This window comes from Phytopseudomonas daroniae (assembly GCF_004327275.1).
GTDB lineage: Bacteria > Pseudomonadota > Gammaproteobacteria > Pseudomonadales > Pseudomonadaceae > Aquipseudomonas > Aquipseudomonas daroniae.
In genome coordinates this window covers 787594-900712 of the sequence record NZ_QJUJ01000001.1, presented here as the reverse complement: position 1 = coordinate 900712, position 113119 = coordinate 787594, and the positions used below count along the sequence as shown (strand labels likewise).

Below are 113119 nucleotides of genomic sequence, written 5' to 3'. Positions count from 1 at the left end.
CTGAGAAGGCTGTGCCGATGGACAGACTGACGCGCACACTGGCACTGCTTCTTAGCCTGATCGGCGTTTGCAGAAGGCCGTGGTGCATGACGCTTTTCTGGTGACGTGAGAGAAAGGTGCGTGGCCCTCTGGCCGCTGCACTTTTCCACAGGCAATAAAAAACCCGCCGAAGCGGGTTTTCATTGACCAATGCCAACATCCTGTCGGCTGCCATCCTGGCTATGGTCACGTCATCCATGACCCTGAGCACGTCCTGTGCTGCAGGAATGGGGTTAGATTACGGCGCTGCCTGAGTTTGTCACCAGAGCCAACCGGCGCACTGTCGTGTAAGCCTTTCGCTATAGCGCAGTGGCCATGTGTACTGATCGGGGTTATCAGCGCCCAACGCTGCGCGAATCGAGCTTTGAACCTTGTCCCTATCAAGCAGAAATGATGATTCTGATAAATAGTTAATTGACATAACTATTTTTCAGGGTTAGCTTCTGCTCATCGATAACAGACAACAAGAGAGCAATTCGATGAGCAAGTACGAAGGCCGCTGGCAAACCGTCAAGGTCGATGTCGAAGAAGGCATCGCCTGGGTCACCCTCAACCGTCCTGAAAAGCGCAACGCCATGAGCCCGACCCTCAATCGCGAGATGGTCGAGATTCTCGAGGTGCTGGAGCAGGATGCCGAGGCCCGCGTGCTGGTGCTGACCGGTGCTGGCGAGTCATGGACCGCCGGCATGGATCTCAAGGAATACTTCCGCGAAGTGGATGCCGGCCCGGAAATCCTCCAGGAGAAGATCCGCCGCGAGGCCTCGCAATGGCAATGGCGCCTGCTGCGTTTCTATGCCAAACCGACCATCGCCATGGTCAATGGCTGGTGCTTCGGCGGTGGCTTCAGCCCGCTGGTGGCCTGCGACCTGGCGATCTGCGCCGACGAAGCCACCTTCGGTCTGTCGGAGATCAACTGGGGCATCCCGCCGGGCAACCTGGTGAGCAAGGCGATGGCCGACACCGTGGGCCACCGCCAGTCGCTGTACTACATTATGACCGGCAAAACCTTCGGCGGGCAGAAAGCCGCCGAGATGGGGCTGGTCAACGAGAGCGTGCCTCTGGCGCAACTGCGTGAAACCACCCTGGAGCTGGCGCGCAATCTGCTGGAGAAGAATCCGGTGGTGCTGCGCGCGGCCAAGCATGGCTTCAAGCGCTGCCGCGAGCTGACCTGGGAGCAGAACGAAGACTATCTGTACGCCAAACTCGATCAGTCGCGCCTGCTCGACGAAGAGGGCGGCCGCGAGCAGGGCATGAAGCAGTTCCTCGACGACAAGAGCATCAAGCCCGGTCTGCAGGCCTACAAGCGCTGATCGCTCTGCCTGGCGTTAGGTGGCGCTGCTGACAGCGCCACGGTATTCCCGATAAAGACAGCTCCTGATAAAGACAAGAATGAGGAATCATCATGCTGGACGTGCCCCTGCTGATCGGCGGCCAATCGTGCCCCGCCGGTGATGGACGAACCTTCGAGCGCCGCAACCCGGTGACCGGCGAGCTGGTCTCGCGGGTCGCAGCCGCCACCCTGGAGGATGCCGATGTGGCGGTTGCCGCGGCCCAGGCTGCCTTTCCCGTCTGGGCCGCGCTGGCGCCCAACGAGCGGCGTACACGGCTGCTCAAGGCGGCCGAGCAGATGCAGGCGCGGGCCGGTGAGTTCATCGCCGCCGCCGGGGAAACCGGAGCGATGGCCAATTGGTACGGTTTCAACGTGCACCTGGCGTCCAACATGCTGCGCGAGGCTGCGTCGCTGACCACGCAGATCAACGGCGAGGTGATTCCTTCCGACGTGCCCGGCAGTTTCGCCATGGCCCTGCGTCAACCCTGCGGCGTGGTGCTGGGCATCGCGCCCTGGAACGCCCCGGTGATTCTCGCCACCCGCGCCATCGCCATGCCGCTGGCCTGTGGTAACACCGTGGTGCTCAAGGCGTCCGAGCTCAGCCCGGCGGTACATCGCCTGATCGGCCAGGTGCTGCAGGATGCCGGCCTGGGTGATGGCGTGGTCAACGTCATCAGCAACGCGCCGGCCGATGCCGCGGCCATCGTCGAGCGGCTGATCGCCAACCCGGCGGTGCGACGGGTCAACTTCACCGGCTCGACCAAGGTCGGGCGTATCGTCGGCGAACTGTCGGCACGCCACCTCAAGCCGGCACTGCTGGAACTCGGCGGCAAGGCACCGCTGCTGGTGCTCGATGACGCCGACCTGGACGCCGCGGTCGAAGCTGCGGCCTTCGGCGCCTACTTCAACCAGGGGCAGATCTGCATGTCCACCGAACGCCTGGTTGTCGACAGCCGGGTGGCCGACGCCTTCGTCGGCAAGCTGGCCGAAAAGATCGCCACCCTGCATGCCGGTGATCCGGCCGACAGCAGCTCTGTACTGGGTTCGCTGGTCGATGTGTCGGCTGGCGAGCGCATCAAGGCGCTGGTCGATGATGCAGTGGATAAAGGTGCACGTCTGGTCGCTGGTGGCCAGGTCGAGGGCAGTGTCATGCAGGCCACCCTGCTCGACGGTGTGACCCCGGCCATGCGTCTGTACGCCGAGGAGTCCTTCGGCCCGGTGGCCGTGGTATTGCGCGGCGATGGTGACGAAGAACTGCTGCGCCTGGCCAACGATTCCGAGTTCGGCCTGTCGGCGGCGATCTTCAGCCGCGATACCACTCGCGCACTGGCCCTGGCCCAGCGCGTCGAGTCGGGTATCTGCCATATCAACGGGCCGACCGTGCACGACGAGGCGCAGATGCCCTTTGGTGGGGTCAAGTCCAGTGGCTACGGCAGCTTTGGCGGCAGGTCGGCGATCGAGCAGTTCACCCAGTTGCGCTGGGTAACCTTGCAGAACGGCCCACGCCACTATCCGATCTAGCAGCAGCCGATCCAGTCTCTGCGCCTGCCTGCCGCCCTTCCTCGAAGGAGGGGCGGCGGCGCACCGATAGAACAAGAACAACAGCGGCGGACAGATCCGCCCGGATGGAGAAACGCAAGGTGAACTCCGATATCAGACCGCAGTATCGCCCGGTAACCATTGGCCGCCCGCCAGTGGAGGTCAGTGAACATCATGGCGTTCTGCATATGCGCTCGCTGGAACCGCTGGCGCCGTTGCCCGAGCGCCTGCTCGACCGCTTGCTGCACTGGGCCGAGGTGCGCCCGCAACAGACCTTTATCGCCGTCCGCGACCAGGGCGGCGACTGGCAGCGCATCAGCTATGCGCGGATGCTCAGCCGGGTACGCGCCATCGCGCAGGGCTTGCTCGGCTTCGGCCTGAGTGCCGACCGGCCGCTGGCGATCCTCTCCGGCAACGATCTGGAGCATCTGCAGATCGCTCTTGGCGCCATGTACGCAGGCATTCCCTATTGCCCGGTATCGCCGGCCTACTCGTTGCTGTCCCAGGACTTCGCCAAGCTGCGCCACGTCTGCGATCTGCTGCGCCCGGGGCTGTTGTTCGTCAGCGATGCCGCGCCCTTCCAGCGCGCCATCGATGCGGTGCTGCCGGCCGAGGTGCCGCTGGTCTCCGTGCGCGGCGAGATCGCCGGACGTCAGCGCATCGACTTCGCCAGCCTGCTGCAACAGCCCGGCGGCGCCGAGGCCGAGGCGGCATTCGCCGCCACCGGGCCGGACAGCATCGCCAAGTTCCTGTTCACCTCTGGTTCGACCAAGCTGCCCAAGGCGGTGGTCACCACCCAGCGCATGCTCTGCGCCAATCAGCAGATGCTCCTGCAGACCTTCCCGGTGTTCGGCGAAGAGCCGCCGGTACTGGTCGACTGGCTGCCCTGGAACCACACCTTCGGCGGCAGCCACAACCTGGGCATCGTGCTGTACAACGGCGGCACCTTCTACCTCGACCAGGGCAAACCGACCGCCCAGGGCATGGCCGAAACCCTGCGCAATCTGCGCGAGATTTCGCCCACGGCTTACCTCACCGTGCCCAAGGGCTGGGAGGAACTGGTCAGCGCCCTGGAGCAGGACGCCGCGTTGCGCGAGACCTTCTTCGCCCGCATCAAACTGTTCTTCTTCGCCGCTGCCGGGCTGTCGCAAAGCGTCTGGGATCGCCTCGACCGGGTCGCCGAGCGGCACTGTGGCGAGCGCATCCGCATGATGGCCGGGCTGGGCATGACCGAAGCCGCGCCGTCCTGCACCTTCACCACCGGGCCGCTGTCCATGGCCGGCTACATCGGCCTGCCGGCACCGGGCTGCGAAGTGCGTCTGGTACCGGTGGCCGGCAAGCTGGAAGGGCGTTTTCGCGGGCCGCACATCATGCCCGGCTACTGGCGTGCGCCGCAGCAGAGCGAAGAGGTGTTCGACGAGGATGGTTTCTACTGCTCCGGCGACGCCCTCAAGCTGGCCGACCCGGCGGATCCGCAACTGGGGTTGATGTTCGACGGGCGTATCGCCGAGGACTTCAAGCTGTCCTCCGGAGTGTTCGTCAGCGTCGGCCCGCTGCGCAACCGCGCGGTGCTGGAGGGCGCGCCCTATGTGCAGGATGTGGTGGTCACCGCGCCGGATCGCGAATGCCTGGGCCTGCTGGTGTTTCCGCGCCTGTACGAGTGCCGGCAACTGGCCGGGCTGGATGCATCGGCCAGCGATGCCCAGGTGCTGGCCAGCGCCCCGGTGCGCGACTGGTTCGCCGGCTGGCTGCAACGCCTCAATCAGGCGGCTACCGGCAATGCCACGCGTCTGGAATGGATCGCCCTGCTGGAGCAGGCGCCGTCCATCGACCGGGGCGAGATCACCGACAAGGGCTCGATCAACCAGCGTGCCGTGCTGCAGTGGCGGGCGGAGCAGGTGGAGGCGCTGTACCGCGGCCGAGACACATCGATCCTGCGTGCCGAGCCACGTCCATGAGCGGCGGCCAGTACACGGCCTTCGACGATGTGGCGATCATCGATGCGCTGCGCACCCCCTGGGTCGATCTGAACGGCGCGCTGGCCCAGGTCTCGCCCATCGACCTGGGCATCAAGGTCGGGCGTGCCGTACTGTCGCGCGCCGGCCTCGATTCGCGAGCGGTGGACAGCGTGCTGGCCGGCTCCATGGCCCAGGCCAGTTTCGATGCCTACCTGCTGCCGCGGCATATCGGCCTTTACAGCGGTGTGCCGCAGACCGTGCCGGCGCTAGCCGTGCAGCGCATCTGCGGCACCGGCCTGGAGCTGTTGCGCCAGGCCGGCACGCAACTGTGTGACGGTGTGCAACTGGCACTGTGCGTGGGCGCCGAGTCCATGTCGCGTAACCCCATCGCCGCCTACGATCATCGCGGCGGTTTCCGCCTCGGCGCGCCGGTGGCGTTCAAGGATTTCCTCTGGGAGGCGCTGCACGACCCGGCGCCGGATCTGGACATGATCGCTACCGCCGAGCGCCTGGCCCGCGATTACGGCATCGGCCGCGAGCAGGTGGATGCCTATGCGCTGGACAGCCATCGGCGTGCATTGCAGGCCCGCGATACGGGCTGGCTGGCCGAGGAGATCGTCGCCGTCGGCAACGAGACATTCGTGCTGGAGGGTTATCGGAATCGCGGCATTCGGTTACCGCGGCGGGTCGAGAGCGTCGAGCAGGACAGCCACCCACGGCCCACCGATGTCGAGGCATTGGCACGCTTGTCAGCGATCCACACCGATGGCGTGCAGACCGCCGGCAACAGTTGCGCGGTGGTCGATGGCGCCGCCGCCGCGCTGGTGGGGCGGGCATCCGCGTGCAGACGACCGCCGCTGGCCCGGCTGCTGGCCGCCAGCGTGGTCGGTGTGGCGCCGGAAGCGATGGGCATCGGCCCGGCGCCGGCGATCCGCCTGTTGTTGCAGCGCAGCGGCCTGGCACTGGACGACATCGCCCTGCTGGAAATCAACGAAGCCCAGGGCGCCCAGGTGCTGGCCGTGGCCCAGACACTGGAGCTGGATCCTGGGCGTCTCAATCGCCGCGGAGGCGCCATCGCCCTGGGCCATCCACTGGCGGCCACCGGCCTGCGCCTGGTCATGACCCTGGCGCGGCAGCTACGCGACGGCAATCTGCGCTACGGCATCGCCGCCGCCTGCATCGGTGGCGGCCAGGGCATGGCGCTGCTGATCGAAAACCCTGGCTATCACGCCTGACGCCTTCACTGCCTGCTGGGAGACCGATCATGTGGCACTACCAAGCGCCTCTGCGCGATATGCAATTCGTCCTCGAACACTGGCTGCAGGCGCCTGCGGCCTGGGCCGAGCTGCCGTCTTTCGCTGACCTCGATCTGCCGTTGGCGCTGCAGGTGCTGGAGGAGGCCGGGCGTTTCAGTTCAGGCGTGCTGGCGCCGCTGAATGCCAGCGGTGACCGGCAGGGCTGTTGCTGGCAAGACGGCGAAGTGAGCACGCCCGATGGTTTCGTCGAGGCCTACCGCGCTTATGTGCAGGGCGGCTGGCCAGCGCTGGCCTGTGATCCTGCCCATGGCGGCCAGGGCCTGCCGCAACTGCTCGACGCGGCGCTGCAGGAAATGCTCTACGCCAGCAACCATGCCTGGGCCATGTACACCGGCATCGCCCATGGTGCCTACCTGTGCCTGCAGGCCCACGCGCCGGAAGGAATCAGGACGCGCTACCTGGAATCCATCGTCAACGGTCAGGCGCTGCCAACCATGTGCCTGACCGAGCCCCAGGCCGGCAGCGATGTCGGTCTGCTGCGCTGCCGTGCCGAAGGGCAGCCCGATGGCAGCTACCGTGTGAGCGGCAACAAGCTGTTCATCTCCGGCGGCGAGCACGACCTGACCGACGATATCCTGCATCTGGTGCTGGCACGCTTGCCGAATGCGCCGAGCGGCAGCCGTGGTGTGTCGCTGTTTCTGGTGCCCAAGCTGCTGGATGACGGTCGCCGCAATGCCGTGCGCTGTGACGGCATCGAACACAAGCTGGGCATCAAGGGCAGCGCCACCTGCTCGCTGAGTTTCGACGGTGCCCAGGGCTGGTTGATTGGCGAACCCAATCATGGTTTGGCAGCGTTGTTCGTGATGATGAATTCGGCGCGCCTGCACGTCGGCCTGCAGGGCCTGGGGCATGCCGAGGCGGCCTGGCAGAACGCCGCCGAATACGCTCGCCAGCGCCAGCAGATGCGCGCGCCCGCTCGCCCTGCCGGGGTGGCCGCCGCTGGCACCGACCCGATCCATTATCACCCGGCCATGCGCCTGGCCCTGCTGCGCCTGCGTACGGTCAGTCAGGGCCTGCGCGTCATCGGTTACTGGGGGGCGCATCTGCTGGATCAGGCCGAGCACGCCGCCAGCGCGGGTGCGCGTCAGCAGGCTCAGCGTCTGGCTAGCCTGCTGACGCCGGTCATCAAGGCCTTCTTCACCGACCAGGGTTTTCACCTTGCCAGCGAAGCGTTGCAGGTCTTCGGTGGCTATGGCTACATCGGTGAGTACGCCATCGAACAGACCCTGCGCGACAGCCGCATCGCCATGATCTACGAAGGCAGCAACGAGATTCAGGCCAACGACCTGCTGCTGCGCAAGGTGCTCGGCGATGGCGGCGCGGCTCTGGATGAGTTGCTGGCGGTGTTCGAGCAGGAAGTGGCGGCGGGCGGTGAATATGCCGAGCAGTTGAAAGCGTTGTGCGTGAGGTTTCGGGGCTTGGTGAAGGACATCTTTGCGCATGCCCAGAACGACGATGAATACCCGTACCGGATCGCTGGGGATTTTCTCCATCTGATCGGCTGGTCGCTGCTGGCGTTCGCCTGGGCTCGCTCGGCACGGCTGGTGCAACCGCTGTTGGCCGAGGATTGCTGGTATCAGAAGAAACTCGACAGTGCGGCGTTCTTCTTCAGCTATCTGCTTCCGGAGATCGAGCTGCGAACTGCCCGGATCGATGCCGCGCGGGCACCGCTACCGTTTCTGGATTGACGGGCGCTTTTGATCCGCAGATGCGTGATGTGCAAAGGAATGGAAACAATGTGGCGTAAGCGGCCGGTCGTTCCCGTAGGGTGGACAACGCTCTTTTTGTCCACCATTGCGATTGCAGAACGGTGGATGGGTCGGGCCGCGTAGGTGAAGCGTCAGCTACGCGCCCCGATCCACCCTACAACCTGACAGTCCGGCTCAACCGTTGACCTTGTGCAACAGGCGCAGCAACTGGGCACGTTCGTCGTCGTCCAGGGCGGCGGTGGCCGCTTCGTCGCTGGCCACGGCGATGGCCTTGAGTTGTTCCAGCAGAGCCAGCCCGGCCTTGGTGAGGAACACGCCGTAGGCGCGCTTGTCCTGTACGCCGCGTACGCGTTGGGCCAGGCCGCGGGTTTCCAGTTTATTGAGCAGCGGCACCAGTTGCGGTGGTTCGATGGCCAGTTGGCGGGCCAGATCCGCCTGCATCAGGCCGGGCTCGTTCTCGATGATCACCATGGCGGTGAATTGTGCGGGGCGCAGGTCATGCTCGGCGAGGTTGCCGACCAGATGCTGGAACACTTTCAACTGGGCGCGGCGCAAGGCATAGCCGACCAGCGTGTCCAGCCAGTTGTCGCTGAGGGCGGCGGCCTCGTGCGAGGTGCTGGGGGCTGTATCGATCTGACTGGAGGGGCTGCTCATGCGAGGGACTCTTCTTCGGTTAAGCGTGTTAAGCATTTTGCATGCTTGCGCTGCAGCTGGCCAGTGGCGCGGCTCTACGCATCTGTTAACGGTTGCTCAACAAGCTTTAACAACCTTTAACAACACCGCTTGGCGATCCCTCCCTAGGCTTCGAGTCGTTGCAGGAAAGCCCGCTCATCGAGGTGGTTTTCCTGGAACCGGCTATCACCGGTGGTGGTGCCGCCAATTACCCCTTGATTCGTTCGGAGATATCCCATGGCTGAGACTCCTCCAGTAAGCAGTGGCAACGCAGACGCCGCCATCGACAAGATGTCCGCGGTGTTCGATATGGCGATCGAGAAATCCGCCAAGATCACCGAGATCACCACGGCCAAGAAAGCCGAGCTCGACGCTACCAAACAGCGTCCGCAGAACTGACCCGGGCTGCAGGCGGCGCCTGGCGTCGCCTGCAACCTGTGTCTGCGCCGTTATCGGCAGCTTTTCCATCGAGTGCGTGGCAGGGTCGTTCTGGCCAGCTGCGTCGCTCGATAACGCGATCCCTGAGCCTTGGCGCGAGCCGCGAACCCGGTGAGTCAAATGACTGCGATAGCCTCTAGTTCCGCCCTGCCGAACAGCGGCGACCTGCCCCGTCTGGATGTGACCGCTGGCGTCCACCGCGGCGTTTCCCTGTCGCTGGATGAAGCGGTGTATAGCATCGGCAGTGGCGCTACGACGAACCTGATGCTGCGCGACGCCGGGGTCGTGGAGCGTCATCTGACCCTGCGTTTCAGCGCTCGCCACGTCGGCGTCGAGGCCACCGGTGGCGATGTACGGGTGATCCGCGCCGGGCGTGAAACGACGATCGCGCGCGGGCACGGCTACCGCGGTCGACTGCCTGTGGATATCCGTATCGGCGAAGCGACCCTGCGCCTCGCCGTACCCGAACGCAATGGCCCCGCTGTGAATCCCGTGTGGTACGGCAAGGCGCAGTGGGCCATCGCCGCCTTGTTCATGTTCATCTGTGCGGGCGCCCTGGCAATGCTGCGCGACACCCCGATGTACGCTTCCGAGCCCGAATCGCTGCAGCGCCTGAGTATCGCCGAGGAGCAGCCTGCACAGGCGCCCAGGGCGGCGTCGCTGCAATTGGCCCGCGCCGACCTGGCCAGCCAGGCCAAGGCCGCCGGCCTGGACAATCTCAAGCTCGACGTCAGCGCCGGGCAGGTGCGCGTCAGTGGTACCGTGGAGCCTGGCCAGGAGCAGGACTGGCTGGCCCTGCAGCAGTACTTCGACAGCCGGTACGGGCGCCAGTACGTGCTGCGCGGCGATGTCCGCGTGCGCGAAAGCGCCGCCCGCCCTCGGGTCAATTTCCAGGCCGTGTGGTTCGGCGACAACCCCTACGTGATCAATGCATCAGGCGCGCGCCTGTATCCCGGTGCGCCGCTGGAAGGTGGCTGGAAACTCGAGCGCATCGAGGACGGTCAGGTGGTGCTGGCGCTCGGTGACGAGCGTTTCGCCCTCACGCTCGGGCGTTAGCATGAAGATCGATTCACGCGCCCCGCTGGCGCCTTCGGATGCAGCGTCCGAGGTTCGTACCCGCCCGGATGAGCTGCTCCCCGTTTCATCCACGCCTTCACCCGCCGTTCGCCAGCCCAGCCTGCCGCGCACGCCGCCGCTGCCGTCGATACAGGATGACCTGCAGGCGTTGGAACTGGCCGCTGGTGTGGAGCCTGGGCTGTTCGCCGGCTCGCGGCCCGCGGAAATTCTCGAGGACATTCTCGAACGCATCCTGCCGACGCTGCTGCTCGACGGTGAAACCAGAACACTGGCCATGGCCCTCGTCCGTGAGGAGCTCGACACCCGTCAGGCCCTGGATCGGCAGCGGGTCGAAACCGAGACGGGGGAATGATGCAGCGCGACGATCACGATGCCGCCAAGCTGTTGCAGGGCCTGGGCGATCTTTACCTGCGGGTCGGTCAGGGGCAGCGCGCCCTGGTGCTGTTGCTACTGGCCGTGCAATTGAACCCGGATGACCGGGTGCTGCTGGCCCGCCTGGCCGCTGCCTTCACCGCCAGCGGCGATGGCGAGCGGGCGTTGCGCACGCTGGATCATCTGCGCGCGCTGCAAGGCGAGTCCGCCGCCTGGCTGTTGCTGCGCAGCCGTGCCCTGTGGTGCGCCGGCCAGCACCACGAGGCGCGCAGCTGTTTCGCCCGCTACCGGCAGATGCGCCAGGAGCGTGCAGCATGATGGCGCGCCTCAGCGCCCTGGCGGGCATGGCCGCGCAACGTACCGAGGTGGTGATCGTCGCCTTCATGATGATGGCCATCGTGATGATGATCATCCCGCTGCCGACCTACCTGGTCGATACCCTGATCGGCATCAGCATCGCCTTGAGCATCCTCGTGCTGATCGTCGCGTTCTACATCAGCAAGCCGCTGGAGCTGTCCGCGCTGCCGGCGCTGATCCTGCTCAGCACGCTGTTCCGCCTGGCTCTGTCGATCAGCACCACGCGGCTGATCCTCTTGCATGGTGATGCCGGGCACATCATCGAAGCCTTCGGCAAATTCGTCATCGCTGGCGAAGTGGTGGTCGGTCTGGTGATCTTCCTGATCATCACCGTGGCGCAGTTCGTGGTGATCACCAAGGGCGCCGAACGGGTCGCCGAGGTGGCGGCGCGCTTCAGCCTGGACGCCATGCCCGGCAAGCAGATGAGCATCGACAACGACCTGCGTAACGGCGACATCGACTCCAACGAAGCCCGCCGTCGGCGTTCCGACCTGCAGCGCGAGAGCCAGCTGTTCGGTGCCATGGATGGCTCGATGAAGTTCGTCAAAGGCGACGCCATCGCTGGCCTGGTGATCCTTTTCGTCAACCTGATCGGCGGCCTGCTGATCGGCATGCTGTCGCGCGGCATGTCCTTCTCCGAGGCCGGGCATACCTACTCGCTGCTCACCGTGGGTGACGGGCTGATCGCGCAGATCCCGGCGCTGCTGATCGCCGTGGCGGCCGGTACCGTGGTCACCCGGGTCAACAACGAGGCCGAACAGTCCGACCTGGGCACCGAGATCATCCGCCAGATGGGCAACAGCCAGCGGGCCCTGACGCTCACGGCGCTGATCCTCGCCGCCGTCGCGTTCATTCCCGGTTTTCCGGCGCCGGTGTTTCTCGGTCTGTCGGCCGTGCTGGGGCTGTGCGCCTGGATGCTGAGGCGTCGCCAGCGCCGGGAACAGGAAGTCGAGGCGTCAGCGCCCGACGTGGTCGAGGAGGCTATCGAGGCGGAACCCGAAAACGAAGCCGAGCCATCACCCGCCGCCGCGGATTCCCGTGTGCTGCTGTCCATTGGCCCCGGCCTGGCCGAGGCGGTGCCCCTGCAGCCGTTCAAACAGCGCCTCGAGGTGCTTTGCCACGATCTGCACAACGAGCTGGGCATCGAATTTCCGATGCCGTCGGTGCTGGTCGACATGGCCGCTGCAACTGGCAGCTACCGTGTCGAGCTGGAAGGCGTGCCGGTGGATCAGGGCGAGCTGAACCCTGCCCAGGTGCTGCTGCAGGACGATCCCGTGCATCTGCAACTGCTCGACATCCAGGGCGAGGAACGCGCATCGCCGCTGAGCAGCCGCCCGGGCTTGTGGATCGCTGGCGAGCAGCAGGCCGACCTGAGCGATGCGGGCATCGTCTACCTGCGCCCGGACGAAATCCTCCGCGACGTGATGGCGCGCACCCTGCGCCGTTACGCCGGGGATTTTCTCGGCATCCAGGAAACCCGCCAGTTGCTCGCGCATCTGGAAGAGAGCCACGGCGAGCTGGTCAAGGAAGCCTTGCGTGCTGTGCCCTTGCAGCGTGTCGCCGATGCCCTGCGCCGGCTGGTGGCCGAAGGGGTATCGATCCGCAATCGCCGCGCACTGCTCGAGGCGATGGTCGAGTGGGGCGGCCGCGAGGGGGATGTCGGGCGCTTCGCCGATCACCTGCGCATGGCCCTGGCCCGGCAGATCAGCCACCAGCATGCCGATGAGAAACGGGTGATCGCCGCCTTCGTGCTTGGCTCGGCCCTGGAAGCTCAATTGCTGGAGGCCGCGCGCCAGCAAGACACCGGACGCGGTGAAATCCGTGCCCGGGAAGCCACCCGCGGCCTGCTCAAGGCGCTGCGCCAGCAGTGCGCGCAATTGCCCGAGCAGGTTCGACCGACCCTGGTGGTGCACCCGGAATTGCGCCGCCGAATCCTGCGCCTGTGCATTCGTGACGAACTGGAGATGGCCGTGCTGTCCTTTACCGAACTGGCTCCGGAATACAGCCTGCAGGCGATCAAGGTGATCGGCTCACCGGCCACCGCGCGGGCGGAAAGAAGCGAACCCGCACCCGCTCTGGCAGGTGCCACATGATGCGCGGGCTGTTGCTGATGTTCTGCTGCATGCCGTTACTGGCCATGGCGCAGTCGCCGCTGGGTGGCAGCATCGATCTGGCGGCAGGCGAGGGGCGCATCATGCGGTTCGCCGAGCCGGTGGATGCGGTGATGGTCGCCGAACCGGGCATTGCCGATCTGCAGGTGGTGTCGCCTGGCGTCATCTACCTGTTCGGCAAGCGCGCCGGGCACACCACGCTGGTGGCCCTGGGCAGCGACGAGCGGGAGATCGCCTCGCTGCAGATCAATGTCGGCAGCAATGGCCGGCCGATCAGCAGCGCGCTGCGCAGCAGCCATCCGCAAAGCGCTACCGAAGTGAAAGGCGTGGGCAACCGCCTGGCGGCCCGCGGCCAGGTCAGCGGCGTCGGCGAGGCGCTGGATCTCAACGCCATGCTCGATCCCACCGGGCAGGAATGGCAGAGCGCAGTGAACACCGCCACCTACCCGGGGTCGGCGCAGGTGAACATTCGCGTGCGCTTCGCCGAAGTGTCCCGGGAAGAGCTGCTGCGTTACGGGGTGAGCTGGAACGCGCTGTTCAACAATGGCACCTTCTCCTTCGGCCTGCTCACGGGAGGCAATCTGGCGGCGGAAGCCGCCGCTGGCGCTTCCAACCTGATCGGCGTGGGCCTGGACAGCGGCCACTTCAATATCGACACCGTGCTCGAAGCACTGCAGAGCAACGGCGTGCTGGAGATTCTCGCCGAGCCCAACATCACCGCCATGACCGGTGAAACGGCGAGCTTCCTGGCGGGCGGTGAAGTACCGGTACCGGTGCCGGTGAACAGCGACCTGGTCGGCATCGAATACAAGTCCTACGGCGTGTCGCTGCTGTTCAGCCCGACACTGCTGCCCAACGACCGTATCGGCCTGCAGGTGCGCCCGGAGGTCAGCAGCCTGATGGGCGGCAGCACCCTGGAGGTGTCAGGCTTCCGCGTGCCGTCGTTCCGTGTGCGCCGCGCGGATACCCGTGTCGAGGTGGGCAGCGGCCAGACCTTCGCCATCGCCGGTCTGTTCCAGCGCGAGAACTCCCAGGATCTGGAGAAAGTCCCGCTGCTCGGTGACATGCCGATCCTCGGCAACCTGTTCCGCTCCAAGCGCTTCCAGCAGAACGAAACCGAGCTGGTGATCCTGATCACGCCCTATCTGGTCGAACCGGTGCAGACCCAGGCGATGCTCACGCCCCTCGACCGCACCCTGGGGGGGCGCGCCGATGCGCCCGCGCGTAGCAGTTCCTTCGGGTTTCACGTGCAATGAACGGGGGTACCGCGATGACTCGTCTGAGCGTGCTGTCCATCTGCCTGCTGCTTGGCGCCTGCCAGACCGAATTGCAGGCGCCCAGCTATTCCCATGGCTACCAGACCATAGTCGACGGCAATGGCCAGACTCTACTGGTGCCGGATGCCTGTCGTCGCGTTTCGGATGAGGGCCAGCCGGTCGATGAACAGGCGCTGCTACCACTGCCGCCTGGCTGCGCCAACAACGCCAATCTGCTGCAGATGGTCGAGCGCCGCGGTGATCTGCTGCGTGGCCGGCAGACCGGGCCGACGCTGGCCGCGCCGGTAGGTCGGGCGGCGCAGTCGTATCTGGAAGGTTTCGAAACCGACGAGAAGCGCCGCCGCCGGCAGGAGCAGGCGGCGCAGAGCGATACCGGAGGCGGGCAATGAGCCTCGTGATGAAACGGGAACAGAGCCTAGGGTCTGTTGCCGTTTCACGCACGGCCGCGCCGGAGCCCGTTTTGCCGCGAGGCAAGGCACGAGCCGCGAAGTTTAGCGGGCTAAATGAGCCGGCGAGAAACGCAGCATCGCGACAAAACGGGCCCGGCCCTGCGGGTTGCGCGGGAAATCTCGCCATGCGTCGTTGGAGGACTTGGCAAGGGAACAACCATTCCCTGCGTCCTCCGCCTAGCCTGGCGAGATTTCTCGCGGCAACGCGGCTCGCGTTGAAACGGGAACAGACCCTAGTGATCGGCGCTCAGCCCCAGGGCGCGAGCGCGTTCGGCGGGATCCTCGATGGCGGCGATGCGCCGGGCTTCGGCGATCAGCGTCTGGCGCTCGGCCGGGCTGGTGTCGTCGAGCTGCACGCTGGCCGGTTTGCCACGCTTGCCGGCCAGCACCTGGATCAGCAGCGCATTGCGCTGGTGGCGCAGTTGCGCGGTGGGCGCGCGGTCGATGCCGTCGATCTCGCGCAGCGCGTTATCGCTGTCACCATTGAGGGCATAGGCCAGCGCCAGGTTGCTGCGCGCATCGAGATCGCCGGGCGCCAGCTTGCGAGCCGTGGCGAAGGCGCTCTGCATGGCGCTGATGTTGCCCAGCTGGGCTTCGGCGGCGCCCAGGCGGGCGAAGGCCTGGGCCTCGTTCGGCAACTGCTCGGCGGCGCTGGCGAGCAGCGGCTGGGCGCGCTCCGGATAACCCAGACGCAACTGCGCGGTGCCCAGGCCGAGCAGGCCGACCGGATTGTCCGGCTCCAGGGCGACGGCTTTCTGGTAGGCCTGTTCGGCGCCGCGGGCGTTGCCGCTGTCCAGCCGTGCACGGCCCAGCCGCTGCCAGGCCTCGAAACCGGCACCAGGCTGTTCGGCGGCGCGCTGGTAAAGCGTCGCCGCGGTACCGCGGTCACCGCGTGCCTCGACGTCGTTGGCCAGTTTCATCAGGCGTTGGTAGGCGTCATCGCCCGCTGGCGCGGACGCATTGCTGGGCGCGTTGCTGCTGCAGGCGCCCAGCAGGACGAAGCTGGCGAGCAGCAGGATGCGGCGGGAGGAAATCGACGGCAAAGGCGGTGCTCCTGGGTTGATCCGGCACGTGCCGGGCATTCTATAGAGCCATCATCAGTGGGGTATGTGAAGCGGCTGCGAAATCTTGTGATTGTTGCCGGCCGGCGGTTGTTTCATCGCCCTGCCTGCGCCGATAGTGGTTCCGTCAGGCGCGGCCTGGCGCTGTCCCTGCTGTTGCTGGCGGGCAGTTCAGGGCTGGCACGCGCCGAGGCGCCGCCGCAGTGGTACGAGCAGCCCTATGCCTATGTGGTGATCAATCAGGATCTGCGCAGTGCACTGGAGGCCTTCGGGCGCAACCTCGGTCTGCCGATGGCGATTTCCAGTCGGGTCAAGGGGCGTGCACAGAGCAATCTGCGTGCTTCCAGCGCTGGCGAGTTTCTCGACGCGCTGTGTGGCAACAGCGGCCTGACCTGGTTTTTCGACGGCAACATGCTGCACGTGAACAGTGAGGAAGAAATCGAGATCCGCCAGTTCGAACCCAGCGGTTTTCAGCTCGACGAGTTGCAGGCATCCCTGGACGAGCTGGGAGTGGCAGGCAAGCACCTGTCCCTGCGCAGCAGTTTTCACGGGGACGGCATGCTGATTTCCGGGCCACCGCCCTACATGGCGCTGGTTCAGCAACGTATCGATCAGTTGCAGAGCCCGGTGGTGGCGGAACCCGAAGTGGTTCGCGAGCGGGGGGTGCGGGTGTTTCGCGGTAGTGCCGGCATCCAGGTGGTCAAGGGTGCGGACGAATGACGGATCGTTGAAAAACGCAGGGTGTTTTTCAACGGTCTGATAAATCCAGGTGAAAGGAGAAATCCCATGGCAGTCAGTTCGGTAGATGGCAACAGCACGGTAGAGAACACCCCCGAGGCCGAATTCGACCAGGCGCTGGAAAACGCCCAGGCCGAGGACGAGCTCACCAACGACATGATCACCCAGGCGATCATCCTCGGCGGCCAGTTCATCGTCATGCCGAGGGCCCAGGAGATACTCAAGGAAGCCACCGCGGACGACGAAGAATAACCACGGGGATCGGCCATGACAGTCAGCGCAGCAGTCGCCACGGCGGCCGGCCAGGATGTCGCCCAGGTCTCGCAGAACCTGTTCGAGCACATGGCCAGCCAGGCCAAGGGCATGCCCCAGGGCGCCAGCCCGAACCAGATCGGCGAGAACCTGATGGAACGACTCAACGGTTTCATCGACCGCTCGCGCGGCTTTTCCGACAGCGCCAGCGTGGAGCGCACGCCCTACGTCAGCAGCTCGCCGGTGGACAAGGGCGCGGGTGTCGAACCGGGCAAGGTCAACGAGCAGCAGATCGACCGCCTGGTTGGCTCCCTCAGCCGGGTCTTCGATTACTCCATCGAAACCCAGATGGTGGTGCGTGGCGCCACGCAGATTTCCGGCTCTGCCAACACCCTGCTAAGGGGCCAGTGAACATGCGCGGGCATCCTCTTCGCTTGGTCGCGCTGTTGATGCTGACACTGTTGCTGCAGGCCTGTGACGGCATGGTGCTGTACAGCAACCTTGGCGAGCGTGAAGCCAACAGCATGGTCGCCGCATTGCTGCGCGAGGGTATCGCTGCTCAGCGTCAGGTGCAGGAAGATGGCCGCATCACCGTCAGCGTGCCTCAGGAGCGGCTGTCCGACGCCGTGGCCCTGCTCGACGAGGCCGGCCTGCCGCAGCAGCAGTTTTCCAACATGGGCGACGTGTTCAAGAACAACGGTCTGGTGTCCTCGCCGGTGCAGGAGCGGGCACAGATGGTTTACGCCCTGAGCGAGGAGCTGTCGCACACCGTGTCGCAGATCGACGGCGTGCTCTCGGCACGGGTACATGTGGTGCTGCCCGACAATGACCTGCTCAAGCGGGTGATCTCACCTTCATCGGCTTCGGTGCTGATCCGCTATGAGCCGGATACCGATGTCGACCAACTGATCCCGCAGATCAAGACCCTGGTGGCCAACGGTATCTCCGGGCTGAATTACGACGGCGTTTCGGTGACCGCGATCAAGGCGGCGATGCGCAACCTGCGTGACGATGCGCGGCCGCCGCTGAGCTCGTTCCTGGGCATCTGGATGCTCGATGAAAGCGTGTCGCGGGCACGTGCGCTGTTCTTCGGCGGGCTGCTCCTGCTGCTCGGCGTGGCCGGGGCGTTCGCCTGGTACCTGTGGCGTGAGCGCCAAGGGCAGGGCACCTACGTATTGAGGGAAAGCGAATGAGCCAGGCGTTGCGCGACGCCTGGCGCGCGCTGCTGGCTCAACCGATGCAATTCGTCGCTGAAGAGTGCCTCGAGGCCGCGCTGCTCGGTGCCGTGCCGCGTGAGCGAGTGATCGATCTGGCCAGGCAGCCACGCTTCGAGGCGCGCATCGGCGGCTTGCTGGCCTCCTATTACGGGCTGGAACCACTGGCGGGCGTCGGCCAGATTGCGGACGACGATCTGCCGGTGCTGCTCCTCTCTCGGCAGCGCTTCGCTCGTCTCGTCCTGTCCTGTGGTGCCTGCCAGCATGCCGACTCCCTGGCCCGGGAAATTCGCGGCCCGGTGGTGCAGAAGCTGCGTGCGCATCTCGGTGATGAGGTGTACGACCTGGCCGTGAGCTGGCGCGAGCCAGTGGTCGGCCAGCAGGCGATCATCGAAGACGATGCCCTGCTGGCAGCCATCGATCGTGATGGACAGCGTTGCGTGGATGCCTGGCTGGCCGCACAGCCTGCTCCGCTGCAGGCCTGGTTGCGCCTGCGCTTCGATCTGGCCGCGCCGCTGTCGACAGGCGGCGCCGAGGACATCCAGCGGGTACGCCAGGTGGCCTGCGCACTGACCTCCCATGAAGAGCAGGGCGCGGCATGAGCACGCTGCCGAGCAAACCGGGTCAGCGTATCGTGCGTGCCGAGCAGGCCGCGCAGTGGATCGACGGCTATGCCTTTCTGCAGGCCGCCCGCGAAGAAGCCGAGCGAACTCAGGGTGAATTGCAGCAACTGCGTGATCAGGCACGAGAAGAGGGCCTGGCTGCCGGGCGCGCGGAAGGTCAGCGCGAGGCCGCCGAGCTGCTGGCGCGCACGGCGGTGCAGGTCGATGACTACCTGGCCGGCCTGGAAGCGCAGATGACCGATCTGGCCCTGGGCATCGTCCGCCGGGTGATCGGTGAGCTGGATGACGGCACCCGCCTGGCGCTGTGCACACGGCAGGCATTGTCGGCCTTTCGTGAGGCGCAGCGGCTGCGCCTGCACGTCCGCCCCGCTCAGCTCGAAGCCGTGCGCGGACAACTGGTCGATCTCGGCGAGCGTCTGCAGGTGGAGGCGGATGACAGCCTTGCTGCCGGTCATGCCCGCCTGAGCAGCCCCCAGGCCAGCGTCGAGCTGGATCTGCACACCCAGCTCCAGGGGCTGCGTCAGGCGTTGTTGCCCGGCGTGCTGGAGGGCGGCGCATGAACGCACCCCTGCATGACCTGTTGCCGACCCTGGCCGCCCGGCTGGACGATGCGCAGCCGCGACCGTTGCGCGGGCGCATCCGCAGCATTCGCGGCACCTTGATTCAGGCCAGCGTGCCCAACGTCGGTATCGGCGAGTTGTGCCGCCTCAGCGATCCGGCCAGTGGGCGAGTGCTGACTGCCGAGGTGGTGGGGTTCGAGGGCGATGAGGCGATTCTCTCGCCGGTCGGTTCCCTGGAGGGGCTGTCGACCCGTACCGAAATCGTCGCCACCGGTGAGAACCAGAGCGTGCTGGTGGGCGATGCCCTGCTTGGCCGGGTGATCGGGCCGCTGGGCGATTGTCTGGATGGCGGCTCGCCGGTCAGTGGTTTGCAGCGCTATCCGCTGCAGGCCGAACCGCCTGCGCCGTTTTCCCGGCAACTGATCGAACGGCCGATGCCGCTGGGTATCCGCGCCATCGACGGTCTGCTCACCGTGGCGCGCGGCCAGCGCATGGGTATTTTCGGCGAGCCCGGTGTGGGCAAGTCGTCGCTGCTGGCGAGCATCGTGCGTCGCAGCGAGGCTGAAGTGATCGTCATTGGTTTGATCGGCGAGCGCGGGCGTGAGGTACGCGAGCTGCTCGACGTCCATCTGGGCGCCGAGGCCCGTGCGCGCACCGTCGCCGTGGTCGCCACCTCGGATCGCCCGGCCACCGAGCGGGTCAAGGCGGCGCTGGTGGCCACCGCCCACGCCGAGTATCACCGTGATCAGGGCCGCCATGTGCTGCTGTTGCTCGACAGCCTGACCCGCTTCGCCCGTGCCCAGCGCGAGATCGGCCTGGCTATCGGCGAGCCGCCGACCCGCCGTGGTTATCCACCGTCACTGTTTTCCGCCTTGCCGCGTTTGCTGGAACGCTCCGGGCCAGCGGCCACCGGGAGCATCACTGCGCTGTATACGGTTCTCACCGAAGGCGATGCGTCCCTCGACCCGGTGGCCGAGGAAGTGCGCTCGATCCTCGACGGCCACCTTGTGCTCAGCGCCGAGCTGGCCCAGCGCAACCATTTCCCTGCCATCGATGTGCTGCAGAGCCGCAGCCGCCTGATGGATCGCGTGGTCGAGCCCGAGCAGCGGCAACTGGCTGGCCACCTGCGTGCATTGATGGCGCGGCATGCCGACATCGAATTGCTGCTGCGCACCGGCGACTATGTGCCCGGCAGCGATCCTCTGGCCGACGAAGCCATCGCCCGGCACGCTGCCATCGAGCAGTTCCTGCGCCAGGATGCCAGCGAGCCGAGCAGCCTCGACGATACGCTACGCGCCCTGCGCAAGGTACTGGCATGAGCAGCGCCCACGCCGTGCAGCAACTGGATGAGCTGCGTCGCTTGCGTGAGCGCCGTGCCGAAGCGCAGTTGGCCAGTTGGCGCGTGCGTTGCCAGGAGGCGGCCGAGCGGCTGGCCGGGGCGCAAGCGGAGGTTCACGAGGCGCTGGCACTGCTCGAAGATGAAGCCCGGCAACTGCAGACCCTGCTCAGCGCCGGTGCGCTGCCGGTGGGGCGTTACCGCAGTGCGCTGGATCTGCTCGACGCGCTGGAGGCGCAGCGGGCCCATCTGGCGGAGCGGGCCAACGAGGCATCGCGGCACCTGGCCGACGTGCAGGCCAGCCGCGATCAGGCTCACCAGCTGTGGTTGCGTCGCCAGTTGCAATGCGAGGCGCTGGAGCCCTTGTTGCAACGCCATTACCGCACTCAGCAGCGGGCTGCCGAGGCGGTCGAGGAAAGCCTGGCCGAAGACCGTCCCCATGGAGCCACACGTCGATGAATTGTCTTCAGTCGTCGTTACCGGCGCCGTTGTTGCCGTCGTTGCCGCAGCTCGATGTCGCTCGGCAGGCCCTGCACAATCGCCTGCTGCGTCGTCGCCAGGCCTGGCAGGGGCAAGTGAATGGTGAGCGGTTCGAGGTCAGCATCATCAGCCAGTTGCCAGAAACGGACGCGGCCATCGTGCTGCCGGCGCGTCTCGGCCCGGCGGCGATGCAACTGCACCTGGATGCGCCACTGCTCGAACGACTGCTGGCGCCCCTCGACCTGCAGCGGGATTTCCACAGCCTGCCGCAGCCCTTGCAGAGCGTACTGCTCGAGCAGGCGTTATTGCCCTGGATCGAACCACTCGAACAGGAGCTGGGCGAGGCGCTGAGTCTGGGTGCCGACGCGCAGCCCTGGGACTTCATGCTGACCCTGCAACTGAGCGAGCAGGGTACGCGGCTGGGCGTGCTGGGCCTGGGGCTGAGCGCCGTTGCCGGCGAAACCGTTGCCAGGTTGCTGGAGCGCCACCTGCAGCCGGCGCGCCATCCGCTGCCGGCGCTGCATCTGGGCTTGTCGCTGCAGCGCGGTTGGCAATCGTTGAGCCTGGCCGAGCTGCGCAGCCTGCAGCCGGGCGATGTACTGATGCTCGATTGTCCGCCGGGCGCCGATGGCCTGCTGGTGCTCGCCGATGGCCGCCGTCAGGCCCGTTTCAAACGCCAGCAGTCCCGCCTGGAACTGCTCGAAGCCTTGCAACCGATCAACCCGAACACGGAGAACCCCATGGGGCATGACGCCGATGATGCGCAACTGGACGATGTGCCACTGACGGTGATCTGTCAGATCGGCAGCCTGGAAATGCCCCTGGGGCAACTGCGCGAACTGGGCGAGGGCAGTGTGCTGGCCCTGCCGGAAGGCGATTCGCAGCGGGTCGAGCTGATGGTCAACGGCCGCTGCGTGGGGCGCGGCGAGCTGGTCGCCATCGGTGATGGCCTGGGTGTGCGCCTGACCCGCTTTGCCAGCCTATCAGGCTGCTGAAAAAACTACCTGCGTTGCCATCGCGGCGTTAAAAAGAGGCTCGAAATGCTCATTTACACCAGTAAACTCCGCTTCCTCACCTCTTTTTGCCTTGCGCTGGCTGCCTCGCCTACGTTTTTCAGTAGCCTGCTATGACGGATTACCAGCCGAACCTGCTGGAAATCATCCTGGTCGTTACCACGATCGGGCTGATTCCCCTGGCGGTGGTGACCCTGACCGGCTTCCTGAAGATATCCGTGGTGCTGTTCCTGATCCGCAACGCCCTGGGCGTGCAGCAGACGCCGCCGAACCTAGTGCTCTACGGCATCGCCCTGATCCTCGCGGTGTACGTGACCACGCCGCTGATCGGCGAGATGTATCGCGAGGTGGAGGGCCGCTCGATCAGTCTGCAGAACGCCGAGGAATTGCGCGAGCTGGGGGACGCTCTGCATGCACCCCTGCAGACGCACCTGTCACGCTTCGCCAACCCCTCCGAGCGCGCGTTCTTCGTGCAGGCCACGGAGACCGTCTGGTCCGAGGAGGCCCGCGCCGATCTGCGCGACGATGATCTGGTGGTGCTGATTCCGGCGTTCGTCAGCTCCGAGCTGACCCGCGCCTTCGAAATCGGCTTTCTGCTGTACATCCCCTTTCTGGTGATCGACCTGCTGGTGGCCAACGTGCTGATGGCCATGGGCATGATGATGGTGTCGCCGACGCTGATCTCGATCCCCCTGAAGATTTTTCTGTTCGTCGCCGTCAGCGGCTGGTCACGGCTGATGCACGGCCTGATCCTCAGTTACGGAGGAGGATGAAGCATGGGTCAGGATGTATTTCTCTCGTTGATGAAGCAGGCGTTGATGACCGTGCTGCTGCTCAGCGCGCCGGCGCTGGGCGTGGCGATCCTCATCGGCCTGGGCGTCGGCCTGTTGCAGGCGTTGACGCAGATTCAGGATCAGACCCTGCCGCAGGCGGTGAAGCTGGTGGCCGTGCTGCTGGTGCTGGTGCTGATCGGCCCGTTGCTGGCGACCCAGGTGGCGGCGCTGGCCAGTCACGTGCTGGACAACTTCCCCGCCTGGACACGCTAGGGCATGGATGCCGACATCGGCCTGGGTATCGCCGAGATCGCCTACCCGGTGATCTCGGCGGCGGCCCTGGCGGTATGTCGGGCGCTGGGCCTGGTGTTCATCACCCCGGCGTTCAACCGCCTGGGGCTGACCGGGATGATCCGCAGTTGCGTGGCCGTGGCGATCTCGGCGCCGATGTTCCTGCCGGCCTTTTCCGCGCTGACCGCACTGGAGGATTACGGCAGCTTCTTTCTCGCCGGTCTGATGGTCAAGGAGTTCCTCATCGGGGTGACCGTGGGCCTGCTGTTCGGTATTCCGTTCTGGGCCGCCGAGGTAGCTGGCGAACTGGTCGATCTGCAGCGCGGCTCGACCATGGCGCAACTGGTGGATCCATCCGGTGCCGGCGAGTCCGGGGTTACCGCGACCCTGCTCAGCGTCACCCTGATCACCCTGTTCTTCATGTCCGGCGGTTTCATTCTGATGGTCGACGGTTTCTATCACAGCTACCAGCTATGGCCCGTCACCGCGTTCACCCCGGTGATCGCCAGCTCGGCGCTGGAGGCGGTGCTGGCGATTCTCGACCAGGTGATGCGCATCGGCGTGCTGATGGTGGCACCGCTGATCATCGCCCTGCTGGTGGCCGACATGATGCTCGCCTACCTGTCGCGCATGGCGCCGCAGATGAATATCTTCGACCTCTCGCTGTCGGTGAAGAACCTGATCTTCACCTTCCTGATGGTGCTCTATTGCGGCTTCCTGATCCCGCTGATGCTCGAGCAACTGGCCGAGTTCCGCGGCACCGTCGAGGTACTCAAGACCCTCTCCGGCTTTGGTGAACCCTAGTGGCGGGCAATAGCGGCAGCGAGGAAAAATCTCAGCCGGCCTCCGACAAGAAACTGCGTGAGGCCCGCCAGAAGGGCCAGGTCTCGAAGAGCCAGGACATGGTCTCGGCGGTGGTGCTGCTCGGCTGCACGGTGTGCATCGCCTTTCTCGCCGGTATCGCCGAGTCGCGGGTGCGCGGCTTGCTCGATCTGGCGGCGACCATCTATGTCGAACCCTTCGCCACGGTCTGGCCGCGCTTGCTGGAGAGTGCCCAGCAGGTGCTGTTGCGCACCGCCTTGCCGATCCTCGGGGTAACCGTGGTGTGCGTGGTGCTCACCAATATCGTGACCATGCGCGGCGTGCTGTTCTCCGGCGAGCCGATCAAGCCGGATATCGCACGCATCAACCCGATCGAAGGGGCCAAGCGCATCTTTTCCATGCGCAACGTCATCGAGTTTCTCAAGAGCCTGTTCAAGGTGCTGATGCTGTCGATCGCCTTCTACGTGGTCGGGCGCATCGCCCTGCAGGCGCTGATGGAGTCGTCGCGCTGTGGGGCGGGGTGCATCGAGTCGGTGTTCTTCCTGTTGCTCAAACCGCTGGTGGCCACGGTCATCGTCACTTACCTGGTGATCGGCATCGTCGACGTGCTGCTGCAGCGCTGGCTGTTCCAACGCGAGATGCGCATGACCCGCAGCGAGCAGAAGCGCGAGCGCAAGGACATGGACGGTGACCCGCTGATCAAGCGCGAACGCCAGCGCCAACGCCGCGAGATGCAGACCCTGAGCAGCCGCAAGGTCGGTATCGCCCATGCCACGCTGATGATCGGCAGCGAGGAGGGCTGGCTGGTCGGCGTGCGCTATGTGCGTGGTGAAACCCCGGTGCCGGTGCTGGTGTGCATCGCCCCGGCGCAGGAGGCGAAAGCCTTGCTGGCCCAGTCGGTGAGCCTGGGAGTGCCGCGTAGCGCCGATGCCAAACTGGCTGCCGAGATCGCCAAACGTGCGGTGAAGGGCGAGCCGATCCCGGCCAATACCTTCCAGCCGGTGGCCGATGCTCTGGTTGCGGCGCGATTGATCTGAAGGCCAGGGTGTGACCTCGCAATCAGCGTTGCCAGCGATGGCTGAAAAAGTCGCAAGCGGCCGTAGGGTGGACAACGCTCTTTTTGTCCACCATTGCGATTGAAGAGCGGTGGAAGGGTAAAGCGTCTTCCACCCTACTAACTGGAACCGTGATTGCGTCAGTTGCAGGACGTATAGAAGGGAGTGTGTCTTGCCGTAGGTTATGACAAACGATGGGTGGTTCGGCCGCTGGGGAGGGGATTTTCACCAGAATTCGCGGCGCTGAGCCGCCCGAGCTGGTTACGAGGATTAGCCAGGGATTTGATAGGTACGCCGGGAGGCTGCGGTACTGTCAGGTCTGTCGTGGCGGCCGCCTTCCGGCCACGATGTCCCGATCTTTTTCCGCTCAGCGTACCTGGTAGCGCAGTGTTTCCGGTTGCGTTGGTTGTTCCACCCGCGGGCGCGATGAGCGATCCCGGTAAGGGCCAAGGCCGAGTGCCGCCAGGGTCAGCTCCAGGCCCAGCGACTGGTTGCCTTCGGTGGAGCAGGCCCAGGTCAGCGCCGAGCGGATGGTGTCGCTTTCCGCGCCGTAGAGGTTCTTCCAGGCCTCGGGCACCACGGCATCGAGCTGGCTCGCTGCCTTTTTCACCACCGCCAGGGCATAGGCCGCATGCCGGGCGACGATGCGTTGGGTCGTGCCTGTCTGCTCGAGTTTTTCCAGGGCATAGAGGCGCTCGGTCTTGGGCATCTGGTAGTACTTCAGCGTGTCGTCGCGGTGAGCGATCAGCAGCGATTTATCCACCAGGCTTTCGATCAGTGGCAACGGGTCGCCGGCCAGTTGCTCGTCGCCCTCGACGATGGCGCGCACGGCATTGAGGGTGAAGGTGCCATTGAAGATCGCCACCAGGCGCAGCATCGCCTGCTCGGCGGGCGGCAATGTCTGGTACGACCAGTCCAGCGTCGCCCGTAACGAGCGGTGCCGCGATGGTGCGGTACGACGGCCTTCCATCTGCAGGCGGAAATCGCCATCCAGCAGTTCGGCCAACGGTGCCAGGCCGAAGGCGCTGACGCGGGTCGCGGCGATTTCGATATCCAGGGGGATGCCGTCAAGCTTGCGGCAGATGCTGATCACGTCCGCCACGTTGCCGTCGTCGAGGCTGAAGGCCGTATCGCTGGCCTGCACCCGTTCGACGAACAGTTCGATGGCCGGGTAGGCCAGAGCCTGCTCGCTGCTCGGCTGTTCACTGGCCGCCGGCAACTGTAATGGCAGCAGGCGTTCGACCTGCTCGCCTGCGGTGCGCAGCGGTTCGCGGCTGGTGGTGAGGATGGTGCAGTCGGGCGTCCACTTGAGCAGGGTTTCCACCACCAGGGCGGTGCCATCCAGCGCCTGTTCGCAGTTATCCAGGATCAGCAACTGACGACGTTGCTGCAGGTGCTGCACGACGTCACGCAATGGGTCGCTGCCAGGTCGCAGGCCGAGCGCCTCGGCCAGGGCATGGGGGATGCGGTTGTCGTCCTCGGTTTCACTGAGGTCGACAAAGCAGGTGCCGTGGGGCATCTCACTGGCCAGTTGGTTGCCCAGCGCCAGGGCGACGGTACTCTTGCCGATGCCGCCAGGGCCGACCAGAGAGATCAGGCGAGTCTGCTGCAGTTGCTCGCTCAGGCGCTGGATCACCGCATCGCGGCCCAGCGGCCGGGTGATCAGGCTGGGCAGCGACTGCAAGCGCTCCACGGATGGCTCGTTGCAGGCTTCGTAAAGCTCTGTGCGCGCCACGAAGCGATAACCACGGCCAGGAACGGTGACGATGTATTCGAAGCCGTTTTCGTCTTCGCCGAGCACCCGACGCAGCGCGACGATCTGCGCTCGCAGGTTGCATTCTTCGACGATGACCTTGGGCCATGCGCAGGCGATCAGTTCGGATTTTTCAAGCAACTCGCCAGAGCGCGAGGCCATGGCAATGAGCAAGTCCAGTGCGCGGCTGCCCAGGCTTATCGGCTCACCATTCTTCAACAGCAAATGCTGGCGCGGATAGAGGGTGAAAGCGCCGAAACGCAAGGCGCCTTCGCTGCTGAATGGTGCATGGTCATAAGGCGTATCGGTCGGCGTGGTGGCGCCGAGAGTGGTCGAATACATGCCTATAGTCCCTCGAGGGTTATGGTTGTTGTACGCACTTGCACAGGCTGCGCGTAAGCGCGCCAAGTCATGCTCGGGTTCGGCTCGTGTGGCGGCCCGACGAAGCGGGTGCTGACGAAGCGTGCCAGTACGGCAGTTTGAATAGGCAAGAAAGAATCCCCCAAAACGTTGTTTGTTTTTGTATATCACCGCATCGCTACAAAGCGGTGTCGATCAGAGGCAGGGGTATACCTCGCAATTAGCGTGCCGCGATGAGTCGTGACTGGATGGTCGCTAACTGATTGATTGTCAATGGCGGGTACAGTTCAGCAACGAGCGGGCGTTCGGTAAATCGGATGGAGCCTGGAAGCCCGTTCGGAAATCCGTGCGATGCAAGGTCGGCGGAACCTGGATAAGGATGCATGTCGCGGTACTCCTGAAGGTTCGTTCAGCGCCGTCCACGTTTCCTGTTAAGGGGCATGAGGCGCTGTGAAAAGCTGCGAAATCCGTGGCGATCAGGTTGTTACATCAATGTGACGATTGCTTGAATGAGGAAATCGCAGGTGACGCCTTTTTGCGTGCACCGTTCTCGTTTTCGTCAATCAGCGAGTCGGCACGCGCATGCCTGCGCCGTTCAACCAAGTGCCATAGCCACTCTCTTTCGCACAAGGATCGCCATCCGGTTTTGCGACCTTGTCCACTTATCGAGCCGGAGCGCAGACGCCGATGAGCACCATCGATACGACAACACCAGAACGCGTAACCGGGCAGACCGGCAATAGCGATTTCGACGACAAGCTGCGCGAGGCTCAGAGCAAGGGTGGGCAGCTCGACAAGGAAGGCATCGCCGCCTACAAGGAGCACCGCGGCCCCTATCTGGACGGCAAGCCGCCGCTGGCCGAGAGCAATCACCAGTGGAAGGAAGAAGACATCACCAATGTCGAGAGCGAATGGCTGTCCTCCAGCGGCCATCGCCTGATGCTGTGGGATGACCTGCTGCTGGTGACCATGAAGAACGGCGATCAGGTACTGGTACATGCCGGCGTCAATCCACGCCTGCACCAGGTGGCCAAGGAGAAGATGGATGGCGGTGACGTAAGCGGGCCACCGGCCTGGACGGAGAAGGATCTGTCCGACGAGCAGAAGCTCTGGCTCGGCCAGCGCGAGGCCGGCGGCTTCACCGTGGTCACCTCGGCGGATCAGATACCCGAACTGGGTGATCTGCGCTTCATCGAAGAAGGCTATCTCGACCAGAGCGCTGCGGTGTATTACCCATCCAACGGTTTCCAACTGACCGTCGACCACGATGGCATCTACGTCGAGAACGGCACGGCGCTGTTCACCACGGCGGACGGCAAGGGTTATGCCGTTTCCAAGGAGCTGTCGCCGGAGGCCTACGAAAAGGTCAAGGAGCTTGCTGAAACGCGGGACAAGATCGAGAAGAAGCTCGAAGACGGCGATTACAAGGTGATGAACGCCCGCGACGATATTCCCGTGGTCACCGACGACACCAAGGTGGAAACCCTGGCGCCGGGCGTCAAGGCGGTGGAGACGCCGCGCCGCGGCAAGTTCATCGTCATCGAGAGCGTCACCCCCGAGCATTTCGCCAACCTCGAAGGCACTCAGGTGGAAAAGCAGCAGGGCGCCGTGGACAAGGCCTTCGAGGATCGTGACCTGCCACCGGCGAAAGACACCGACCTGATGCAGGCCGAGACCTCCGAAAAGAAGGATGGCAAGCCGAAGTCGGTGGGCGAGCTGTATTACGAGAAGCTCAAGGAGGAATACAAGGACAAGCCCGACGACTCGAAGGAGGCCAAGTACCTGCGCCTGCTCGAGGCGCGGGCCATGCTCAATGGCGGCTTCCAGTTCCTGCCCTACATCACCCAGAACGGCATTTTCAACAGCACCACCACCAGCTATGGCAAGGATCCCAAGGAGATGAGCCCGGCCGACATGCGCGGCCTGGTCGACGAGGGTGCGCTGGGTGAGGAACTGCTCAAACTGATGACCGATCCGGATATCGCCGCCGACAACGATCGCCTGCTCAAGGAAGCGATCGACAAGGTGGAGGACAAGGAAGGCTTCAAGGACAAGCTGGCCGAAACACTACGTGACCCCGAGTACAAGAAGGCTCTGGAAGCGCTGGAGAAGGACAACCCCGAGGGTGCTGCGGCACGCTATTCCTCCGATATGCAGTCGCTGAGCCTGCTCGACCCGGAGTTGGCCGCGCAGGTCGACACCGAATTCAAGTTCGGCATTCCCATCGAGCAGCTCAACGAGTTGTACAAGGATGGTGTCGAGGGGGTGGGCGAAGAAGCCGTCGACAAGGCCACCAGCGATGCCGTCACCACCGTGCTGACGACGCTGTTGACCAACGTTGCCGGGGCCAAGCGCGGCGCCGATATCTTCAATTACTACTTCGGTGGCGGCAAGGAAAAGGGGCAGGCCAAGCCCGAGCTGAGCGCCGAGGAGCAGAAGGTCGTCACGGCTGCCCAGGATTCTCGCGAGCCACTGACGCAGTTGCTCAAGGGCAAGGCCACGGAGATGATCAACGATCCTTCCGGGCAGTCCGGGGCGATCACCAAGAAGGATATCGACAAGGCCCTGGACAAGGTGCCGCTGGACAAGCGCGAGGGTGTCGCCGGAATGATCGGCAAGCTGGCCAAGACCGGCGTGCTCAGTTCCACCGTCGGCCTGATCTCGATGATTTCCGGGATCTACAAGCTGGCCGATGGCGGGCTGAATTTCGGCGAGACGGCACCGGAGCGCATCGAAGCGGCAAAGAATTTCGTCACCACCATCAGCGTCATCTCGCCGATGGCGACCATGGTCACCGGGGCGTACGAGGAAATATTCCGCAAGCCGGGCGTTGCCGACTCCCTAGGTCTGGGCAAGAGCCTCAAGGAAACCGTCTGGGACAAGCATTTCCCACCCAAGGAAAGCGCTGGCACGCCACCCTCCATTGAGCTCAAGGAGCTGCCGGAGATCGATCTCGGCAAGAATTTCACCGCAGATAATTTCTGGGCCGACTTCGACAGTACCACGCGGGGTTCGCGGCCGTCGGTGGAGGATCTGATCCAGGAGCTGCCGGAGGAAAGCCGCGAGCAGGTGCTGAAGAATATCGACAAGGTCGCCGAAGCCAACCCGGAGCTTGCCAAGGTGCCCAAGGCCGATCGACTGCGCTGGGTCGGTGGTGCGTTGTCGACCATCGGCGGCATGGCCGATGTGGCTGGCGGGGTGCTCGACCTGGTGCTTGGCGGTATGGGCATCGACAAACTGCGCAAGGAGGGCGGCACACCCGAGGAGTTCGCCGCCAAGAGCCTGCAGATTGTTTCCGGGGTTTCCGGGTTGGTCATGGGTGGCGCAGGGCTGGCTTCGGCGATCGGTGTCGGCTCGGCGGTCACCGCCGGTATCGTTGGCGCGGCTGCCGGTGCCGTAGGCGCGGTGCTGGGCTTTATCGGCGCGATCATCGGCGGAGTGATTGCGCTGAAGAAGAGCGAGGAAACGGTCAAGAAAGTCCGTGAACATTTCCAGCAGCTGGAAAAGGATGGCGTACTGGAAAAGGAATGGGGCGACAAGCTCAACTACCTGATCCACATGAGCTACGAGTACAAGTATTACGAAGGCAAGTACGAGGATCGCTTCGACGCCTGGTACCCCGAGGATATCCCGGTCTGGGAAGCCCAGCCCGAGCACTTCAAGGAGTTCACCGAGAAGGTCGAGAAGGACGGGCGTATCGACGATGACTGGTTCAGCGACAACATGAAGGATCTGGTCACCTACAACAGCAAGTTCGACGCCGAGTTTTATCGCGAGAACAAGGACAAGATCGACCGCATCGTCGACAACTGGGAACAGTGGCAGGGCAGCGACGATATCGTCAGCGACAAGGATTTCAACAAGCTGCTCAAGGGCGACGACCGCTTCGACAACTCCAAGGAAGACATCGAAGCCGTGCAGTTCCTGATGGATAACAAGGAATTCTTCGAGTTCCTCGACACCATCCGCTTCCACCCCAACAACACCAAGGCCGACGGCAAGATCAGTCGCAAGGACGTCGACAAGTGGCTGGAGCAGGTGAGCTGATAGGGGGTTATGGCTGTTTCAAGGCGGAAGCGGCCGGTCGGTGACTCGCGTTGAACCATGGATCACGGCCTTCGGCCCCGGATTACGCCTGCGGCTAATCCAGGTTACGTTCTACGGTCTTAAAGGCGCAAACGGCCATTCGTAGGGTGGACGACGCTTCATCCGTCCACCACTCTGCGATCGCAATGGTGGATGAAAAGAGCGTCATCCACCCTACGAGGTGAGCGGCCGCTTACGCCTTAATTGCGCCGAACCAGCAACACACCCGACTCCATATGGTGGGTATAGGGGAACTGGTCGAACAGGGCGCAGCGCTCGATGCGGTGGGTGTCGTGCAACTGGGCGATGTTCTGCGCCAGGGTTTCCGGATTGCAGGAGATGTACAGGATGCGCTCGAAGCGGCGGGTCAGCTCACAGGTGTCGGTATCCATGCCGGCGCGGGGCGGGTCGACGAACACGCTGCCGAAGTCGTAGCTCTTCAGATCGATCTCGGCCAGGCGGCGGAACGGGCGTACCTCGTTGAGCGCCTCGGTCAGTTCCTCGGCGGACAGGCGCACCAGGGTGACGTTGTCGATACCGTTGTCGGCCAGGTTGGCCAGGGCGGCGTTGACCGAGGTCTTGCTGATCTCGGTGGCCAGCACCTTGCGCACGCGGGTGGCCAGCGGCAGGGTGAAGTTGCCGTTGCCGCAGTACAGCTCCAGCAGGTCGTCGTCGCGCTGGCCGAGTGCGTCGTGGGCCCAGCCGAGCATCTTCTGGCACACCTCGCCATTGGGCTGGGTGAAGGCGCCTTCAGGCTGGCGGTAGCGGAAGGTGTGGCCAGCCACTTCGAGGCGCTCTTCCACGTAGGGACGTCCGACCACGATGCGCTTGCCCCGCGAGCGGCCGACGATGCTCACTTCCAGTTCATCGGCGAGCACCTGGGCGGCGGCTTCCCAGGCGTCGTCCAGAGGGCGGTGGTAGCAAAGGGTGATCAGCGCATCGCCGGTCAGGGTGGTGAGGAATTCCACCTGGAACAGCTTGAAACCCAGCGTCTGGCTGGCCTGCCAGGCGGCCTTGAGGCGCGGCATCAGCTCATTGATGCGCAGGCTGGCGATGGGGAAGTCTTCGAAGAAGATCGGGCTGTGCTTGTCGCCGGCCTCGAACATCGCATAGTGACGATTCTCGCTGCCGGCTTCGCGCCACAGGCGGAACTCGGTACGCAGGCGGTAGTACTCGCGTGGCGACTCGAACACCTCGGGCTCTGGTGCGGCAAAGGGCGCCAGCAGCTCCACCAGGCGGGCCTTCTTCTCGGCGAGTTGGGCGTCGTAGGCGGCGGGGTCGAATGCGGGACGGCTCATCGGTCACTCGTGCGGCAGGAAAACGGGGCGCCATTGTAGCGATTCCGTTGCCAGAGTGCCGTCACCGTCGATCATCGGTGCCACGGGACGCGGAGCATCCGGGGAGGTGTTCCCACGCAGAGCGTGGGAACGATCAATTCCTGCTGGTGAAGGCTCGCGAGCTAGAGTCTGTTTTTAACGCAGCAGGGCCGACGCGCAGCAGCCTTCTGTTCAGAACAGCGCCAGCTTGATCACGCAGAAGACAGCCAGCGCCACCAGCATGCCGTTGAGCTCGCGCCAGCGGCCGGCCAGGCTCTTGGCGACGACCCAGGTGATGAAACCGAAGGCGATGCCGGTGGCGATGGAATAGGTCAGCGGCATGGCCAGGGCGGTGACCACCACGGGCGCGGCCACGGTGATGTCGCTCCATTCGATCTCGGCCATCCCCGAGGCCATCAGCACGGCGACGAATAGCAATGCCGGTGCGGTGGCGAAGGCTGGCACGCTGCCGGCCAGCGGGGCGAAGAACAGGGCGAGCAGGAACAGTACGGCAACCACGATGGCGGTCAGGCCGGTGCGGCCGCCGGCACTGACGCCAGCCGCCGACTCGATGTAGCTGGTGGTGGTCGAGGTGCCCAGCAGCGAGCCGCCCAAGGCCGCGGTGCTGTCGGCGATCAGTGCGCGACCCATCTTCGGCAGGTGACCGTCCTTGCGCATCAGCCCGGCTTTCTTGGCTACGGCGATCAGGGTGCCGGAGTTGTCGAACAGGTCGACGAACAGGAAGGCGAAGATCACGCTGATCAGGCCGACGTCCAACGCACCGGCGATATCCAGCTGCATGAAGGTCGGCGCCAGGGACGGCGGCATCGACACCAGGCCACCGAACTCGCTGACACCGAGCAGAATGCTCAACAGCGTGACCAGCAGAATGCTGATCAGTACCGCGCCGGTCACGCGCAGCGCTTCCAGGCCGATGATCAGGAAGAAACCAAGGATCGCCAGCAGCGCCGCAGGCGAGCCCAGGTCACCGAGGCCGACCATGGTCGCCGGGTTGGCGGCGACGATGCCGGCGTTCTGCAGGGCGATCAGCGCCAGGAACAGGCCGATGCCGGCGGCAATCGCCGAGCGCAGTTCCAGGGGGATGCTGTTGATGATCCACTCGCGGATCTTGAAGATCGACAGCAGGAAGAACAGGCACGCCGACAGGAACACCGCACCCAGTGCGACCTGCCAGGTGTGGCCCATGCCCATCACCACGGTGTAGGTGAAAAAGGCATTGAGGCCCATACCGGGCGCCAGGGCGATCGGGTAGTTGGCGATCAGGCCCATGACGGCCGAACCGAAGGCCGCCGCGAGGCAAGTGGCGACGAACACCGCACCCTTGTCCATGCCCGTCTCGCCGAGAATGCTCGGGTTGACGAAGAGGATGTAGGCCATGGTCAGGAAGGTGGTGACCCCGGCGAGAATCTCCGTGCGAACCGTGGTGTTGTGTGCTCTGAGTTGGAACAGTCTTTCCAGCATGCCGGGGCTCCCGATGGCAGCGACGCGCGTTGAATGGCAGGGGGCAAGCAAAGCACATCATGTGCCAGATCGCGCAAGCGCGGCATCATAGCCGCTCGTTCAGGCTCGGTGAATATATGACCGGATAGAGCGCTTTCAATTTTTCTCCGGCGCTACCGGGAGCGCGCATTTCTAGTGCGCGGCATGGCGCGCTACGACGCCCGTCGTGCGGGATATCCGCAGCAATCCGTTACCGCGAATCGACCCTACGCTTTCTCTCTTTCCACCAGTGGCGTGTGCATATGGTCGCGGGTGGAAAGCGCCGGGAACAGCTTGATCCACAGGGCGCTGATGGCGATGGCGCCGAAGCCGCCAATCAACACGGCCGGCACGGTGCCGAACCAGGCGGCGCTGACCCCGGCGCGGAAATCACCGAGCTGGTTGGAGGCGCCGATGAACAGGCCGTTCACGGCACCAACCCGGCCACGCATGTCGTCCGGCGTCTGCAACTGCACGAAGGCACCGCGGATCACCATGCTGACCATGTCCGCCGCGCCGAGCAGCACCAGGGTCGCCAGGCTGAACCACAGCGAGGTGGACAGGCCGAAACCGATGGTCGCCACTCCGAAGATCGCCACCGAACCGAGAATCACCGGGCCGACCCGGCGTTCGATGGGGTGACGTGCCAGCCAGATCGACATCAGCAGCGCGCCCACCGCTGGCGCCGAGCGCAGCAGGCCGAGGCCCCAGGGGCCGGTGAGCAGGATATCCTTGGCGAACACCGGTAGTAGCGCGGTGGCGCCACCGAGCAGGACGGCGAACATGTCCATGGAGATCGCGCCGAGCACTTCCGGGCGGCTACGGATAAAGCGGAAACCGGCCAGCAGCGACTCCACCGAAATCTTCTGCTTCAGCGGTTTCTGCTGCGACGGCAGGCTGAGCATCAGGCTCAGCGCGATCAGATACAGCCCCACGGCCGGGCCGTAGACCCAGCCCGGCGCGATGGCGAACAGCACACCGCCAAGGGCAGGGGAGACGATGGTGGCGGTCTGCATTGCCGAACTGGACGCCGCCACCGCTGCAGGGAACAGGCCGGGCGGCACGATGTTCGGCAACAGCGCCTGGGTAGTGGGCATTTCGAAGGCCCGCGCCGTGCCCATCATGAAGGCGATGACGAAGATCATTTCGCGGGTCAGGCTGCCCGTGCTGGTGCCGATCAGCAACGTAATGGCGACCACGGCCTGGCCACACTGGCACAGAGCGGCCACCTTGCGGCGATCGAAGCGGTCGGCGACATGCCCGGTCAGCAGGATGAAGAGAATTTTCGGCAGGAACTCCACCAGGCCGACCAGCCCCAGGTCGAGCACATTGCCGGTGAGGCTGTACATCTGCCAGCCGATGGCCACGGTAAGCATCTGGAAGCCGCTGGCGGTGAACACGCGCGCCAGCCAGAAACGAATGAAAGGCGTGTGGTGACGCAGCAGCAACTGACCATGAACGGACATTGGAATACTTAGGCGGCTAACAACGGCCGGCCAGACTAGCACGTCCGCTGTAACATTTGGATGCAAGAAGCTGTGGGTTGTGCCTGGATGCCGACGGATTCCAGGTAAAGGGCGCAGCGCGCCTTAGTGAATCAGGCCACTAAGCAGCCACAGGCCGAGAAACAGCCAGATCAACCCGCCGATCACCGAACCGCGCATGAACGAGCGCACTGCGCTGTAGAGCAGGATCAGACCGATCAGCAGCACGGCAATGCTGAGTAGCGAAGGTGTCACGCCCAGAGCGCCGGCCATGCCGTCGATAAAGCCCGCCACGGCACCGCCCAGCATGCCGATCACGCCGCTCAGGGCATCGACGATAAAGCGGATGAACGAGCCGAACGCCTCACCGAGGGATTCGAAAAAACCTTCTACGCGCATGGAAACAGTCCTGGAAAACAGAAGAGGCAAAATAAAATCGGGATGCAGGCCTAGGGTCTGTCTCGCGGCAACGCGGCTTGCGCTGAAACGTCAACAGACCCTATTGGGCTGTCAGGAGGGAATGGAGTTCCCCGTGTTTGCGTATGGCGCGCCGTCGGCGTAACCGCTGGACATCACTGCGGGTCAGGCAAAGGCCACTGTCGTTGGGATGATCCATATCCAGGTGCCGAACACTGCGCCGGAATGATCTAGGTCGTGGGCAATTATCGGCAGAGGTAACCGTAACGGCTAGGCGCTTGCATGGGTTGCTGATCCGCCGTGACCGATGGAGCCGGCCACGGTGCCTGGATTCAGGTGGCTTTGCTACCGGCGAAGGCGTACTGCAGCTTTTCCGCCAGCTCTTCGCTGCGATAGGGCTTCTGCACGATAAAGACTTCGTCGGCGTCCAGGCCGCCCAGTTCGGCATAGCCGGTAACGAATACCACGGGCAACTCCGGGTAGCGCTGGCGAGCGACCTGGGCCAGTTCGGCGCCGTTCATGCCGGGCATCGCGAAGTCGGCCAGCAGCAGGTCGATTTCGTCGTCGAGCTTGCTCAGCGCTTCGGCGCCGCTGTTGGCTTCACGTACCTGGTAACCCAGGGCGTCCAGCGTCTGCGCGGTGACTTCGCGTACCCGCGGGTCATCATCGACCAACAGTATGGTGCGCTGCGCGCCATGCTCGGCAACGGGTAGCGGCTGGTTGGATATTTCGTCGCTCGCCTGGACGACGCTGCGCAGCCCCGGCAGGTACACCTTGACCGTGGTGCCGACGCCCATTTCCGTCAGGATGCGCGCACCGCCACCGGACTGCTTGGCGAAACCGAACACCTGAGCCAGGCCGAGACCCGAACCCTTGCCGATCTCCTTGGTGGTGAAGAAGGGCTCGAAGGCCTTGGCCAGTACCGCTTCGCTCATGCCGCTGCCGGAATCCTGCACCGACAGCACCACGTAATCGCCGGGCTCCGGGTCTTCCGGGCGCTGTGGCACCTTGCTGATCACCTCGTTGCTGGTGCCCAGGCGTAGCGTACCGCCCACCGCCATGGCATCGCGGGCGTTGATCGCCAGGTTGAGGATGATCAGTTCGATCTGCGTCGGGTCGACCCGCGCGTGCCACAGATCGGATTCTGTGGCGGTTTCGATCAGCACGCTGCCGCCCAGGGTGCTCTTCAGCAACTCGAGCATGCCGTGGACGGTTTCGCCGAGGTTGACCGCTTCCGGTACCAGGCGCTGACGCCGCGAGAAGGCCAGCAACTGGCCGGTGAGCTTGGCGCCGCGCTCGCCGGCGTCGGTGATGTTCTGCAGGCGGCTGCGCGCCTTGTCCAGGTTACCCTTTTCCAGGTCGCGGATCAGGAAGCTGGTACTGGTCAGCACCACCGTCAGCAGGTTGTTGAAATCGTGGGCCACGCCCGCGGTGAGTTGGCCGACCGCTTCCAGACGTTGCATCTGCTGCAAGGTCGCCTCGACCCGCTCGCGCTCGTTGATCTGCTCGCGTAGTTGCTGGTTGGTGGCCGCCAGTTCTTCGACCACGGCACGCTCGTGGGTGATGTCGCGCACCGCGGCGTAGAGCAGGTCGTCGTCGCGCACCAGAATCCACGACAGCCAGTGGTAGTCGCCGTCGGCGTGGCGCATGCGGTTGACGAAGCGCACCGAAACGTTCGCCGAGGTGACCCGTTCGATCTGCGCCAGGGTGTCGGTCAGGTCGTCGGCATGCACCAGTTCCCAGAGCGGCCCCTGGGTCAGTTGCTGGCGTGACCAGCCGAGGGTCTGTTCCCAGGCCGGGTTGAGCGCGCTGGGGCGCATGTCGAAACGCAGAACGGCGAGCAAATCGCGGGACAGTTCCCAGTTGCGGTCACGCTCGCGAGTACGCTTCTCGACGCGCTCACCCAGCATATCGTTGAGGCGCAGCAAGGCTTCGTTGGCCTGCTTCTGCTCGGTGATGTCGTGCAGCACGCCGAGAAACCGCGAACACTGGCCTTTTTCGAAGAAGGCCTGGCCGCGGGCGGAAATCCAGCGTTCGCTGCCATTGCTCAACGGCAGACGGAATTCCGCCTGGAATTCGTTGCCGGTGTCCGACGCCAGGGCTTCGTTGATGCGTTGGCGCAGGTGCGGGAGGTCGTCCGGATGACAGCGTCCGTAGAACATTTCCATGTTGACGTCTGCACCGGGCTCCAGTTCGTAGAGCGCCCTGCAGCGTTCGTCCCAGATCATGGTGCCGGTTGCCGGCACGTAATCCCACATGCCCATGCGTGCGGCGCCGATAGCCAGGCGGGCGCGTGCCTCGACCGCCTGCAGTGTGTCCTCGACACGACGCCGTTCATGGCGCTCGTTGACCTCGGCCATGGCACGGTCGATGGCCTTGGGCAGGAATGGCAGATTCTGCTTGAGCACGTAATCGACGGCGCCCAGGCGCATCATCTCCACCGCATGTTCTTCACCGAACATGCCGGACAGGAAGATGAAGGGGGTTTGCGGTGCCAGGCGACGTGCCACTTCCAGTGCCTGGGCGCCGGAAGAGCCTGGCAGCAGGTAGTCGGAGAGAATCAGATCGAAACGGTCTTTCTGCAGTGCGAGTTCGGCTGCCTGGTGGTCATAGACCAAGGTACTGTCGACCAACAGTCCATGGCGTTCCAGCGCGAGCAGGGCCAGTTCCGCATCACGTGGGCTGTCTTCGATGAACAGTAGTTTGAGTGGCTCGAGCGGCATGGAAAGGGTCGTCGGTTACTGTCTGGAGTAGGCCCGCGCTTCAAGCGAAACCGTGTTGGTCGTCAGTCGCTGTCGGATTCCGACTCGGTCTCTGAGCTGCGTCGGTGCAGGCGCAACGAACCAGGTGGCGGCTCGTTGAGCACCGCCCAGAACACCCCAAGATCGGAAATGGCCGAGACAAAAGACTTGAATTCGACCGGCTTGACCACGTAAGCGTTCACGTTCAATTCGTAGGCCCGCTGCAAATCGGGGCCTTCACGCGAAGACGTGAGCATTACGGTAGGGATGCTGCGCAATTCGGGTGACTCGCGGACGATCTTCAGCACTTCCAGGCCGTCCACCTTGGGTAGCTTGAGGTCGAGCATCATGATCGCCGGGTTGCCAGGCAGGCGATTGGCATGGCTGCCCCGACGAAACAGGTAATCCAGCGCCTCTGCACCATCACGCATGACGATCACGTCATTGGCCAGTTGACTACGCTCCAGAGCGATCAGCGTCAGTTCCAGATCGTGGGGATTGTCTTCGACCAACAAAATCGGTTTGAGCATTCGAGTCCTCGTCTCGTCATGAAAGAACGGGGTGGTGGCGTTTGGGTAACGCAAAATAAAAGGTGGCTCCTTGATCGACTTTGCCCTCTGCCCAGACCCGGCCATCGTGGCGCTCGATTATACGCCGTACGCTGGCCAGGCCTATGCCGGTGCCTTCGAATTCTTCCATGCGATGCAGGCGCTGGAAGACGCCGAACAGTTTGTCGATGTACTCCATGTTGAAGCCGACGCCGTTGTCGCGAACGAATACCACGACCTCGTCAGCGGTTTCCTGGGCGCCGATGACGATGACCGCCGGGTCGCGCCCACGGCTGTACTTGATGGCGTTGGCCAGCAGGTTGCGCAGCGCCAGGTGGAGAAACACGGTATCGGCGATCACCGTTGGCAGCGGCTGCACGTGCCACTCCAGGTTGCGCCCTTGGTAGTCCGGCTGCATTTCTTCGCGAATCGAGTCGACCAGGGCCTGCAGGTTGACGTCGGAGAAACGCAATGCCGAGCGGCCCATCTGCGAGAAGCTCAGCAGGTTGTCCACCAGGGTGCCGGCGAAGCGTGCCGACTCGCCGATATGCTCGAGAAAGCGCACGCCGCGCTCTGACAGATTGGCGCCTTCGAAATCACCGAGCAGCTCGGCGTAGCCGGCGATATGCCGCAGTGGCGCGCGCAGGTCGTGGGACACGCTGTAGGAGAACGCTTCCAGTTCCTTGTTGGATTTCTTCAGATCGCTGGCCAGCTGGGCCAGTTCCTCGGCCTTGCGCAGCACGATGCCGAGCACCGCGTTGCGCAACTCCAGGGCGCTTTCCGGCTCCTGCGCGTGCCAGGGCGTGGAGAAGCCGCGGATATCTTCCTGCCAGCGCTCGAAACTGTTGCGCGGGTTGAGCCCGCCGCTGGCGTTGATGGATTTCTCCGGCTTGCCGGCCCAGTGGACGATGCGCGTCTGCTCCGGTTTGAACCAGATCAGATAGTGGGAGTGCAACTCGGAAATGGCCACGGACAGCACACCGCCGACATGCTTGGCGAGCTCTGGCAGTTCCGGGATATCGAGGCTGACGTTGTCCGTCTGGAACAGGACTTCGCCGCTTCGTGCGCCTAGCCATTGCACCAGAGCGTTGACCTGGTCACGCGGCGGTGTCTGCCCTAGGAGGTCGCAGCGGGATGCGGAAATGATCGCCGCACCACTGGCCTGGGTGAAACTCAGAAAGGTCTCCGGCAGCGATAGCAAGCCTTCGCTGACGCTGTCGCGGTCGGCCATGGCCGAGAGCATCTGCACGATGTGTTGGCGCAACTGCAGCAGCCGCTGAGTGCGGGCCTGGGCGATCTTCGCTTCGATTTGCAGCGACAGCATGTGGCCGAGCAGTTCGCAGGCGGTGCGAGTCTGGAAACCCACCGAACGCGCTTGCGCATGGTGGCAGGAAATCAACCCCCAGAGTTGCCCTTTGACCACGATGGAGATCGACATCGAGGCGATGGTCTGCATGTTGCGCATGTACTGCAGGTGCACCGGCGACACGCTGCGCAGTGCTGCGTAGCTGAGATCCAGCGGTTTGCCGGTCAGCGGGTTGAGCGTCGGTCGCAGGGGCGAGGGTTGGTAGTTGGCGTCCTCGATCACGCGGATGCGATTGGCGACGTACAGGGCACGTGCCTGGGGCGGGATGTCCGCGGCGGGAAAGCTCAGGCCCAGGTAGCTGGGATAATCCGGGTCAAGGCGTTCGGCGAGCACCAGGCCGTTGCCCTCGGCATCGAAGCTGTAGATCTTGACCCGGCCGAAGCCGGTGATGCGTTTGACTTCGTCCACCGACAGGCGACACAGCTCATCGATGTCGTCGGCATCCTGCAGGTGGCCGATAAAGGTGCGCACCACCGGATAGAGGTTGTTGTAGGCGGCGACCACGTTGCTGGTCGGTTCGAATTCGGCGATCAGCACGCCATCGTGGCGGTGCACCATCATGGCGATCAGTTGGCGGCGGTCGCCTTCGCGGAAACGCACATCGCCGATGTGGAACGGCGTGGTCTCATCGTGGGAAAGCTGTGCCAGACGTTCGCTCAGCAAGGCGCTGTCTTCGAGAATCTCCCCCAGGTGCTGGCCCAGCAGGCGGTCAGGGTCGAGCCCCAGCCACTCGGCGACGTTCTCACTCACCTGCAGCACCGTGAGCGCCTGCTCGTCGAACACCATCAAGAATCCCTGAGGCTGGATGCTGCCGGGAATATGGATGGGTTCTTTGGCGCAGTTGGCGATTGCGCCGCTCAATGAGGTGATGGTTTCGCGGGGTGCCAAGATGTTCTCCTTCGGTTCCAGGCCGATCATGAGCAAGCTCAAGGGCGGATGCGGCGGGAGGCTGAGGCGTTACAGTCCAAGGTCGACAGACCCTAAGACAACGGTATGTTGGAATCCTCTCCGTGAGTGTGTTTCCGGCGCGGGCAGTCTGCACGCTCTCGCAGGGCGGGTAAACCGTAAGACGGCATCATCACTGCGCGGGGCCATTGCGGCTGAATGCCCGGCGTTGAGGAACTTTGCCCGGAGGCACGTTCTCAAAGGCGCTATGTCGTGCCGACGGATTGCAACATTCCCCCGGGTACACTGCCCGCCTTTGTGAACACGAGAATCGCCATGATAACTGCCGCCAAGCGGGCCCTTTCCCATCTGCCCGTCCTGCGCCCGTGGGCGTGGCTGCTGTTGCTGAGCCTGCTCGTTGCCGGTTACCAGATGCGCGCCCTGCACCTGGACGACCGCCTTTATTACTGGCTGACCACGCCCGCGATCTCGGAATGGGCACCGGACAGCCTGTTGAACCGCGACTACAAGGTGCAGCTGGACGCCAAGGTGGTCAGCGGCGTCAGCGACAACCTCTCGGGCCTGAGCTACGACGAGCAGCGCGACCAGCTTTGGGCGGTGCTCAACAACCCCGAAGAACTGCTGGCCATGAGCAAGGACGGCGAAGTGCTGGCGCGTTATCCGCTGAGCGGCTTCAGCGATGTCGAGGGCGTGACCTACCTGGGAGACGGCCTGCTGCTGCTCGCTGAGGAGCGCGATCACGCATTGGTGGTAGTGCCGGTGCCAGAGGGTTCCGGAGCGTTGTTTCGTGAGGACTACCGCGCCCTGACCCTGGGCATCCAGCTCGATGGCAACCAGGGCTTCGAAGGTGTGGGTTACGATCGGGCGCGGGATCGGCTGTTCGTGGTCAAGGAGCACTCGCCGATGAAACTCTACGAAATCCGCGGCTTCAAAAGCAGTGTGAACGGCAATTTCGGCCTGGAAATCATCGATCATGACGACTGGATTCGTGATTCGGTATTCGCCTCGGATCTGTCGTCGGTTCATTTCGACGAGCGAACCGGCCATCTTGCGCTGCTCAGCGACGAGTCGAAGCGGATCATGGAACTGGATGGCGACAGCGGCAAGCTGATCGGTTTCCGTACCCTGGACAGCGACTTCGCCGGCCTCGGCAAATCGGTGCCCCAGGGCGAAGGCATGACCTTCGACGATGAAGGCAACCTCTACATCGTCAGCGAACCCAACCTGTTCTATCGCTTCGGCCGCGGCTGAACGACCGCGTCATCCCGCGCAACGGCGCCATAGCCGATAATCGTCGGAAAGGGCTAGGCGCCCTCCCGACTCTTAGAACCTGTTCACGATCTTTGTGTACTTGGCAAATAGGAACCGTATCCCTATGGATCGACGGCAATAAGGCAGAAGCGGATACTCGTAGGGTGGACGGCGCTTTATCCGTCCACCGCTCTGTGATCGCAATGGTGGACAAAAGAGCGTTGTCCACCCTACGCAGCTCCCGCCACTTTGCTGCCATTGCACGTGGGGGCTCGTCGAAAAATCGTGAACAGGTTCTTACATAACCGCGCTGAATTGCGCACCGGTGGAGCCCCGCTTTCGGGCCGAAGCGATTGTGGTCATCCTGTGAAACGGCGTTGTGCTCATCAATCGCCGCAAGGTCGTCCGCCCTAACGCGGCGGATACTGGCTAAGCACTCGTGCTACGGTTTCACGGATTTCTGCCTCGCGCTGGGTGGGGGCGCCCCCTTTATTGCGCATGATTCTTTCGTCACTGCCGCGCCAGACCAGCTTGCCGTCCTTGCCATCGAACAAGTCGACCTGCACGGTCGCGACCTTGTAGTCGACGGTGCGGATGTCGTTGTAAGCCGGGCCGCCCCAGTAATTCCCCCAGTAGCCGCCGAAGCCGCCCCCGAAGCCGGTGCTGACCTGCTGTTGGCGCTGCTCGACGATCAACCACACCTGCACGTGCAGATCGCCCGAGGTGCCGGTTGCCGCCGGGCGTAGGCCACGTTGGTCGAGCTGCCCGCTCACCGCGCCACGCAGGCGCTGTTCGGTGAGGTCGCTGCGGATGCGCGGGTCATCGGGTCTGTATTGCACCGCGGGCTCCTGCCAGCTCCAACTGCGATAGCCGGCGAAGTCGCGGCTGGCATCGAAGTCGCGGTTGATCTGCTGGCTCTGGCAGGCGCCGAGCAGCAACAGGGCGGGAATCAGTAACAAAGGCAGGCGGCGCATAAGAGTTCTCCTGAATCCATCGAGTTGTGGGGTCACGCAGGCGGGTATTCGCCGAGTGCGTCGCTTACCGCTTTGCGCAGGGCCTCGGCGCGTTCGGCCTGACTGCCGCTGCTGCGCATTTCCGCCTGGCCACTCCACACCTGTTCACCGCTGCGGCCATCGAAGAAGTCGATACGCACCACCACGACCTCTTCCTCATAGGAGCGGGTCAGCGGAACGCGAGCGCCCACGCCGACACCATTGCCGTAATAGCCGCGGTTGCCGTAGCTGCCATAGCCACCTCCGTAGTAGGGATCGTAACTGTCGGCGACCTGGCGCACGCGGCGCTCCAGGCGGGTGTCGGTGCGAACCTTGAGGTCGGCCGCAGCATTGCCCTGAGCTGGGCGCAGGCCTCGCTGGTCGAGGGCATTGTTGAGAGCGTCCTGCACCAGATCCGCGCTGGCCCAGGCGCTACCGGCCGGCTGTTGCTGCCAGGCCCAGCTGCGATAGGCCGCATAGTCGCGTGGTGCTGCGGGGTAGGCGCTGCGATCGAAGTGGTTGGCCGCCCCTGGCGGCGCCGGTGGTAGCGGCACCGAGTCCGTGGTGTACGGGTTCTGGCTCTGGCAGGCAGCCAGGGCGGTAGCGAGCAGCAACAGCGTGATGCGTTTCATGACGGTTCTCCTGTCAGAGCAGGCGTTCAGCGTGGCCGACAGATCCAGTGCAGGTAGCGCCCGAGCCCGGCGAAGGCCGGGTGACGGCGGTGTGCCAATTCCATTTCCAGCAGGTCGGCGAGCTGCGCCTTGGCCTGGAATTCCCGTGGCATGTAATCATGGAACACCCGTACGCCGCTTTCCCGTTCGACCTGCCAGTGGGCGGCAAGTTGCGCTGCCAGTTCGCGCGGATCGAGGGGGCGCTGGGGTGTCAGGCTGTGCTTTTCGCCTGCGAATTCTTCCTTGCGCAACTTGCGCAGGTGGCCTTTGAGCAGGTTGCGGTAGATCAGCGCGTCCTTATTGTAGAACGCCAGCGACAGCCAGCCATCCGGCGCCGTCAGACCGTGCAGGGCAGGGAGGATGGCGGCCGGCTCGGCCAGCCATTCGAGCACGGCATGGCAGATGACCAGATCGAATGGTGCGTCGAAACGCTCCGGCAGTTCCTGCCACGGCGCGTGGATGAAGGTTGCCGCAACACCAGCTGCGGCGAAGCGCTCGCGGGCGCCGGCCAGCATGGGTTCGGCCGGTTCGGCCAGGGTTACCTGGTGGCCACGTTCGGCCAGCCACAGGGCCATATGGCCAAGCCCGGCGCCGACATCGAGCACGCGCAGCGGGCGTTCGGGCAGCGCTTCGGTGAGATCGGCTTGCAACACGGCGAGGCGGATCGCACCCTTGGCACCGCCGTAGATCTTCTCGGCGAAGCGGGTCGCCAGTTCATCGAAGTGACGGTCGTTCATCAATTGAAGCGCCGTTCGCTGTCGGCCAGCTTGGCGCGCACCACCTGTTCCATGTCCAGGCCCAGCTCGCTGCACAGCAGGAGCAGGTAAAGCACCACGTCACCGACTTCCTGTCCGGCGTGTTCGAGCTTGTCGGCCGGCAGCGTGCGCGACTGATCCTCGCTGAGCCACTGGAAAATCTCCACCAGCTCGGCCATCTCCACGCTGGCGGCCATGGCCAGGTTCTTCGGGCTGTGGAATTGGCGCCAGTCGTTGCGATCACGAATGGCGTGCAGACGAGCGGTGAGTTCGGCGATGTTCATGCGGTTTCCCGTAGGCGGTAGCCGCACATTGTTTCATGCGGGTTATATGACCTGCCAGTGGCCGGCCATATGCGGCACATCCTCTTTGCCGAGCAGCTCGAACTGGCCCTGGGCCGCCGGCATGCTGGCGCGCATGCGAATATGGGCCGGTAGCAGCACCGGTTTCTGAAAACGCACTTCGACGCTGTAGCCCGACGCGGGCAGGTGCGCCTGCAACGCCGCCAGCGCGCGCGCCTTGTTCCACAGACCATGGGCAATGGCACGGGGAAAGCCAAAGGGTTTGGCGCTCAGCGCGCAAAGGTGGATAGGGTTGTAGTCGCCGGAGATTCGCGCATAGCGTCGGCCGATATTCGCTGGCGCTTGCCATTGGGCCAGATCGTCCATCGGCGGTCGGTCGGGTTCGCTGCGGCCAATCGTCGGGCCGTCCAGCTTCATGCCCCGGCAGAGTAGGCGGCTGTCACCTTCCCAGAGCGGGCCGAGCTGGTCTTCGAGACGGGTGATGACGCTGAATACCGCGCCCTTGTCGTGGGGTACCAGGTTGCTGGCCTCCACGCTCAGGGTGAAGGGGCCGAGCCCGGCGAGCTGGCGAATCACCCGGATACGGTTTTCCAGGTGCACCAGGCCGAGAAGCGGGAAAGGAAAGTCGGGCTCGGTCAGCAGCTTCATCTGCAGGGCGAAGGCCAGCACATGGGGATAAGTGGCCGGCAGCCGGGCGTCGTCCGTGAAACCGCACAGCTTGCGGTAGCGAGCCAGATGGTTGGTGTCGACAGTGACCGAGCAGCGCAGCCCTTGGTGCGGCAGCACTTTGCCGGTGATGCCGCGACGCAGCGCGGCGCGCAGGAGCAAGCCGGGCAGGGACGGTGGGGTGTGCAGATCGAGCCATTCGGTTGCCATCGTGCGCTCCGGTGCAGAATGAGGTTCAGCGTACTCTCGTCGAGATTTAGGACATTAGCCAGCGCGCATTGGTGCCCGTTGCGCAAGTGATCGGCCGCGCCCCGGCGGCGCAGGGGCGGCGAAACGCCAGTGGAGTTTCGCCGCCGCGATCGCCCGCTGGAAAGCGATCGCGGCGGCTTGTGCTCAAGCGCCCAGCAGGCTCTGCCCGCACACTCGCAATACCTGGCCGCTGACTGCGCCTGAGCCCGGCTGGGCGAACCAGGCCACGGTCTCGGCGACATCCTGGGGCAGGCCGCCCTGATTCATGGCGTTCATGCGCCGGCCGGCTTCGCGAATGGTGAAGGGCATGGCGGCTGTCATCTGGGTTTCGATAAAACCCGGTGCCACGGCGTTGATGCTGATGCCGCGCTCGGCCAGCTTCGGCGCCCAGCTCTGGGCGAGGCCGATCAGCCCGGCCTTGCTGGTCGCGTAGTTGGTCTGCCCGACGTTGCCAGCGATGCCGCTGAGCGAAGCGATCAGCACCACGCGGCCGTTGTCACGCAAGGTACCAGCCTGTAGCAGGGCCTCGGTGAGCTGCTGTGGCGCGCGCAGGTTGACGTCGATCACCGACTCCCAGAGTCCTTCACTCATCTTTGCCAGGGTCTTGTCGCGGGTGATGCCGGCGTTGTGCACGACGATATCCACACCCTCGGGCAACGCCTCGACCAGTTTGCCGGGCGCGTCCTCGGCGCAGATATCCAGGGCCAGACTACGCCCGCCAAGGCGTGAGGCGAGAGCATCGAGCGCGTCCTTGGCTTGTGGCACATCCAGCAACAGTACTTCGGCGCCGTCCCGGGCCAGGGTTTCCGCGATGGCTGCACCGATGCCACGGCTGGCGCCAGTCACAAGGGCCGTTTTGCCGGCCAGCGGGCGCGTCCAGTCACTGACCAACTGGGCGCAGGGCTGCAGGCGCAGCACCTGGGCCGACACATAGGCACTTTTAGGCGAAAGCAGAAAACGTAGCGCGCCTTCGAGCTGGTTTTCGGCGCCCTGATCGACATGCAGCAACTGCACGGTGCCGCCCCGGCGGATTTCCTTGGCCAGCGAGCGAGTGAAACCTTCCAGGGCCCGCTGCACGCTGGCGGTCTGGGGATCGTCGAGGGTCTGCGGTGCGCGGCCGAGCACGACGACGTGCGGGCAGCGGTCGAGGCCTTTGAAGGCTGGCTGGAAGAACTGACGCAGGGCGTCCAGCTCCTCGAAGCGGCTCAGGCTGCTGGCATCGAACACCAGGCCCTTGAGCTTGGGGCCGTGCTCGGCTGTCCAGCGTGGCAGGCCGAGCTGGTCATCGCGGGCGGAGAAATGTTCGTCGGTCAGACGGGTGGCGAAGCTCGCCACTGTTGCGCCCAGCTCGCCGTCACCGCCGATCAGCAATGCGCCTTCCAGGGGCCGGTTGCGGCCCGCCACCCAGCGTTCCAGGGGCAGCGGTGCGGGCAGGCCGAGCGCGCCGACCAGGCGGCGTCCGGTTGGCGTATTGGCGAAGTTGAGGTAGCGATCGGACATGGAACAGACTCCAGGGCTGAAACTCAAAGGTATTGACCACTGTACGCCATCGCTCGTTTCATGCATCGACAGGGTGACGCCAGCAGCCGGTTGAGCAGCCAATGCGGCGATCAACCGCGTTAAAGTACCGAGCCATACTACCCGCAAGGAGCCGTATATGAGCCTGCCGCGCCGGGTCGCCATCGTTGGCGGCAACCGCATTCCCTTCGCCCGCTCCAATAGCGTGTATGCCACCGCAAGTAATCAGGCCATGCTCACCAGTGCCCTGGAAGGCCTGATCGAGCGCTACAACCTGCATGGCGAGCGCCTCGGCGAGGTGGTCGCGGGCGCCGTGCTCAAGCACTCGCGGGATTTCAACCTGACCCGAGAATGTGTGCTCGGCTCGCGCCTGTCGCCCCAGACGCCGGCCTACGACCTGCAGCAAGCTTGCGGTACTGGGCTGGAGGCCGCGTTGCTGGTCGCCAACAAGATCGCCCTGGGGCAGATAGAAAGCGGCATCGCCGGTGGCGTGGACACCACCTCGGATGCACCGATTGGCGTCAATGAGGGGTTGCGCAAGATCCTGTTACAAGCCAATCGCAGCAAGCGTACCGGCGACAAGATCAAGGCGCTGTTGCAGATACGTCCGCGGCACCTGGCGCCGTCGCTGCCACGCAATGGTGAGCCGCGCACCGGTTTGTCCATGGGCCAGCATTGCGAGCTGATGGCGCAGCACTGGGCCATCCCCCGTGACGAACAGGATCAGTTGGCGGTGGAGAGCCATCGCAAACTCGCTGCCGCCTATGCCGAAGGCTGGCAGGACGATCTGCTCACTCCGTTTCTCGGCCTGACTCGCGACGAGAACCTGCGTCCCGATATCGACCTGGCCAAGCTGGCCACCCTCAAGCCGGTGTTCGAGCGCGGCGAACGCGGCACCTTGACCGCCGCCAACTCGACGCCGCTGACCGATGGTGCGTCCCTGGTGCTGCTCGCCAGCGAAGAGTGGGCCAAGGCCCGCGGCTTGCCGATTCTTGCCTACTGGCGCGATGGCGAGGCGGCGGCGGTGGACTTCGTCAAAGGCAACGAGGGTCTGCTGATGGCGCCGGTGTATGCCGTGCCCCGGCTCTTGGCGCGTAACGGCCTGACCCTGCAGGACTTCGACTATTACGAAATTCATGAAGCCTTCGCTGCCCAGGTGCTCTGTACCCTCAAGGCCTGGGAGGACGCCGACTATTGCCGCACGCGGCTGGGGCTGGAGCAGCCGCTGGGCACCATCGACAGGGCCAGGCTCAACATCAAGGGCAGCTCGCTGGCCGCCGGCCATCCGTTCGCCGCCACCGGCGGGCGGATCGTCGCCAACCTGGCCAAGCTGCTATCCGTTGCGGGCGAGGGTCGCGGGTTGATCTCCATCTGCGCCGCTGGCGGCCAGGGCGTTACCGCGATTCTTGAGCGGTGACTCGTAGGGTGGAACCCGCTTCATCGTTCCACCAATGGCCCCTAGGTACAGGATCAATCTTCGAGGCTGGTCGTCCCGGCTTCGGCCTTGAGCAATGCCGCCTTGCGCGCCACGCCCCAACGGTAGCCGCCCAGGCTGCCGTCGGCTGCGGTGACGCGATGACAGGGCACCAGCAGGCCCAGGGGATTGCTGGCGCAGGCTCGGGCGATGGCTCGTGGGTGGCTGCCGAGAGTGGCGGCCAGTTGTCCGTAAGTGCGCGTCTGCCCCATGGGGATGGTTCGCAGGGCCTGCCATACTCGTTGCTGAAACGCCGTGCCACGTAGATCCAGCGGCAGGTTGGCTGCGCGAGTCGGCTCCTCGATCTGCGTCAGCACCTCATGCAACCAATCCTGCAGCACCGCGTCATTGCGTTGCAACGTCGCTGCCGGGAAGCGCTGGCGCAGCTCCGTTTCCACCGCCGCTTCGGACTCGCCGAACAGCAAGGCGCACAGGCCGTTGTCGCTGCTCGCCAGCAGCAGGTAGCCGAGCGCGCAGGGGGCAACGGCGATGCGCAGCATTTCTCCCGCAGCGCCCTGACGTCTTCTGGCCGGACTCAATCCGTCTGTTTGTTCGTAGAGCGCTCGTGTGCCGGAATAACCGCTGGCCAGCGCTGCATCGAGCACCGAGTCTGCCTGGGGTAGTGCCTGTTCCAGGCGCTCACGCTGACGGGTGCTGACCCAGACCTTTGGCGTCATCCCGGTGCGCGCCTTGAAGGCCCTTGCCAAATGCGAGGGCGACAGACCGATGCGCGCGGCAAGCCGATCCAGGGTCAGTGGCTTGTCGGTTTCGTCGAGCAGGCGGCAGGCTGCGGTAACCAGTGCATCGAGCTGTTCGGCCGGGCTGGGGCCTTGGGGTGTGCAGCGTTTGCAGGGGCGATAGCCCGCCGCTTCGGCTGCCGCGCTATCCGCGTGGAAACTGACGTTCTCGCGGCGCGGCCGGCGGGCCGGGCAACTGGGGCGGCAATAGATGCCGGTCGAACGCACGGCGAAGACGAAGTGACCATCCTGCGTGGCGTCGCGGTCGCACACGGCCTGCCAGCAACCTGTCTGATCGAGCATGGTCAACTCCTGGGATGGGTGGTTCGCGTTTAGACGATGGAAAGATTGTCGGCTCTGATCGAGCCATAGCCAATCCGAATCGCGCTTTTGAAGCGACGAACGCGGTGAATTACGGCAGAGACTGGGCGCTGCCTCAGGATTGCCGTATAAAAGGGCCGCATAGGCCACTGAGGAACAACGATAAAAGCTGATGAAGACGCCAAAACGCATTGAGCCCTTGGTCGAGGACGGCCTGGTGGACGAGGTGATTCGCCCTTTGATGAGCGGCAAGGAAGCAGCGGTCTATGTCGTGCGTTGCGGTAACGAGTTGCGCTGCGCCAAGGTCTACAAGGAGGCCAACAAGCGTGGTTTCCGCCAGGCCGCCGAGTATCAGGAAGGTCGCAAGGTACGCAACAGCCGTGACGCACGGGCCATGGCCAAAGGCTCCAAATATGGTCGCAAAGGCCAGGAAGACGCCTGGCAGAATGCCGAGGTGGCGGCCCTGTTTCGCCTGGCCAATGCCGGGGTTCGGGTGCCCAAACCCTACGACTTTCTCGAAGGTGTGCTGCTCATGGAGCTGGTCACCGACGGCGAGGGTGGTGTGGCGCCGCGGCTCAACGACGTCGACCTGCACCCCGAGGACGCCCGCGAATTCCATGCTTTCATGATCGACGAGATCGTCAAGATGCTCTGCGCCGGCCTGGTGCATGGCGACCTGTCGGAATTCAACGTGCTGCTCGGCCCCGAAGGCCCGGTGATCATCGATCTGCCCCAGGCGGTGGACGCGGCGGGCAACAACCACGCGTTCAAGATGCTCGAACGTGACGTCGGCAACATGGCCGCCTATTTCGGCCAGTTCGCGCCGGAGCTCAGGTTCAGCAAGTACGCCAAGGAAATGTGGGCGCTGTACGAGGACGGCAAGCTGACCCCCGATAGCGTGCTGACCGGCGAGTTCGACGACCCCGAGGAAGATGCCGACGTCGATGCGGTGATGCGCGAGATCAAGGCCGCCCTGGCCGATGAAGCGCGTCGTCAGGCAGTGCTCAACGCCGAGGACGAACCCAAGGATCAGGAACCGCCGCCACCCTGGGAGCGCTAGGAACCTGTTCACGATCTGCCCGCATCGCCTGCAGATGTTTCATGTACGACCGCAAAAAGGCGGAAGCAGACGTAGGGTGGATGACGCTCTTTTCATCCACCATCGCGATTGCAGAGCGGTGGACGGATAAAGCGTCGTCCACCCTACGACAGGCCGCTTCCGCCTTGTCGCATCTTACGGTCAACGCTTGGCTCTGGCTGGTGAGCGTGAACGGATTCTATGCCTGATCGATCAGAGCCACATGCTGCCGTGTTGGGAATTGCGGTATGCCCCGAAACGGTGATTTGAGGGGCGATATGCTTCATTTTGGTTCGCTGCATTCCTGTATTTCATGCTGCGTATCTTCTATTCGCCTGCCTGAAAGCCTCGCCACTCCTGCGCTCTAGCGTTTATCCAGGCGTTGGCATGCAACCTGCTATCCATTCTGCGTGACCTGCCATAACCCTGCAGGTGCCCTGGCCGCTTCGGCTGCTGGGGCGATGAGCCTGGGCAGCGTAGCCCGCCATCCACCCAAAACTACATGACTGAATCCAAGGCAAAGACGCCTGAAGCTGCTAGCAGCTCCAGGCGTCTTTTTTTTGCGTTGCAGAAACCCGTGATAGCGCAGCAGACAGAGGGCAGGCTATGAACTCCATCGTCACATCGATCAAGCGCGAGAGCCTGATCGTCATCGGCAACGGCATGGTCGGCCACCACTGTGTGGAACAGTTGATCGCCAGCGGCGCCCTGCAGCGCTATCAGGTGCACGTGTATGGCGAAGAGCGCCAGCGCGCTTATGACCGCGTGCACCTGTCCGAGTATTTCTCCGGCAAGGACGCCGAAGCCCTGGCCCTTGGCGAGCCTGACCTGTACGCCCGTCATGGCGTGCACCTGCACTTGGGCGAACAGGTGCTGGAGATCGACCGTGAGGCCCAGGAGGTCGTCACCGCCCACGGCCGCCGCCACTACGACCGCCTGGTGCTGGCCACCGGTTCCTACCCTTTCGTACCGCCGATTCCTGGCGCCGAGGGCAATTCGCGCCTGGTCTACCGTACTCTGGACGATCTCGATGGTATTCGCGCCGCAGCAGCCAGCGCCCGGCGTGGCGTGGTGGTCGGCGGCGGCTTGCTCGGCCTGGAAGCGGCCAACGCCCTCAAGTCCCTTGGCCTGGAAGCCCACGTGGTGGAGTTCGCACCACGGCTGATGCCAGTGCAGTTGGATGCCGACGGTGGCGACGCGCTGCGGGCGCGCATCGAGGCCCTTGGTGTGGGCGTGCACCTGTCGCGCGCCACCCAGGAGATCGTCATCGGTGAGGAATACGCCTACCGCATGAAATTCAGCGATGGCGCTGATGGTAAATGTGAGTATCTGGAAACCGACCTGATCGTGTTTTCCGCCGGTATTCGCCCGCAGGACGCCCTTGGCCGCGCCGCCGGCCTGGAGATAGCGCCGCGCGGTGGCGTGGTGGTCGATAACGATTGCCGTACCAGCGACCCGGCGATCTTCGCCATCGGCGAATGCGCATCCTGGAATGGCATGGTCTTCGGCCTGGTCGCGCCGGGCTACTCGATGGCCCGCAATGTCGCCGCGCTGCTTGCGGGTCAGGCCCATGAACAGTTCACCGGCGCCGACATGTCGACCAAGCTCAAGCTGCTTGGCGTCGACGTCGGCTCCATCGGCGATGCCCACGCCGCCACGCCAGGTGCCAAGAGCTACCGCTACATCGACGAAGCCAATGCCAGCTACCGCCGCCTGGTGGTCTCGGCGGATGGCCAGCACGTCATCGGCGCGGTGCTGGTCGGCGACAACAGTTACTACGACACCCTGCTGCAGTACGCCCAGAACGGCATCAAGCTACCCCAGGATCCGTCCAGCCTGATCCTGCCGCTCTCCGACGGCGCGCCGACCCTGGGCGCCGATGCGCTGCCGGACAGCGCGACCATCTGTTCCTGCCACAACGTCAGCAAGGGCGCGGTGTGCTGCCAGGTCGACGCCGGCATCACCGATCTCGGCGAGCTGAAGGCCATCACCAAGGCCGGTAGCGGTTGCGGTGGCTGCAGCGCCTTGCTCAAGCAGGTCTTCGAGCATGAGCTGAGCGCCCGTGGCGTGGCGGTGGACAAGAGCCTCTGCGAGCACTTCGCCCACACCCGCCAGGAGCTGTACGGCATCGTCCGGGTGGAAGGCATCCTCAGTTTCGAAGAGCTGCTGGCCCGTCATGGTCGTGGCCACACCGGCTGCGATATCTGCAAACCGGCAGTCGGTTCGATCCTCGCCTCGTGCTGGAACCAGCCGATCACCGATCCGCTGCTGATTCCGCTGCAGGACACCAACGACACCTTCATGGCCAACATGCAGAAGAACGGCACCTACTCGGTGGTACCGCGTATTCCCGGCGGCGAGATCACCCCGGACGGGCTGATCTCCATCGGTGCGGTGGCGAAGAAATACGATCTCTACACCAAGATCACCGGCGGCCAGCGTATCGACCTGTTCGGTGCGCAACTGCACGAACTGCCGGAGATCTGGAGCGAGCTGATCGCTGCCGGCTTCGAGACCGGGCATGCCTACGGCAAGTCGCTGCGCACCGTGAAGTCCTGCGTGGGCAGCACCTGGTGCCGCTACGGTGTGCAGGACAGCGTCGGCATGGCGCTGCGTCTGGAGGATCGCTACAAGGGCCTGCGCTCGCCGCACAAGATCAAGTTCGCGGTCAGCGGCTGCACCCGTGAGTGCGCCGAGGCGCAGAGCAAGGACATTGGCGTGATCGCCACCGACAAGGGCTGGAACCTGTATGTGTGTGGCAACGGCGGCATGCGCCCACGGCACGCCGAGTTGTTCGCCACCGACCTGGATGACGCGGCGCTGATCCGCACCATCGACCGTGTGCTGATGTTCTACGTACGCACCGCCGACAAGCTGCAGCGTACCTCGGTGTGGCGCGAGTCCCTGGAAGGTGGCCTGGATTACCTCAAGGCGGTGATCCTCGACGACAGCCTGGGCCTGGGCAATGAGCTGGAAGCGCAGATGCAGCTGGTGGTCGACCGTTACGAATGCGAGTGGGCCGGCGCCCTCAAGGATCCGGAGAAGCTCAAGCGCTTCCGCACCTTCGTCAACGACAAGCGCGCCGATCCGGACATCCACTTCGTCAAGGAGCGTGGCCAGCGCCGTCCGCTTTCCGCCAGTGAGTTACACCTGATCCCCGTTACCGAGGAGGTGCTCTGATGAGCCAGTCCAACGCCGTGCGTGCCCAATCTCTTCCCGCCACCGAGTGGCGACCACTTTGCCGCAGCCAGGATCTGGTCGCCAATTCGGGCGTGGTGGCCTGGCTCGAGGGTGCGCAGATCGCCCTGTTCCATCTGCCGCAGAGCGAGGCCGGCGAGCAGCTGTTCGCCGTGGAAAACCGCGATCCGAAATCCGGCGCCAACGTCATTGGCCGCGGCCTGATCGGCCAGATCAAGGGCGATCTGGTGATCGCCTCGCCGCTCTACAAACAGCATTTCCGCCTGGTCGACGGCAGCTGCCTGGAGTACCCGGAGCAGCGCCTGCGGGTGTGGCCGGTGCGGCTCAATGGTGACACCGTGGAAATCGGCCTGGCGGGTTGATCGCCTCAACCGATTGGCTGCGAAGGTGGAGAAGAGCGTGAGTCGCGCCCCAGATCCACCCTGCACGATTGATTCATTTCCCGTTTGAATTTCTGAAAAGAGAGCATCTCCATGTCCTACCTGGTTCCTGCCGAATTCGTCACAAAGATGGTGGATGCCGGCGAGTCGAAGATCTTCATGTCGACCCGCGATACCCTGATCCGCGCCTTCATGGCCGGGGCGATCCTCTCCCTGGCGGCGGTATTCGCCATCGCCGTCAGTGTGCAGACGGGCTCGCCGCTGCTCGGCGCGGTGCTGTTTCCGGTCGGTTTCGTGATGCTCTACCTGATGGGCTTCGACCTGCTCACCGGGGTGTTCATGCTCACCCCGCTGGCGCTGCTCGATCGTCGCCCTGGGGTGACCGTGGGTGGTGTATTGCGCAACTGGGGCCTGGTGTTCCTCGGTAACTTCGCCGGCGCGCTGACCGTGGCCTTCATGATGGCCTTCGTATTCACCTATGGTTTCTCCACCGACCCAGGTCTGATCGGCGAGAAGATCTCGCACATCGGCGAAGACCGCACCCTGGGCTACGCCGAGTATGGCGCGGCCGGCTGGGCGACCATCTTCCTGCGCGGCGTGCTGTGCAACTGGATGGTGTCCATGGGCGTGGTCGGCGCGATGATTTCCACCACGGTCAGCGGCAAGACCATCGCCATGTGGATGCCGATCATGCTGTTCTTCTTCATGGGCTTCGAGCACTCGGTGGTGAACATGTTCCTGTTCCCCTCGGGCATCATTCTGGGCGGCAATTTCTCGGTGATGGACTACATGCTCTGGAACGAGATTCCCACAGCCCTGGGCAACCTGGTCGGCGGCCTGGCCTTCACCGGCCTGACGCTGTACACCACCCATGTGAGAACCGCGCCCAAACGCTCCTTCAGCTGAGCCATCATCGATGGACGCTGTCGCTGAAGTGCTGCGGGCAGGGATGAAGGGCCAACTGCAGGTCAGCATCGGCCAGCATTCCGACAAGGGTCGCAAGGCGCGTAATCAGGATTTCCATGGCCTGTACGTGCCATGCGAGCCGCAATTGAGCAGCAAGGGTATCGCCATCGCCCTGGCCGATGGCATCAGCAGCAGCGAGGTCAGCCACATCGCCAGTGAAACGGCGATGGCGGCGTTCCTCTCCGACTACTTCAGCACCAGCGAAGCCTGGTCGGTGAAGAAGTCGGTGATGCGCGTGCTCAGCGCCACCAATGCCTGGCTCTACGCTCAGACCCGGCAAGGCCTGCATCGCTACGACATGGATCGTGGCTATGTGTGCACCCTCAGTGCGCTGGTGATCAAGTCCACCACGGCGCACCTGTTTCACGCCGGCGACACCCGTATCTATCGCCTGCGTGATGGCGCCCTGGAGCAACTGACCCAGGATCATCGCCTGTGGCTTGGCCAGGACAAGAGCTACCTGAGCCGGGCGCTGGGTATCCAGCCGCAGCTGGAGGTGGACTACCAGGCGCTGGCCGTCGATCCGGGGGACGTCTTCGTGCTGGCCACCGATGGTGTCTACGAGTACGTCGGTGCGCGGCAGATCATCGAGTGCATCGCCGAGCACGCCGAGGATCTGCCCCAGGCCGCACGCACCATCGTCGCCGAGGCCTACGAGCAGGGCAGCGATGACAATCTGACCCTGCAGATCGTGCGCGTCGATCAACTGCCCCAGGCCGAGGCCGATGATGTGCGGCACCGCCTGGGTGAATGGCCTTGTCCGCCGATTCTCGAGGCGCGCATGCCTTTCGACGGTTATCGCATCGTCAGGTCTCTGCATGCCAGCAGTCGCAGCCATGTATACCTGGCCACCGACGAGCAAAGCGGCGGCGCGGTGGTGATCAAGACCCCATCGCTCGATTTGCAGCACGACTCCCGCTATCTGGAGCGTTTTCTTACCGAGGAGTGGATCGCCCGGCGCATCGACAGCGCCCATGTGCTCAAGCCCTGCCCGCAGACACGCAAACGCAACTATCTGTATTGCGTCAGCGAGTTCGTCGAAGGCCAGACCCTGGCGCAGTGGATGATCGATCATCCAGCTCCCGACCTGGAAACCGTGCGCGCCATCGTCGAACAGATCGCCCGGGGGTTACGCGCCTTCCACCGCCTGGAAATGCTGCACCAGGATCTGCGCCCGGCCAATGTAATGATCGACACTACCGGCACGGTGAAGATTATCGACTTCGGCGCCACCCGCGTGGCGGGCCTGCAGGAACTCGCCGCACCGCTGGCGCAGCGTGAAATGCTGGGCACCGTGCAGTACATGGCGCCGGAGTACTTTCTCGCTGAGCCCGCCACGGTGCGTTCCGACGTGTTTTCCCTGGGAGTGATCGCCTACCAGATGCTCAGTGGGCAACTGCCCTTCGGCGCCGAGGTGGCCAGGGCGCGTACCCGAGCAGCGCAGAATCGCCTGCGCTACCGGCCGATTCGCCACGTCGAGCGCGAGCTGCCGGCGTGGATCGACGATGTGCTGCGCAAGGCCACTCAACCCAACCCGCTCAAGCGCTACGACGAACCCGCCGAATTCGTTCACGAACTGCGTCATCCCAGCCAGGCCTTTCTCGACAGTCGCCGGCCGCCGTTGATGGAGCGCAATCCATTGCTGTTCTGGAAGGTGATCAGTGCGGTGCTGGCGGTGTGCGTGGTTGTTCTGCTGGCGCGCTAAGCACCCGTACTGCGGGGGTTACAGCCCTATATAGGTCTGAAATAAATTGTTTCAACTTGTCGTATTTGTCGGTTCTGCAAAGGTCGAGAATGCGCATTCCGTTCAGCCATGAAGTGCGTGACCGTGGACTATCTCCTGCAACTGACGAGCGACCCCACTGCCTGGATCGCCCTGGCCACCCTGGTGGTCATGGAAGTGGTACTGGGCATCGACAACCTGATCTTCATCTCCATCCTCACCAATAAACTACCCGAGCATCAGCGTGCCAAGGCACGGCGCCTGGGCATTGGTGCGGCGCTGATCCTGCGCCTGGCGCTGCTCGGTACGGTGGCGTGGATCGTCCAGTTGGTCGAGCCGGTGATCGAGCTGTTCGGCCAGGCCTTCTCCTGGAAGGACATCATCCTTATCGCCGGTGGCCTGTTCCTGCTGTGGAAGGCAACCAAGGAAATCCATCACTCCATGGATCCTGAACCGGAAGGCGACATGTTCGTCGGGCGTGCCGCGACTCTGGGATTCAGCGCCGCCATCGTGCAGATCTTGCTGCTCGACCTGGTGTTCTCGGTCGACAGCATCATCACCGCCGTGGGCATGACGCCCCATGTACCGATCATGGTCATCGCCGTGGTCGCCGCCGTCACCGTGATGCTGCTGGCCGCCGAGCCCCTGGCGCGCTTCATCAACAACAACCCGACGGTGGTGATGCTGGCGCTGGGTTTCTTGATCATGATCGGCATGACGCTGATCGCCGAAGGCTTCGGCGCCCATGTTCCGAAGGGCTACATCTATGCAGCGATGGCGTTCTCGGCGGTGATCGAGGCGCTCAACATGCTGTCTCGCCGCGCCCGCCGCAAGGCGGCCGCCGAGGTCAACAAGGCGTCTTGACCCTGCACACCTCCTCCTGCCACGGCAGGGGAGGTGGCTGCTTGCCTCCGCTTCCCGCTTGCTTCGCCCTCGGCAGGCTGACCGTTCGGTCATGGCCTGATGGCTCTGTGCTATCTTGCGCGCTAAAGACCCGCCGAAGACGTGGAAACCGAAGCCCGGTTCGAGCAGCTCGAGGCGCAAGGTCGCGCGTATTTTCAGGGCTGCCTGTTCGTCCTGCGAGCGTATTGAGGTGGTGGAGCAGGGCAGGCGAGCATCGGGCAATGTGACGGGCGTCACCAATCTCTGTTTTCACCCGCCAGACGGCAACCTATCGCGCACCGGCGACACGTCAACGACGGGCCTTATGGAGTAGAATTCAACAATCGCTGGCGTCGGAATGTTGGCAGTCCTGGCTGCCGCCGCGCTCCAGTATTCACTCAGGTCAACCATCGTCGCGCGCCCCGCTCTCCAGTGGTGTGTCTGCATCGCTGGTCGGCCCTCAGAGCGCACGAGGATATCGAGTTGATTAAACGTTGCATGCGAACGCTCCTGCTGGGGCTCAGCCTGATCAGTTGCGCCAGCTGGGCGCAGATGACCCCGCTGGAAGCGATGAACATGGCCGGCCTGCAGCGCAGCCTGGGCCAGATCATGGCCAAGGATTACCTGATGATCGGCTCCGACGTGAAGGTCGATGACGCGATCAAGCAGCTCAACACCAGCATCGCGCTGTTCGAAGATCACCACGCCAAGCTCAAGGCCCACCCCACCAACGACGAAGTCCTCGCTGCACTGGGCCAGGTCGAAGTGATCTGGTCTGCCTATCGCGACATGATCACCGCCACACCGGACAAGGCTCAGGCGCCGGCCATGCTGGCCAAGGCCGAGGAATTGGTGAAGCAGTGCCAGCACGTCACCGACCTGTTCGAGAAGCACAACGGCGACGCGGCCTCGCACTCGATCAACCGCAGTGGCTGGAACCGTGTGCTGACCCAGCGTACCGCGATGTTCTACATGGCCCGTGCCTGGGGCGTGCAGGCGCCTGATCTGGATGCCAGCTTCGACGCCTCGGTGAAGGAGTTCGACAGCATCATGAAGGAGCTTCAGGCCGCCGGTGCGCCGAACGAAGAGATCGCGGTAGCGCTACGCAAGACCGACGCGCGCTGGCAGTTCGCGAGCAAGGCCTTCGCCTCCAAGGACTTCGTGCCGACCATCGTCGCCGTGAATGCCGAGTCGATGTTCCGCCAGCTCAACGAAATGACCCGTCTCTACGCCGGCTTGCAAGGCGACCAGCTCTGACCTCGCGGTGCTCATCGCGCACGTGATGAGCACCTGCCTCTGTCCCTCCGCTTCCGCAACGCCCTCAGAATGAATCGATGATTCGCCCCAGGGTTGCCATGGCCTGCTCGCATTGCGCGCTCCACGGATGGCCATGGTTGAGCCGTGCGCAATGGCCGAAGCCGCGCGTTGCCGAAAAGATTGGCCCCGGCGCCAGGCTGATGCCCTGGGCCAGCGCCAGGCGGAACAGCTGCAGCGCATCCACCCGCTGGGCGAATTCGAACCAGAGAAAATAGCCGCCGCTCGGCCGGGTTACTCGCGTGTCGGCCGGAAAGTGCCGCGCTGCCGAGGCCAGCATCGACGCCTGCTGGGTTTCCAGGTGATGGCGCAGCTTGCGCAGATGGCGGTCGTAACCGCCGTGCTGCAGGTAGTCGGCGAGGGCGGCCTGGGCCGGCACCGAGGGTGAGATGGTGGTCATCAACTTGAGCCGGGCGATGCGCTGGGCGTAGCGTCCGCCAGCGACCCAGCCGACCCGGTAGCCCGGCGCCAGGCATTTGGAAAACGAGCCGCAGTGCATCACCAGGCCCTCGCGGTCGAAGCTCTTCACCGGCTTTGGCGGCTGGGTACCGTAGTACAGCTCGGCGTACACGTCGTCTTCGATGAGCGGCACCTGATGGCGTTGCAGCAGCGCATAGAGGCCACGTTTCTTGTCTTCGCTCATGCTTGCGCCGAGTGGGTTCTGCAGGCTGCTCATGAACCAGCAGGCCTTGATCGGCAGTTGCTCCAGGCTGCTCGCCAGACTGTCCAGATCGATGCCCTCGCGTGGGTGCACGGGGATTTCCACCGCCTTGAGCTTGAGCCGTTCCAGTACCTGCAGGGTGGCGTAGAACGCCGGGCTCTCGATGGCCACCAGGTCGCCCGGCTCGGTCACCGATTGCAGGCACAGGTTGAGCGCTTCCATGGCGCCGGTGGTGATCACCAGTTCTTCGAGCGGCAGCATCACACCACTGACCATATAGCGCAGGGCAATCTGCCGACGCAGGTCGGGATTGCCTTCGGTCATGTCGGCGATCACCGCATGGCTGGGCATGTCGCGCACGCTCTGCGCCATGGAACGGGCCAGGCGCGGCAGGGGGAACAGATCCGGGCTGGGGAAGGCCGAGCCGAAGGGCACGGTGTGCGGATCCTTCAACGAACCGAGCACCGAGAACACCAGTTCGCTGACATCGACATCGGTGGTTTGTGCCGTTCCCGCGCGCACCTCCGGCTCGTGCAACGGACGCTGGGCGTGCTCGCGGACGAAATAGCCGGAGCGCGCACGGGCGTGGATAAGGCCACGGTCTTCCAGCAGGTAATAGGCCTGGAACACGGTCGACGGGCTTACCCCGTAGGTGCGGCTGGCGTGGCGCACCGAGGGCACCTTTTCGCCGGGCGCCAGTACGCCGGTGCGGATCAGCCCGGCTATTTCATCGGCGAATTTTTCGTAACGCTTCATGCTGTCCTGGCTTGGCAGTTGTGGGAGGAGGGCATCACCGCTGTCCGCTATGGCATGGGCGCGGATGATGCCCTGTTGACGATTTTTGTAACAGACTCAGGAGTCTTGATGAAATGCGGATCAGAGACTGAACCTGCCTATCAGCTAAGAGCCTGTTCACGATCTTTGTGCACTTGGCAAACAGGAACCCGTATCCCTATAGATCGGCGGCAATGTGGCGCAAGCAGACGTAGGGTGGATCGGGGCGCGTAGCTGACGCTCTTTTCATCCACCATTGCGATCGCAGAACGGTGGACGGGTGAAGCGTCGTCCACCCTACGAATGGCCGCTTCCGCCTTTCTGCTGTCATTGCTCGAAAGATCGTGAACAGGTTCTAAGGCTATCAAGCTCGAAAAGGTAGCAGGTTCTCCTTCTGATAGGGTTTTTTACGTTTTATCTGCGACTGTTTCGAAATGTCCTGCTTGTCCATAGTGCTGGCCTGTATGCCGTGTGTGGCGGCGATGAGGGCCTTGCATGTATCACTACGACGAGTACGACCACGCCCTGGTGCGCGAGCGGGTCGCGCAATTCCGCGACCAGGTGCAGCGGCGCATCAGCGGCGAGCTCAGCGAGGAGGAATTTCTCCCGCTGCGCCTGCAGAACGGTCTGTACATGCAGAAGCACGCCTACATGCTGCGCGTGGCGATACCCTACGGCACCCTGTCGGCGCGGCAACTGCGCACCCTGGCCTCCATCGCGCGGGACTACGACCGCGACTACGGGCACTTCACCACGCGGCAGAACATCCAGTTCAACTGGATCGAGCTGGAGCAGGTGCCGGATATCCTCGAACGCCTTGCCGACGTCGAGATGCACGCCATCCAGACTTCGGGCAACTGCGTGCGCAACATCACCACCGAAGCCTTTGCCGGTGTCGCGGCCGATGAGTTGCTCGACCCACGGCCGCTGGCCGAGATCCTCCGCCAGTGGTCGACGGTCAACCCGGAGTTCCTGTTCCTGCCGCGCAAATTCAAGATCGCCCTGTGCGCGGCCGAGCAGGATCGCGCCGCGGTGCCCATGCACGACGTTGGCCTGTACCTGTATCGCGATGCGGCCGGCGAGCTGCTGGCGCGGGTGATGGTCGGCGGCGGGCTGGGGCGCACGCCGATCCTCAGCCAGACGATTCGCGATGGCTTGCCGTGGCGGCACCTGCTGTCCTACGTCGAGGCGATCCTGCGCGTGTACAACCGCCACGGTCGGCGCGACAACAAGTACAAGGCGCGCATCAAGATCCTGGTCAAGGCGCTGGGCATCGACGCTTTCGCCGAGGAAGTCGAAGCCGAGTGGCAGCACATCAAGGATGGCCCCGCCGAACTGACCGACGCTGAGTATCAGCGGGTTGCCGCGGCCTTCGCGCCACCAGGCTATGCCGCGCTGCCCCATGCAGACCTGGACTTCGGCACCGCCCTGGCCGCTGATGCAGCCTTCGCCCGCTGGGTGTCGCGTAACGTGCAGCCACACAAGGTGCCTGGCTACGCCAGCGTGGTGCTGTCCACCAAACCCGGCGCCAGCCTGCCGCCAGGTGACGTGACCTCCGGGCAGATGGACGCCGTTGCCGAGCTGGCCGAGCGATACGGGTTCGGCGAAGTTCGCGTCGCCCACGAACAGAATCTGGTACTGCCCGACGTGCGCAAGGCCGACCTGCACGCACTCTGGCAGCGTGCCGCGAGCATCGGCCTGGGCAGCGCCAATATCGGTCTGCTCACCGATGTGATCGCCTGCCCGGGTGGGGATTACTGTTCCCTGGCCAACGCCAAGTCGATTCCCATTGCCCAGGCCATTCAGCAGCGTTTCGAGGATGCAGAAGCACTGCACGCCCTTGGCGACATCAGCCTGAACATCTCCGGTTGCATGAATGCCTGCGGCCATCACCACATCGGCAATATCGGCATCCTCGGCGTCGATAAGAATGGTAGCGAGTGGTACCAGGTGACCATCGGCGGCGCCCAGGGCAAGGCCAGTGCGCTGGGCAAGGTAATCGGCCCGTCGTTCAGCGCCGCCGAAGTACCGGATGTGATCGAGCGCCTGGTCGAGACCTTCGGCGAGCAGCGCGAGGGCGACGAACGTTTCATCGACACCGTGCTACGTGTCGGCATCGAGCCCTTCAAGGCACGGGTCTACCGCAGGGCGGGGGAGCCGGCATGAACAACCTGATCACCCTGCGCGATGGCGTGGCACGTATCGCCAGCGACGATCCCTGGGCATTGCTGCGCGAAGCCGATGTGCCGGTAGACAGCCCGACGATATTGCCCCTGGCGCGTTGGCTCGAACGGCAGAGCGAGGCCGTGCTGCAGGGCCTTGAGGCCAGCCGCGATGGCCTGTGTTTGAGTCCCGATGACGAGCCCCTGGAGTTGCAGCCCTGGCTCGCCGTGCTGCCGTTGATCGCCATCGATTTCCCCAGCTTTCGCGATGGCCGCGGCTACAGCCAGGCCTACCTGCTGCGTACCCGCCTGGGCTGGCGCGGCGAGTTACGCGCGGTCGGCGAGGTGCTGCGTGACCAGCTCAGCCACATGCGCCAGTGCGGCTTCGACAGCTTCGCGGTGCGTGAGGACAAATCGGTGCACGACGCCCTCAAGGGCCTCGCCGGCATGAGCGTGCAGTACGGCCGCTCGGCCATCGAACCGCGTCCGCTGTTTCGCCGCCGCAGCTAGGGCCTGTTGCTGGCCGCGCCATACCCGATTCCCACTGACCCAAGGAGCCCGCGTGCCGCCAGTCGGCACCGATTCGACACATGCTCGGAAAACTGACCCTCGACGCGATACCCCTGCACGAACCCATCCTCGTCGCCACCATGATCGCCGTGGCGTTCGGTGGCCTGGGCCTGTTCGCTGCGCTGACCTGGTTCAGGAAATGGGGCTACCTGTGGCGCGAATGGCTGACCTCGGTCGACCACAAGAAGATCGGCGTGATGTACATCATCGTCGCGCTGATCATGCTGCTGCGTGGCTTCGCCGACGCCATCATGATGCGCACCCAGCTGGCCGTGGCCACCGGTGGCGATGGGGGCTACCTGCCGCCCCATCACTATGACCAGATCTTCACCGCCCACGGCGTGATCATGATCTTCTTCGTCGCCACGCCGCTGGTGGTGGGGTTGATGAACATCGTCACGCCGCTGCAGATCGGTGCCCGTGACGTCGCCTATCCGCTGCTCAACTCGCTGAGCTTCTGGTTGTTCGTCGGTGGTGTGCTGCTGACCAATATCTCGCTGTTCGTCGGCGAGTTCGCGATGACCGGTTGGGTGGCCTATCCGCCGCTGTCGGGTATCGAATACAGCCCTGGGGTCGGCGTCGATTACTACATCTGGAGCCTGCAGCTCTCCGGCCTGGGCACGCTGCTCACCGGGGTCAACTTCCTGGTCACCATCCTCAAGATGCGTGCGCCGGGCATGACGATGTTCAGGATGCCGATCTTCACCTGGACGATCTTCTGTACCAGCGTGATCATTGTCGCGGCCTTCCCGATTCTCACCGTGGCCCTGGCGATGCTGACCCTGGATCGCTACCTGGACTTCCACCTGTTCACCAGCACCGGCGGCGGCAATCCGATGATGTACGTGAACCTGGTCTGGGCCTGGGGCCACCCGGAGGTGTACATCCTCATACTGCCGGCCTTCGGGGTGTTTTCCGAAGTGACAGCGGTGTTCGCTCGTAAACGCCTGTTCGGCTATACCTCGATGGTCTGGGCGACCATCGCCATCACCTTCCTGTCGTTCGTGGTCTGGCTGCACCACTTCTTCACCATGGGCTCGGGGGCCAGCGTCAACGCCTTCTTCGGCATTGCCACGATGATCATCGCGATTCCGACCGGGGTGAAGATCTTCACCTGGTTGTTCACCATGTACCGTGGCCGCCTGGAATTCACCACGCCGATCCTGTGGACGCTGGGCTTCATCATCACCTTCTCCATCGGCGGCATGACCGGTGTGCTGCTGGCGGTGCCGGGCGCCGACTTCCTGCTGCACAACAGCCTGTTCCTGGTGGCGCACTTCCATAACGTGATCATTGGTGGCGCGGTGTTCGGTTACATGGCCGGCATCACCTTCTGGTTCCCGAAAGTGTTCGGCTTCAAGCTGCACGAAGGCTGGGGCAAGGCGTCCTTCTGGTTCTGGATCAGCGGTTTCTACCTGGCCTTCATGCCGCTCTACATTCTGGGTTTCATGGGCATGACCCGGCGCCTAAACAGCACCACCAACCCGGAGTGGGAGCCCTACCTGAACGTGGCCGTGATCGGTGCGGTGCTGATCGGCCTGGGCATCGCCTGCACGCTGATTCAGTTCGCCGTGTCGATCATCAAGCGCAAGGAACTGGCCGACCACACCGGCGACCCCTGGAATGCCCGCACCCTGGAATGGTCGACCGCGTCGCCGCCGCCGTTCTACAATTTCGCCGTGACCCCGCGTGGCGACCGCATCGACGAATTCCACGAAATGAAACGCGACGGCCTCAAGCCTGCCCCGACCAGGTTCCGGCCCATCCATATGCCGCGCAACACCGGCATCGGCCTGATCGCCGCGGCGTTCATGACCCTGATGTGCTTCGCTCTGATCTGGCACATCTGGTGGCTGGTGGGCGTGACCTTCGTGGCCAGCGTCGCCTGCTTCATCGTGCGCAGCTACGACGAAAACACCGACTACTACGTGCAACCCGACGAGATCGCGCGGATAGAGGCGGCCGGGCGGGCCTGATGCTTCAGGGAAGGGAGAACTGACAAACCAGCAGGCAAAAAAGGGGACAGATGTTGAATCTGTCCCCTTTCTGATTACTGACTGCGCGGCGCGTCCCTGCGCCGAGGCAGCTCAGAAGCTGTATCCGTATGCGTGCAGGCGCGTTCACTTCTGCGTCAGCACCAGTGTCGTATCAGGCCCTGGCACATGGATTTCGGTTGGGCTGATCACGTCAATCGGCTCGCCAGACTCTGCAAAAAGAACGGCGTCGCCCTTCACGTTCCTGAAGGTCATCACCGAGCCAACGAATTCATAAACCGCTGAGCCAGTGAACTCATAGTTCTTGATGTAGGCCTTCTTGGTAATGACCTGATCCTCGCCGAAATCGAAGCTGATACTCATCGGGTAACCGTCTTGCTCCACTGTGCCGGTGTACAGCCCGCGAGGCAGTTGGGCTGGGGTCGGCTTTGGCTTGTACGCCTCGACTATCGCCAGCTTCGCCGGGCTCACCGCAGGCGGTTTGCCGCGGAACTCATCCATCGATTTTCTGTGTTCGTACGGCACGTAGAAGGTTACGTAACCACCCCACGCAATGAGCGCGATGACTATCAGGCTGAACAGGTGGCCAGATCCGCGCTGTGACGTCTTCATCGTATTTTTCCCGGGTTGTGGCAGCTGAGGCGAGGCGCTGGCATCGTCGTGAATAGGGGGTGGTAGGCGGCACCTTCCAGGGGGGCGTTTTCCATCACTCCCATCCGCTACACCCTATCCGCCTGGCGCGGTGATAATCCGCCCAGGCGTCCGAGATCATCACGTCCTTTTCGGCGTCGTCATCCCATCCGTTTTCGTCTCGCTGCTTGAGGGTGAACAGCAGCATGTCGTAGTGCGCTCGGCGGATATTACACTCCAGTTTTGCCTGGGTTACGTCCTTGGGCATTGGCCTGTTGATCAGACTCTTTTCATATTCCGAAAACGGGCCGATCGCCGAGCACGCAGGCAGAACGAGAACGACGGTCATGAGCAGCCCGCGATGCTTTGGCTTCCAGATTGCTGACACGCTAATACTTCCTTTAATGGCTGCCATGCTGCTTCATCCTCAGCGCTCATTTGCTCTTCTGCGCGTATTTTCGATCTGCCAGACCGCAGCGGCTGAAACCACAGGAGTATCGAGCCTGTGTGACACAGGCCCTGCGGCAGCATCGCGCAGTTATCTGCAATGCCTTCAAGAGGAATTGGTGTGCGAGGGTGTGCATATCGGCATGCTCGGCATTGGCTCTCTGTTCTGCCATCCCACCGAGGCATTGCTGGATCGCTATCGTGTGTAAGCCGAAGGCGATCCGGCACATCGGCTCGCTCGATATTCAATCCGCGGCTGGTGCTCCGTAACGCCAGCGCGTGAAGTGGTGGAGGGTCAATAATCCGCAGATGACCATCAGCGGGATCAGCAGCACGCCCGAGATTATCGAACCCCACCATGCGACGCCCGATTGCCAGGTCTCGCCTTTGCCTTGCGCCACGAACACCAGCCGCGTGGCCACTTCGGCAAAGCGCGCATCAGGTGTCAGCGCGGTCACCTGAAGACGATAGTCCCCAGGCTCCATCGGAATGCGCGCCACGGCGCGAGTGATCTCATCGCTGCCATAGCTGGTGAGTTCCTGGCCTACGTCTGCCTGCCCTGCGGACAACAGCTCACCTGCCGGCGTCAGCAGCTTCCAGCCCAATGTCATCGGTGCCGGTGGATACTCGACCCACTGTTCGTTTTCCCAGATCGGCCCACCGGACAGCTTGCGCACGGTATACAGCGGCAGCTCACCGGTGGAAAACACTACCGCCAGCGTATCGAACTCAAGCGTTCGGGCCTTGACCGGTAAATCCAGGGTGGTTCCCTCGTCGAGCCGAACCGGCACGTCCAGCGGAAGCGTCGTCGCCCAGACAGAAAACAGACGAAGCACGACAACCGACAGCAACAGGCTTAGGCCCATGCCGGCCCAGAGGATCGCTTTGCTCTTGTGACTCAATGCTCGACTCCCTACCGACCGATCCAACCAAAAAGATCCGCAAGGCTACTCGATATGCCTTCATGGATCACCTGTACCGGTACCCAGCCGCGCCAATTCGCCGATAGAGGAATGGCGAGGCCGTTTGATCTAGCTCTCACCCTGCATGGCTGTAAGGATGCTTGGCGTCTGGCCATCTGATCTCAGAGAAGCGCAAGATTAGGGAAAGAGGAGATGACCAAAATCCCATAACGAAAAAGGCCCACCTTGCGGTGAGCCTGAGTCGTTGTTTCGTATGGTGCCGGCACCAGGAGTCGAACCCGGGACCTACTGATTACAAGTCAGTTGCTCTACCAGCTGAGCTATACCGGCATTTGAGGGCCGCCATTATATCCATTCGTTTGCATGAGTAAAGCCGGTTACGGCAGGTTTTTTGCTGCCCTTTTTGAGGCGCTCTGGCGCGGCTTATGCACAAATTCAGGGCGGCTAAGCCGTTTTAGTTATTTTCTACGCAGCGCTTCACGTATTTTGCAAGCGACTGTTTTATATGAATTTTATTTGTGAACAAAAAATGATCAGCTGCCGTTGAGCCTTGCGGGAGGGGGCTTGGCGGCGCTTGCTCAGAATCTGTTAACAGAGTTATCCACAGATTGTGTGCGCAACTCAGTCGCGTTCGGCAAGCAACAGCAGGTTGCGTGGCGTGAGGTGCGTGGGGCAGAACTGGCCGAGGCGCACATCGAAACCCTGTTCCTGCAGGTAGAGCGCGCGGTCGAGCACCAGCCAGAGTTCCAGTGGGCGGCGGAACAGGCCTCGCAGCAATTCCAGGTTGCGCACTTCGGCCAGGCGCTGCCAGCCGGCTGTTTCGAGGCTTGGCCAGTCACGCTCGCCAGGCGGCGGCAACCCTTTCAGCTCGGCCAGGGCATGGCAGTAATCGGCGAAGCTTTTCTTCAGCCAGGCTGATGGCAGCGATGGAGTCGGCAGGTATTCATCCACGCCTCTCAACTCGCGCTGCAGCAGATCGAAGGCCAGGCGCCAGGCCATGGAGTGGTCGCGCTGCTGGCGCACGCGGTTGCCGGCGGTGACCGTTTCGCTCATTGGCAGGCCCAGGTCATCCAGCGACAGGCTGAGGCGTGAGCCGAGGGCTGCTGTGGATAACGCCTGGTAGGTGGTGGCAGCGGTACGGTTGTAGCAGCAGGGCGCGATGGCCAACTGCTGACAACCCGCTGTGCTGGCCAGCTGCATCAGGCGTACGTGCAAGTCGCCGCAGGCGTGCAGGGCTACCGGGCTGTGCTCTGCGAGTATCCGTTCAGCGGCATTGCTGGCGAGCACGTCCTGCCCGATGTGCTGTGCAGTTATCCCCAGGCGTTGGCTCAAGTCGCTGCCGCTGGCGACCAGGGCGGGATCGTATTCCAGGCAGGTCAGCGCCTGTCCGTTGTGGGCGAGCACCCGGCCGAGGTGGCCCTTGCCTGCGCACCAGTCCAGCCAGTGCTGCGGAGCCTGATGGAATTGCAGGCTGTCGGTGAAGGCGCGTATCTGCTGCCATTTGCGGCCCGGTACATCCACTGAAAATCGCGGCGGCAACGCGTGAGATTCGCGTTGGGGCAGGTCGCCAACTTCATTCAGCAATGCAGCCTGGGCGGCCAGCTCTGGGAAGGGGGCAGGCGCGGCCTGCAGGGCCGTTGGCTGATTGTGGGCGGCTTCGGCTTCTTCAAGCGTACGACCGCGCAGCCAGTTGCCCAGCTCGGGGTATTGGCTTTCCCAGGGCAGCACCTGATGGGTGAAGGGCTGCGGTTTCCACAGTGCCTGGTGCGCGCAGAGACAGGCGTCCAGCGCCTGGAAGCGCTGGAGCAAGGCATCGCCACTGAGCGGCTGGAGAGGTTGGGATGAGGTCATGGCGAAAGGCGACGGGGCACTGGCCCCGTCACTTCAACGGCCCTGGCAGGCGTCGACGCGCAGCCAGCGTTCCAGCAGTTTGAAGGCGTTGATCAGCACGAAGGTGATCAGCAGGTAGAACACCCCGGCAGCGAAGAAGCCTTCCACCGGCAGGTAGGTGCGGGCGTTCATGGTGCGGGCCATGCCGGTGAGTTCCAGCAGGGTCACGGTGCTGGCCAGGGCGCTGGCCTTGAGCATCAGGATCACCTCGTTGCTGTAGGCCGGTAGGCCGATACGTGCGGCGCGCGGCAGCACGATATGCAGCATCGATTGCGCGCGCGACATGCCCAGGGCGCGTGCGGCCTCGATCTCGCCTGGCGGCACGGCCTGGATCGCGCCGCGCAGGATCTCGGCGATATAGGCGGTGGTGTGCAGGGTCATGGTGATCACCGCGCACCAGTACGGGTCGCGCAGGTAGGGCCACAGCGGCCCCTGGCGCACCGCGTCGAACTGGGCCAGGCCGTAGTAGACCAGAAACAGCTGCACCAGCAGCGGCGTGCCGCGGAAGAAGAAGATGTAGCCGTAGGGCAGGGCGCGCACGTACCAGTGCCGCGAGGCACGGGCGATGCCCATGGGCAGGGCCAGGATCAGACCGGCGATGACGGCGACGGCGACCAATTCGAGGGTCAGCAGGGCACCGTCGGCCAGGCGTGGCAGCCATTTGATGATGACGTCCCAGTTCATGCCGCACTCCTGATGAAGCCGCGGCTGGCGCGCTTCTCGAGGAAGTGCAGGCCGATCATGGCGAGAATGGTCAGGCCGAGGTAGATGAACGCGGCGACGAGGTAGAAGGTGAAGGGTTCCTTGCTGGCGGTCACGGCGATCTGCGAGCGGCGCATCAACTCGTTGAGGCCGATCACCGAGACCAGGGCGGTGTCCTTCATCAGGATCATGAACAGGTTGCCCAAGCCGGGCAGGGCGATGCGCCACATCTGCGGCATGACCAGGCGCCAGAAGATCCGCGGCTTGGACAGGCCCAGCGCCTGGCCAGCTTCACGGTGGCCCCTGGGAATGGCCAGGATGGCGCCGCGGAACACTTCGGTGGCGTAGGCGCCGAAGCAGATTCCCAGGGCGATGACGCCCGCGGCGAAGGGCGACAGCTCCAGGCTGTCGATACCGAGCAGATCGGCCAGGCTGCGCATCAGGCCGACGGTGCCGAAATAGATGAGCAGAACCCAGAGCAGTTCGGGAATCCCGCGCACGATGGTCGAATAGGTGCCGCCAAGCCATTGCAGCGGCTTGTAGGGCGATGTCTTGGCGAGGGCGCCGAGCAGGCCGAGCACCAGACCGAGGCACAGCGCGGTCAGCGCCAGCTGGACGGTCATCAGGGTGCCGGCGGCCAGGGCCGGGCCGAATCCGGAAAGGTCGAAATTCATGGAAACTCAAGCGCCCGCACCGCCAGAGGCGGTGCGGGCAGGCTGCTTAGTAGATGCTGAACGGGAAGTACTTGTCGTTGATCTTCTTGTAGGTGCCGTCGGCGATGATTTCCGCCAGGGCGGTATTCAGGCGCTCGCGCAGGGCATCGCCCTTGCGCACGGCAATGCCGATCTTGTCGTCGTCGAATACCGGCTCGCCCTTGAACTCGAAGTTCTTGCCGGCGTCGCTCTTGAGCCATTCCCAGTTGACGAAGGTGTCGGCCAGTACGCCGTCGACACGACCCGAGGACAGATCCAGGTAAGCGTTCTCCTGGGTGTCGTAGAGCTTGATGTCGACCACGCCGTCCATGTTGTCTTCCAGCCAGGTGCCGGCGATGGTCGCGCGCTGCGCACCGATCACCTTGCCCTTGAGGCTGTCCTTGTCGCTCTTGAAGTCGCTGTCTTTCGGCGCGATGAACTGCAGCTTGTTGGTGTAGTACGGATCGGTGAAGTCGACGGCCTGCTGGCGCTCTTCGGTGATCGACATGGAGGCGACCAGGAAGTCGAACTTCTTGGCGTTCAGGGCCGGGATGATGCCGTCCCAGTCGGAGGTGACCACTTGGCACTCGGCCTGCATCTTGGCGCACAAGGCCTGGGCGATTTCCACGTCGAAGCCGCCGACCTGGCCGCTGGCATCGATGAGGTTGAAGGGCGGGTAGGCGCCTTCGGTGCCGATCTTCAGTTTGTCAGCAGCGACGGCACTGGTGCCGAAAGCCAGAGTGGCGGCAGCTGCCAGCAGAATCTTTTTATAGCTATGCATGCGTGATTGCTCCGTTTTTAACGATTGCTGGACATGAATTGTTTGCAACGCACCGACTTGGGGTTATCGAACACCTGTTCGGGCGACCCCTGTTCTTCCACCAGTCCCTGGTGCAGGAACACCACTTCACTGGAGACCTGCCTGGCGAAATTCATTTCGTGGGTGACCAGCAGCATGGTTCGGCCTTCATCGGCGAGCGCGCGGATCACATTAAGCACTTCTTGTACCATTTCCGGGTCGAGGGCCGAAGTCGGCTCGTCGAACAGGATGACCTTGGGCTGCATGGCCAGCGTGCGGGCGATGGCGGCACGCTGTTGCTGGCCGCCGGACAATTGGTTGGGATAGGCATGACGCTTGTCGCCAATCCCCACCTTGGCCAGCAGGGCCTCGGCGATGGCGGTGGCCTCGGCCTTGCTCTGACCGAGCACGCGGCGTGGCGCCTCGATGATGTTGTCGAGCACGCTCATGTGTGGCCAGAGGTTGAAGTTCTGGAAGACGAAACCGATTTCGCTGCGCAGGCGGTTGATCTGTCTGCTGTCGGCGGCGACCAGCTCGCCATTTTTCTGGCTTTTCAGCTTGAGTTCTTCACCTGCGACGATGATCTGACCCTGATGGGGATTCTCCAGCAGGTTGATGCAACGCAGGAAGGTCGACTTGCCCGAACCGGACGAGCCGAGGATGGAGATCACGTCGCCGTCACGGGCGGTAAGGGAAATGCCTTTGAGCACTTCGAGGGCGCCATAGCGTTTGTGCAGATTGCGGATTTCCAGCGCGGGCGGGGCCTCAGCCATCAAGCAGTCCTCTTAATTCTTATGCGGATGGGATCCGTGAGCGGCAGGGCTTTGGGCTGCAAACCTAGCATAGGCTCCAGAGGGCGCCAAGGGTGCTGCTGGCCCGCTGCCGCTACGGTTACGGGGGTGTCGCATCATCGCAGTTGCTTGTCGCCCCGCCGCAAAAACAGGGCAATGCAGACTACATTTTCAAAAAGACGCGAACCCTACTCATATCCGCCTCGCAATTCCAGTGCCAATGGGCTGTTTGGCCGATCTGGGGGCAGGACTGTCAGATGCCAAGCATGCCCTGAACCTTGTCGCGCAGGGCATCGAGAGAAAAAGGTTTACCGATGATGTCGGTGCGGGTCGCCGGCTCGCTCTTGTCGATCTCGACGCTTTCCGCATAACCGCTGGCGAACAGAACTTTCAGATCCGGGCGCAGTTGGCGGGCCGCGATGGCCAGCTCCTGGCCGTTCATGCCGGGCAGGCCGATGTCGGTCATCAGCAGGTCGATGTGCTCATCGCTATGCAATATCTGTAACGCCTGTTGTGCCTCGCTGGCTTCGATCACGCTGTAGTCGAGCTCTTCGAGCACTTCCACGGTGAGCATGCGCACCACATCGGAATCTTCCACCAGCAGAATGCGCTGGCCGGTAGGCGATGCGTTGGGAGCTTGGTCTGACACAGCGTTACCTCGGTAAAGGATGGTGAAACTGTGGATCGAGGTAGCGGAGCGGTTAGCCCTGTGTTCGATCGAGTCTCGAAGCCGCATGGGACGGCGGGCCGATTAGCATGGCACGAATCGGGTGCGTGATATGCACCGAGAGCGTGCCGCTGGGCTGAAAATTATCGTATTTACAGATTGGCGTGGGTGGGCGAAGTCTCTGCCGCGCTCGAGAAAAAAATAAGTCGAACCCTGCATCCGCAAGCGCTATCCAAGCGCGCGGGCCGCCGAGCTCTGAGCGTTGGATAAAGTTCAGCCAGCGCATTAACATCGGCCGTTTAGCGAATAACCGTGCAGTTCCATGCATAAGCCAACCGTGGCCAGGGATTTCAGATGACCAACACCTCTTCCATCGATGAGAACAGCTTCAAGCGCATTCTCAGGCGTAACGTCGCCTTGCCGCTTGGCGTGGGGGTGATCAGCGCGATCTTCTTCGTGATGCTGATCGGCTATCTGCTCAATGTGCTTGGCTGGGTGCAGCACACCGACCGGGTGCTCAACAACGCCAATGAAGGCTTGAAGCTGTCGATCGACCAGGAGACCGGCTTTCGCGGTTATCTGCTGTCTGGCGATGCGCGCTTCCTGGAGCCTTTCGAAGTCGCCAGGCCACGTATCAAGGCCGAGATGGAAATTCTCTCCGAGCTGGTCGCGGACAACCCGCTGCAGATCGACCGCCTGCGCAGTATCGCGGCGCTGCAGGACGAGTGGAACGTCTTTGCGCAAACGGCGATCGCCGCCAAGCGCGAAGGCGGCAATTTCCTCGATCCGGTACGCGATGGCCGCGGCAAGCAGCTGACCGACGCCATCCGCGCCGAGTACTCGGATTTCGTCGTCCATGAGCAGCGCCTGCGCAAAGAGCGCAATGACGCCGCCACCAACACGGCCACCATCACCATCGGCCTGTTCCTGCTCTTCACCCTGCTGTTCAGCGGTGGGCTCGCGCTGTTCGGGCGCCGTGAACTGTTGAGCCTGACGAACACCTACGGCACCATCCTCAAGAAGCAGGACGAACACAACGAGCGCCTGCAGGCCCAGGCCTGGTTACGCAGTGGCCAGACCGAAATGGCCGAGCGGCTGATTGGCCAGCAGGCGCTGCCAGTGCTTGGCCGCAACATGCTGGAGTTTCTGGCCAGTCATCTGGGAGCGGCGGTTGGTGCTCTTTATGTGCGTGAAGAGCATGGCGGTTTGCGCCGCGTCGCGTCCTACGGTTTTTCCCGCGAACAGGAGAAGGCCGAGCAGTCGTTCTACAGCGCAGAAGGCCTGGTCGGCCAGGTGGCTCAGAGTCGTCGCCTGCTGACCCTCGATCAACTGCCTGCCGATTACCTCAAGGTCAGCTCGGGTCTGGGCCACGGCGAGCCGCTGACGGTGGCGCTGCTGCCTATCGATAACGATGGCGAGGTCAATGGCGTGATCGAGCTGGGCTTCCTGCGCCCGCTGACCGAACGTGATGGCGAGTTCCTGACGCAGGTCGCTTCGAGTGTCGGTGCCTCGGTCGAGGCTGCCCGCTACCGTCATCGTCTGCAGGAAATCCTCGCCGAAACCCAGCAGCTCAACGAAGAGCTGCAGGTACAGCAGGAAGAATTGAAGACCGCCAACGAGGAGTTGGAAGAGCAGTCGCGGGCGCTCAAGGAGTCCCAGGCGTACCTCGAAACCCAGCAGGCGGAACTGGAACAGACCAACGAGCAACTGTCGTCGCAACGTGATGCCCTGGACGATCGCAACAGTGCCCTGCGCGTTGCCCAGGAACAGCTGGAAGAGCACGCCGAAGAGCTGCAGCGCGCCAGCCGCTACAAGTCCGAATTCCTCGCCAACATGTCGCACGAGCTGCGCACGCCGCTGAACAGCTCGCTGATTCTGGCCAAGTTGCTCTCCGACAACCCCAAGGGCAACCTGGACGCCGAGCAGGTCAAGTTCGCCGACTCGATCTACTCGGCCGGCAACGACCTGCTCAACCTGATCAACGATATCCTCGATATCTCCAAGGTCGAGGCCGGCAAGCTCGACCTGCGTCCCGAAAATGCCAACGTGCTGCGCCTCGCGCAAAGCCTCGAGAGCACCTTCCAGCCGCTGGCCGGAGAGAAAAATCTGGGTTTCAGTGTGCAGGTCGCCGAAGACGTGCCGCGCTCGCTGTACACGGATCGTTTGCGTGTCGAGCAGATCCTCAAGAACCTGCTATCCAACGCCATCAAGTTCACCGAGCAGGGGGCGGTCAGCCTGAGAGTCAGTCGTGTCGACGATGGTGTGTCGTTCGCCGTGCACGACAGTGGCATCGGCATTCGCGACGATCAGCAGGAGTACATCTTCGAGGCCTTCCGCCAGGCCGACGGTACCACCAACCGACGCTTCGGCGGCACCGGTCTGGGCCTGTCGATTTCCCGCGATCTGGCGGTGCTGCTGGGCGGCTCTATCAGTGTTTCCAGCGTGCCGGGGCAGGGCAGCGTATTCACCCTGGTACTGCCGCAGAATTATTCGCCGCTGGATACCGAGAGCGAGATGGTGCCTGCAGAGCCGGCAACTGTCGCTCGTAGTTACGCACCGCGTGCGCCCGAGCCGGTTAAGGATGTTGTGGAAAAAAGCATCCCGACCTTTCCCGACGACCGCGGCATGTCGGTACTGGGTGGCCGTTGCGTGCTGGTGATCGAGGACGAACCGCAGTTCGCCCACATCCTCTACGACCTGGCCCATGAGCTGGATTACCGCTGCCTGGTCGCCCACTGCGCCGAAGACGGCTTGAACCTGGCGACCACCCATCATCCCGACGCCATCCTGCTGGACATGCGTCTGCCGGACGTTTCCGGCCTGTCGGTATTGCAGCGCCTCAAGGAGAACCCGGGCACCCGGCATATTCCGGTGCACGTGATTTCCGTCGAGGACATGGCCGAGGCCGCGCTGCAAATGGGTGCCGTCGGTTATGCGTTGAAGCCCGCTACCCGCGACCAGCTCAAGGGTGTATTCAGCAAACTCGAGGCACGCCTGACACAGAAGATGAAACGCGTGCTGGTGGTCGAGGACGACAAGCTGCAGCGCGACAGCATCGCTCGGCTGATCGGTGATGACGACATCGAAATCGTCGCCGTCGAGTGTGGCGAGCAGGCCCTGGAGCAACTGCGCCACCACATCTTCGATTGCATGATCATCGACCTCAAACTGCCGGACATGCAGGGTGACGAGCTGCTGGCACGCATGGGCAGCGAGAACATCCGTTCCTTCCCGCCGGTGATCGTCTACACCGGGCGCAACCTGACTCGTATCGAGGAAGCCGAGCTGCTCAAGTATTCGCGCTCGATCATCATCAAGGGCGCTCGTTCACCCGAGCGGCTGCTCGATGAAGTCACCCTGTTCCTGCACATGGTCGAGTCGGAGCTGTCCAGCGAACGGCAGACCATGCTCAAGACCGCGCGCAGCCGTGACAAGGTGTTCGAGGGCCGGCGCATCCTGCTGGTCGATGACGACGTGCGTAATATCTTCGCCCTCACCAGCGCTCTGGAGCACAAGGGAGCCCAGGTCGAGGTGGCGCGCAATGGCCGCGAAGCCATCGACAAGCTGGACGCGGTGAGCGACATCGACCTGGTGCTGATGGACGTGATGATGCCCGAGATGGACGGCTACGAAGCCACCCGGCGCATCCGCGAAAACCCGCGCTGGCGCAAACTGCCGATCATCGCGGTGACTGCCAAGGCGATGAAGGACGATCAGGATCTGTGCATGAAAGCCGGTGCCAACGATTACCTGGCCAAGCCCATCGACCTGGATCGCCTGTTCTCGCTGATCCGCGTCTGGTTGCCGAAGCTGGAGCGCATCTGACATGCACAACCGTACGCAGGATATCGAGCTGCGTCTGCTGATCGAAGCGATCTACCTGCAATACAGCTACGATTTTCGTGATTACTCCGGCTCTTCGCTGAAGCGCCGGATGGTGCACGCCATGCGCCAGTTCGACTGTTCGAGCATCTCCGCCTTGCAGGCACGGATCATTCACGACCCGGCAGCGTTCATGCAGCTACTGCAGTTCCTCACCATCCCGGTCAGCGAGATGTTCCGCGACCCGTCCTACTTCCTGGCGCTACGCCAGGAAGTGGTGCCGTTCCTGCGCACCTATCCGTCGCTCAAACTGTGGGTGGCTGGCTGCAGCACGGGTGAGGAGGTGTATTCCCTGGCCATTCTGCTGCACGAGGAAGGGCTGCTGGAGCGTTCGATCATCTACGCCACCGACATCAACCCACACTCGCTGGACAAGGCCAAGAGGGGCATCTTCCCCATCGACAGCATGCGCCTGTACAGCGAGAACTATCAGCGCGCAGGAGGCAAGGGTTCGCTTTCCGACTACTTCACGGCGGCTTACGACGGTGCGCTGTTCGATCGCTTCCTGTGTGCCAACGTGACGTTCGCCGACCACAGCCTGGCCACCGACAGCGTGTTCTCGGAAACCCAGTTCATCTCCTGCCGCAATGTTCTGATCTATTTCAACAAGGCCCTGCAGGATCGTGCCTTCGGGCTGTTCCACGAGTCCCTCGGCCACCGTGCCTTTCTCGGCCTGGGCAGTAAGGAAAGCCTGGATTTCTCGGCCTATGCCGAGCGCTTCGAAGCGCTCAACCGGCAGGAACGGTTGTTTCGCAAGCTATGAATACGCAAGCACAGACACTCGACGCGATAGTGATAGGTGCATCGGCAGGCGGCGTCGAAGCGCTGTTGACGCTGCTCGAGGGGCTGCCGGCCGACTACGGTTTACCGCTGGTGGTGGTGCTGCACCTGCCCGACAGCCGTGAAAGCCTGTTGCCTGTCCTGTTCGGCCAGCGTCTGGCTCTGCGGGTGAAGGAAGCGCAGGACAAGGAAGCGCTGCAGCCGGGAACGCTGTATTTCTCGGCGCCCGGTTACCATCTGGGCATCGAATCCGATCGGTGCTTTTCCTACAGTCGCGATGAGCCACTGCACTATTCGCGGCCGTCGATCGATTACCTGTTCGAATCGGCCGCCGATACCTACGGCGCCAACGTGATGGGCATACTGCTGACCGGCGCCAATCAGGACGGCGCCATCGGCCTGAGCACAATAAAACAGCGGGGTGGTGTGACCGTGGTGCAAGATCCGCAGGAGGCACAGGTTCCGAGCATGCCCGAAGCGGCGCTGGCACTGCATCGTCCCGATTACATTCTTTCTTTGCGGGGGATTCTCGCATTGTTAGCCGAACTGGACTCACGCCCATGCTGAGTAGCACCGGATGCAAACTACTGATCGTCGATGACCTGCCGGAAAACCTGCTGGCCCTGGAGGCGCTGATCCGCCGTGATGGTCGCGAGGTGTTCAAGGCGCAATGTGCCGACGACGCGCTGGTGCTGTTGCTCGAGCACGAGTTTGCCCTGGCCATCCTTGACGTGCAAATGCCCGGCATGAACGGCTTCGAGCTGGCCGAACTGATGCGCGGTACGGAAAAGACCAAGCACATTCCCATCGTCTTCGTCAGTGCCGCCGGCCGGGAGATGAACTACGCCTTCAAGGGCTACGAAAGTGGTGCGGTGGACTTTCTCTACAAACCGCTGGATATCCAGGCGGTGCAGAGCAAGGTCGCGGTGTTCGTCGACCTGTACCGTCAGCGCAAAGTGATGACGCGACAGTTGGAGGCCCTGGAGCAGGCACGCAAGGAGCAGGATGCGCTGCTCGGCGAACTGCGTGCCACCCAGGGCGAACTGCAGCACGCGGTGCGCATGCGCGACGATTTCATGTCGATCGTCTCCCACGAGCTGCGCACCCCGCTCAACGGCCTGATCCTCGATACCCAGTTGCGCAAGATGCACCTTTCCAGGGGCAATATGGCGGCCTTCAGCGACGACAAGCTCAAGGCCATGTTCGATCGTGACGAACGACAGATCCACAGCCTGATCCGCCTGATCGAGGACATGCTCGACGTGTCGCGTATCCGCACCGGCAAGCTGTCGATCCGTCCGGTGGATTTCGATCTGGCGCAGACCGTACGCAACGTCGCGGAAAACTTCGCCCAGCAGATGGAAGTGGCCGGCTGCGAATTGCAGCTCGACTGTGACGAAGTACTGTGCGGCAGTTGGGATCAGTTCCGGGTCGAACAGGTCATCAGCAACCTGCTCAGTAACGCACTGCGTTACGGCGCGGGCCGCCCCATCGAAGTGCGCGCGAGGGCCGAGGATGATGGTGTGCGTATCGACGTGCGCGACCACGGTATCGGTATCTCCCTGGAGAACCAGCGGCGCATCTTCCAGCAGTTCGAGCGCGCCGTGAGCAGCGAATCGGTGGCGGGGCTGGGTCTGGGGCTGTTTATCTCCGAGCAGATCGTCAAGGCGCACGGTGGGAGTATCGAGGTGCAAAGCAGTCTGGGGCAGGGCTCGCTGTTCAGCTTGTGGCTGCCGCGCGGCAAGCATGCAGATATGGATTGCGCTCACTCTGCCGGCAAGGTCGAAGCTAAGGAGTAAAAAGCCGGAAGCCGGGCAGTGAGCCAACCCACAAGAACCGTTCTGAGTATGCAGATTAATCCACCACGGGCCTTGTGAAACAACCCGAGCGACGGCGTATGCATTCCCGTAGGGTGGGTCAGGGCGGTTGCCATCCATCCCAACGCGCTGTAACCCACCAGGTGATCTCACCGTTCCATCGCAAAATACGACGCGCCCACACAGGGAATCCAAGGCGACCCGGCTGTGGGCCACTGCGCGAAGTCACGTCAGCCTCCTCGCCGTGGGAGTGCGGCTCCACGCGCGCTCGAATGCTCGCCATCTCCGGCCCCGCCCTGGGTATCGCTTCGCTCAAGCAGCCTACGTGTCGCTGCAGGATGACTAACGTTTCTCTGGATTGGATCTTCCCGGGTCTTGTACGGGGCGCTGGGGACGATCCGGTTCGTGGGGAGGTACAGTGGGCCGAATCGGGGTGTCCGGTTCGTCGATACCGGAGCCCGGATCTTCGTTGCCCGGATCGTTGATCGGGTCTTCTTGGGGGTCGACCGGTGGAAACGTCGGGTCGTTGGCGGCGCTCGAGACAATATGCATGGCTGGCTCCTGCTACGTTCAGGCTCGGCACGAAGGGCGCGAGGCCTGTCCATTTTTGAGGGGCACCTTGCTGGCGTGTTCAGGCTGTCGGCTGGACGGTACTTTTTGACAGGCAATAAAAAACCGGCTCAAGGCCGGTTCTTTAATTTTCTCTGATGATGCTGGCACCACCTGAGAAGGAAGGTGGTGCCAGGGACGGAATCTAAAAAATAGCCGTAGACTGCTTATATATAGGGTTCTATTCGATGTAATTGTCGGCTGTATACCTTTCCGTATACCTAAACGGATGCTTACCCCGGTGCGATCTCTCTCTGAGCGCTGAAGAGGATTATTCTGCTACCTGCCCCGCCGCTGTCAAATGAGGCATCCATGCCCGCGCCCAGGGCAAAAGTCGTTCAGCCTAGAGCGGCGATATGCTTCACTCGATCAACTCCTTGTCGGTGATACGGTCACGCTGCGTGGTGATAGAGGCGCTTGACGACTGGCTGGTCGCGCTGCTCGGCCTGCCACAGGTCATAGCTCGCCTGCATGGCCAGCCAGTGGCGAGCCTGGCCAATACCGGCGCGCTCCAGACGTACGGCCAGGTCGGGTGTGATCGAGGCGTGGCCGTTGAGCACCTTGGACAGTTGAACCCGCGAATAGCCCAAGGCCGTGGCGAAGTCGGTGATCGTGATATCCAGCTCGGGGAGCACGTCCTCGCGCAGGGTTTCCGCAGGGTGCGGTGGGTTGTGCATACGCATGGCAAGTCCTCTAGTGGTAGTCCTGATAATCGACCAGTTCGGCGTCCTCACCGATGAAGCGGAAGGTCAACCGCCAGTTACCGGAGACGCGCACCGACCAGTGGCCAGCCAACTCGCCTTTCAGAGGGTGCAAGCGCCAGCCGGGCAGATCCATGTCGGCGGCCTGGGTCGCGTCATTCAGCGCGAGCAGTTGGCGAGACAGGCGTCTGGCATGGTCAGCCTGGATGCCTTTCGTCTTGCCGGTCGTGAAAAAGACCTCAAGCCCTTTGTGTTTGAATGTCTTGATCATGAGGGGATTGTAAACAACGTGTTTACGCTAATTCAAGGCATCTATGTAAACAGACTGTTTACAGATCGAAACGCGCTGAAGTAGGTTGCGGTGGGCCTTCTGGCCGGCGCATCGAAAGACACGCCAGGCAGCGTCGTTGTTAAATCATGATAAGGTCTTAAGCCATATCAGCGGCGTGAAACATTAGGTTTTCTGAACCTTGCGCGTTGTGCCTGAGATGCTTCAGTCACGCCTTTTCAACGGCTAATTGTTAAGTTTTGATAAGTGGTCATAGCGGCTCAGCAGCACAAACCCCGAGGTGTTCTCAGGTACGAACGCCATTTCAATCTGCGCAGAACAGCCTGCCAGAAACCGCCCGCTACTGGCGGCCTAGCGGGCGTAGTACCACCCGTTTCGTTTATGCCTGACCCAGTTCCTGAGCTGTCTTTGCACCGTACCGTCGAAGCAGGAACAGATGATCCGGCCTACGCACACCGTACTTGATCGCCATGCGATCCAGCCAAGTCAACCAAGCGTCTTCGGAAGCCTTGTCGGTCTCGGATGGCTCTTCCGGTGGATAGATTGAATCCACTTCAGGGTTGTTCACCATCCATGTCATGTAGCGATAGTCGAACTCGGCCCAGTCGTAGAAAATTTCTTCCTCTCCGAAACCACCTACCCCGTTTGGGTCTGCGCCCGCCTCCAGTAGGAGCTGAAGCAGATCCATGTCCATCGCAAGGCCGGCCGGAACCAACGCCGAGTGGCGATCTTCCCCGAGGTAATTCGGATCGGCACCTAGCTCGATCAGCAGGCGCGTCATAGCCACCCGGAAAGGAGCCGGCGACTCGATCAGCAGAGAAGACACGATTTCCTGGAGCAAGGTATCGCCAAAGCGGCCGGTCACGTTAAGTTCGGCCCCCGTGGCAACGAGCTCCTTGACGTGTGCAAAGTCGCCCTGCACTGCGGCGTCATAAACAGCTTGGCTGGCTGCTGGAAAGCCTTTCATGGAAGCATCCTTATCCTGATGGCCGTCCTGACTACAGGAACATGGCGAAGTAACAATAAGGTTGAAGGGGAAGCACTTGCCGGCATGGCCCGATCCATATACCTCGGGCCTTTGTCTGGCCGTTAGCGAAGGCTAGAAATCTTTCGCTAGCCGCTGGCGGCACCAGGCAGCGCTGGTAAGGGGGCACGGGACTCTGCGGAACAGATTGCCCAGTGGGGAGCACTATAGATCACTGCGCCCTGCCGGTGCAGGCCGAGCGATTGACCATTCTACGGCTACCGGCCTACCATCCGCTCGTTGCCGTCAATCCGGCGACCGACCTTGGCCGGTCGCATCTCTCTAGGTGCATAGCGCCCATCATGCGAATGCAAGCGCTCTGACCGCTGTTCGTTATGGCGGCTGTGCGCGGGACACCTTCGTGTGTGCCGGGTGCCTAGAGTCCCGGTCGGCCAACCCGCGTACAGTCGCCACCCTCACTTGCTTGGCCGCAAGCGGTGGCGGCTCCTCAACTCTAGGAGCTTCACCCATGAAACGAATCCGTAATCCACCTCTCGAGCGCATCATGCTGGGCATACGTCTGTGCAGCTTGGCCAATCCTTCGCCCTGCGTCCAACAAAGGCGATGGCCGCCGCTGCAGGAGGTCTCCATGACCAGTAGCCAATCACTTACAAGCGATGGAGCATTTGCCATCCGCGCCGATCTGGACAGCATTCAACTATTCGACGCCGCCTCGAACCGGCACCAACTCGCACTCGACGTACTGAGTCTACTTGCGGGGGCCGATGACCTGGGTAGCCCTGCAACCACCAACCTGGCCGGTACTTTTGACGCCATGCGGTTGTTGCTGGACGATGCGGCTGCCTTATACGCAGCCGCTTATGACCACCAGCGCGGCCTGGAAGCGAAGAAAGCATTGCCAAGCGACTGATGCAAGGGTTTCATCGCGGGGCTTGAACGGTTCCGCCCTATAGGCGAAACCCATTCGCCATCGTCACCGCAGTGATGACGAAAATAGTTCGCGCTCTACCAGCAGACATTACCCAAACTATCTCTGGATAGGCCGTTCAGGCAATCCGCAACAGGGTACGAATGGCGGCCAACTCGGCGGCGGTCGCAGCCTGGCCGCTGGCTACGATCCTGTCAGCCCACTGGGCGCCGCCCAGTTCCTCGCCGCGCTCGACCAGATGACCGAAGCGCTCGAAGGCCCTCTCCAAGTCACTGACCATAGCAGGATAGAAGGGGCCTCCGTCGAAGCAAATCCTCAAGCGCCCTGAGGCAGAACGTTTAACCGCATACCGAGCACCAGGCCGGCATATATCGATTAGTCCCGAGACGGTATCGACCAGGTAGGACTCCCGTAGTCGTCGTGCCACCCATTTCCCTAACTGCAGCATGTGCGATCTCCCTTGGATCGCACATGCTACCTAAAACCCGTTTTGGGATAAACCTAAAACAGGTTTATCTAGATTGCCGGCTCACGATCCGGTATCCCCCATGAAAACCATTCACTCCGCGCCCTACCAGCGGCTGCTCGCCTTGCTGATAGAAGCGCGCAGGGACGCGGACATGACGCAGCAGGAATTGTCGGCGAGGCTGGGACGTCCACAGTCGTTCGTGTCGAAATTCGAGCGTGGCGAACGCCGGCTAGATGTCATCGAGTTTCTGGAGGTGGCACGCCACATTGGCACTAATCCCTACAATCTGCTGTTCCAGGTGGAGCCCTTGATGGGGCAGCCTTCATCGACATGATGGTGACATTGAGTGGCGACTGATGCGCAGGGGAGAAGGTAAGGACAGATTGCAGCACTGACCACTCCGCGTCGGCAGTACCAAGGCCAGTACACGGGCGCGGTCAGATCTGAATCTGGTATTCGACTTATGCTGAATTAAGAATCCGAACTTTTGGGCGGGTGGATAAGTAAAAGGTTTTCAGATGAAGAAGGCAACCCAACCTCCTGGCGGCCTGACTGTCGCTAACCGGTTGGTTTCAGCCTAGGAAGGCTTTGTGACCTCTTGATGATGGAGTGCGTTTTTTGATCGGAGGGCGGCTGCCGGAGGGGGGGCCGCGGCGTGTGGGGGGATCCCTCCAGCCAGCCCTGTCTCCCCCACCCCAGAAGCGATATATCTGATAGGGCTTTTCCCCACCTCTGGTTTTTCGAGCCAAGCCTTGACTGTTTTATGGTCGGGCAACCTTGGGCCGATGAACGAATAAGCAAATTTGTAGGGCAGCGGTTCTAGCTTCACAGACTCTAGAAATTCATCGACTAGAAAAGATATTGCTTCTGATGGCTGTTTTTCTGGGACTTCTTCGTTGACGCTCATGCCTGCTTAGTCCGAGCAATGTTCGCACCTTTTGGACGGGCATAATCGAACGGGGTAACTGCCTTCTGCTGGTTGGCGACCAAATAACTGCTCCACCAGTTGAGCATCAACCTACCCTCCTCCAAGTGTTCTGCTCGATGGATATACGCAGCTCGTACACCATTGCGTTCCTTGTGGCTCATCTGTCGCTCAACGGCGTCACGCGACCACAGGTTGGACTCCACCAAGGCAGAGCAAGCCATGGTGCGAAAGCCATGGCCGCAAATGTCTTTCTGCGTGTCATAACCCATGCGACGAAGAGCGGCGTTGATGGTGTTTTCGCTCATCGGTTTACTGGCCACCGAGTCGCTGGGACATACAAGCTCGCCGTCTCCGGTCATGGCTTGAATATCGCGCAGAATTGCCAGGGCCTGGGGTGATAATGGTACTAAGTGCTCATCCCCCATCTTGCTGCCGCGAGTGGAATGCTTCACGCCGGGTAAGGCGACCCGTTGCGCAGGGATAATCCACAAAGCACGGTCGGGATCGATCTCTTTCCAGCGTGCGAAGCGTAATTCGCTGGAGCGGATAAAAACATGCAGGCTCAGGAGCATGGCGAGCCTGGTTAGAGGCCTGCCCGAATAGCCTTGCAAGCGCTCCAGAAGCTCTCCAAGGCGCTCCAATGGCAAAGCGGGGCGATGCTTCGTCTTTCGCGTTGAAATCGCACCAGTGAGGTTCTGGGCTGGGTTGTAGTCGATCAGGCCGGTCTGTACCGCATGACGCATGACGGCACACGTGCGTTGTTTGAGCCGTGCGGCCATGTCCAAGGCATTGCGTGCCTCAACGACATGCAAAGGAACCAGCAGATCGCGGGTCTTGAGGCTTTCCACCGGCAGGTTGCCGAGGGTGGGGAACAGATCGACTTCCATCTCGCGCAGGATACGTTCGGCGTGGGCTGGCGACCACTTGCCGCGCTTTAGCTGAGCCGCGTGCCATGCACGGGTCACCTTCTCGAAACTGGTGATGTTGTTGGTCTGAGCTTGGGCGCGCTTGCCGTGTTCGATAGGGTCGATTCCCTGGGCGAGCAGCTCCTTGGCTTCGCTGCGTTTGTGGCGAGCCAGCTTGAGCGATAGCGCCGGATACTGGCCGAAGGTCATTAGCCCCTGTTTTCCGGTGGGGCGCGTGAATTTGAAGCGCCACACTCGAGTGCCTGTGGTCTTTACCAGCAGGAACAGTCCTTGACCATCGAATAGCGAATAGTCCTTGTCGCGCGGCTTGGCAGCCTCGCACTTCGGGTCTGTCAGCGGAGTGGTGGGGCGCGCCATAGGTATACGCTCTATATCGAATCGGGCCGTATACCGAAACATATACCTAAAGCTTGGTGGGGTTGTGTAGATGCATGTGAAATCATGCAGACACAAAAAAACCGCCTAGAAGGCGGTTTCTCTGGCTTTCCGGTTCATGCATGAGCATGTGGAAATATAATAATGGTGCCCAGGGACGGAATCGAACCGCCGACACGGGGATTTTCAATCCCCTGCTCTACCGACTGAGCTACCTGGGCAACGGGGCGTATTAGACGTTTTTAGCTTTTTGGTGTCAAGCGAGTTTTTGGAAAATATTTAAATATTCCGGGCGCTTACGTTCTCAGGCCTTATTCGCTGGGTGGAACGTAGCCTTCCGCTTGGGCGTAGTCTTCGCCGGAGAGGAACTTGTCCATCTCGGCCTGCAGGAATTTACGATCTTCGGCGTTCATCATGTTCAGGCGACGTTCGTTGATCAGCAGGGTCTGGTGTTTCTGCCACTCATCCCAGGCTTGCTTGGATACGTTCTGGTAGATGTCTTCGCCTTTGGCGCCAGGGTAGGGCGCGCGATCGAGTGCGGGCAGTTCTTTTTTGTGCTTGCGGCACATCACGGTGCGGGTCATGCCATTTCTCCTGTGTTCAGTGCTTCGGCCGCGCGTTTGAGCAGTTTCTTCACCGGTGCGGCGAGCCCCAGGCGCGGCGGGGTGGCGAGGTTATACCAGAGCCAGTCGGCCTCGGCCACGTAACCGGGAATTCCGTCGACTTCGATCAGCCAGGGTTCGATGGCCAGTTGGAAGTGGCTGAAGGTGTGGGTCAGGCTGTCGAGCTTACGGCGTTCGCCGAGGCGCAACTGGTGCTGATCGGCAAGCGTTGCCAGGGCATCGAGGTCGTCCAGTTCGGGCAGGCTCCACAAGCCGCCCCATAGTCCGGTCGACGGGCGTCGGTAGAGCAGGATGGCGCCATCGCGGTTGGCGAGGATCGGCATCAGGGTGCGTTTCTGTGGCAGCTCTTTGCGCGGTTTGGCGATCGGGTAGCGGATTTCCAGGCCGAGCAGGTGCGCTTCACAGCCGTTCTGCACCGGGCAGAGCAGGCAGGTGGGCTTGCTGCGGGTACACAGCGTGGCGCCGAGATCCATCATCGCCTGGGTGTAGTGGTTGACGCGTTCCTCGGGCAGGAACCGCTCGGCCACGGCCCACAGCTGTTTGGCTACCTTGGGCTCGCCCGGATAACCTTCCTGAGCCACATAGCGGGCCAGCACGCGCTTGACGTTGCCGTCGAGAATCGGCGCGCGCAGGCCCATGCTCAGGCTGGCAATGGCGCCTGCGGTAGAGCGACCGATGCCGGGTAGTTCGGTGAGCGCTTCGACATCGCGGGGGAATTCGCCGCCATGGTCGCGCATGACGATCTGCGCGGTCTTCTGCAGGTTGCGGGCGCGGGTGTAGTAGCCCAGGCCCGTCCACAGGTGCAGCACTTCGTCTTCGGGGGCCTCGGCCAGGTCGCGTACGGTGGGCAGTGCGGCCATGAAACGGTCGAAGTAGCCGAGCACGGTGCTGACCTGAGTCTGCTGCAGCATGATCTCCGACACCCACACGCGATAGGGTGTGATGTCCTGTTGCCAGGGCAGATCCTTGCGTCCGTGCACGTCGTACCAGTGCAGTACCGCGCTGGAGAATTGCTCGGATGTCATCGGTTGAACAGACCCTTGAGTGCGTCTTTCAGCTCGGGGCTGACTTTGTCACCGAGCTTTTCTTCGAGTTTTTCGTTGATGCGGTCACCGGCCAGTTTGGCGGCGACCTTGCCCATGCCTTCCTGATCCAGGCGGCAGGCCTTGGCGCCCAGTTCCAGTGGGCCGCGGCAGTGCAGCGGCCAGGCGATGCCAACATAGCGATGATTGACCTCGCAGGCTGGGTCGGGCATTGCACGCTGGTCGCCTTCGATGGTGATGCCGACCCGGTAGTCCAGGCCCAGCACACGCAGGTCGAGGGCGCCTTCGCCGGTCACGCTAAGGCCCGGAATGCGCGCTTGCAGATCCGGGTTGCTGGCCACACCGTTACGGATGTTGAGGCTGCCTTGCAGGCGCTCGAACGGAGTGTCCTTGCTGCGCGGTTCGTTGCTCAGCGCTTTGCGGTTGAGGGTGGCGATGCCGCGGCACAGCTGCTGTTCGAGGTTGGCGTCGACCAGCACGCCGTCGTTGAGCAAGAAGCTGGCGGTACCGTTGAGGGCGTCTACCCAGGCTTTCTGGCTGTTGCCGCTGGTGGTCAGGTCGCTTTTCAGATTGAGCAGGCCCTTGATCGGCGAGGGGCGTTGCTCATCCTTGAGGAAGGGCTCGACCGGGATGTTGCTCAGTTGCGTATGCAGACTGAGAACCGGCACGGCTGGACGCACGTCGGCATCGGCCTTGAGAGTGAAATTGCCGTTGCCGAGATTGCCGCGCAGCTCTTCCAGATTCAGTGCGCCGCCCTGAGCGCGAGCCTTGAGGCTGACCTTGTCGAGCGACTGTTTTTGCAGTGTCAGTTGGTCGAGGTTCAGGGTGGCTTGCAGGTCGAGCTTGCGCAGTGTGGTGATCGGCAGCACTTCGTTCGAGCTCCAGGCTTGCTGGGTCGGAGCATTGGGCACTGGCGTGCTGCCGGCTTGCCCGGCGTTGGCGACGGTTTCACGTACTTCGGCCTTGCGTGCGGTATCGCTGTCCTTGGCGTCCTTGGGCGGAGCCGGAAGGTAGCGGTCGAGGTTCAGGCGATCACCCTTGAGCTGCACGCGCAGTGCCTGCTTGGCGACGTCGGCGACGGCAATCCTGCCGGTGAAGGTGCTTTCGTCGAGCTTGAGGGTCAGCTCATCGAGGGACACACTATTCGGCGTGCCGCCGAGCTGGGTCACCAGTTCGAACTGCGTCAGGGTCTTCTCGTCGCCCATCGGTGGTAGTTTCTGGCCGAGGCTGGCGAGGAATTCGCGCAGATTGACCGGTGCGACGGACAGACCGCCCGACAGCTTCGGAGCGCTTTCCAGGTCGCGGACTTTCAACTCGCCCAGTGCGCGCAGCTGGTTGGCCGAGAGCTTCAGACCGTTCCACTCGGCAACCTGGGCAGCCAGGTCGACCAGCAGTTGGCCCTGTGCGGCGTAGGTCAGGGTCTGGCCGTTGAACGGCTCTCCGGAGGCTTCACCGGACAGGCGCGCATCTTCCAGTTGATAGCGCTTGAGCGCGCGGTCGAAGCGCAGTTCGCCCTGCAGTTCGCTGCGTGCGCGCATTACCGGTTGGTTGCTGCCGAAGAAGGCGCTGAGCTTGATCGGCACACCGGCGCCTTCGCGAATCGCGCCGGTGGTGAGCTGGATGCTTTCGGCGTTGAATTGCTGGCCCTTCTGCGCATCGTGGTAGTTCACGCGGGCGCCGTTGACGATCAGGCTGTCGATGTCCAGCTTGATCGGTTGCGCGCTGCTTTCCTGGGCGGGTTTGGATTCTGGCGGCTGCGAGTCGTTTGCAGCCGTCTGCTGGGCCGGGGTTTCGCCCGGCTTGGCGGCGGGGCGGCCGACGTCTTCCCAGTTGCCGTGACCATTCTCGTCGCGCTGCAGGTCGAGATTGAGGCCATCGACGCGGATGTCGCTCATCTGCACTTCCTTGCGCAGCAGCGGCAGTACGCGCACCGACAGGCCGAGCAGGCGCAGGTTGGCGAAGGGTTTGTCCGGTGTGCTGGTGCTGGCGAGCGTGGCATCGGTCAGCTCCAGGCCCAACCATGGGAACAGGCTCCAGCCGATATCGCCGTTGAGAGTCAGCTCGAGGTTGGCCTTGTCCCGTGCCAGCTGGCGGATTTCATCCTTGTAGTCGTTGGGATCGAACAAGTGAGTCAGGGCAAAGCCCAACGCCACGATGATCAGCAGTAGTCCGAGGAAGAACAGACCCAGGATTTTGCCGAGCGCTTTCATGGACGAATCCTATGCAGTGACGAGAAATTGAATTCGCGAGTATAACGCCGACGGCGCTTCCGCGGCTAAAGCCTGTGGGCGATGCGTTCGGCGATGGCCAGGCTGGCCGTGAGGCCAGGCGATTCGATGCCGAACAGATTCACCAGTCCTGGTAGACCATGGTCAACCGGCATTTGCAGCATAAAATCTTCCGCCGTTTCACCTGGGCCGCTGAGTTTTGGCCGGATGCCCGCATAGCCGGGTACCAGGCGCGTGCTGTCGAGCGCGGGGAAATAGCGACTGATGGCGCTGGCGAAGGCGTCGCGCAGCGTTTCGTCGACGCGGTAATCGATGCTGTCGAGGTAGCGGATATCGGGGCCGAAGCGCAACTGGCCAGCCAGATCCAGGGTGGCATGTACGCCGAGACCGCTGGTGTTGGCCTCCGGCATTGGGTAGACCAGATGGCTGAACGGCGATTTCCCGTTGTAGTTGAAGTAATTGCCTTGGCACATATATAGCGGCGGGATCTGTCGTGGCGCCAGTCCTTGGGTGTGCTGAGCAAGTTGCTGGGCGAACAGCCCGGCGGCATTGATCACCCACCCGGCCTTGAGGCTGAACGGCTCGCCAGCGCTGGTACCGCTGGCGATCCAGCCATCGCCGTCATGGGTGAGGCTTTCGACGCGGGTCTGCAGCACCAGTTCGGCGCCCTGGCGTTCAGCGCAGGCGAGCAGTGATTGCAGAAAGGCATGGCTGTCGATGATGCCGGTGTTGGGCGAGAGCAGGGCGGCGACGCCGCGCACTGCGGGTTCGAGGGCGGCGAGCTGGGCGCCGCTGATGGGCTGTAGTTCATCCACGCCGCTGGCCCGCGCATTGCTGGCCAGCGTGTCGAGCTTGCCGCGTTCCTCGTCACTCACCGCTACCAGCAGCTTACCCAAGCGCCGGTAGGGCACCTGCCATTGCTCGCACCAGGCGTACAGACGCTCGCGGCCTTCCAGGCAGAGCTCTGCCTTCAGTGAGCCCGGCGGGTAATAGATGCCGGCGTGTATGACTTCCGAGTTGCGGCTGGAGGTGTGGCTGCCCACCAGCGCTTCCTGCTCGACGATCAGCGTGCTGCGCCCAGGCTCCGCCAGACGTGCGGCACAGGCGAGGCCAAGTGCGCCAGCGCCGATTATCAGGGTGTCGATGCTATCCATGGCTACCGTCCGGTCGGGTGAGGTGCTGAGCGTAGCAAGTGTGAAGTGTCATTCGCCGTCATAGCGCCTTGGCACTATTTAGGAGGGCAACGCTTGGAGCACCACGAGTGACGATAGTTACCAGCAGTCGACAAATTTCGTTGTAAGGCTGAGAAAGGCGTCGCAGGCGGGCAAGTGTGCTGTTCTGGTGGTTGCACAAGCACTATGGCGATGTGACACAATGCCGCGGGATCTCTAGCGTTCTGCTAGCCGCGAATGACTCGCTGAAATATATTTGCTGTTTGGCGAGGCTCTAGTTTGGGCTTCGCAAGTAATCGTTTTGTTTGCCAACCTAAATTCAGAGAAGAAAACAATGACTGACGCCATCGTTCTAGACGGTGCTTCAGCGACCCCTGCGTTCCTGTCCAAGGAGCGTATCATCGCTAAGCCCGGTTTCAACCGCTGGCTGGTTCCGCCAGCTGCCCTCGCCATCCACCTGTGCATCGGCATGGCCTACGGATTCTCCGTATTCTGGCTGCCGTTATCGAAAGCCATCGGTATCGATGCTGCTGTCTCTTGTGCACCGGACATCGGTTTCTTCGAGCAGATCTTCGCCAGCAACTGCGATTGGCAGATCTCCATGCTGGGATGGATCTACACCCTGTTCTTCGTCTTCCTCGGCTGTTCGGCTGCCGTGTGGGGCGGCTGGCTGGAACACGCGGGCCCGCGCAAGGCCGGTCTGGTTTCGGCGCTGTGCTGGTGCGGCGGTCTGCTGATTTCCGCGTTCGGTATCTACACGCATCAGATCTGGCTGATGTGGGTCGGTTCCGGTGTGATCGGCGGTATCGGTCTGGGCCTGGGTTACATCTCCCCGGTGTCGACCCTGATCAAGTGGTTCCCGGACAAGCGCGGCATGGCCACCGGTATGGCCATCATGGGCTTCGGTGGCGGCGCGATGGTCGGTGCTCCCCTGGCTGCACTGCTGATGGGCCACTTCGCCAGCGAAACCAGTGTTGGTGTATGGCAAAGCTTCGTGGTCATGGCGGTGATTTATTTCATCTTCATGGTCGGCGGTGCTCTGGCTTACCGCGTTCCGCCGACTGGCTGGAAACCGGCTGGCTGGGTCGCTCCGGCAGCCAAGGCCAACAACGCGATGATCACCAAGGGTCACGTACACGTGAATACCGCGTGGAAAACCCCGCAGTTCTGGCTGGTCTGGGCCGTGCTGTGCCTGAACGTTTCCGCCGGTATCGGCATCATCGGCATGGCTTCGCCCATGCTGCAGGAAGTGTTCGGCGGCAAGCTGATCGGAGTCAACCTGTCCTTCAGCGAACTGAATGCTGCGCAGTTGGGGCAGATCGCCGCCATCGCTGCCGGTTTCACCGGTCTGCTGAGCCTGTTCAACATCGGCGGCCGCTTCTTCTGGGCATCGTTCTCCGACCTGATCGGCCGTAAGGCGACCTACTTCGTATTCTTCGCGCTGGGTTTCGCCCTGTACGCGCTGGTTCCGTGGACCGGTCACCTGGGCAGCGTGGCGCTGTTCGTGTTCGCCTTCTGCCTGATCCTGTCCATGTACGGCGGCGGTTTCGCTACCGTGCCGGCCTACCTGGCGGATCTGTTCGGTACCCAGATGGTCGGTGCCATCCATGGTCGCCTGCTGACTGCCTGGGCTGCTGCTGGCGTACTGGGTCCGGTGTTGGTCAACTACCTGCGTGAGTATCAGCTGAGCATCGGCGTCGAGCGTGCCGCAGCCTACGACATCACCCTGTATATCCTCGCCGGCCTGCTGGTGCTGGGCTTCATCTGCAACCTGCTGGTACGTCCGGTGGCTGACAAGTACTTCATGACTGCTGAAGAGCTGGCTGCCGAGCGCGCTTATGGTGAGAAGTCCGCGCCGAGCGCTGCCGAGCTAGAGTGGGCTGCCGATCCGTCGACCAAGCCTATGGTGATCGCTGCCTGGCTGGCGGTGGGTCTGCCGTTGGCCTGGGGTGTGTGGATCACCCTGCAGAAGACCGTCGTACTGTTCCAGTAACAGGTCTTCGTCAGCACAATCCCGCCGGCGCCTGGTGCGCCCGCGGGATTTTTTGTGCCTGTTCATCTTGCCGGTATACCGGTCGAGCACAAAACCAACCATTTTTTCAGTGCGGCTTTCTAGGTTCGCCGCTTATCGGCCTATAATGGTCGCCCTTTCGCCCAACGATTTTGTGGAGCAGGTGATGGCCGAACGTACGGCATCCGTCGAGCGCAATACCCTGGAGACCCAGATCAAGGTCTCGATCAATCTGGATGGAACAGGCAAGGCCTCGTTCGATACCGGCGTGCCGTTTTTCGAGCACATGCTCGACCAGATCGCCCGCCACGGCCTGATCGACCTCGACATCTTCTGCAAGGGCGACCTTGAGATCGACGATCACCACACCGTTGAGGATGTCGGTATCACCCTCGGCCAGGCCTTCGCCAAAGCGGTCGGCGACAAGAAGGGCATGACCCGCTACGGCCATTCCTACGTGCCGCTGGATGAAGCGCTGTCGCGCGTGGTCATCGATTTCTCCGGTCGTCCGGGCCTGCAGATGCACGTGCCGTTCACCCGCGCGGTAGTCGGCGGCTTCGATGTCGACCTGTTTCAGGAATTCTTCCAGGGCTTCGTCAACCACGCCCAGGTCAGCCTGCACATCGACAACCTGCGTGGCGTGAATACCCACCACCAGATCGAAACCGTGTTCAAGGCTTTCGGCCGCGCGTTGCGCATGGCCGTGGAGCTCGATCCGCGCATGGCCGGGCAGATGCCATCGACCAAGGGCGTGCTCTGATGCAGACGGTTGCAGTCATCGACTATGGCATGGGCAACCTGCACTCGGTGGCCAAGGCCCTGGAGCACGTTGGTGCTGGCCGGGTGCTGGTGACCAGTGATGCCCAGGTGATCCGTGAGGCCGACCGGGTGGTATTCCCCGGTGTCGGCGCGATCCGTGATTGCATGGCCGAGATCCGCCGCCTGGGCTTCGATGAGCTGGTGCGTGAAGTCAGTCAGGATCGTCCGTTTCTGGGCATCTGCGTTGGCATGCAGGCGCTGCTCGAACGTAGCGAAGAGAACGACGGCGTCGATTGCATCGGCCTGTTCCCCGGCCAGGTGCGTTTCTTCGGCAAGAACATGGTCGAGGACGGCGAGCCGCTCAAGGTTCCGCATATGGGCTGGAACGAGGTGAGCCAGGCGATCAACCACCCGCTGTGGCACAGCATTCCGGATCAGGCGCGCTTCTACTTCGTGCACAGCTACTACATCGAAGCCGGCAAGGCGCAGCAGGTCGTTGGCCGTGGGCACTACGGCAAGGATTTCGCCGCGGCCCTGGCCGATGGTTCGCGCTTCGCCGTGCAGTTTCACCCTGAGAAGAGCCATACCCACGGCCTGCAGCTATTGCAGAACTTCGCCGCCTGGGACGGTCGCTGGTAATGGCCAGGCTCAAGAGCCCGATCCTCACGCTCACGCCCGAGCAGGAAAGCGATGCGGTGCACAAGCTGCAGCGCTTCCTGGCCGATCGGTTCGAGTTGGAGCTGGGCTCCTTCGAAGTGCTGGAGCTGCTCGAGCTGTTTGGACGCGAAGTCGCGCCGCATTACTACAACCGGGCGGTCACCGACGCGCACACCCTGCTGCGCGAGCGCTTCGAAAGCCTCGAAGTCGACCTGTGGGCGCTCGAGAAAGATTGATCCCAGCCAACGCTGATTGAACTGAACAAGGTGTGCAGATGCTGATTATCCCCGCTATCGACCTCAAGGACGGCGCCTGCGTGCGTCTGCGTCAGGGCCGTATGGAAGATTCCACGGTGTTCTCCGATGACCCGGTGAGCATGGCTGCCAAGTGGGTCGAGGGCGGTTGCCGTCGTCTGCATCTGGTCGATCTCAACGGCGCATTCGAAGGTAAGCCGGTCAATGGCGAGGTGGTTACCGCGATCGCCAAGCGCTACCCGAACCTGCCGATCCAGATCGGCGGTGGCATCCGCTCTCTGGAAACCATCGAGCATTACGTCAAGGCGGGGGTCAGCTACGTGATCATCGGCACCAAGGCCGTCAAGCAGCCCGAGTTCGTCGCCGAGGCCTGCAAGGCCTTTCCGGGCAAGGTGATCGTCGGCCTGGATGCCAAGGATGGTTTCGTCGCCACCGACGGCTGGGCTGAAGTGTCCAGCGTGCAGGCCGTCGACCTGGCGCGCCGCTTCGAGGCCGATGGCGTCTCGGCGATCGTCTATACCGACATCGCCAAGGACGGCATGATGCAGGGCTGCAACGTCGAGGCCACCGCGGCCCTGGCCGCCGCCAGCCGCATTCCGGTGATCGCCTCGGGCGGTATCCACAACCTGGGCGATATCGAGAAGCTGCTGCTGGCCCGTTCGCCGGGCATCATCGGCGCCATCACCGGGCGGGCCATCTACGAAGGCACCCTGGACGTCGCCGAGGCCCAGGCCTTCTGTGATGCAGCGGCAAGCGGCAAGCCTCAAGCCACAAGTTAAGGCGCTGTCGGCTCTGGCTTCATCTTGAAGCTCGAGGCTTGCAGCTTGCAGCTCTTTTTCGGAGAAAAAGCATGGCACTGGCTAAACGCATCATCCCCTGCCTCGACGTGGACAATGGCCGTGTGGTCAAGGGCGTCAAGTTCGAGAACATCCGCGACGCCGGTGACCCGGTGGAAATCGCCCGGCGCTACGACGAGCAGGGCGCCGACGAGATCACCTTTCTCGATATCACCGCCAGCGTCGACGGTCGCGACACCACGCTGCACACCGTCGAGCGCATGGCCAGCCAGGTGTTCATCCCGCTGACCGTGGGCGGCGGCGTGCGTACCGTGATGGACATCCGCAACCTGCTCAACGCCGGCGCCGACAAGGTATCGATCAACACGGCTGCGGTGTTCACCCCCGAGTTCGTTGGCGAGGCCGCTTCGCGCTTCGGCTCGCAGTGCATCGTCGTCGCCATCGACGCCAAGAAGGTCTCCGGCCCCGGCGAAACGCCGCGCTGGGAAATCTTCACCCATGGCGGGCGCAAGCCCACCGGCCTCGACGCCGTCGTCTGGGCACAGAAGATGGAAGGTCTGGGCGCTGGCGAGATCCTCCTGACCAGCATGGATCAGGACGGCGTGAAGAGTGGCTACGACCTCGGCGTGACCCGTGCCATCAGCGAGGCGGTCGGCATTCCGGTGATCGCTTCCGGCGGTGTCGGCAACCTGCAGCACCTGGCTGACGGCATCATCGAAGGCAAGGCCGCGGCGGTGCTGGCGGCAAGCATCTTCCATTTCGGTGAGTACACGGTGCCGGAAGCCAAGGCCTATATGGCCAGTCGCGGTATCGTGATGCGCTGAGCGCTTGCTCGGGCCGAGCATTCCCGTACAGGCTGCACGGGAACGGTCAGGCTTGGGTGCACGGGCAAGAGCGGCCTTTCGTAGGGTGGACGACGCTTTATCCGTCCACCGCTCTGCAATCGCAATGGTGGATGAAAAGAGCGTCATCCACCCTACGACTGGCGGTTGAGGCCTAGGCTCTCGTTTCGGTATGAGCTGCAGGATCAAGGCGATAGCGGCCGTTCGTAGGATGGGTGAAACCCATCGGCAATTGATGGGTTTCACCCATCCTACAGGCTGCCTCGCTTCTAGCTTGAAGCTTGCGGCTTGCAGCTCAATGGCTGCTATCGCCTTATGGCTGCCATCCCCATTACGCATGTTGGCCCGGCTCAGGCGTTCAGCGCTTCGTCGGCATGCATGCTGCGTTTGAACTCCGACGGCGACAGTCCCACTTTCTTCCTGAAGAAGCGGCTGAAATACGCCGGGTCGTCGAAGCCCAGGCGGGTCGCCACCGTGGCGATGTTGAACTCGGAATGCGCCAGCAGGCGCTTGGCCTCCAGCGCCAGGCGGTGCTGGATGACTTCGGTGGCGGTCAACCCTTCGGCGACCTTGGTCGCTTCGGAGAGCCTGCGCTCGGTGATGTGCAGCATCGAGGCGAAACGCCCGGCGCTGACCAGGGTGATCGGTTCCTTTTCCAGCAGTTTGCGAAAGCGTCGCGCCAGCACGATGTTCGGCGAGGCATGATCCTGGATGTCCGTCACGCTGATCAGCCGCGCCGCGTGCAGGAAGAAGATGTGCAGGTAGGAGCGGATGATGTCGTGGTAGCCGGTGCGCTCGCCGCGGTATTCCTCCTCGATGCGGTCGATGACCCGTTGCAGCTGGATGGCGACCTCGTCGGTCAGGTACAGCGCCTGGATCGGGTCGGCCATGCGGAAGAACGGGATGTCGCTGATCGCCACGTCGTTGCGCATGTTCAGCAGGAAGTACTCCGCGCTGAAATTGAGGTTGTAGCCGGCGGTGTCGTCGGACAGTTCGAAGTCGTGGATCTGCCCCGGCATCATGAAGAACAGGGTGTTGGGTTTCACGCAATAACGCACCGAGTCGATGACGTGCGTGCCCGAACCCTGGGTGACCCAGATGACATGGAAGAAATCGTGTCGATGGGGGTAGGGCAGGATATTCATGCGGTGCTGCATGCGCGCGAAATCGAATGTCGCCGACTTCACCGAGTCGCCGAAATCCCTGATCTTGTACGTGGGAATGCTGCAGCAATTGCAGGCATACATGGCTCGCTCTCCTGCCCTTCGGGCTTTTGTTCTTGTTAGGAAAGTGTCGCTATACGAGCGCCAGCCCCGGGGGCTTTCAGCGCCGACTGACGATGAGTTGAACACAGACTTGGACAATTAGTACAGGCAAAAAACCGCCCTGGAAAAAAGTCCAAGAATGCCGTGTCTATTGTCCTAACGACGTGCGTGGCGGCCTTCCTATACTCGCCTCCATCGACCTTCCAAGGTGCCCTGATCCAGAACGACGCCGGGACTGGAAGCTGCCATCCGGCCGGCTGTCTCCGCCCACGAAAACCCCGCGAGGGAAAACAGCGATGAATAATAAGAACAAGACATTGGCATTCGACGAGACAGGAGGGAAAGGGGCGCGACCGCGCTTCGACCCGCTGGCCGTCGTCGATCGTCTCAACGACCTCGTCACCCGGCTGTGCGGCCTGGCCATGCTGGTCATGGTGCTCTGCGTGGTCGCCGGTATCCTGACCCGCTTCGTCTTCAGTCACCTGCAATACGACCTGGCCCTGCCCTGGACCGAGGAAGTGTCGCGTTACCTGATGATCTGGGTGGTGTTCCTCGGCGCCGCAGTGGCCGCGCGCAAAGGCAAGCTGATCGGCGTGCAGGTGCTGATCTACGCCCTGCCGCGCAAGCTCGGCGCCGGGCTCAAGTACCTGTCGATCCTGCTCTCGCTGGGCTTCTACCTGATCCTCATCTGGGTCGGCCTGGAATGGGCCGAGCTCGGCCGTACTCAGGGCTCTCCGGTCATGGAGCTGCCCATGGTGGCGACCTATTCGGCGATGTCGGTGGGTTTCAGCCTGTCCGTGCTCAATACCCTGGCGCTGGTCTACGAGGCCTGGCGTTCGCAGGACGGCATCCTCGGCGCCGAGGAGGACGATGAAATCGTCACCGCTCTGGCGGAGGGCAAGGCATGATCGGCATTCTCTTCATCTCCCTGCTGGTGCTGATGTTCGTCGGCGTGCCGATCGCCATCGCCCTCGGCGCGTCCTCGATGGTGGTGCTGAGCTACCAGGGCATGCCCTTGGTCACCGTGGCGCAGAGCGTGTTCGAGTCCCTCGACTCGTTCAGCCTGATGGCCATTCCGTTCTTCATTCTCGCCGGCAACCTGATGCAGTCCGGCGGCATCGCCAAGCGCCTGGTCAACCTGGCCAACGCCATCCTCGGCTGGATCCGCGGTGGCCTCGGCGGTGTGGTGGTACTGACCTCGATGTTCTTCTCGACCATGTCCGGCTCGTCCTCGGCGACCACCGCGGCGGTCGGCTCGGTGCTGATCCCGGCGATGGAGAAAAAGGGCTATCCACGCCCCTTCGGCGCCGCGGTGGCGGCCAGTTCCGGCGAGCTGGGCGCGATCATTCCGCCGTCGATCCCGATGATCGTCTACGCCCTGACCGCCAACGTCTCGGTGGCCTCGATCTTCCTCGCCGGCATTCTGCCCGGCCTGCTGGTCGGCCTCTCGCTGATCGTCTGCACCTGCCTGATCGCCCGGCTGCGCAACTACGACATGATCGAGCCGATCACCCTGCGCCAGTGGACGCTGGGCGTACTGCTCGCGCTCAAGCAGTCGTTCTTCGCGATTCTCATGCCGATGGTGATTCTCGGCGGTATCTACAGTGGCATGTTCACCCCGACCGAAGCCTCGGTGGTGGCGGTGGTGTACGGCCTGGTGGTGGGGCTGTTCATCTACCGCGAACTGAGCTGGCGCGACCTGCTGGATGTGTTCGGCCGCTCGGCGGTGACCTCGGCGATCATCCTGATCATCGTCGCCTTCGCCGCGATCTTCGCCTACATGCTGACCATCAATCGCGTGCCGCACATGCTCGGTACCCTGATCACCGGCATTTCCGACAACCCGCTGGTGTTCCTGCTGATCGTCAACGTGGCGCTGTTCCTGATCGGCATGTTCCTCGAGACCCTGGCGGCGATCATCATCCTCGCGCCGATCCTGGCGCCAGCGGCCATGCAGTTCGGCATCGACCCGGTGCACTTCGCCTGCATCATGGTGGTCAACCTGGCGGTCGGCATGGTCACCCCGCCGGTCGGCGTCAACCTGTTCGTCGCCTGCCAAGTGGCCAACGTGCGCATGGAGCAACTGATGCGCCCGCTGCTGCTGTTCCTCGGCGTACTGATCATGGACGTGATGATCATCACCTACGTGCCGGCGCTGTCCACCTGGTTCCTGCCCTGAGTCCTCCACACAACAACAATTAGGAGAGTCACCATGAAACCCATCATCCGTTCGCTCGCGACCTGCCTGTGCGCCCCCGCGCTGCTGCTCGCCGCCGGCTCAGCCTCGGCGCTGAGCCTCAACCTCGGCCACACCCTGGCGCCGGAAAGCCATTACCAGGTGATGGCGGAAAAGCTCGGTGAATTGATCGAGCAGAAGTCCGCCGGCGAGATCACCATCAACACCTTCCCGCAGTCGCAACTGGGCGGCGAGGTGAAGATGATCCAGTCGGCCCGCAGCGGCACCCTGGACATGTTCGTCACCGCCCAGGCGCCGCTGACCTCGACGGTCAAGGCCTTCAGCTTCTTCGACGTGCCCTACCTGTTCGACAGCGTCGACCAGGCCAACACTGCGTTGGCCGGGCCATTGGGCAAGCATTTCCTCGAGATGCTGCCGGACTACAACCTGGTCGGCCTGGGCTGGCTGTCGGCCATGGAGCGCAACGTGTTCGCTTCCAAGCCGGTCGACAGCGAGCGAGGCATGCACGGCCTCAAGCTGCGCGTCATGCAGTCGCCCGGCTATGTCAGAACCTATGAGGCGCTGGGCGCGCAGCCCACGCCGATGGCCTACGGCGAGCTGTACATTGCCCTGCAGCAGGGGGTGATCGACGGTGGCGATACCTCGCCCGATCAGTTCGTCATGGACAAGTTCACCGAGGTCAGCAAGTTCTACAGCATCACCCGGGTGCACTACCTTCCGGGCCTGCTGATCATGTCCAAGCGCCGCTGGGATTCGCTGAACGACCAGCAGAAGGGCTGGCTGCAGGAAGCCGCCGACGAAGCCCTGGCCTACGGCATCGAGTACTACAAACGCTCCTACGACGAATCCATCGAGCGCATGCAGGCGGGTGGCGTGACCGTGGTCGAGACCGATGTCGCCCCGCTGCGCGAGAAGAGCGCCAAGGTGCGCGAGCAGCTCATCGAACAGGTTCCCGAGGGCCGCAAGCTGCTCGAGCTGCTGGAAACCTCCACCCAGGCCGCGCAACCGTGAAGGAGGGCGCCATCATGCAAGCCAGAGCCAACATGGAACGCTACGCCATGGGCGATATCGAGCGTTTTTCCAAGACCGTCGGCGAATCGGACGTCTACCTGTTCGCCGGTATCGTCGGCGACTTCTACGGCGTGCACCTGAACGAGGAGTTCGCCAAGCAGACCCGCTTCGGCAAACGCATCGCCCAGGGCGCCTTGTCGATCGGTTTCATCGCCACGGTGATGGGCTATCTGGCGGCGCGCGCCGAGGGCCCGGGGGCGGTGTCCTATCGCTACGACATCACCTTCCGCGCCCCGGTGTTCATCGGCGAGACGGTGACCGCGCAGCTGGAGCTGATCGAGAAGAACCTCGAACGCAGCATCTGCATCTTCAAGGCCGCCGTCCTCAATCAGGACGGCGTCACCGTCGCCGATGGGCAGACCTATCTGAAAGTCTTGTGAGCGAAAACCGATGAACGATCCGCGAAACGACGGCGGCGGGCTGAGTGTGCGCCGCGAAGGGGCGGTGGCCGTGCTGGCCATCGACCGGGTGCACAAGCACAACGCCCTGAGTCCGGCGATCCTGCAGCAGCTCGACACGCAGCTGACGCTGTTGCAGGCGGCTACCGAGGTGCGTGCGCTGGTGCTGACAGGCGAAGGTGAACGCGCCTTCATCGCCGGCAACGACATCGAGCACTTGGCCCGGGTCGATGCTCACGAGGCGTTCGCCTTGATGGAAGCGGGCCAGCGCCTGGTCAGCCGCCTGCGCGACTACCCCAAGCCGGTGGTGGCGATGGTCAATGGCTACGCCCTGGGGGGCGGTCTGGAGCTGGCGCTGGCCTGCGACTTCATCGTCGCCTCGCGCCAGGCCAGCTTCGGTTTCCCGGAGATCCGCCTGAACACCTTTCCCGGCTGGGGCGGTACGCAACTGGCGGTGCGCGCGATCGGCCTGGCGCGGGCCAAGGAAATGATCATGAGCGGCCGCCGCTACAGCGCCGAGGAGGCCTGGGAAATGGGCCTGGTCAATCGCCTCTGCGAGCCCGCCCACCTGCACGAAGAAACGCTGGCGTTGGTTGCCACGCTGATCGAGCGTGACGCCACCTGCCTGAGCCTGGCCAAGCGCCTGTGCAACGGCGCCGAGGATTGGGCCTTCGCCGACGGCCTCGGCAGCGAAGCCGCCCTGTATGGGGTGAATTTCAGCCGGGCGGAGGCGCGCGATGGTCTGCGCGCCTTCCTCGGCAAGAGTGGAGAACGCAAGCATGGCTGAATCACTGACAAGCGCGCTGAGTTCGCTGCCCATCGGGCTGAGCGAGGAGCAGGGGATGATCCGTGAGTCCGCCCGGCGTTTCGCCGAGGCGCACATCGCGCCCGTCGCCGCCGAGCTGTGGGAAGAGCAGGGCTTTCCCTACGCCGTCTGGCGCGAGGCGGCGCGGCATGGCTTCAGTGGCCTGCCCTATGCCGAGCAGGACGGCGGCAGCGGCGGCGACTGGCTGTCGTTCGTCATCGTGCTGGAGGAGTTCGCGCGCATCGACTGCGCCATCGCCAATGCCTTCATGGCCAATTCCAGCGTCGCCACCCTGCTCGCCGAGTTTGGCGACGCGGCGCAGAAAGCCACCTGGTTGCGACCAATCCTGCAGGGCGAGGCGATCGGCGCGATCGCCCTCACCGAGCCGGACGCCGGTTCCGATGCCGCGGCCATCCGTACTCGCGCCGAGCGCGATGGCGACGGCTGGCGCCTGAATGGGGCGAAGACCTTCATCAGCAATTCCGGCACCGAGATCACCGGGCCCATCGTGGTGGCGGCGGTCACCGGCACCCGGCCGGACGGGCGCAAGGCGATTTCCAACCTGGTGGTGCCCCATGGCACGCCGGGCCTGAGCTATGGGCGCAAGCTGAAGAAGATCGGTTGGCGCGCCTCGAGCACCTGCGAGCTGTTCTTCGACGACTGCCGCGTCCCTGCCGGCAACCTGCTCGGTGTCGAAGGCGCGGGGCTGCGCCAGACCCTCGGCACGGTCACCGGCGGGCGCATCCTGATCGCCGCGCTGGCCCTGGGCATCCTCCAGGGTTCGCTGGATCGGGCGCATGCCTACCTGCGCGAACGCAGCGCCTTCGGTTCGCGCCTGGAATTCTTCCAGGCCCTGCAATTCAAGCTCGCCGACATGGCCCGTGACACCTACACCGCGCGCCTGGCGATTTACGACGCGGCGCGGCGCAAGGACGCCGGCCAGCCCTACGCCCTGGAGGCCTCGATGGCCAAGCTGCACGCCAGCGAATGTGCGATGCGCGCAGCGCACCAGGCGGTACAGATCCACGGCGGCTACGGCATCTGCAGCGAATTCGCCGTGGCCCGCGCTTTCGGCGACGCCAAGGTGCTGGAGATCGTCGAGGGCACCTCGGAAATCCAGCGACAGATCATTGCCCGGGCCATGGGCCTGGCACAGGAGGGTTGAACATGCTCAAGGGAATCAAGGTCGTCAGTTTCACTCATTACCTGCAGGGGCCTTCGGCGGTGCAGATGCTTGCCGACGCCGGCGCCGAGGTGGTCAAGATCGAGCCGCCGAAGGGCGCCTTCGAGCGCCACTGGTCAGGTCACGATGCCTTTCTCGACGGGGTCAGCGTGTTCTTCCTGCTGGCCAACCGCAACCAGCGCAGCATTTCCCTCGACCTGCGCAGCGAGGAGGGCAAGGTCATCGCCCTGAAGCTGATCGGCGAGGCCGACGTGCTGGTGGAGAACTACCGTCCCGGGGTGCTCGACAAGCTGGGGTTCGGCTACGAGGCGATGAAGGCGCTGAATCCCGGCCTGGTCTACTGCTCCTGTACCGGCTACGGCAGCGACGGCCCCTATGTGCAGCGGCCCGGTCAGGATCTGCTGCTGCAGGCGATGAGCGGCCTGGCGATGCTCAGTGGCGACGGCGATCGCGCCCCGGTCGGGGTCGGTTCGGCGATCGTCGACCAGCACGCGGCGATCCTCGCCGCCTTCGGCGTCACTGCCGCGTTGCTGGCGCGCCAGCACAGCGGCCTGGGCCGGCGGGTGGAGAGCAACCTGCTCAATGCCGCCCTCGACCTGCAGATCGAGCCCTTCAACTATTACCTGAACAAGGGCGAACTGTGGCCGCGCAGCACCCCGGCCATGGGCTCGCGCTTCCACCCGGCGCCCTATGGCATCTACCGCACCGCGGACGGCTGGATCGCGATTTCCCTGAGCGCCATGGAACCGTTGTCCGCCGCCTTCGCCGAGCCGGAGCTGAAGGACTATTCCAAGCATGACCAGTCCTACAAGCGCGAGGAGATCCATGGGCGGATCGCCAAGCTGTTGCTCGGCAAGGGCACCGAGCAGTGGTTCGCCATCTTCACCGAGCACGGCATCTGGCACGCGCCGGTCAACGACTACGCCCAGGTCGAGCAGGATCCACAGGTGCAGTGGAACCGCAGCATCGTCGAATTCGACTACCCGCGCGCCGGCAAGGTGCGCCTGCTCAACCACCCGCTGCGCTACGACGGCGAGGTGCCGCCGCTGCGTCGGCCGCCACCGCTGCACGGCGAGCACTCGCGGGAAATCCTCGAAGAGCTGGGCTACGACGCCGAGGCGATCGATGCGCTGCTGCAGCGAGCCGTGGTGATCGGTGCGGAGGAGCCGCGATGAGTAGCATGCCGAATACCTTCGACGACCTGCAGGTGGATGACTGCCTCAGCCTCAGCCGCTCGATCAGCGCTGCCGATGTGGCACTGTTCGCCGAACTGTGCGGTGACGACAACCCGCTGCACATGGACGACGCCTTCGCCGCGGGCACCGCGTTCGGCCGCCGGGTGGTGCATGGCATGTTCTCCGCCGCGCTGATTTCCGCGGTGCATACCCGGCTGACCGGGCCGGGGTTCGTCTATGTCGGGCAGAACCTGAGTTTCAAGGGGCCGGTGCACATCGGCGATACCCTCAGCGTGGAGGTGTGGGTGGCGGAGAAGAAGGCGGCCAAGCAGGTGCTGGTCTGCGAAAGCCGGGTGGTCAACCAGAACGGGGTCAGCGTCGTCGAGGGGCGCTCGGCCCTGAAAGCCCTCGGCGCTGTCAGCCTTGACGCCTGAAGCGGCGCTCGCCGCACAGCGCCGGAGCACCGTCACCGCGTACGGCGTACTGGCCTATGCGGTGCTGATCTGGGGCGCCAACGTCTCGGTGATCAAGCTGCTCACGGTCGACCTGCCGGCGCTGCCCCTGTCCGCGTTGCGCATGATCCTGGCGCTGCTGTGCATCTGCGCCATCTGCCTGCTGCGCGGTCAGCGCCTGGTGCGCATCGGTTGGCGCGACTGGGGCTGGCTGATCGGTGCCGGTGGGCTGATGGTGTATGCCCACCAGATTTTCCTGGCCCAGGGCGTAGCCACGTCGTCGGCCACCAATGGTGCACTGATTCTCGGCCTCAATCCGATCTTTTCCGTGCTGCTCGGCTACCTGCTGCTTGGCGAGCGGCAGACCCGACGCAGCCTGGTGGGCATCGCCCTGGGCCTGACCGGCGCGGCGCTGGTGGTGCTGCACGGTGGCGCGCTGCACCTGGGGGCTTCCGGCGATACGGCGCTGTTCGCCGCGCTGTTCACCTATGTCGCCGCCGGGGTATGCATCCGCCGCGTGTCTGCCGCGGTGCCGCCGCTGCTGTTGGGGCTGTACATGCATGTGGTCGGTGCCGTGTTGCTGGCGGCGCACGTCGCGCTCACCGAGCCGCAGGTGGTGTGGCGTCTGCCCGGGCTGGACGCCGAGTTCTGGTGGCTGGTGGCAATCTCGGCGTTCTTTTCCACGGCCCTGGGCAATCTGTCCTGGGCCTATGGCATCGCCACCATCGGCCTGAGCCGTTCTTCTGTATTTCTCAACTGGTTGCCGATTTCCGGGGTGCTGTTCGCCGTGCTGTTCCTGCACGAGCCACTGGGGCTGTGGCGCATCGCCGGGTTGGTGTGCGTGGTGCTCGGCACCTATATCGCGCTCAGGCCGCAGGGCGTCAGGCCGTGAACGGCGCAGGCAGGACGTAGGGTGGATGATGCTCTTTTCATCCACCAGTACTGGCACCGCGATGCTGGATCAATGAAGCGCGATCCACGGGGTGGCCATCCACCCTACCTACAAAATGGTTGTTTTCACCTGATGGCCACTATTTCGAAGGCTTTGCAAGAGGCCTTTAGCGGCGCAGGCAGACAACGACCGTGGACGGGCGAATCGTACAAGCATTTCTCGGCATCGTCCTAACCTGCCCGGCAGATGATTTCCTATGCTGGGCCGCACGCTTACAACAACAATCGAGGAGCGACATGCTATGCCGAATGCAACGCTTTCCCCACCCGCCCTGGACGCCGAGCTGGGCCGTCTGGCTGGCGAGGCGCTCGATCTTCTGGCGCGCAAGCTGCTGGAGGACGAGCGCAGCCTGGGTCTGGCCTTTCCCATCTATACCGACGCAGATGGAAACTGGGTGACCCAATACGCCTCGGTGTCGGCCGGCTATTCGGGCGAGGCCTGGAGCCACGGCAACTGGCATTGCGGTTTCTGGGTCGGCCTGCTGCTGGCCAGCCATATCCATACCGGCGAGCGGCGCTTCCTCGAACTGGCCCGCGAACGCCTGCGCCTGATTGAGCACCGCGCCGAGGATCCGCACACCCACGACATCGGTTTCATCTTCGACAGCAGCGCGATTCCCTTCTGGCAACTGACCGGCGAGCGCGACTGCGCCGAGATCGCCCTGCGCGCCGCCCAGCGTCTACGGGCACGTATCGTCGCCACTGCCGGCGGCGCCTATGTGTCGTCCTGGGGGCCGCTGGACGACCCGCGCGGGCGCAGCAGTTCGGCCATCGACACCATGGCCAACCTGCCGCTGCTGTACTGGGCATCGGACTACAGCGGCGACGCTAGCTTCCGCCTGGCCGCCCAGGCCCATGCCGATTGCACCTGGGCCCATTTCGTGCGCCCCAACCGTTCCACCTACCATGCCCTGGAGTACGACACGGTCAGTGGCGAACGCCTGCGCGGCTACACCTACCAGGGCAGCGGCGACGAATCCGACTGGAGCCGCGGTCAGGCCTGGGCGATCTACGGCTTCACCCAGTCCTGGCTGGAGAGTGCCGACCGGCGCTATGCCGAGCACGCCCTGGAACTGACCGACTACTACCTCGAGCGGCTCGGCGACGACCCGGTGCCGCCCTGGGATTTCGATGCCCTGCCGCCCCATGACCGGGTGCGCGACACCGCCACCACGGCCATCGTCGCCTCGGCCCTGCTCGACCTCGCCGCCAGCCTCGACGACGCCCAGCGCGCCGCTTTCCTGCGCGGCAAGGCTGAGTGGATGCTCACCGGCCTGTGCGCCACCTACTTGGCCCGGGAGCCGGCGCAGCGGGGCTTGCTCACCGATGGCTGCTACTCCATGCCGCACCGCCTGGGCGAACGCGGCGCGACACTGTTCGGCGATTTCTACTGCGTCGAGGCACTGTGCAAATTGCTCTACCCGGGGCGTTTGCGGCCGATCCACGGGGCGCGTTCGATCAACCTGCCCGGCGCCGCGGAGGTTTCCCATGCAACCCATTGACAGCCCTACCTGCCTGCCCGTCGACCTGGATCGTGCCGTGCTGGTCGGGCGAGTCTGGCGTGGCGCGCCGCATCATGGCCCTGCGCTGGTCGCGGTGCGCGACGGCCAGGTGGTCGACATCAGCCGCAGCGTGGCGCTGATGGCCGACCTGCTCGACCGTGACGACCGCCTCGAACTGGCCCGGCACGCCCCCGGCGAAGCCCTCGGCGCAGCCACGGACTGGCTCACGCGCAGCCTCGACCCGCAGCCCGAGGAGCGCCTGCTGGCGCCCTGCGACCTGCAGGCGATCAAGGCCTGTGGCGTGACCTTCGCGGTCAGCCTGCTGGAGCGGGTGATCGAGGAGCAGGCCGGCGGCGATGCTGGCAAGGCCAGGGATATCCGTGCCAGTTTGCAGGCATTGATCGGCGACGACCTGTCGCGTATCCGTCCAGGCTCAGCCGAGGCAGAGGCCCTGCGCGAAGAGCTGAGCCGGCGCGGCGCCTGGTCGCAATACATGGAAGTGGGCATCGGCCCCGACGCCGAGGTGTTCTCCAAATCCCAGCCGATGTCGGCCGTCGGTTTCGGCGCCTGCGTCGGCCTGCATCCTCAGTCACAGTGGAACAACCCCGAGCCGGAGATCGTCCTGGCGGTCAACGCCCGGCGCCAGGTGGTCGGCGCCAGCCTGGGCAACGACGTCAACCTGCGCGATATCGAGGGGCGTAGCGCATTGCTGCTGGGCAAAGCCAAGGACAACAACGGCTCCTGCGCCATCGGCCCGTTCATCCGCCTGTTCGACGAGCACTTCGACCTGGACACCGTGCGCCAGGCCGAAGTCGGCCTGACCATCGACGGCGCCGACGACGGTTTCCGCCTGCAGGGCCACAGCCACATGCGCGAGATCAGCCGCGACCCGCAGAACCTGGTCGAGCAGACCTGCGGCGAGCATCACCAGTACCCGGACGGTTTCATGCTGTTTCTCGGCACCATGTTTTCGCCGATCCAGGATCGCGGCGAGGCCGGTGCCGGTTTCACCCACCATCTCGGCGACCGGGTGAGCATCGCCACCCCGTCCCTGGGCGCGCTGGTCAACGAGGTACGCCACTCGACGGCGATCGCGCCCTGGCAGTTCGGCGTGCGCGCGCTGTACCGCAATCTGGGAGAACGAGGTCTTTTGCCCCGCTAACGTTCTCCAACGGCCCGCTAGCAAGGAGTGCCACACATGCGGTTCGACAACTACATCGACGGTCGCTGGCGCGCAGGCACCGAGTACCGGAGCAATCTCAACCCGTCCGATCAGGACGACCTGATCGGCGACTATGCCCAGGCGGATGCCGGGCAGACCGGCGAAGCCATCGCCGCCGCCCGCGCGGCGTTCCCGGCCTGGGCGCAGGTGTCCCCGCAGCAGCGCTTCGACATACTCGACGGTGCCGGCAGCCTGATCCTCGCCCGCCGTGAAGAACTCGGCCGGCTGCTCGCCCGCGAGGAGGGCAAGACCCTGCCCGAGGCGATCGCCGAAGTCGGTCGCGCCGGACAGATCTTCAAGTTCTTCGCCGGCGAGGCCCTGCGCCTGCACGGCGAGATTCTCGGCTCGGTGCGTCCCGGCCTGAACGTCGAGGTGACCCGGGAGCCGCTCGGCGTGGTGGGGCTGATCACGCCGTGGAATTTCCCCATGGCGATACCGGCCTGGAAGATTGCCCCGGCCCTGGCCTACGGCAACACCCTGGTGTTCAAACCGGCTGAACTGGTGCCGGGCTGTGCCTGGGCGCTGGTCGACATCCTCAATGAAGCCGGCGTGCCCGGGGGCGTGGTCAACCTGGTCATGGGCTCTGGCGCGGTGGTCGGGCAGGCGTTGAGCGAATCGCCACAGGTCGATGCCGTCAGCTTTACCGGTTCGGTGCACACCGGCCAGCGCATCGCCGCGGCCTGCCTGCCGCTGCGCAAGAAACTGCAACTGGAGATGGGCGGCAAGAATCCCATGGTGGTGCTAGACGACGCCGACCTCGAGGTGGCGGTCGAGGCCTGCATCAACGGGGCCTTCCACGCCACCGGCCAGCGCTGTACCGCTTCCAGTCGGCTGATCGTCACCGCCGGCATCCATGACCGCTTCGTCGCGGCGATGCTCGAGCGCATGGCCGCCCTGCGCGTCGGCCATGCCCTGGAGGCGGCGGTGGATATCGGCCCGGTGGTGGATGCCGCGCAACTGCGCAGGAACCAGGCTTACCTCGACGTGGCCAGGAGCGAAGGCGGCCAGGTGCACGGCGGCGAACTGCTGGAGCGGGACACGCGCGGTTTCTTCATGCGCCCGGCGCTTGTGGTCGGCGCCGAGCCGCACATGCGCATCAGCCGCGAGGAAGTCTTCGGGCCCATCGCCTCGATCTTGCGTGCCGAGGATTATGCCGAGGCCCTGGCCATGGCCAACGACAGCGAGTTCGGCCTGTCGGCGGGCATCTGCACCCGCTCCCTGAGCCATGCCAGCCACTTCAAGCGGCATGTCCAGGCCGGCATGGTGATGATCAACGCGGCCACTGCCGGGGTCGATTATCACGTGCCCTTCGGCGGGCGCAAACATTCCAGCTACGGCCCCAGGGAGCAGGGCAGCCATGCCCGTGAGTTCTACACCCTGGTGAAGACCACCTACCTGAACGCGGGCAGCGTGCCGGCCTGAGCCGACCGGTTCAGAGAAGAGGCAGCCATCGAGCCTGTACCGGTTCCGGGCGAGCCCGCCACCTGAGTTCCTGGGAAGTTGCCAGCGCCCGGTCAACGCCATGCCTAGGGTCTGTTCCCGTTTCACGCACGGCCGCGCCGGAGCCAGTTTTTGCGCGAGGCAAGGCACGAGATGCGAAGTTTGGCGGGCCAAATGAGCCATCGAGCCATATCACGGTGCGTCGAAAGCCTTTGTGCGCCACCTTGGTGCGGGTGACCGACCGCTCAGTAATCACGATTGAGGTTTGGTCTGCCCCAAAACAGGGCTAAGCTGGGCCGCTTTTTTGAAAACCCTGACTTGGTAGGAACCTGTTTATGTGCAAGCGGTTGTGGCTGATGGGCGTGGGTGCCCTGTTATTGATGTCTGGAATGGCTAGAGCGGAAATCGACCCGAACTACAACGTAGTGTTGCTGACGGAAAACTTCCCGCCGTACAACATGGCGATCAACGGCAAGAATTTTGCGCAGGAAGACAATATCGACGGTATCGCCGCCGATGTGGTGCGCGAGATGTTCAAGCGTGCCGGTGTGGCCTACAGTCTCACCCTGCGTTTCCCCTGGGATCGCATCTATAAACTCGCACTGGAAAAGCCCGGCTACGGCGTGTTCGTGACTGCGCGGCTGCCTGAGCGCGAGGAGCTGTTCAAGTGGGTCGGGCCGATCGGGCCGGACGATTGGGTACTGCTGGCGCGCGGCGACAGCAACCTGGCAGTGAACAGCCTGCAGCAGGCCAAGCGGTACCGGATTGGCGCCTACAAGGGCGACGCCATCGCCGAGCATCTGGAACAGCAGGGGCTGCAGCCGATCACCTCATTGCGTGATCAGGAGAACGCCAAGAAACTCGTGGCCGGTCAGATCGACTTGTGGGCCACGGGTGACCCTGCCGGCCGTTACCTGGCGCGACAGGAGGGCGTCAGCGGCCTGAAAACCGTGATGCGTTTCAACAGTGCACAGCTCTATCTGGCGCTGAACCGGGAAGTGCCGGATGAGGTGGTACAGAAGCTGCAAACCGAACTGGACAAGATGCGCGCTGAGGGATTCGTCGACACCATTCTCAACAGTTATCTTTAGGCATGAAGGTCATTTGACGGCACATCGCGGGTGCTGCCGAGAGGCGCCCGGCGTGGTCATGATCTAGCCTGCATGCTGCAATGCAGTGTGCTTGGGGCACACGGTGGTCATCGCCACGGAAGGTGATGGTGCGGGGATTGGGCAGGAAGCCGGCCAACCATAATCATAACCACGCGGCGGGGACTACTGATGTTGAACACTATGAAAGCGATTGTACTGCTCGGGCTCACCCTGGCGGCCTGTGCCGCCAGGGCCGAGCTGCCACCTGATTACAAGATGGTGCTGCTGACCGAGAATTTCCCGCCGTTCAACATGGCGGTGGACGACAAGAACTTCGCCCGCGACGACTCCATCGACGGTATCAGTGCCGAAGTCGTGCGCGAGATGTTCAAGCGTGCGCAGATCGATTACACCCTGACCCTGCGCTTCCCCTGGGATCGCCTCTACAAGCTGACCCTGGACAAGCCCAACTACGGCCTGTTCTCCACCACCTTCACCCCTGAGCGTCAGCCTCTGTTCAAGTGGGTCGGCCCGCTGGCCAAGACCGGTTGGGTCTTGCTCTCTGCGCCGGGTAACAACCTCAGCGTGGCCAGCCTCAAGGAGGCCGGGAAATACACGATTGGTGCCTACAAGAACGACGCCGTCAGTCAGCACCTGGAAAGCCAGGGCCTGGAACCGGTCAACGCCTTGCGTGATCAGGAGAACGTGAAAAAGCTCACCAGCGGCAAGATCGACCTGTGGGCCACCACCGACCCGGTCGGTCGCTACCTGGCCAAGCAGGAAGGGGTCAGCGGTCTGAATACCGTGCTGCGTTTCAACGAGGCCGAGTTGTATCTGGCGCTGAACAAGGACACGCCGGACGAAGTGGTGCAGCGCCTGCAGAAAGCTCTGGACGAGCTGCGCAACGAAGGTTTCATCGACGAGATGACCAACAACTACCTCTAAAAAACGCTCAAAGGGAAACCCGGTATGGCAACGCTGTGCCGGGTTTTTTCGCATCAAGTGGGGCCGCAAGGAACGCAGGGCGGGCCGCGCAGGTCAGGCCGACGCTTGGATGGCTCGCCATTTCGCCCAAGAAAAAGCCCCATTGCAGCAGCCTGCAATGGGGCCTTGGTTTACCGAGCGTCAGTTGGCGCGGGTGATGTTCAGACCTTTGAGCAGATTCAGTGCCTGGTTCAGTTGGTAGTCATCATCCTGCGGGCGAGCCGGTTTGCCGGCGCTACCCTGGCTCGGACGGTCGGCGCCGCCGTTGCCGTTGCCCAGGTGGCCTTGCAGATCCGCTTCCTTGAGGCTCGGGTCGTCGCTCTCGCGCGTCAGCTTGGCACGTGCCACCTCCACATCCGGAACGATGCCCTGGGCCTGGATGGAGCGGCCATTGGGGGTGAAATACAGCGCCGTGGTGATTTTCAGCGCCCGGTCGTTGTTCAGCGGCAGCACGGTCTGGACCGAGCCTTTGCCGAAGCTGTCGGTGCCCATCACTACGCCACGCTTGTGATCCTGCAGGGCTCCGGCGACGATTTCCGAAGCCGAAGCACTGCCGCCGTTGATCAGCACCACCAGCGGAACGCCTTCGCTGGCGTCGAGCGGGTCGGCCGAGAAGCGCAGTTCCGAGTTGGGGATACGCCCCTTGGTGTAGACGATCAGGCCCTGCTTGAGGAAGTGATCCGCCACCTCGACGGCCGACTGCAGCACGCCACCCGGGTTGTTGCGCAGGTCGAGCACCAGGCCGCTGAGTTTCTTGCCGTTGTCCTTGCGCAGCTTGTTCAGGGCCTTG

105 protein-coding genes and 2 tRNA genes (2 of these 107 running past the window's edge) are annotated in these 113119 nt (G+C 63.3%); 67 read left to right on the top strand and 40 right to left on the bottom strand.

Going from position 1 to position 113119, the window contains the following annotated elements; all coding sequences use genetic code 11:
• The 6 genes from mhpT to DNK10_RS04235 all read left to right on the top strand — a co-directional run.
• On the top strand, positions 1 to 4 hold the end of the coding sequence (gene mhpT, locus DNK10_RS04260; RefSeq protein ID WP_131190679.1) for a 3-(3-hydroxy-phenyl)propionate transporter MhpT. It extends 1214 nt beyond the left edge of the window; the window shows 4 of its 1218 coding nt (coding positions 1215-1218); its start codon lies off the left edge, out of view; its stop codon occupies positions 2 to 4.
• A gap of 514 nt (positions 5 to 518) precedes the next feature.
• The gene (locus tag DNK10_RS04255) at positions 519 to 1349 is read left to right on the top strand and encodes a p-hydroxycinnamoyl CoA hydratase/lyase (protein WP_042556760.1); all 831 of its coding nucleotides are present in this window, start codon (positions 519 to 521) and stop codon (positions 1347 to 1349) included.
• A 92-nt stretch (positions 1350 to 1441) separates the two neighbouring features.
• A complete protein-coding gene (locus DNK10_RS04250) occupies positions 1442 to 2890 on the top strand; it encodes an aldehyde dehydrogenase (protein ID WP_131190678.1) in 1449 nt (482 codons plus the stop codon).
• A gap of 104 nt (positions 2891 to 2994) precedes the next feature.
• Positions 2995 to 4866 carry a feruloyl-CoA synthase gene (locus DNK10_RS04245; protein WP_131190677.1) on the top strand — a complete coding sequence of 624 codons (1872 nt, stop codon included), beginning with the start codon at positions 2995 to 2997 and terminating at the stop codon, positions 4864 to 4866.
• Positions 4863 to 6101, top strand: coding sequence for a thiolase family protein (locus DNK10_RS04240; protein ID WP_131190676.1), 1239 nt, complete (start codon positions 4863 to 4865; stop codon positions 6099 to 6101). The genes DNK10_RS04245 and DNK10_RS04240 overlap by 4 nt, the downstream gene beginning before the upstream one ends.
• A 29-nt stretch (positions 6102 to 6130) precedes the next feature.
• Positions 6131 to 7870, top strand: coding sequence for an acyl-CoA dehydrogenase family protein (locus DNK10_RS04235; protein WP_131190675.1), 1740 nt, complete (start codon positions 6131 to 6133; stop codon positions 7868 to 7870).
• A gap of 195 nt (positions 7871 to 8065) precedes the next feature.
• On the opposite strand, the gene DNK10_RS04230 is transcribed toward DNK10_RS04235, so the two are convergent.
• Positions 8066 to 8545: a MarR family winged helix-turn-helix transcriptional regulator gene (locus DNK10_RS04230; protein WP_131178032.1), complete on the bottom strand. Its 480-nt coding sequence runs from the start codon at positions 8543 to 8545 to the stop codon at positions 8066 to 8068.
• Positions 8546 to 8800: 255 nt separating this feature from the next.
• Between DNK10_RS04230 and DNK10_RS25830 the strand changes: the two genes are divergently transcribed.
• From DNK10_RS25830 to DNK10_RS04200, 7 genes are all read left to right on the top strand, one after another.
• Positions 8801 to 8962: a hypothetical protein gene (locus DNK10_RS25830; RefSeq protein ID WP_165493604.1), complete on the top strand. Its 162-nt coding sequence runs from the start codon at positions 8801 to 8803 to the stop codon at positions 8960 to 8962.
• Positions 8963 to 9121: 159 nt separating this feature from the next.
• Positions 9122 to 10057 carry a SctD/MshK family protein gene (locus DNK10_RS04225; RefSeq protein WP_131178031.1) on the top strand — a complete coding sequence of 312 codons (936 nt, stop codon included), beginning with the start codon at positions 9122 to 9124 and terminating at the stop codon, positions 10055 to 10057.
• A gap of 1 nt (position 10058) precedes the next feature.
• Positions 10059 to 10430 (top strand): hypothetical protein, encoded by a 372-nt coding sequence (locus tag DNK10_RS04220; RefSeq protein WP_131190674.1) that lies wholly within the window; start codon positions 10059 to 10061, stop codon positions 10428 to 10430.
• On the top strand, positions 10427 to 10768 hold the full coding sequence (gene sctY, locus DNK10_RS04215; RefSeq protein ID WP_131190673.1) for a type III secretion apparatus assembly chaperone SctY: 342 nt from the start codon (positions 10427 to 10429) through the stop codon (positions 10766 to 10768). The genes DNK10_RS04220 and sctY overlap by 4 nt, the downstream gene beginning before the upstream one ends.
• Positions 10765 to 12900, top strand: coding sequence for a type III secretion system export apparatus subunit SctV (sctV, locus tag DNK10_RS04210; RefSeq protein WP_131178028.1), 2136 nt, complete (start codon positions 10765 to 10767; stop codon positions 12898 to 12900). Before sctY ends, sctV begins: the two co-directional genes overlap by 4 nt.
• A 17-nt stretch (positions 12901 to 12917) precedes the next feature.
• Positions 12918 to 14174 (top strand): type II and III secretion system protein family protein, encoded by a 1257-nt coding sequence (locus DNK10_RS04205; protein WP_244216206.1) that lies wholly within the window; start codon positions 12918 to 12920, stop codon positions 14172 to 14174.
• A 14-nt stretch (positions 14175 to 14188) separates the two neighbouring features.
• Complete coding sequence (locus tag DNK10_RS04200) at positions 14189 to 14584, top strand: hypothetical protein (protein WP_244216198.1); 396 nt, start codon at positions 14189 to 14191, stop codon at positions 14582 to 14584.
• Between the two features lie 293 nt (positions 14585 to 14877).
• Here the strand turns inward: DNK10_RS04200 and DNK10_RS04195 are convergent, their stop codons facing one another.
• A complete protein-coding gene (locus tag DNK10_RS04195; protein WP_244216197.1) occupies positions 14878 to 15687 on the bottom strand; it encodes a tetratricopeptide repeat protein in 810 nt (269 codons plus the stop codon).
• Positions 15688 to 15795: 108 nt separating this feature from the next.
• Here DNK10_RS04195 and DNK10_RS04190 point away from each other — a divergent pair, with 108 nt between their 5' ends.
• The 13 genes from DNK10_RS04190 to DNK10_RS04130 all read left to right on the top strand — a co-directional run bounded on the left by DNK10_RS04190 (position 15796) and on the right by DNK10_RS04130 (position 24844).
• The gene (locus tag DNK10_RS04190) at positions 15796 to 16425 is read left to right on the top strand and encodes a type III secretion protein (RefSeq protein WP_244216196.1); all 630 of its coding nucleotides are present in this window, start codon (positions 15796 to 15798) and stop codon (positions 16423 to 16425) included.
• 66 nt (positions 16426 to 16491) lie between these two features.
• The gene (locus DNK10_RS04185) at positions 16492 to 16695 is read left to right on the top strand and encodes a hypothetical protein (RefSeq protein WP_131178024.1); all 204 of its coding nucleotides are present in this window, start codon (positions 16492 to 16494) and stop codon (positions 16693 to 16695) included.
• Positions 16696 to 16785: 90 nt separating this feature from the next.
• A complete protein-coding gene (locus DNK10_RS04180; RefSeq protein ID WP_131178326.1) occupies positions 16786 to 17106 on the top strand; it encodes a hypothetical protein in 321 nt (106 codons plus the stop codon).
• Positions 17107 to 17108: 2 nt separating this feature from the next.
• On the top strand, positions 17109 to 17888 hold the full coding sequence (gene sctJ, locus DNK10_RS04175) for a type III secretion system inner membrane ring lipoprotein SctJ (RefSeq protein ID WP_131190668.1): 780 nt from the start codon (positions 17109 to 17111) through the stop codon (positions 17886 to 17888).
• Positions 17885 to 18511 (top strand): type III secretion protein, encoded by a 627-nt coding sequence (locus DNK10_RS04170; protein WP_131190667.1) that lies wholly within the window; start codon positions 17885 to 17887, stop codon positions 18509 to 18511. The genes sctJ and DNK10_RS04170 overlap by 4 nt, the downstream gene beginning before the upstream one ends.
• Positions 18508 to 19092 carry a type III secretion system stator protein SctL gene (gene sctL, locus DNK10_RS04165; RefSeq protein WP_131178021.1) on the top strand — a complete coding sequence of 195 codons (585 nt, stop codon included), beginning with the start codon at positions 18508 to 18510 and terminating at the stop codon, positions 19090 to 19092. Before DNK10_RS04170 ends, sctL begins: the two co-directional genes overlap by 4 nt.
• Entirely contained in the window at positions 19089 to 20411 is a 1323-nt protein-coding gene (locus DNK10_RS04160; protein ID WP_131178020.1) for a FliI/YscN family ATPase, read from the top strand. Before sctL ends, DNK10_RS04160 begins: the two co-directional genes overlap by 4 nt.
• On the top strand, positions 20408 to 20887 hold the full coding sequence (locus DNK10_RS04155) for a hypothetical protein (RefSeq protein WP_131178019.1): 480 nt from the start codon (positions 20408 to 20410) through the stop codon (positions 20885 to 20887). The genes DNK10_RS04160 and DNK10_RS04155 overlap by 4 nt, the downstream gene beginning before the upstream one ends.
• On the top strand, positions 20884 to 21903 hold the full coding sequence (sctQ, locus tag DNK10_RS04150; RefSeq protein WP_165495940.1) for a type III secretion system cytoplasmic ring protein SctQ: 1020 nt from the start codon (positions 20884 to 20886) through the stop codon (positions 21901 to 21903). The genes DNK10_RS04155 and sctQ overlap by 4 nt, the downstream gene beginning before the upstream one ends.
• Positions 21904 to 22034: 131 nt before the next feature.
• Entirely contained in the window at positions 22035 to 22694 is a 660-nt protein-coding gene (sctR, locus tag DNK10_RS04145) for a type III secretion system export apparatus subunit SctR (RefSeq protein WP_042556778.1), read from the top strand.
• Between the two features lie 3 nt (positions 22695 to 22697).
• A complete protein-coding gene (locus DNK10_RS04140; protein WP_042556779.1) occupies positions 22698 to 22967 on the top strand; it encodes an EscS/YscS/HrcS family type III secretion system export apparatus protein in 270 nt (89 codons plus the stop codon).
• Positions 22968 to 22970: 3 nt separating this feature from the next.
• Entirely contained in the window at positions 22971 to 23789 is an 819-nt protein-coding gene (sctT, locus tag DNK10_RS04135) for a type III secretion system export apparatus subunit SctT (protein WP_131178017.1), read from the top strand.
• Positions 23789 to 24844, top strand: a complete 1056-nt coding sequence (locus DNK10_RS04130; RefSeq protein ID WP_131190665.1) for an EscU/YscU/HrcU family type III secretion system export apparatus switch protein — start codon at positions 23789 to 23791, stop codon at positions 24842 to 24844. Before sctT ends, DNK10_RS04130 begins: the two co-directional genes overlap by 1 nt.
• 385 nt (positions 24845 to 25229) lie before the next feature.
• Here the strand turns inward: DNK10_RS04130 and DNK10_RS04125 are convergent, their stop codons facing one another.
• Positions 25230 to 26957 carry an ATP-binding protein gene (locus tag DNK10_RS04125; RefSeq protein WP_131190664.1) on the bottom strand — a complete coding sequence of 576 codons (1728 nt, stop codon included), beginning with the start codon at positions 26955 to 26957 and terminating at the stop codon, positions 25230 to 25232.
• A gap of 705 nt (positions 26958 to 27662) precedes the next feature.
• On the opposite strand from DNK10_RS04125, the gene DNK10_RS04120 reads away from it, so the two are divergent.
• Positions 27663 to 31022 carry a hypothetical protein gene (locus DNK10_RS04120; protein WP_131190663.1) on the top strand — a complete coding sequence of 1120 codons (3360 nt, stop codon included), beginning with the start codon at positions 27663 to 27665 and terminating at the stop codon, positions 31020 to 31022.
• Between the two features lie 239 nt (positions 31023 to 31261).
• Here DNK10_RS04120 and trmA read toward each other — a convergent pair whose 3' ends face one another.
• From trmA to DNK10_RS04085, 7 genes are all read right to left on the bottom strand, one after another.
• On the bottom strand, positions 31262 to 32359 hold the full coding sequence (gene trmA / locus DNK10_RS04115; protein WP_131190662.1) for a tRNA (uridine(54)-C5)-methyltransferase TrmA: 1098 nt from the start codon (positions 32357 to 32359) through the stop codon (positions 31262 to 31264).
• Between the two features lie 210 nt (positions 32360 to 32569).
• A complete protein-coding gene (locus DNK10_RS04110; RefSeq protein ID WP_131178012.1) occupies positions 32570 to 33859 on the bottom strand; it encodes an NCS2 family permease in 1290 nt (429 codons plus the stop codon).
• Between the two features lie 245 nt (positions 33860 to 34104).
• A complete protein-coding gene (locus tag DNK10_RS04105; RefSeq protein ID WP_131178011.1) occupies positions 34105 to 35343 on the bottom strand; it encodes an MFS transporter in 1239 nt (412 codons plus the stop codon).
• A gap of 123 nt (positions 35344 to 35466) precedes the next feature.
• Complete coding sequence (locus DNK10_RS04100) at positions 35467 to 35760, bottom strand: hypothetical protein (protein ID WP_131178010.1); 294 nt, start codon at positions 35758 to 35760, stop codon at positions 35467 to 35469.
• 350 nt (positions 35761 to 36110) lie between these two features.
• Complete coding sequence (locus DNK10_RS04095; RefSeq protein ID WP_131190661.1) at positions 36111 to 38501, bottom strand: hybrid sensor histidine kinase/response regulator; 2391 nt, start codon at positions 38499 to 38501, stop codon at positions 36111 to 36113.
• Positions 38502 to 38563: 62 nt separating this feature from the next.
• A complete protein-coding gene (locus tag DNK10_RS04090) occupies positions 38564 to 39049 on the bottom strand; it encodes a response regulator (RefSeq protein WP_131179695.1) in 486 nt (161 codons plus the stop codon).
• A gap of 16 nt (positions 39050 to 39065) precedes the next feature.
• On the bottom strand, positions 39066 to 41321 hold the full coding sequence (locus DNK10_RS04085) for an ATP-binding protein (RefSeq protein WP_244216195.1): 2256 nt from the start codon (positions 41319 to 41321) through the stop codon (positions 39066 to 39068).
• A 333-nt stretch (positions 41322 to 41654) separates the two neighbouring features.
• Here DNK10_RS04085 and DNK10_RS04080 point away from each other — a divergent pair, with 333 nt between their 5' ends.
• On the top strand, positions 41655 to 42590 hold the full coding sequence (locus tag DNK10_RS04080; RefSeq protein WP_131190659.1) for an SdiA-regulated domain-containing protein: 936 nt from the start codon (positions 41655 to 41657) through the stop codon (positions 42588 to 42590).
• 410 nt (positions 42591 to 43000) lie between these two features.
• Here DNK10_RS04080 and DNK10_RS04075 read toward each other — a convergent pair whose 3' ends face one another.
• The 6 genes from DNK10_RS04075 to DNK10_RS04050 form a co-directional block, all read right to left on the bottom strand.
• Complete coding sequence (locus tag DNK10_RS04075) at positions 43001 to 43564, bottom strand: DUF4136 domain-containing protein (protein WP_131190658.1); 564 nt, start codon at positions 43562 to 43564, stop codon at positions 43001 to 43003.
• Positions 43565 to 43596: 32 nt separating this feature from the next.
• Positions 43597 to 44214, bottom strand: a complete 618-nt coding sequence (locus tag DNK10_RS04070) for a DUF4136 domain-containing protein (protein WP_131179691.1) — start codon at positions 44212 to 44214, stop codon at positions 43597 to 43599.
• Positions 44215 to 44240: 26 nt separating this feature from the next.
• The gene (locus DNK10_RS04065) at positions 44241 to 44990 is read right to left on the bottom strand and encodes a methyltransferase domain-containing protein (RefSeq protein ID WP_131190657.1); all 750 of its coding nucleotides are present in this window, start codon (positions 44988 to 44990) and stop codon (positions 44241 to 44243) included.
• Positions 44990 to 45292 (bottom strand): MazG-like family protein, encoded by a 303-nt coding sequence (locus DNK10_RS04060; protein WP_131179689.1) that lies wholly within the window; start codon positions 45290 to 45292, stop codon positions 44990 to 44992. Before DNK10_RS04060 ends, DNK10_RS04065 begins: the two co-directional genes overlap by 1 nt.
• A 42-nt stretch (positions 45293 to 45334) precedes the next feature.
• Entirely contained in the window at positions 45335 to 46186 is an 852-nt protein-coding gene (locus DNK10_RS04055; protein ID WP_131179688.1) for a MaoC family dehydratase, read from the bottom strand.
• A 183-nt stretch (positions 46187 to 46369) separates the two neighbouring features.
• Positions 46370 to 47725, bottom strand: a complete 1356-nt coding sequence (locus DNK10_RS04050) for a 3-oxoacyl-ACP reductase (protein ID WP_131190656.1) — start codon at positions 47723 to 47725, stop codon at positions 46370 to 46372.
• A gap of 157 nt (positions 47726 to 47882) precedes the next feature.
• Between DNK10_RS04050 and DNK10_RS04045 the strand changes: the two genes are divergently transcribed.
• Complete coding sequence (locus tag DNK10_RS04045; RefSeq protein ID WP_131190655.1) at positions 47883 to 49160, top strand: acetyl-CoA C-acetyltransferase; 1278 nt, start codon at positions 47883 to 47885, stop codon at positions 49158 to 49160.
• Positions 49161 to 49213: 53 nt separating this feature from the next.
• Here the strand turns inward: DNK10_RS04045 and ada are convergent, their stop codons facing one another.
• Positions 49214 to 50257 carry a bifunctional DNA-binding transcriptional regulator/O6-methylguanine-DNA methyltransferase Ada gene (gene ada / locus DNK10_RS04040; protein ID WP_131190654.1) on the bottom strand — a complete coding sequence of 348 codons (1044 nt, stop codon included), beginning with the start codon at positions 50255 to 50257 and terminating at the stop codon, positions 49214 to 49216.
• 190 nt (positions 50258 to 50447) lie between these two features.
• On the opposite strand from ada, the gene DNK10_RS04035 reads away from it, so the two are divergent.
• From DNK10_RS04035 to DNK10_RS04000, 8 genes are all read left to right on the top strand, one after another.
• Positions 50448 to 51335 carry a PA4780 family RIO1-like protein kinase gene (locus DNK10_RS04035; RefSeq protein ID WP_131190653.1) on the top strand — a complete coding sequence of 296 codons (888 nt, stop codon included), beginning with the start codon at positions 50448 to 50450 and terminating at the stop codon, positions 51333 to 51335.
• 41 nt (positions 51336 to 51376) lie between these two features.
• Positions 51377 to 51562, top strand: a complete 186-nt coding sequence (locus DNK10_RS04030; protein ID WP_131190652.1) for a hypothetical protein — start codon at positions 51377 to 51379, stop codon at positions 51560 to 51562.
• A 397-nt stretch (positions 51563 to 51959) separates the two neighbouring features.
• The gene (gene nirB, locus DNK10_RS04025; RefSeq protein ID WP_131190651.1) at positions 51960 to 54533 is read left to right on the top strand and encodes a nitrite reductase large subunit NirB; all 2574 of its coding nucleotides are present in this window, start codon (positions 51960 to 51962) and stop codon (positions 54531 to 54533) included.
• On the top strand, positions 54533 to 54913 hold the full coding sequence (gene nirD, locus DNK10_RS04020) for a nitrite reductase small subunit NirD (protein ID WP_131179682.1): 381 nt from the start codon (positions 54533 to 54535) through the stop codon (positions 54911 to 54913). Before nirB ends, nirD begins: the two co-directional genes overlap by 1 nt.
• A gap of 111 nt (positions 54914 to 55024) precedes the next feature.
• Positions 55025 to 55837, top strand: coding sequence for a formate/nitrite transporter family protein (locus DNK10_RS04015; RefSeq protein WP_131179681.1), 813 nt, complete (start codon positions 55025 to 55027; stop codon positions 55835 to 55837).
• A 43-nt stretch (positions 55838 to 55880) separates the two neighbouring features.
• Positions 55881 to 57602 carry a bifunctional protein-serine/threonine kinase/phosphatase gene (locus DNK10_RS04010; protein WP_131190795.1) on the top strand — a complete coding sequence of 574 codons (1722 nt, stop codon included), beginning with the start codon at positions 55881 to 55883 and terminating at the stop codon, positions 57600 to 57602.
• Positions 57603 to 57725: 123 nt separating this feature from the next.
• The gene (locus DNK10_RS04005) at positions 57726 to 58484 is read left to right on the top strand and encodes a TerC family protein (protein ID WP_131190650.1); all 759 of its coding nucleotides are present in this window, start codon (positions 57726 to 57728) and stop codon (positions 58482 to 58484) included.
• 516 nt (positions 58485 to 59000) lie between these two features.
• Positions 59001 to 59759 carry a hypothetical protein gene (locus DNK10_RS04000; RefSeq protein ID WP_242674707.1) on the top strand — a complete coding sequence of 253 codons (759 nt, stop codon included), beginning with the start codon at positions 59001 to 59003 and terminating at the stop codon, positions 59757 to 59759.
• A 64-nt stretch (positions 59760 to 59823) separates the two neighbouring features.
• On the opposite strand, the gene mapR is transcribed toward DNK10_RS04000, so the two are convergent.
• Positions 59824 to 61233, bottom strand: a complete 1410-nt coding sequence (gene mapR / locus DNK10_RS03995) for a GntR family transcriptional regulator MpaR (protein ID WP_131190649.1) — start codon at positions 61231 to 61233, stop codon at positions 59824 to 59826.
• Positions 61234 to 61746: 513 nt separating this feature from the next.
• Here mapR and DNK10_RS03990 point away from each other — a divergent pair.
• The 3 genes from DNK10_RS03990 to cyoB all read left to right on the top strand — a co-directional run bounded on the left by DNK10_RS03990 (position 61747) and on the right by cyoB (position 65959).
• The gene (locus tag DNK10_RS03990; protein ID WP_131190648.1) at positions 61747 to 63417 is read left to right on the top strand and encodes a nitrite/sulfite reductase; all 1671 of its coding nucleotides are present in this window, start codon (positions 61747 to 61749) and stop codon (positions 63415 to 63417) included.
• Positions 63414 to 63923, top strand: a complete 510-nt coding sequence (locus DNK10_RS03985) for a DUF934 domain-containing protein (protein WP_131190647.1) — start codon at positions 63414 to 63416, stop codon at positions 63921 to 63923. The genes DNK10_RS03990 and DNK10_RS03985 overlap by 4 nt, the downstream gene beginning before the upstream one ends.
• An 80-nt stretch (positions 63924 to 64003) precedes the next feature.
• Positions 64004 to 65959 carry a cytochrome o ubiquinol oxidase subunit I gene (cyoB, locus tag DNK10_RS03980; protein ID WP_131190646.1) on the top strand — a complete coding sequence of 652 codons (1956 nt, stop codon included), beginning with the start codon at positions 64004 to 64006 and terminating at the stop codon, positions 65957 to 65959.
• Positions 65960 to 66103: 144 nt separating this feature from the next.
• Here cyoB and DNK10_RS03975 read toward each other — a convergent pair whose 3' ends face one another.
• Positions 66104 to 66589: a hypothetical protein gene (locus DNK10_RS03975; RefSeq protein WP_131190645.1), complete on the bottom strand. Its 486-nt coding sequence runs from the start codon at positions 66587 to 66589 to the stop codon at positions 66104 to 66106.
• Between the two features lie 94 nt (positions 66590 to 66683).
• Positions 66684 to 66956 (bottom strand): hypothetical protein, encoded by a 273-nt coding sequence (locus DNK10_RS03970; RefSeq protein ID WP_131190644.1) that lies wholly within the window; start codon positions 66954 to 66956, stop codon positions 66684 to 66686.
• On the opposite strand from DNK10_RS03970, the gene DNK10_RS03965 reads away from it, so the two are divergent.
• A complete protein-coding gene (locus DNK10_RS03965) occupies positions 66955 to 67263 on the top strand; it encodes a hypothetical protein (protein ID WP_131190643.1) in 309 nt (102 codons plus the stop codon). The genes DNK10_RS03970 and DNK10_RS03965 overlap by 2 nt on opposite strands.
• Positions 67264 to 67299: 36 nt before the next feature.
• Here DNK10_RS03965 and DNK10_RS03960 read toward each other — a convergent pair whose 3' ends face one another.
• The 8 genes from DNK10_RS03960 to DNK10_RS03925 all read right to left on the bottom strand — a co-directional run bounded on the left by DNK10_RS03960 (position 67300) and on the right by DNK10_RS03925 (position 73500).
• Positions 67300 to 67956, bottom strand: a complete 657-nt coding sequence (locus tag DNK10_RS03960; RefSeq protein WP_131190642.1) for a hypothetical protein — start codon at positions 67954 to 67956, stop codon at positions 67300 to 67302.
• 275 nt (positions 67957 to 68231) lie between these two features.
• Positions 68232 to 68307: transfer RNA gene (locus tag DNK10_RS03955), tRNA-Thr, on the bottom strand.
• 291 nt (positions 68308 to 68598) lie between these two features.
• Positions 68599 to 69828: a methyltransferase gene (locus DNK10_RS03950; RefSeq protein WP_131190641.1), complete on the bottom strand. Its 1230-nt coding sequence runs from the start codon at positions 69826 to 69828 to the stop codon at positions 68599 to 68601.
• A 33-nt stretch (positions 69829 to 69861) separates the two neighbouring features.
• A complete protein-coding gene (locus tag DNK10_RS03945; RefSeq protein WP_131179674.1) occupies positions 69862 to 70551 on the bottom strand; it encodes an ABC transporter permease in 690 nt (229 codons plus the stop codon).
• The gene (locus DNK10_RS03940) at positions 70548 to 71243 is read right to left on the bottom strand and encodes an ABC transporter permease (protein ID WP_131190640.1); all 696 of its coding nucleotides are present in this window, start codon (positions 71241 to 71243) and stop codon (positions 70548 to 70550) included. The genes DNK10_RS03945 and DNK10_RS03940 overlap by 4 nt, the downstream gene beginning before the upstream one ends.
• A gap of 46 nt (positions 71244 to 71289) precedes the next feature.
• On the bottom strand, positions 71290 to 72042 hold the full coding sequence (locus tag DNK10_RS03935; protein ID WP_131179672.1) for an ABC transporter substrate-binding protein: 753 nt from the start codon (positions 72040 to 72042) through the stop codon (positions 71290 to 71292).
• A gap of 17 nt (positions 72043 to 72059) precedes the next feature.
• The gene (locus tag DNK10_RS03930; RefSeq protein WP_131190639.1) at positions 72060 to 72833 is read right to left on the bottom strand and encodes an ABC transporter ATP-binding protein; all 774 of its coding nucleotides are present in this window, start codon (positions 72831 to 72833) and stop codon (positions 72060 to 72062) included.
• A 271-nt stretch (positions 72834 to 73104) separates the two neighbouring features.
• Entirely contained in the window at positions 73105 to 73500 is a 396-nt protein-coding gene (locus tag DNK10_RS03925; protein WP_279635814.1) for a response regulator, read from the bottom strand.
• A 372-nt stretch (positions 73501 to 73872) separates the two neighbouring features.
• On the opposite strand from DNK10_RS03925, the gene DNK10_RS03920 reads away from it, so the two are divergent.
• From DNK10_RS03920 to DNK10_RS03905, 4 genes are read left to right on the top strand one after another with little or no spacing between them, the layout of a single operon-like run.
• Positions 73873 to 77343: a response regulator gene (locus DNK10_RS03920; RefSeq protein ID WP_131190637.1), complete on the top strand. Its 3471-nt coding sequence runs from the start codon at positions 73873 to 73875 to the stop codon at positions 77341 to 77343.
• Between the two features lies 1 nt (position 77344).
• Positions 77345 to 78163 (top strand): CheR family methyltransferase, encoded by an 819-nt coding sequence (locus DNK10_RS03915; protein ID WP_131190636.1) that lies wholly within the window; start codon positions 77345 to 77347, stop codon positions 78161 to 78163.
• A complete protein-coding gene (locus DNK10_RS03910) occupies positions 78160 to 78747 on the top strand; it encodes a chemotaxis protein CheB (protein ID WP_131179667.1) in 588 nt (195 codons plus the stop codon). The genes DNK10_RS03915 and DNK10_RS03910 overlap by 4 nt, the downstream gene beginning before the upstream one ends.
• Entirely contained in the window at positions 78741 to 79979 is a 1239-nt protein-coding gene (locus DNK10_RS03905; RefSeq protein WP_131179666.1) for a hybrid sensor histidine kinase/response regulator, read from the top strand. Before DNK10_RS03910 ends, DNK10_RS03905 begins: the two co-directional genes overlap by 7 nt.
• A 1019-nt stretch (positions 79980 to 80998) precedes the next feature.
• Here the strand turns inward: DNK10_RS03905 and DNK10_RS03900 are convergent.
• The 3 genes from DNK10_RS03900 to DNK10_RS03890 form a co-directional block, all read right to left on the bottom strand.
• A complete protein-coding gene (locus tag DNK10_RS03900; protein WP_131190635.1) occupies positions 80999 to 81289 on the bottom strand; it encodes a HigA family addiction module antitoxin in 291 nt (96 codons plus the stop codon).
• A 10-nt stretch (positions 81290 to 81299) separates the two neighbouring features.
• Positions 81300 to 81578 carry a type II toxin-antitoxin system RelE/ParE family toxin gene (locus DNK10_RS03895; protein ID WP_131190634.1) on the bottom strand — a complete coding sequence of 93 codons (279 nt, stop codon included), beginning with the start codon at positions 81576 to 81578 and terminating at the stop codon, positions 81300 to 81302.
• A 397-nt stretch (positions 81579 to 81975) separates the two neighbouring features.
• A complete protein-coding gene (locus DNK10_RS03890) occupies positions 81976 to 82563 on the bottom strand; it encodes an ankyrin repeat domain-containing protein (protein ID WP_131190633.1) in 588 nt (195 codons plus the stop codon).
• Between the two features lie 646 nt (positions 82564 to 83209).
• On the opposite strand from DNK10_RS03890, the gene DNK10_RS03885 reads away from it, so the two are divergent.
• Positions 83210 to 83491, top strand: a complete 282-nt coding sequence (locus tag DNK10_RS03885) for a hypothetical protein (protein ID WP_244216194.1) — start codon at positions 83210 to 83212, stop codon at positions 83489 to 83491.
• A 136-nt stretch (positions 83492 to 83627) separates the two neighbouring features.
• Here DNK10_RS03885 and DNK10_RS25825 read toward each other — a convergent pair whose 3' ends face one another.
• Complete coding sequence (locus DNK10_RS25825; RefSeq protein WP_165495939.1) at positions 83628 to 83777, bottom strand: hypothetical protein; 150 nt, start codon at positions 83775 to 83777, stop codon at positions 83628 to 83630.
• Between the two features lie 280 nt (positions 83778 to 84057).
• Here DNK10_RS25825 and DNK10_RS03880 point away from each other — a divergent pair, with 280 nt between their 5' ends.
• Entirely contained in the window at positions 84058 to 84312 is a 255-nt protein-coding gene (locus DNK10_RS03880) for a helix-turn-helix domain-containing protein (RefSeq protein WP_131190632.1), read from the top strand.
• A 569-nt stretch (positions 84313 to 84881) separates the two neighbouring features.
• Here the strand turns inward: DNK10_RS03880 and DNK10_RS03875 are convergent.
• The 6 genes from DNK10_RS03875 to DNK10_RS03850 form a co-directional block, all read right to left on the bottom strand.
• Positions 84882 to 86189: a tyrosine-type recombinase/integrase gene (locus DNK10_RS03875; RefSeq protein ID WP_131190631.1), complete on the bottom strand. Its 1308-nt coding sequence runs from the start codon at positions 86187 to 86189 to the stop codon at positions 84882 to 84884.
• A gap of 163 nt (positions 86190 to 86352) precedes the next feature.
• Positions 86353 to 86428 (bottom strand) — tRNA-Phe (locus DNK10_RS03870).
• 90 nt (positions 86429 to 86518) lie between these two features.
• Entirely contained in the window at positions 86519 to 86791 is a 273-nt protein-coding gene (locus DNK10_RS03865) for an oxidative damage protection protein (RefSeq protein WP_131179654.1), read from the bottom strand.
• Positions 86788 to 87855 carry an A/G-specific adenine glycosylase gene (mutY, locus tag DNK10_RS03860; RefSeq protein ID WP_131179653.1) on the bottom strand — a complete coding sequence of 356 codons (1068 nt, stop codon included), beginning with the start codon at positions 87853 to 87855 and terminating at the stop codon, positions 86788 to 86790. The genes DNK10_RS03865 and mutY overlap by 4 nt, the downstream gene beginning before the upstream one ends.
• Positions 87852 to 90083: an AsmA family protein gene (locus tag DNK10_RS03855; protein ID WP_131190630.1), complete on the bottom strand. Its 2232-nt coding sequence runs from the start codon at positions 90081 to 90083 to the stop codon at positions 87852 to 87854. Before DNK10_RS03855 ends, mutY begins: the two co-directional genes overlap by 4 nt.
• 65 nt (positions 90084 to 90148) lie before the next feature.
• Positions 90149 to 91255, bottom strand: coding sequence for an NAD(P)/FAD-dependent oxidoreductase (locus DNK10_RS03850; RefSeq protein ID WP_131190629.1), 1107 nt, complete (start codon positions 91253 to 91255; stop codon positions 90149 to 90151).
• A 352-nt stretch (positions 91256 to 91607) separates the two neighbouring features.
• Here DNK10_RS03850 and DNK10_RS03845 point away from each other — a divergent pair, with 352 nt between their 5' ends.
• From DNK10_RS03845 to hisF, 6 genes are all read left to right on the top strand, one after another.
• Positions 91608 to 93266, top strand: a complete 1659-nt coding sequence (locus tag DNK10_RS03845; protein ID WP_131190628.1) for an OFA family MFS transporter — start codon at positions 91608 to 91610, stop codon at positions 93264 to 93266.
• Positions 93267 to 93450: 184 nt separating this feature from the next.
• Positions 93451 to 94044, top strand: a complete 594-nt coding sequence (gene hisB / locus DNK10_RS03840; RefSeq protein ID WP_131190627.1) for an imidazoleglycerol-phosphate dehydratase HisB — start codon at positions 93451 to 93453, stop codon at positions 94042 to 94044.
• Positions 94044 to 94682, top strand: coding sequence for an imidazole glycerol phosphate synthase subunit HisH (hisH, locus tag DNK10_RS03835; RefSeq protein ID WP_131179648.1), 639 nt, complete (start codon positions 94044 to 94046; stop codon positions 94680 to 94682). The genes hisB and hisH overlap by 1 nt, the downstream gene beginning before the upstream one ends.
• Entirely contained in the window at positions 94682 to 94936 is a 255-nt protein-coding gene (locus DNK10_RS03830; RefSeq protein WP_207389974.1) for a DUF2164 domain-containing protein, read from the top strand. Before hisH ends, DNK10_RS03830 begins: the two co-directional genes overlap by 1 nt.
• Before the next feature lie 38 nt (positions 94937 to 94974).
• The gene (hisA, locus tag DNK10_RS03825) at positions 94975 to 95733 is read left to right on the top strand and encodes a 1-(5-phosphoribosyl)-5-[(5-phosphoribosylamino)methylideneamino]imidazole-4-carboxamide isomerase (RefSeq protein ID WP_131190626.1); all 759 of its coding nucleotides are present in this window, start codon (positions 94975 to 94977) and stop codon (positions 95731 to 95733) included.
• A 71-nt stretch (positions 95734 to 95804) separates the two neighbouring features.
• Positions 95805 to 96575 carry an imidazole glycerol phosphate synthase subunit HisF gene (hisF, locus tag DNK10_RS03820; RefSeq protein ID WP_131190625.1) on the top strand — a complete coding sequence of 257 codons (771 nt, stop codon included), beginning with the start codon at positions 95805 to 95807 and terminating at the stop codon, positions 96573 to 96575.
• A gap of 368 nt (positions 96576 to 96943) precedes the next feature.
• Here hisF and DNK10_RS03815 read toward each other — a convergent pair whose 3' ends face one another.
• The gene (locus tag DNK10_RS03815; protein ID WP_131179644.1) at positions 96944 to 97840 is read right to left on the bottom strand and encodes a helix-turn-helix domain-containing protein; all 897 of its coding nucleotides are present in this window, start codon (positions 97838 to 97840) and stop codon (positions 96944 to 96946) included.
• Between the two features lie 314 nt (positions 97841 to 98154).
• Here DNK10_RS03815 and DNK10_RS03810 point away from each other — a divergent pair, with 314 nt between their 5' ends.
• The 14 genes from DNK10_RS03810 to DNK10_RS03745 all read left to right on the top strand — a co-directional run bounded on the left by DNK10_RS03810 (position 98155) and on the right by DNK10_RS03745 (position 112290).
• A complete protein-coding gene (locus DNK10_RS03810) occupies positions 98155 to 98766 on the top strand; it encodes a TRAP transporter small permease (protein ID WP_131176682.1) in 612 nt (203 codons plus the stop codon).
• Complete coding sequence (locus DNK10_RS03805; protein ID WP_131176683.1) at positions 98763 to 100037, top strand: TRAP transporter large permease; 1275 nt, start codon at positions 98763 to 98765, stop codon at positions 100035 to 100037. Before DNK10_RS03810 ends, DNK10_RS03805 begins: the two co-directional genes overlap by 4 nt.
• A gap of 33 nt (positions 100038 to 100070) precedes the next feature.
• The gene (locus DNK10_RS03800) at positions 100071 to 101066 is read left to right on the top strand and encodes a TRAP transporter substrate-binding protein (protein ID WP_131190624.1); all 996 of its coding nucleotides are present in this window, start codon (positions 100071 to 100073) and stop codon (positions 101064 to 101066) included.
• A gap of 14 nt (positions 101067 to 101080) precedes the next feature.
• The gene (locus tag DNK10_RS03795; protein ID WP_208738775.1) at positions 101081 to 101506 is read left to right on the top strand and encodes a MaoC family dehydratase; all 426 of its coding nucleotides are present in this window, start codon (positions 101081 to 101083) and stop codon (positions 101504 to 101506) included.
• A 10-nt stretch (positions 101507 to 101516) separates the two neighbouring features.
• Positions 101517 to 102311 carry an enoyl-CoA hydratase/isomerase family protein gene (locus tag DNK10_RS03790; RefSeq protein ID WP_131190623.1) on the top strand — a complete coding sequence of 265 codons (795 nt, stop codon included), beginning with the start codon at positions 101517 to 101519 and terminating at the stop codon, positions 102309 to 102311.
• Positions 102304 to 103494 (top strand): acyl-CoA dehydrogenase family protein, encoded by a 1191-nt coding sequence (locus DNK10_RS03785; RefSeq protein WP_207389972.1) that lies wholly within the window; start codon positions 102304 to 102306, stop codon positions 103492 to 103494. The genes DNK10_RS03790 and DNK10_RS03785 overlap by 8 nt, the downstream gene beginning before the upstream one ends.
• A gap of 2 nt (positions 103495 to 103496) precedes the next feature.
• Complete coding sequence (locus DNK10_RS03780; protein ID WP_131190622.1) at positions 103497 to 104687, top strand: CaiB/BaiF CoA transferase family protein; 1191 nt, start codon at positions 103497 to 103499, stop codon at positions 104685 to 104687.
• A complete protein-coding gene (locus DNK10_RS03775; RefSeq protein ID WP_131179641.1) occupies positions 104684 to 105121 on the top strand; it encodes a MaoC family dehydratase in 438 nt (145 codons plus the stop codon). The genes DNK10_RS03780 and DNK10_RS03775 overlap by 4 nt, the downstream gene beginning before the upstream one ends.
• Entirely contained in the window at positions 105111 to 106031 is a 921-nt protein-coding gene (locus DNK10_RS03770; protein WP_131176688.1) for a DMT family transporter, read from the top strand. The genes DNK10_RS03775 and DNK10_RS03770 overlap by 11 nt, the downstream gene beginning before the upstream one ends.
• Positions 106032 to 106332: 301 nt before the next feature.
• The gene (locus DNK10_RS03765) at positions 106333 to 107592 is read left to right on the top strand and encodes a glycoside hydrolase family protein (protein WP_131179639.1); all 1260 of its coding nucleotides are present in this window, start codon (positions 106333 to 106335) and stop codon (positions 107590 to 107592) included.
• On the top strand, positions 107579 to 108754 hold the full coding sequence (locus DNK10_RS03760) for a fumarylacetoacetate hydrolase family protein (RefSeq protein WP_131190621.1): 1176 nt from the start codon (positions 107579 to 107581) through the stop codon (positions 108752 to 108754). The genes DNK10_RS03765 and DNK10_RS03760 overlap by 14 nt, the downstream gene beginning before the upstream one ends.
• Positions 108755 to 108790: 36 nt before the next feature.
• On the top strand, positions 108791 to 110236 hold the full coding sequence (locus DNK10_RS03755) for an aldehyde dehydrogenase family protein (protein WP_131179637.1): 1446 nt from the start codon (positions 108791 to 108793) through the stop codon (positions 110234 to 110236).
• 353 nt (positions 110237 to 110589) lie between these two features.
• Positions 110590 to 111345: a substrate-binding periplasmic protein gene (locus DNK10_RS03750; RefSeq protein WP_131179636.1), complete on the top strand. Its 756-nt coding sequence runs from the start codon at positions 110590 to 110592 to the stop codon at positions 111343 to 111345.
• A gap of 189 nt (positions 111346 to 111534) precedes the next feature.
• On the top strand, positions 111535 to 112290 hold the full coding sequence (locus DNK10_RS03745; RefSeq protein WP_131179635.1) for a substrate-binding periplasmic protein: 756 nt from the start codon (positions 111535 to 111537) through the stop codon (positions 112288 to 112290).
• 180 nt (positions 112291 to 112470) lie between these two features.
• On the opposite strand, the gene DNK10_RS03740 is transcribed toward DNK10_RS03745, so the two are convergent.
• Positions 112471 to 113119 carry the 3' portion of a S41 family peptidase gene (locus tag DNK10_RS03740; RefSeq protein WP_131190620.1) on the bottom strand. 665 nt of this gene lie beyond the right edge of the window, so 649 of the gene's 1314 nt are visible here — the last part of the coding sequence; its start codon lies beyond the right edge, outside the window; it ends in the stop codon at positions 112471 to 112473.

What these genes read in the sequence shown, in the direction of transcription:
- DNK10_RS04255 (WP_042556760.1), top strand. Translation starts at nt 519, where the DNA reads ATGAGCAAGTACGAAGGCCGCTGGCAAACCGTCAAGGTCGATGTCGAA.
- DNK10_RS04250 (WP_131190678.1), top strand. Translation starts at nt 1,442, where the DNA reads ATGCTGGACGTGCCCCTGCTGATCGGCGGCCAATCGTGCCCCGCCGGT.
- DNK10_RS04245 (WP_131190677.1), top strand. Translation starts at nt 2,995, where the DNA reads ATGGAGAAACGCAAGGTGAACTCCGATATCAGACCGCAGTATCGCCCG.
- DNK10_RS04240 (WP_131190676.1), top strand. Translation starts at nt 4,863, where the DNA reads ATGAGCGGCGGCCAGTACACGGCCTTCGACGATGTGGCGATCATCGAT.
- DNK10_RS04235 (WP_131190675.1), top strand. Translation starts at nt 6,131, where the DNA reads ATGTGGCACTACCAAGCGCCTCTGCGCGATATGCAATTCGTCCTCGAA.
- DNK10_RS04230 (WP_131178032.1), bottom strand. Translation starts at nt 8,545, where the DNA reads ATGAGCAGCCCCTCCAGTCAGATCGATACAGCCCCCAGCACCTCGCAC.
- DNK10_RS25830 (WP_165493604.1), top strand. Translation starts at nt 8,801, where the DNA reads ATGGCTGAGACTCCTCCAGTAAGCAGTGGCAACGCAGACGCCGCCATC.
- DNK10_RS04225 (WP_131178031.1), top strand. Translation starts at nt 9,122, where the DNA reads ATGACTGCGATAGCCTCTAGTTCCGCCCTGCCGAACAGCGGCGACCTG.
- DNK10_RS04220 (WP_131190674.1), top strand. Translation starts at nt 10,059, where the DNA reads ATGAAGATCGATTCACGCGCCCCGCTGGCGCCTTCGGATGCAGCGTCC.
- sctY (WP_131190673.1), top strand. Translation starts at nt 10,427, where the DNA reads ATGATGCAGCGCGACGATCACGATGCCGCCAAGCTGTTGCAGGGCCTG.
- sctV (WP_131178028.1), top strand. Translation starts at nt 10,765, where the DNA reads ATGATGGCGCGCCTCAGCGCCCTGGCGGGCATGGCCGCGCAACGTACC.
- DNK10_RS04205 (WP_244216206.1), top strand. Translation starts at nt 12,918, where the DNA reads ATGTTCTGCTGCATGCCGTTACTGGCCATGGCGCAGTCGCCGCTGGGT.
- DNK10_RS04200 (WP_244216198.1), top strand. Translation starts at nt 14,189, where the DNA reads ATGACTCGTCTGAGCGTGCTGTCCATCTGCCTGCTGCTTGGCGCCTGC.
- DNK10_RS04185 (WP_131178024.1), top strand. Translation starts at nt 16,492, where the DNA reads ATGGCAGTCAGTTCGGTAGATGGCAACAGCACGGTAGAGAACACCCCC.
- DNK10_RS04180 (WP_131178326.1), top strand. Translation starts at nt 16,786, where the DNA reads ATGGCCAGCCAGGCCAAGGGCATGCCCCAGGGCGCCAGCCCGAACCAG.
- sctJ (WP_131190668.1), top strand. Translation starts at nt 17,109, where the DNA reads ATGCGCGGGCATCCTCTTCGCTTGGTCGCGCTGTTGATGCTGACACTG.
- DNK10_RS04170 (WP_131190667.1), top strand. Translation starts at nt 17,885, where the DNA reads ATGAGCCAGGCGTTGCGCGACGCCTGGCGCGCGCTGCTGGCTCAACCG.
- sctL (WP_131178021.1), top strand. Translation starts at nt 18,508, where the DNA reads ATGAGCACGCTGCCGAGCAAACCGGGTCAGCGTATCGTGCGTGCCGAG.
- DNK10_RS04160 (WP_131178020.1), top strand. Translation starts at nt 19,089, where the DNA reads ATGAACGCACCCCTGCATGACCTGTTGCCGACCCTGGCCGCCCGGCTG.
- DNK10_RS04155 (WP_131178019.1), top strand. Translation starts at nt 20,408, where the DNA reads ATGAGCAGCGCCCACGCCGTGCAGCAACTGGATGAGCTGCGTCGCTTG.
- sctQ (WP_165495940.1), top strand. Translation starts at nt 20,884, where the DNA reads ATGAATTGTCTTCAGTCGTCGTTACCGGCGCCGTTGTTGCCGTCGTTG.
- sctR (WP_042556778.1), top strand. Translation starts at nt 22,035, where the DNA reads ATGACGGATTACCAGCCGAACCTGCTGGAAATCATCCTGGTCGTTACC.
- DNK10_RS04140 (WP_042556779.1), top strand. Translation starts at nt 22,698, where the DNA reads ATGGGTCAGGATGTATTTCTCTCGTTGATGAAGCAGGCGTTGATGACC.
- sctT (WP_131178017.1), top strand. Translation starts at nt 22,971, where the DNA reads ATGGATGCCGACATCGGCCTGGGTATCGCCGAGATCGCCTACCCGGTG.
- DNK10_RS04125 (WP_131190664.1), bottom strand. Translation starts at nt 26,957, where the DNA reads ATGTATTCGACCACTCTCGGCGCCACCACGCCGACCGATACGCCTTAT.
- DNK10_RS04120 (WP_131190663.1), top strand. Translation starts at nt 27,663, where the DNA reads ATGAGCACCATCGATACGACAACACCAGAACGCGTAACCGGGCAGACC.
- trmA (WP_131190662.1), bottom strand. Translation starts at nt 32,359, where the DNA reads ATGAGCCGTCCCGCATTCGACCCCGCCGCCTACGACGCCCAACTCGCC.
- DNK10_RS04110 (WP_131178012.1), bottom strand. Translation starts at nt 33,859, where the DNA reads ATGCTGGAAAGACTGTTCCAACTCAGAGCACACAACACCACGGTTCGC.
- DNK10_RS04105 (WP_131178011.1), bottom strand. Translation starts at nt 35,343, where the DNA reads ATGTCCGTTCATGGTCAGTTGCTGCTGCGTCACCACACGCCTTTCATT.
- DNK10_RS04100 (WP_131178010.1), bottom strand. Translation starts at nt 35,760, where the DNA reads ATGCGCGTAGAAGGTTTTTTCGAATCCCTCGGTGAGGCGTTCGGCTCG.
- DNK10_RS04095 (WP_131190661.1), bottom strand. Translation starts at nt 38,501, where the DNA reads ATGCCGCTCGAGCCACTCAAACTACTGTTCATCGAAGACAGCCCACGT.
- DNK10_RS04090 (WP_131179695.1), bottom strand. Translation starts at nt 39,049, where the DNA reads ATGCTCAAACCGATTTTGTTGGTCGAAGACAATCCCCACGATCTGGAA.
- DNK10_RS04080 (WP_131190659.1), top strand. Translation starts at nt 41,655, where the DNA reads ATGATAACTGCCGCCAAGCGGGCCCTTTCCCATCTGCCCGTCCTGCGC.
- DNK10_RS04075 (WP_131190658.1), bottom strand. Translation starts at nt 43,564, where the DNA reads ATGCGCCGCCTGCCTTTGTTACTGATTCCCGCCCTGTTGCTGCTCGGC.
- DNK10_RS04070 (WP_131179691.1), bottom strand. Translation starts at nt 44,214, where the DNA reads ATGAAACGCATCACGCTGTTGCTGCTCGCTACCGCCCTGGCTGCCTGC.
- DNK10_RS04065 (WP_131190657.1), bottom strand. Translation starts at nt 44,990, where the DNA reads ATGAACGACCGTCACTTCGATGAACTGGCGACCCGCTTCGCCGAGAAG.
- DNK10_RS04060 (WP_131179689.1), bottom strand. Translation starts at nt 45,292, where the DNA reads ATGAACATCGCCGAACTCACCGCTCGTCTGCACGCCATTCGTGATCGC.
- DNK10_RS04055 (WP_131179688.1), bottom strand. Translation starts at nt 46,186, where the DNA reads ATGGCAACCGAATGGCTCGATCTGCACACCCCACCGTCCCTGCCCGGC.
- DNK10_RS04050 (WP_131190656.1), bottom strand. Translation starts at nt 47,725, where the DNA reads ATGTCCGATCGCTACCTCAACTTCGCCAATACGCCAACCGGACGCCGC.
- DNK10_RS04045 (WP_131190655.1), top strand. Translation starts at nt 47,883, where the DNA reads ATGAGCCTGCCGCGCCGGGTCGCCATCGTTGGCGGCAACCGCATTCCC.
- ada (WP_131190654.1), bottom strand. Translation starts at nt 50,257, where the DNA reads ATGCTCGATCAGACAGGTTGCTGGCAGGCCGTGTGCGACCGCGACGCC.
- DNK10_RS04035 (WP_131190653.1), top strand. Translation starts at nt 50,448, where the DNA reads ATGAAGACGCCAAAACGCATTGAGCCCTTGGTCGAGGACGGCCTGGTG.
- DNK10_RS04030 (WP_131190652.1), top strand. Translation starts at nt 51,377, where the DNA reads ATGTACGACCGCAAAAAGGCGGAAGCAGACGTAGGGTGGATGACGCTC.
- nirB (WP_131190651.1), top strand. Translation starts at nt 51,960, where the DNA reads ATGAACTCCATCGTCACATCGATCAAGCGCGAGAGCCTGATCGTCATC.
- nirD (WP_131179682.1), top strand. Translation starts at nt 54,533, where the DNA reads ATGAGCCAGTCCAACGCCGTGCGTGCCCAATCTCTTCCCGCCACCGAG.
- DNK10_RS04015 (WP_131179681.1), top strand. Translation starts at nt 55,025, where the DNA reads ATGTCCTACCTGGTTCCTGCCGAATTCGTCACAAAGATGGTGGATGCC.
- DNK10_RS04010 (WP_131190795.1), top strand. Translation starts at nt 55,881, where the DNA reads ATGAAGGGCCAACTGCAGGTCAGCATCGGCCAGCATTCCGACAAGGGT.
- DNK10_RS04000 (WP_242674707.1), top strand. Translation starts at nt 59,001, where the DNA reads ATGCGAACGCTCCTGCTGGGGCTCAGCCTGATCAGTTGCGCCAGCTGG.
- mapR (WP_131190649.1), bottom strand. Translation starts at nt 61,233, where the DNA reads ATGAAGCGTTACGAAAAATTCGCCGATGAAATAGCCGGGCTGATCCGC.
- DNK10_RS03990 (WP_131190648.1), top strand. Translation starts at nt 61,747, where the DNA reads ATGTATCACTACGACGAGTACGACCACGCCCTGGTGCGCGAGCGGGTC.
- DNK10_RS03985 (WP_131190647.1), top strand. Translation starts at nt 63,414, where the DNA reads ATGAACAACCTGATCACCCTGCGCGATGGCGTGGCACGTATCGCCAGC.
- cyoB (WP_131190646.1), top strand. Translation starts at nt 64,004, where the DNA reads ATGCTCGGAAAACTGACCCTCGACGCGATACCCCTGCACGAACCCATC.
- DNK10_RS03975 (WP_131190645.1), bottom strand. Translation starts at nt 66,589, where the DNA reads ATGAAGACGTCACAGCGCGGATCTGGCCACCTGTTCAGCCTGATAGTC.
- DNK10_RS03965 (WP_131190643.1), top strand. Translation starts at nt 66,955, where the DNA reads ATGAGCAGCCCGCGATGCTTTGGCTTCCAGATTGCTGACACGCTAATA.
- DNK10_RS03970 (WP_131190644.1), bottom strand. Translation starts at nt 66,956, where the DNA reads ATGACCGTCGTTCTCGTTCTGCCTGCGTGCTCGGCGATCGGCCCGTTT.
- DNK10_RS03950 (WP_131190641.1), bottom strand. Translation starts at nt 69,828, where the DNA reads ATGACCTCATCCCAACCTCTCCAGCCGCTCAGTGGCGATGCCTTGCTC.
- DNK10_RS03945 (WP_131179674.1), bottom strand. Translation starts at nt 70,551, where the DNA reads ATGAACTGGGACGTCATCATCAAATGGCTGCCACGCCTGGCCGACGGT.
- DNK10_RS03940 (WP_131190640.1), bottom strand. Translation starts at nt 71,243, where the DNA reads ATGAATTTCGACCTTTCCGGATTCGGCCCGGCCCTGGCCGCCGGCACC.
- DNK10_RS03935 (WP_131179672.1), bottom strand. Translation starts at nt 72,042, where the DNA reads ATGCATAGCTATAAAAAGATTCTGCTGGCAGCTGCCGCCACTCTGGCT.
- DNK10_RS03930 (WP_131190639.1), bottom strand. Translation starts at nt 72,833, where the DNA reads ATGGCTGAGGCCCCGCCCGCGCTGGAAATCCGCAATCTGCACAAACGC.
- DNK10_RS03920 (WP_131190637.1), top strand. Translation starts at nt 73,873, where the DNA reads ATGACCAACACCTCTTCCATCGATGAGAACAGCTTCAAGCGCATTCTC.
- DNK10_RS03915 (WP_131190636.1), top strand. Translation starts at nt 77,345, where the DNA reads ATGCACAACCGTACGCAGGATATCGAGCTGCGTCTGCTGATCGAAGCG.
- DNK10_RS03910 (WP_131179667.1), top strand. Translation starts at nt 78,160, where the DNA reads ATGAATACGCAAGCACAGACACTCGACGCGATAGTGATAGGTGCATCG.
- DNK10_RS03905 (WP_131179666.1), top strand. Translation starts at nt 78,741, where the DNA reads ATGCTGAGTAGCACCGGATGCAAACTACTGATCGTCGATGACCTGCCG.
- DNK10_RS03900 (WP_131190635.1), bottom strand. Translation starts at nt 81,289, where the DNA reads ATGCGTATGCACAACCCACCGCACCCTGCGGAAACCCTGCGCGAGGAC.
- DNK10_RS03895 (WP_131190634.1), bottom strand. Translation starts at nt 81,578, where the DNA reads ATGATCAAGACATTCAAACACAAAGGGCTTGAGGTCTTTTTCACGACC.
- DNK10_RS03890 (WP_131190633.1), bottom strand. Translation starts at nt 82,563, where the DNA reads ATGAAAGGCTTTCCAGCAGCCAGCCAAGCTGTTTATGACGCCGCAGTG.
- DNK10_RS03885 (WP_244216194.1), top strand. Translation starts at nt 83,210, where the DNA reads ATGACCAGTAGCCAATCACTTACAAGCGATGGAGCATTTGCCATCCGC.
- DNK10_RS03880 (WP_131190632.1), top strand. Translation starts at nt 84,058, where the DNA reads ATGAAAACCATTCACTCCGCGCCCTACCAGCGGCTGCTCGCCTTGCTG.
- DNK10_RS03875 (WP_131190631.1), bottom strand. Translation starts at nt 86,189, where the DNA reads ATGGCGCGCCCCACCACTCCGCTGACAGACCCGAAGTGCGAGGCTGCC.
- DNK10_RS03865 (WP_131179654.1), bottom strand. Translation starts at nt 86,791, where the DNA reads ATGACCCGCACCGTGATGTGCCGCAAGCACAAAAAAGAACTGCCCGCA.
- mutY (WP_131179653.1), bottom strand. Translation starts at nt 87,855, where the DNA reads ATGACATCCGAGCAATTCTCCAGCGCGGTACTGCACTGGTACGACGTG.
- DNK10_RS03855 (WP_131190630.1), bottom strand. Translation starts at nt 90,083, where the DNA reads ATGAAAGCGCTCGGCAAAATCCTGGGTCTGTTCTTCCTCGGACTACTG.
- DNK10_RS03850 (WP_131190629.1), bottom strand. Translation starts at nt 91,255, where the DNA reads ATGGATAGCATCGACACCCTGATAATCGGCGCTGGCGCACTTGGCCTC.
- DNK10_RS03845 (WP_131190628.1), top strand. Translation starts at nt 91,608, where the DNA reads ATGACTGACGCCATCGTTCTAGACGGTGCTTCAGCGACCCCTGCGTTC.
- hisB (WP_131190627.1), top strand. Translation starts at nt 93,451, where the DNA reads ATGGCCGAACGTACGGCATCCGTCGAGCGCAATACCCTGGAGACCCAG.
- hisH (WP_131179648.1), top strand. Translation starts at nt 94,044, where the DNA reads ATGCAGACGGTTGCAGTCATCGACTATGGCATGGGCAACCTGCACTCG.
- DNK10_RS03830 (WP_207389974.1), top strand. Translation starts at nt 94,682, where the DNA reads ATGGCCAGGCTCAAGAGCCCGATCCTCACGCTCACGCCCGAGCAGGAA.
- hisA (WP_131190626.1), top strand. Translation starts at nt 94,975, where the DNA reads ATGCTGATTATCCCCGCTATCGACCTCAAGGACGGCGCCTGCGTGCGT.
- hisF (WP_131190625.1), top strand. Translation starts at nt 95,805, where the DNA reads ATGGCACTGGCTAAACGCATCATCCCCTGCCTCGACGTGGACAATGGC.
- DNK10_RS03815 (WP_131179644.1), bottom strand. Translation starts at nt 97,840, where the DNA reads ATGTATGCCTGCAATTGCTGCAGCATTCCCACGTACAAGATCAGGGAT.
- DNK10_RS03810 (WP_131176682.1), top strand. Translation starts at nt 98,155, where the DNA reads ATGAATAATAAGAACAAGACATTGGCATTCGACGAGACAGGAGGGAAA.
- DNK10_RS03805 (WP_131176683.1), top strand. Translation starts at nt 98,763, where the DNA reads ATGATCGGCATTCTCTTCATCTCCCTGCTGGTGCTGATGTTCGTCGGC.
- DNK10_RS03800 (WP_131190624.1), top strand. Translation starts at nt 100,071, where the DNA reads ATGAAACCCATCATCCGTTCGCTCGCGACCTGCCTGTGCGCCCCCGCG.
- DNK10_RS03795 (WP_208738775.1), top strand. Translation starts at nt 101,081, where the DNA reads ATGCAAGCCAGAGCCAACATGGAACGCTACGCCATGGGCGATATCGAG.
- DNK10_RS03790 (WP_131190623.1), top strand. Translation starts at nt 101,517, where the DNA reads ATGAACGATCCGCGAAACGACGGCGGCGGGCTGAGTGTGCGCCGCGAA.
- DNK10_RS03785 (WP_207389972.1), top strand. Translation starts at nt 102,304, where the DNA reads ATGGCTGAATCACTGACAAGCGCGCTGAGTTCGCTGCCCATCGGGCTG.
- DNK10_RS03780 (WP_131190622.1), top strand. Translation starts at nt 103,497, where the DNA reads ATGCTCAAGGGAATCAAGGTCGTCAGTTTCACTCATTACCTGCAGGGG.
- DNK10_RS03775 (WP_131179641.1), top strand. Translation starts at nt 104,684, where the DNA reads ATGAGTAGCATGCCGAATACCTTCGACGACCTGCAGGTGGATGACTGC.
- DNK10_RS03765 (WP_131179639.1), top strand. Translation starts at nt 106,333, where the DNA reads ATGCCGAATGCAACGCTTTCCCCACCCGCCCTGGACGCCGAGCTGGGC.
- DNK10_RS03760 (WP_131190621.1), top strand. Translation starts at nt 107,579, where the DNA reads ATGCAACCCATTGACAGCCCTACCTGCCTGCCCGTCGACCTGGATCGT.
- DNK10_RS03755 (WP_131179637.1), top strand. Translation starts at nt 108,791, where the DNA reads ATGCGGTTCGACAACTACATCGACGGTCGCTGGCGCGCAGGCACCGAG.
- DNK10_RS03750 (WP_131179636.1), top strand. Translation starts at nt 110,590, where the DNA reads ATGTGCAAGCGGTTGTGGCTGATGGGCGTGGGTGCCCTGTTATTGATG.
- DNK10_RS03745 (WP_131179635.1), top strand. Translation starts at nt 111,535, where the DNA reads ATGTTGAACACTATGAAAGCGATTGTACTGCTCGGGCTCACCCTGGCG.